Genomic DNA, 113,240 nt, shown 5'->3' on the forward strand with positions numbered 1-113,240 from the left:
ATTCACAGACCTCTTCCGTCGCTCGTTCAATAAATAAACTCTTATCTATCGCGGGCGATTTGACCGATCTATTTGGATATTTTGTGATCGCTGCACGGTTGCGATGGGCGATCCCTGACTAAGTTTTTGAACACTATCTCTTATTCACTGATGGATCCGGGAGAGAACTTGATGGCAGATCTGGATGATATTAAATATGGAAAAGACTTCGGTATTGGCCAGCCGCAGGAGAACCGGGCGTTTTACCTGAAGGGAAGCGGGGCGCTGGACTGGGGCATGCAGTCGCGGCTGGCGAGGATTTTTAACCCCAGCACCGGGCGCACCGTGATGTTGGCTTTCGATCACGGCTATTTTCAGGGGCCGACAACCGGCCTGGAGCGTATTGACCTCTCTATTGCGCCGCTGTTCCCTGAAACCGACGTGCTGATGTGTACCCGCGGCATTCTGCGCAGCGTGGTCCCGCCTGCCACCAACAAACCTGTTGTGCTGCGCGCCTCCGGCGGCAATTCGATCCTCAGCGAACTCTCGCGCGAAAGCGTCGCCGTGACGATGGAGGATGCATTACGCCTCAACGCCTGCGCGGTGGCCGCGCAAATTTATATCGGCAGCGAGTATGAGCATCAGTCGATCAACAACATCATCAAGCTGGTGGACGAGGGAACGCGCTACGGCATTCCTACGCTGGCGGTTACCGGCGTGGGCAAAGAAATGGCCCGTGACGCGCGTTACTTCTCGCTGTCTAGCCGCATTGCCGCCGAGCTTGGGGCGCAGTTTGTAAAAACCTACTTCGTTGAGGAAGGTTTTGAGAAAGTCGCCGCCAGCTGCCCAGTGCCGATCGTTATCGCCGGAGGTAAAAAACTGCCCGAGCAGGAGGCGCTGGAGATGTGCTTTAAGGCGATAGACCAGGGCGCATCCGGTGTGGATATGGGGCGCAACATCTTCCAGTCTGAAGCACCCCTGGCGATGCTGCAGGCGGTGAAGAAGGTGGTGCACGAGAAAGCATCTGCCCGCGAGGCCTATCAGTTCTGGCTTGAAGCGAAGCATCAGGGAGGTAAGGCATGAACGTCACGCTGGTGGAGATCAACATTAAGCCAGAGCGGGTCGACGAGTTTCTGGACGTGTTTCGGGCGAATCACGAAGGCGCCATCAAAGAGCCCGGTAATTTACGCTTTGATGTGCTGCAGGACCCGGAGGTTTCAACGCGATTTTATATCTACGAGGCCTATCAGGATGAGGCCGCGGTGCTGGCGCACAAGAAGACCCCGCACTATCTCGCCTGCGTTGAGAAGCTGGATGAGATGATGTCTGAGCCGCGTAAGAAGCAGAGTTTTATTGGGCTGCTGCCGTAGGGAATGCCCCTCACCCTGGCCCTCTCCCCATGGGGGAGAGGGAATAAAACAAAGGAAGTGGGTAGTATAGGAAAAACTCCCTCTCCCTGTTGGGGTGAGGGTCACTCAGCTTTCCTGCGCCTCTGCCGTCTCATCCTGCGTCACTCTCAGCCTGTAAAGCGCGCGCTTCGCGCACTCAAGCACATGCTCGCACTGCTCAATGGTCAGCGTTAGCGGCGGTTCGACCCGAATGGTTTTGGCATTATTCAGCGTCCCGGCCACCAGCACCTGCTGGCGGAACATCTGGCTGGCAAACTCGTAGCCGATGTCGTTGTCGCGGAACTCAATCGCCATTAACAGCCCCTGGCCTCGTGCCTCAACAACCAGATCGGGGAACTCACGGGCCAGCGCCCGGAAGCCATCCAGCAACAGTTGCCCTTTCTGAGCCGCCTGAGCAGGCAGATTCTCTTCCAGCAGGTAGTGAATAGTCGCCAGCGCCGCAGCGCAGGCCAGCGGGTTGCCACCAAACGTGGTGGTGTGCAGGAACGGGTTATCAAACAGCACGGAAAACACCTCTTCTGTCGCAACCGTTGCACCAATCGGCATCACGCCGCCGCCCAACGCTTTGGCAAGGCAGAGAATGTCCGGCTGCACGTTTTCGTGTTCGCAGGCAAACATCCTGCCGGTGCGGCCCATCCCGGTTTGCACTTCATCCAGAATCAGCAGCACGCCGTACTCGTCGCAAAGTTGACGCACCGCAGGCAAATAGCCTGGCGGCGGCAGAATCACCCCGCCTTCGCCCTGGATGGGCTCCAGGATCAGCGCGGCTACATCATCACCGGTTTTACGACATTCGCTGAACTGCGTGCGTAATGCCTCGATATTGCCAAAGGGCACGTGGCGGAATCCCGGCAGCAGCGGCATAAATGGTTTGCGGAAAGTGGATTTCGCCGTGGCCGAAAGTGCGCCCAGAGACTTGCCGTGGAACGCGCCGCTGGTAGCAATAAAGGTAAATTTCCCTCGTGGCGACTGGTACGCTTTGGCCAGTTTTATTGCGGCTTCCACGGACTCAGTACCGCTGTTGCTAAAGAAGCTGTATTTGAGTTTACCCGGAGTCAGTGTGGCAAGCGTTTTAGCGAGCATCGCCCTCAGAGGGTCGAGCAATTCCTGGCTGTGCAGGGGCTGCTTTTCAAGCTGATGCTGGACGGCGGAAACAACGACTGGATTACGGTGCCCCACGTTAAAGATGCCGAACCCACCCAGGCAATCGATATACTCTTTGCCCTGGGTGTCGACAAGCGTATTCAGGCTGCTCGCTTGCCACTCTACGGCTCCGTAATCCCCGCCGGCGGTAACGGACTTGCGGTACTCAAGAAAACCCGGATTAACGTGCTGCTGGAAGCTATCAACCACCTCCCGGTTTAGCGCCTTCATCTCCTCATGGCTAAGTGACTTCTTTTCAATAATGTTCAGTGCGTGCGCCGTACAGGCAAGGGCCGAGGCGCTGGAAGGTAACCTGTTCAAAATGTGCTCCTGGGTGTGGCGTATCACGCGATACACAAAATAAGTATTGCAGGGATTGCGCCAGGTAGCGCGCCGTAGGTGAAATCGGGATAAACGCCCGCAGGAGTACATCTGTGCAATAATTAATCACAATAGATGACATTTTGCATGTTTTAATGCTGAGGGCCGATTGAGTGAGCATGACCTTGCTGAGAAGAGATTCGCACCATTTTGGGGCGACATGTTTCCGTATGGCTCAAAAAGGAAAATAAAGATCGGGCTTATTATTGTTTAACATTTCTTAATGGTTAATAGATGCTTATTTATTCTGAAATACCGTATAAAAATAAATGTCCTTATTCGTAAAGTTTTTAATATGGATTGGCCGTTTAGGATTTGTTTAAGTTATGATTCGGCGTGAAAATTAACCCGCGATATTCGTTATCATCAGGTGGTGGATATTAACTTGACCCGTTAAACACAAGGTGTGCATAGCGTGACTATCAATATAAAGGACATCGACAGCTCTTTATCAGAGCTAAATATTGCCATCCGCGATCATTATAACTGGGCAAATAAGTGCCTGCGCCTCAGCCTGCTGGGCGGTGAACCCGATAAAGAAATCAACGATCTGCATTCCCATCAGCATTGTCGTTTCAGCCGCTGGCTGGGGCAGCGTTTGCAGGGGGGGAGTCTGGACCGGGAGTTGATTCTGCTGATTGATAAGCACCACACCGATATGCACGCTGCCGCCCGGGTACTCATGTTATCTATTATCGGCAAACAGGTTAGTGAAGAATTGCTGAATCATTACAATGAAGCGCAGCAAAATTTTATTTCCAGTATCGACCAGTATAAAGAATACCTTTTTTCCTACCGCAATTTGTACGACGCGTTAACCGGCCTGCCGCTACGCCATTTAATGTATCAGGAATTTCCGCTGATACGCTCTCGCTGCGAGCGTGCGGAGCGCAACCTTTATTTGCTGATCATGGATATTGACCGTTTTAAAACGATCAATGACACCTGGGGACACAACGCCGGAGATGATGTGTTGCGCAGCGTCGCATCCATTCTTAAAGGGGCTACGCGTAACGAAGAGCGCATTTATCGCTTTGGCGGCGAGGAGTTTATTATGCTGCTGGAAGCGACCAGTCGTGAGCAGGCAGAGCGGGCCGGGCAGCGCATTTGCCAGCACTTAGCCAGCCAGCCCATCAGCGTGGATGACCAGGCAATCAGCGTGGATGACCAGGCAATCCGCGTGACGGTAACCGGGGGGCTAACCCTCGTCAGTGCGAATGACTCCCTGCACAGCGCCATTGGTCGGGCAGACAAAGCCATGTATTACGGCAAAAACACGGGCCGCAATCGCTGTATTCTGGCTTTGTCTGACGAAGAAATGGTCACGCTGGAATAATACGTTACGCGTTCGCCATCCTGTGTTCCCCGTTTACCAGCGCAGCACGATCGAAGGTGCGCTCAATCACCCCGTTGGCCATAAACGCCGCCCGGTCGGACATATGCGCAATCACGTCGGCATCGTGGCTGACCAGCAGATAGGTCATGCCGTGCTGCTGCTTCAGACGATTGAGCAGGTTGAGGATCTCCGCCTGGACCGACATATCCAGCGCGGAAGTGGGTTCGTCGAGCAGCAGAATTTTGGGGCGAAGCAGCAGCGCACGGGCAATCGCCACGCGCTGGCGCTGGCCGCCGGAAAGCTGGTGCGGGTAGCGTTTTGCCGCCTCGGACGGCAGGCCGACCTGCTCTAATGCTTCCGCCACTCGGGCTTCAATCTCGCTTTCACCATGGATTTTCAGCGGCTCGGCCAGCGTGCGCCAAATCGTGTGGTTGGGGTGCAGCGAGGCATACGGATCCTGAAACACCATCTGCACTTCGCGACGCAGCGCGCCCTGGAAGCGTTTCCCTGCCGCAATGCGGTTGCCCATCAGCTCCACAACTCCCTTCCAGTCACGCTGTAGCCCGGCCAGCACGCGCAGGATGGTAGATTTCCCGCAGCCGGAAGCGCCAATCAGGCTAAATGTCTCGCCCTGTTCAAGAGAGAAACTGGCTCCGGCGACGGCGGTTTTGATCCCGCCTTTGGCGGCGAACTGCACGCTTAGATTATCAACCTTAACGATCGCCATAGGTTTCTCCTGGCTGGAATTCGATGCGGTTCAGCGTCGGTAGCATCTGCCCGTAGGTGTCGGCATTTGGACGGCATGTCCAGAGCGTGCGCGTGTAAGGATGCGTGGCCTGCGGCAGCTCGCTTGCCGCCATTTCATCAACTTTTTGGCCCTGGTACATCACCAGCACACGGTGGCAGTGTTCCGCTACCAGCGGCAGATCGTGGCTGATCAACAGCAGCGCCATTTGCCGCTGTTCGCACTGGGCTACCAGCAGCTCAAGGATTTGGTTGCGCAGGCGGGCGTCGAGCGCCGACGTAGGTTCGTCCGCGATCAGCACTTTGGGATTATTGGCGAGCGCAATGGCGATCATCACGCGCTGGCCCATGCCGCCTGACAGTTCGCCGGGGTAACGCATCAGAACCGCATCCGGCAAACCAACGGATTGCACCAGTTCGCGGCAGCGATCGCGGCGTTCGGCAGTGGACAGCTTCTGGTGCAATCGTAGCGCTTCGTCAATTTGCTGCTGCACGCTTTTGACCGGGTTCAGCGCATAGCGCGGGTCCTGCAGCACCATGGCGATGTCACTGCCGCGCAGCTGGTTCCAGCGCCGGGCATTCATGTCGAGCAGGTCGTGCCCCATCACGCTGAGCTGCTCTGCACTCACTTTGCCTGGTTTACGCACCAGCCCCATCAGCGCGCGAGCCGTCATGGATTTGCCTGAGCCGGATTCGCCGACCAGCGCCAGGCGTTCATTGCCCAGCGTGAAGGAGAGGTTGCTGACTACCCGGCTGCCGGGATAGTCGATATTCAGCCCGGAAACGGTAATTCTGTTAGTCATGTTGCGGCTCCAGCACGTCGCGCAGGCCATCGCCCAGCAGGTTAAACGCCAGGCTGCTCAGCAGAATGGCGGTGCCCGGAATGGCGGCAATCCACCATTGGTCGAAAATGACCTGCATTCCGTCGGCAATCATCGCGCCCCATTCGGACATCGGCGGGCGGGCGCCTAAGCCGAGGAAACCCAGACCGGCGGCGGCAAGAATAATCCCGGCCAGATCCAGCGCCAGGCGCACAATGGCGGAAGGCAGACACAGCGGCAGAATATGGCCGACCAGCAGCCTCAAGCCTTTGATGCCCATCATTTCTGCGGCCGCAAGATAATCGCTATGGCGCAGGCGCTGTATTTCACTTCTTGCCTGGCGGGCATAGGCGGGCCAGGTGGTCAACGCCAGCGCCAGCGCGCCGTTAACCAGCCCTGGGCCGAGCATTGCCACAAAGGCAAAGGCCAAAATCAGGCGGGGCATCGACATGACTACATCGGTAAAGCGCATCAAGATACGCTCCAGCCAGCCACCGTAATAGCCGGACAGAATGCCAATCAGCAGCCCAACCGGCAGGGTAATAATGGTCACCAGCAGCACCAGGCCCAGCGCCGGGCGAGTGCCGTAGAGCAGGCGAGAAAGCAGGTCGCGGCCATAGCTGTCGGTGCCCAGCAGATGTTGGGCGTTGGGCGCCTGCAGGCGCGCGGCGGCATCCTGCCAGTTGGGATCGAACGGAGCCAGCCACGGCGCAAACAGCGCGATAAGCACCAGCCCGGTAATGATAATCAGCCCGCTAAGGGCCGCCGGGGAGCGCAGCATGCGTCGCAGAAAAAGAGAAGACGGCATCAGCGGATCCTCGGGTCGGTGGCGCGCACCAGTATGTCGGTCAGGTTATTGATCAGCACAAATGACACGCCGATCAGCAGCGTGCCGCCCATGATGGCGGTGGTATCCCCGGCAAACAGCGCGGTGGTGAGATAGCGGCCAATACCCGGCCAGGAGAAGACGGTTTCCGTCAGCACCGCACCTTCGAGCATGCTGGTGTAAGCCAGAGCGATCACGGTGAACAGCGTGCCGCGAATGTTGGGCAACACATGGCGCACCAGAATCGCCATGTCGCCTGCGCCCTTCGCGCGGGCGAGCGTAATGTACTCTTTGTTCATTTCGCTCAGGCAGGCCGTGCGGGTCAGGCGGGTGATGCTGGCGAGAGAATAATAGGCCAGCAGCAATACCGGCAGAATCAGGTGGTTAATGGCGTTGAGAAACGCGCCTTTATCACCGGAAAGCCAGGTATCGATCAGCACGAAGCCGGTTTTGGCCTCGACGCTGTACTGGTAAATATCGTCGAGCCGCCCAGGCCCGGCGCTCCACTGCAGACGAGCATAGAAGAGCGCCAGCATCAGCAGACCCAGCCAGAAAATAGGCACGGAGTTGCCCAGCAGGGTAAAAGTGCGCACCACGAGATCCAGCGGTGAACCGGCGAACCGGGCGCAAAGCACACCAAAAAGTACGCCAAGTACGCTGCCGACGATAAGCGCCAGGGTGGCGAGTTCCAGGGTGGCGGGGAACGCTGAAAGCAAATCATGCAGCACCGGCTGGCCGGTTGAGCTGGCTGTGCCTAAATCGCCGTGGGCGAGATTGACCAGATAATGCCAGAACTGCACGGGCAGCGACTGGTCCAGCCCCAACTGGTGGCGAACCTGATCGTAAGTGGACTGGCTGGCGTGGTCGCCGACGATTTGCAGCACTCTGTCCACCGGGGACAGCGCAGACAACGCGAAGGTAATCAGCAGCAGGCCAATCAGGGTCAGAGCAAGGGTAAATATTCCCTGAAGCAGGGTGAGCAGCGGACGCCGCAGGCGCTGCGACGAAGGCGAGACTTCGGACATGGGTAACTCTTTTATGCGCTAATGGTGATTAACCCCCCGACCGGCCTCTTTCACGACGGAAAGGGCGGGGCGAGGGGCCGTTCAGTTATTTCGTGACGTTATCGTAATACACCATATCCGCATTCAGGCCCTGCTGGTAGCCTTTGATGTTATCTCGCACCACAACCTGAGTTTTACCCTGGTCAATAAACACGTACGGGGAGCTACGCTGCAGCTCTTCCTGCAGTTTGGTATAGAGATCTTTGCGCTTGGCCGGATCGGCCTCTGCTACGGCAGCCAGCGTTTGTTTATTCAGCTCCGGGATCTGCCAACCGTTCAGCCCGGCCACGGTGCTGGCTTTGCCGTCGTTATAGGCGAAGGCGCTGGCGTTGGAGTGAGCGTCGAAGTAATCCGGGATCCACAGGCGAATGGCGGCCTGGTGCTGTTTCGCGCGTACGCGGGCATACACCTGGCTACCGGCGGCTGGCAGCAGATCAACCTTCACGCCGCCCTGGGCAAAGCTTGCCTGCATGGACTGAGCGATGGTGATAAACGGCGGTTTGTTTTCCACATCCAGCGAGAAATGTGCGTCTTTGATGCCCGCTTTTGCCAGAATTTCTTTCGCTTTCGCCGGGTCAAATTTGAACGGGGTATTTTCCAGCGCGCCCGCGAAGCCGACCGGCAGGAAGCTTTGGTGAACGAAGTACTGGCCTTTCAGCAGATCTTTAGTAATGCCCTGGTAATCCACCAGGTAGCGAGCCGCTTCCCACAGCGCCGGGTTTTTCAACAGCGGGTTGGCGTTGTTGCCGACGTTAAACACTAAATAGTTCTGCTCGGCTGAAGGAATGCTCAGCACCTTCACGCCCGGCTTGCCTTCCAGCGCGCTGGTCTGGTCAGACCCCAAATCACGGGCGATATCGGCGTCACCCTGCTGAATCAGCAGGCGGCGAGCGGCCGAATCGGGCACGTTTTTAATAATAATGTTCTTCACTTTTGGCGCATCGCCCGGAGAAGTCGGGTTGGCATCCAGCACGATAGCCTGATGTGGCTGATAAACGCGCATTTTGAACGGGCCGCTGCCGGCAGAGTGCATTTTCAGCCATTCGTTGCCGAAGTCACCGGCTTTCACGTTTGGCTCAACCGCTTTTTCATCCACGATAGAGGCGATAGGCGTGGAAAGAATATTCAGCGCAACCGCCGGGCTGACGTCCGCGGTCCAGTGCACTTCCAGCGTGTGGTCATCCACTTTCTTCAACTGGCTGGCAATGTTGTCAGGCTGCCAGCCCAGTACGTTCAGGATAAAGGCCGGGGATTTGTTCAGCGTGACCGCGCGGGTGTAGGAGAAGATCACGTCTTCCGGGCGCAGCGGGTTGCCGGAGGCAAATTTAGCGTCTGGGCGCAGCTTGATGGTCAGTTTCTTATTGGCCGCATCGCCTTGCCAGCTGGCCGCCAGAATCGGCACGACTTTGGCCGGGTCCGTGCGGTCTGCCTGCACCAGGCGCTGATAAAGGCTCGGCACGGTCTGAATACTTGAGAGTTCGTTGGCTTCAGCCGGATCAAGGCTGACAATGTCATCCAGCCCTTGAGCTACCACCAGGGTATCCGGCGGCGTGGCAGCGTGGGAAGCCGCAGACAGCGCAGCCAGTAGCAGTAATGGCAGAACTTTTTTTTGCATGTGTGTACCCTGTAATTGTGTTTTTTATCGACTTTTCTCTGTGTATTTACGTTAGGTGAGTTATCTCAATTCACAAAGTCAAAATTGCGCTTTGCATATAAATATACGATATATCCAATGCGATAAAGTGCTGAGAACCTGACGGCCACTTGCTGTAAGGGAGTGTCAATATCGACGATGATAAAGGTTCGGTTAAGCTTCCGTTCACCGTACCTGTTTTCTCCCTCGCCCCTTTGGGGAGAAGGCCGGGGTGAGGGGCGTGGCGTAATGCCACCTGAGACATTCACATGTCCGGTAGCGGAAGATAAAACTGAACGGACCCCGATCCGCCCCAGCACAATCGCTTGTGTTTGTGACGAAGAGGCGAAACAGAAAAAAGGCCAAAAAAAGCCCCCACGCGCTGGTGAGGGCTTCTCTATTCATCCCCTATCCCGCAAGGGGAGAGGGGCAGGGTGAGGGGAAAAACTACTCGTTAATCCTCGGATGCTGATCCACCAGCAGAGCACGCTTCGCCTGCAGTGTTTCGATTTCCTTATCCAGGTCCTCAATTTTCTGCTCGATATTGTCGTGATGCTCCTGCACGATTTCACGCGCTTCGGCAATATCAGACGCCGCAGGCGTCGCGCCTTTCAGCGGCTTATTGGCGGTCTCTTTCATGGTGATCGCGGTAATCAAGCCGATAATCGCCACCACCATCAGGTAGTAAGCCGGCATCATCAGATTTTGCGTACTTTCGACCAGCCATGCGGCAAGCGTTGGTGTCAGGCCGGCAATCAGCACCGAAATGTTAAAGGCGCTCGCCAGGGCGCTATAGCGGATGTGGGTCGGGAACATCGCCGGTAAGGTCGAGGCCATCACCCCAATAAAGAAGTTCAGCACCACCGCCAGCACCAGCAATCCGGCAAAAATCAGCCCAATGGCTCCGCTGTTAATCAGCATAAAGGCCGGGATAGCGAACGCGAACAGGCCAATACTGCCGAGGAAGACGAACGGGCGACGACCAAAACGGTCGCTCAGCAGGCCGATCATCGGCTGAACGAACAGCATCCCCACCATAATGGCGATGATGATCAGCACCCCGTGCTCTTCCGAGTAATGCAGGTTATGGGACAGGTAGCTCGGCATGTAGGTCAGCAGCATGTAATAGGTCACGTTGGTTGAAATCACCAGACCAATACAGACCAGCAGACTGCGCCAGTGCTTAGTAGCAATCTCTTTGAACGAGACTTTTGGCCCTTCGGCCAGGCCTTCACGATCGCCTTGCTCCATTTTCTCAACGTGCTGCTGGAATGCCGGGGTCTCTTCCAGCGCATGGCGCAGATAAAGCCCGATAATACCTAACGGCAACGCGAGGAAGAACGGAATACGCCACCCCCAGTCGAGGAAGTTTTCTTCGCCAACGATAGCGGTAATCAGCACAACCACGCCCGCGCCGCAGACGAACCCGGCTATCGAACCGAAGTCCAGCCAGCTGCCCATAAAGCCGCGTTTACGGTCGGGAGAGTATTCGGCTACAAAAATAGACGCGCCGGTATATTCCCCGCCGACCGAGAAGCCCTGGGCCATTTTTGCCAACAGCAGCAGGATAGGTGCCCAGATGCCGATAGTGGCGTAAGACGGGATAAGCCCGATGGCAAACGTACTGAGCGACATGATGACAATGGTGATAGCCAGGATTTTCTGACGACCGTATTTATCCCCTAGCATCCCGAAGAACAGTCCACCTAGCGGGCGAATCAGGAAAGGAACAGAGAAGGTCCCCAGGGCGGCAATCATCTGCACGCTAGGGCTGGCGTCCGGGAAGAAGACTTTACCCAGAGCGTAAGCAACAAAACCGTAAACACCGAAATCAAACCATTCCATCGCGTTGCCCAGTGAAGCGGCAGTGATGGCTTTTTTCAGACGCGCATCGTCAATGATAGTGACGTCACTGACCTTGATCGGTCTGACTTTCTTTTTCCTTTTTAACATTCTTTATCCTCGTGTTTTCCTTGCGGGGGTAAAAATTCCCTCTGTAAGTGTAGTGCGCCGCGCAATAAGCGCTGGCGAAAACTGCAGCACTCAGATGAGGCGGCAATAAAGCGAAGTGAAAAGTAATAACCTATTAAAACTATGTGAAATGCAACGCTTAAACTAGTCTCATAAATTATGTGGCTAATACTTAGAACTGTGATCAATATCAAATTTTTTAACTAAAGTAAAATTTCGCTACGCCGAAATAACATGCATACCACCAAAGAATTAACATCTGGATAACCTCTCAAAGGGAGTTGCTATGTCCGCCCATGTGCCGGTCACCCAGCGTGAATACACGCTTGATGACGATACGACCCTGATGTCCACCACCGATCTGAAAAGTTACATTACGCACGCGAACGATACCTTCGTGCAGGTCAGTGGCTACTCGCTACATGAGCTAAGCGGCGCCGCGCACAACCTCGTGCGACATCCCGATATGCCCAAAGCGGCCTTTGCCGATATGTGGTTCACCCTGCAGCAGGGCGAGCCGTGGACGGGCATCGTGAAAAACCGCCGTAAAAACGGTGACCATTACTGGGTACGTGCCAATGCGGTGCCGGTGGTGCGTCACGGCAAAACCACAGGCTATATGTCTATTCGCACCAAAGCCTCGCCGGAAGAGATTGCCGCTGCGGAGCCGCTCTACAAGGCGCTGAACGAAGGCCGCAGCAACAAGACCGTCTATAAAGGCCTGGTGCTGCGTAAAGGGCTGTTCGGCAAGCTGCCGACTATGTCTCTGCGCTGGCGTATTCGCGGGTTAATGAGCGGTTTGTTTGTTCTGCTCATGGCCTCGGCGTTTGCCCTCGGGCAAAGCCCGCTGCAGATGTTAGCTATTGCGGCATTTACCGCCTTAGCTTGTGTATTACTGGAATGGCAAATTGCCCGTCCGCTGGAAAACGTGGCTCGCCAGGCGCTGGAAGTGGCCACCGGCAACAGCCACCGCGTGAAGCATCTTCAGCGCAGCGATGAAATCGGGGTGATCCTGCGCTCCATCGGCCAGCTTGGGCTGATGTGCCGCTGGCTTATCAACGACGTCAGCAGCCAGGTCGCGAACGTGCGCAGCGGCAGCGAGGCGATGGCCAAAGGGAATGACGATCTGAATGAACGTACCCGCCAGACGGTGGTTAACGTGCAGCAAACGGTGGCGACCATGAACCAGATGGCGGCGTCGGTGCAGACCAACTCGGAAACCGCCTCGGCGGCAGACAAACTTTCCAGCTCCGCCAGCGACGCGGCGGCGCAGGGCGGGCAGGCGATGGAAACCGTGGTCACCACCATGGACGACATTGCCGACAGCACCCAGCGCATCGGCTCCATCACCAGCCTGATTAACGACATCGCCTTCCAGACCAATATCCTGGCGCTTAACGCGGCGGTAGAGGCGGCTCGAGCAGGTGAGCAGGGCAAAGGGTTTGCCGTGGTGGCCGGGGAAGTGCGTAACCTGGCGCAGCGTAGCGCCAGTGCGGCCAACGATATCCGCAAGCTGATTGACGCCAGCGCCAGCAAGGTGCAGTCCGGCACGGTGCAGGTGCATGAGGCGGGGCGCACCATGCAGGATATTGTAGCTCAGGTGCAGAACGTCACTCAGCTTCTCGGGCAGATAAGCCACGCCACGTCAGAGCAGGCGGATGGCCTGGCGGACATTACCCGCGCGGTGGCAGAGCTGAACGCGATAACGCAGAAAAACGCTGCGCTGGTGGAAGAGAGCGCGCAGGTCTCGGCGATGGTGAAGCACCGCGCTACTCGCCTCCAGGATGCGGTCACGGTTCTGGGTTAAGGTGTTTCCGGCGGTTAGCCAGCGCTATCCGGCTGGCTCCGCTTATACAGGCGGCGAGGGTGACCAATCTTGCCGTACAGCATTTCGACGCTGAGAAAGCCTTTTTCCACGCAGTGTTCCAGGTAGCGGCGGGCGGTGGTTTTGCTGAGTTTGGTTTCGCTGACCACGTCGTCTACCGAGAAACAGCGCTGAGCTTCGGCTTCGCGAAACAGGCGCTGGACCAGCTCCAGCGTGTTCTCCTCGATACCTTTGCTGCCCGCATCCAGCGGGGCGTTGCGCGCCTGCAGCTCATAAAGCTTATCGACGTTCTGCTGATCCACCACTTTCCATTCGCGCTGCTGCTGGCTGAACTGCACGAAGCGCTCCAGTGAGTGGCTCAGGCGCTTCCACGAGACCGGCTTGAGGATGTAGTCAAACGCGCCGCTGCGAATCGCCTGGCTGCAGGTGTCCATATCGCTGGCGGCGGTAATGAAGATCACCGAGCAGGCGTGCTGTTTTAAAAGGTCGCTGCCAAACAGCGTGATGCCTTTCCCGTCCGGCAGATAGTTATCCAGCAGGATAAGCTGCGGCTGCTTTTCCAGCATCAGGCGCTGGGCGGCCGCCAGGCTGTTGGCTATTCCCACCAGGTGCAGGTGGGGATGCTTATCAATCAGCTCCGCGTGAAGTTCGGCCAGTTCGCTCTCATCCTCCACGATAAGCACGTTAATCATTTCATTTTGCATACTCAAAAGCCTTACGTTGGGCTGAGGTCGCTCCCCGGAACGACAACATCTGGAATAAATACTGAGAACACGGTGCCGCTCGGCAGGTTATCGGAAACCTCCACCGTGCCCTTCGCCAGCGCGACGTAGCTGGCGATCAGGTGCAGGCCGAGCCCGTGGTCGCCGTGGGTTTTGGTGGTGACGCCCGGCGTGAAAATATGGTCACGCAGTTCAGGCGCAATGCCGACGCCGTGGTCGGCCACCTCGATGACCAGCTCCCGGTCGTTTATCACGATATAGACTTCCACCGGCTGGTGCTCGCCTTCGGCGCGCTGGGTGGCCTCGATGGCGTTATCCAGCAGGTTACCAATAATCGAAATCAGCTCGGATTCCGGCACGTTGCTCGGCATTCTCGTCATGCTGCAGGCCGGATCGAACGCCAGCGACACGCCTTTCTCACGCGCTCTGGCGTATTTGCCCAACAGCAGGCCGCACAGCGTGGCGGAACAGAAGCGTGCGGAGACAAAATCCAGCACTTCCTGGGCGTGCTCGGACTGCGCTTTGATATAGCGTTTGGCGTCATCGTAGCGAGCCATGTGCAGCAGCCCGGCGAGCGTTGCCATGCGGTTAAGCTGCTCGTGCCGCATGATGCGTAGGTTGTCCACGTAGCGTTTCACCTGGCTGAGCTGGAAGCTCAGGCTATCAATATCTTTGCGGTCGCGGAAGGTGATCACCCAGCCCTGCAGCACGCCCTCAAGCTCGATACGAACCCGGCTGGCAAGCACGCTGAGATCGTTAAAGGCGCAGATTTCATCGTGGGTATCTCGCGCCAGCATGACTTCAGGATCGAAGAACGTCACCGGCTGGATCACCTCGGCAATCTGCTTGCCGCGGATCTCGCGTGAAGGCTGTTCCAGGCCCAGCAGTTTCTTCGCCGCCTTGTTGATCACCTCGATCTGCGAGCGGCTGTCGATGGCGATCACGCCTTCGTAGATCGACTCCATCATCGCTTTTTGCTGGCGCACCAGCAGGCTGATCTGCCGCGGCTCCAGCGAGAACATCTGCCTTTTGATACTGCGGGTGAAGTACCAGGAAAAGATAAACAGCGCCAGCAGCAAAATGATCGCCGCCAGCAGGATGTTGATCACCTTGCCGGACGTGACGTCATCGAGGTAGCTCTTCAGGTAGCCCACCGACACAATGCCAATCACCTTGCCGTGCTGGTCGAAGATTGGGGCTTTGCTGCGCAGCGACAGGCCGAGGCCGCCTTTGCGCAGCGTGGTGATGCTTTTGCCCTGCAGCACTTCCTCATTATCGCCGCCGACCAGCGTTTTGCCCACGCGGTCGGCATGCACGGAATGATAGAGATGAATGCCGTGCTCGTCGCCGATGACGATAAAGCTGGCATCGCTATGCACGACCAGCTTTTGCATAAAGTTGTGTATTGCCGGAATATCTTTTTTTTCCACCGACTCCTGCAGGGTAGGAATTAAGGCAATCTCTTCCGCCTGAATTCTCGCCCGGGTGCTCATTTCCTGATAAAGCTGGCGGCCAACGTCGAAATAGTAATAGGTTCCGAGCATGGCAAAGAGCACGGAAAAAAAGGCAACCAGGTAGATAAACAAGCGTATCTGAAAGGAAACTTTCATAGGCCAGGCGTGTATTCAGTGAGGCAAAATGGCAGCTTAACACCGATGCCCCGCTGGCTGCGCGGCTTTGAACGAAAGTTTGAACAACCTCACGCAACGGCACTTTTCGTTAATTTCAGCCAATTTTTTTGCACTCTCTTAAGGTTTGTCTAAGCCGGGAATAAAAACCATAAAAACCACGAAGAAATAAAAACCATTAACGCCATAGATGCCTTTAAATTAACGGTTTTAATCTGCTACCCCTCACATTACAGGGGTATTTAATCTTTTAGTCTGCCCCGACAAATTAAAAAAAGGGGCTTGATATGAGCACGACCGATGATTCCTACAACATCATTCCTGAATCCATTGATATTAATAAGCCGACGCTCAAAGAGCGCTGGTGGCATATTCTCGACAGTTGGAAAGTGGGGATTATCCCGCTGCCGCTGTTTGTGCTGGCAGGGGCGCTGATCGCCATCGACTGCCTCGGCGGTAAACTGCCGAGCGATATCGTGGTGATGGTGGCGACGCTGGCCTTCTTCGGCTTTGCCTGCGGCGAATTTGGTAAACGCCTGCCGGTGATCGGCAAAATGGGTGCCGCCGCCATCTGCGCCACCTTCATCCCTTCCGCGCTGGTGTACTACGGCCTGCTGCCGGACGTGGTGGTGGAGTCCACCACCAAATTCTATAAATCCACCAACATCCTTTACCTCTACATCTGCTGCATCATCGTCGGCAGCATCATGAGCATGAACCGCACCACGTTAATTCAGGGCTTCCTGCGTATTTTCTTCCCGATGCTGTGTGGCGAAGTCGTGGGCATGATTGTTGGCATGGGCGTTGGTCTGGCGCTGGGCCTTGAGCCGTTCCAGATCTTCTTCTTCCTGATCCTGCCGATCATGGCCGGGGGCGTTGGGGAAGGGGCGATCCCGCTTTCCATCGGCTACGCCACGCTGCTGCATATGGATCAGGGCGTGGCGCTGGGCCGCATTCTGCCTATCGTGATGCTGGGCAGCCTGACGGCGATCGTTATCTCCGGCTGCCTGAATCAGCTGGGAAAACGCTTCCCGCACCTGACCGGCGAAGGTGAACTGATGCCGGGTAAAACCAACGGCGGTGAAAAAGAGCAAACCGCCGCCCTGTTCAACGGCAAAGCAGATGTGACCACTATCGCTTCCGGCGCGCTGCTGGCGGTGCTGCTCTACATGGTGGGTATGCTGCTGCACAAACTGATTGGCCTGCCGGCTCCGGTCGGGATGCTGTTTGTCGCGGTGCTGATCAAACTTTGCCACGGCGTTTCCCCACGCATGCTGGCGGGCTCGCAGGTGGTTTATAAATTCTTCCAGACCGCCGTGACCTATCCAATTCTGTTTGCCGTGGGCGTCGCCATTACGCCTTGGAATGAGCTGGTTGACGCTTTCACTATTACCAACCTGCTGGTCATCGTCAGTACCGTCAGCGCGCTGGTGGCGACCGGTTTCTTCGTCGGTAAAAAAATCGGTATGCATCCCATCGACGTGGCCATTGTGTCCTGTTGCCAGAGCGGGCAGGGCGGGACCGGCGACGTCGCCATTCTGACCGCCGGTAACCGCATGTCGCTGATGCCGTTCGCCCAGATTGCAACCCGCATTGGCGGGGCGATCAACGTCTCGGTGGCGCTGCTGGTGCTTGGCAACTTTCTTGTCTGACTTTTGATTAACCAGGAACTGTTATGAAACTCGCAAGTTATGTACTTCAGGGCCAGCGGAGCTACGGCGTGGTAACGCCGGAAGGCATCGTTGACCTGGGCCGCCGTTTAGGCTCGCGTTTTGCGGATTTAAAGGCTTTGCTGGCGGCAGACGCGGTGCATGAAGCGCTGGCGTTTGCCGGGCTGAAGGCCGATGTGGCGGCGTCAGACGTTCGCTGGCTGCCGGTCATCGAACGCCCGGAGAAAATTCTCTGCGTCGGCATGAACTACGCTGACAAGCGCAAAGAGTTCGACCAGCACAATCCGGCTCCAACCCTGTTTGTGCGCTTTGCAGACTCCCAGACCGGGCATGACTCCCCGGTGGTGAAACCGCATCACTCCAGCGAGTTCGACTATGAAGGCGAGCTGGCGGTGATCATCGGCAAAGGTGGGGTGAATATTTCTGCGGCGGATGCCCTGAACCACGTCGCGGGCTACAGCTGCTATATGGACGGGTCGGCGCGCGACTGGCAGCACACCTGGTTTACCGCCGGGAAAAACTGGCCGCAGACCGGGGCTTTTGGCCCGTGGATGACCACGTCGGATGAAATTCGCGATCCGCACGATCTGGCGATCCGCACCTGGCTGAACGGGCGCATGGTGCAGGAAGACAACACCAGCAGCATGATCCACAAGGTTGCCGAGCTTATCGAATACATCTCGACTTTTACCTCGCTCAGCGCGGGGGACGTGATCATCACCGGTTCTCCCGGTGGCGTCGGCAAAAAGCGCACGCCGCCGCTGTTCATGCAGCCGGGCGACCGCATTGAAGTTGAAATTGAGCGCATTGGCCATCTCAGCAACGTGATCGTTGCGGCCCGCGAGCCTCTGGCTTCCGGGGCGGTGGCGCACTAACGCTATGTTCCAGCCCAACCCCATCGAGTTCAGTACCGTCGATCCGCTGCGGCAGCCGCAGGCGCTGGCCGCCATTCGGGATCTGCTGGGGCGGAACCAGCTCGGGCTGGACGGCGACATTCAGCTGTTCGTCGTCGCCCTTTCAGGGGCAAAAATCGTCGGCTGTGCCGGGCTGGCGTGGCGCACCATCAAATGTGTGGCGGTGGATGAAGCCTGGCGTGGGGATAACCTTAGCGTGCGTTTACTGGGGGAAATCCAGCATATCGCGATGGAGCGCGGGCAGGCGCATTTGTTCCTGTTCACCCGCCCCTACAACCTCGACCGGTTTCGCCAGAGCGGCTTCTGGCCGCTGGTGCAGGTGGATGAGGCGGCGGTGCTGATGGAAAACACGCCCGTCGGCATCAGCCGCTACTGCGCCGGGTTGGAGAAACTGCGGCAACCGGGCAACCGGATCGGCGCCATTGTGATGAACGCTAACCCGTTCACTCTCGGCCACCGCTATCTGGCCGAGCAGGCGGCGCAGCGCTGCGACTGGCTGCATCTGTTTGTGGTACGCGAGGACGCTTCATTTTTTCCGTTCGAGGAGCGGTGGGAGATGGTTCGCCAGGGAGTGGCCCACTTGCCTAACGTGGTTGTGCATCCGGGGTCCGACTACCTGATCTCCCGCGCCACCTTTCCGGGCTATTTCCTGAAAGAGAGCGGGCTTATCGACAAAACCTGGAGCGCAATGGACCTGATGATTTTCCGTGACTACGTTGCCCCGGCGCTGGGCGTGACGCACCGCTTTGTCGGCAACGAACCGTTCTGCGCGGTGACCCGGGAATACAACCAGGCCATGCGCTACTGGCTGGAAGTGCACCGCCACCACAGCGCGGCGTCGATTCAGGTGATCGAGCTGCCGCGAAAATGCCATGCCGCCGGACGAGAGATTTCCGCCTCTGAAGTGCGAGCCTTACTCAAGAGCCAGCAAATGGCCCGCATCCGGGACATTGTCCCGGACAGTACCTTTAGCCATCTCCAGCGGCACTACGCGCGGGATGTGGCCTGAATTTTTTAACCAGGACAAAGCCTTATGAGAATCGTAAAGCAAGCCTTAGCCGGGACGCTGGAGTCCAGCGATCTGCTGGTGAGAGTCGCCCCCGCCGAAGGTGAGTTCAGCCTGATGATACACAGCGAAGTACAAAAGCAGTTCGGGGAGCAAATTCGTCGTGTGGCGGAGCAGACGCTCGCTCAGCTCGGCGTGAAAGAGGGGATTTTTATTCTGGAAGACAAGGGGGCACTGGACTGCGTGATCCGCGCCCGTTTGCAAAGCGCGGTGCTCCGTGCCGCCGATGCCGAACAGATTGACTGGGGAAAACTACAATGAAAAAACTCCGTCGCAGCATGTTGTTCCTCCCCGGCGCTAACGCCGCCATGCTCTCCACCGCTTTTATTTACCGCCCGGATTCGATCATGTTCGACCTGGAAGACGCCGTGGCGCTGCGTGAGAAAGACACCGCCCGCGTGCTGGTGTTTCACGCGCTGCAGCACCCGATGTACCGCGACATCGAAACCGTGGTTCGTATTAACCCGCTTAACACTCCGTTTGGCCTGGCCGATCTCGAGGCCGTCGTGCGCGCCGGAGTGGACGTGGTGCGCCTGCCAAAAACCGACACGCCGGAAGATATCTTCCTGCTGGAATCTCACCTCGAGCGCATTGAGCGTGAGTGTGGCCGAGAGCCAGGCTCCACCAAACTGATGGCGGCGATTGAATCCGCCGTCGGCGTGATCAACGCCGTCGCCATCGCACGTTCTTCCCCTCGTCTGATTGGTATTGCGCTGGCGGCGTTTGATTACGTGATGGATATGCAAACCGAGCGTGGCGACGGCACGGAGCTGTTCTATGCCCGCTGCGCGGTGCTGCATGCCGCGCGCGCCGCCGGGATTGACGCGTTCGACGTGGTTTGGTCTGACGTGAATAACGAGGCCGGGTTCCTGCGGGAAGTCGAGCTAATCCGCAAAATGGGCTTCAACGGTAAATCGCTGATCAACCCCCGGCAGATTGAGCTGCTGCATAACGCCTACGCGCCAACTCAGGACGAAGTCGATTATGCCCGCCGGGTGATTGCCGCCGCCGACGAAGGGGAGCGCAACGGCCTGGGCGTAGTGTCGCTCAACGGCAAGATGATCGACGCGCCAATCATTAACCATGCGCAGGTGGTGCTTGAGCGCGCCGCGGCTTCCGGCGTGCGCCGTTAAGGACAAAACAATGAGCAATATGACCGAACTTTTACACCTTGAGTATCCGCATCTGGCCCATCTGCGAAGCTTCGACGGGGCGCATCAAACCACGCCGTGGCTGGCGGATGCCGAAGCGAAGAAAACCCGTAAGCTTTGCGACACGCTGGAGCAGGCGATTGCCCAAAGCGGGCTGAAGGACGGCATGACCATCTCCTTCCACCATGCTTTCCGGGAAGGCGATCGGGTGATTAATCACGTGGTTGCCACGCTGGCTCGCCTTGGATTTAAAGATCTGACGCTGGCCTCAAGTTCGCTGATGACCTGCAACGAAGCGCTGATTGAGCCCATTCGTAACGGTGTGATCACCCGCATTTACACCTCCGGGATGCGCGGCAAGCTGGCGGAAGCGATCTCTCATGGCCTGATGGCCGAGCCGGTACAAATCCACTCCCACGGCGGGCGCGTGAAGCTGCTGCAGGACGGCGAGCTAAAAATCGACGTGGCGTTTCTCGGCGTGCCGTGCAGCGACGAATACGGCAATGCCAACGGCACCCACGGTAAATCCTGCTGCGGCTCGCTGGGCTACGCCAAAGTAGACGCCCATTTTGCCCGCAAAGTCGTGCTGTTAACCGAAGAGCTGGTGCCGTTCCCCAATATGCCCGCGAGCCTGATGCAGGATGAGGTGGACTACATCGTTCAGGTCGACACCGTGGGCGATCCGGCCAAAATCAGCGTCGGGGCAGCACGTGTCACCAGCAATCCCCGCGAGCTGATGATTGCCCGCACCGCAGCGGAAGTGATTGAACATTCGGGCTACTTCCGCCCCGGCTTCTCCATGCAGACCGGCTCCGGCGCGGCGGCCACCGCCTGCACGCGCTTTATGGAAGAAAAAATGGAGCGTAATGGCGTCGTCGCTCGCTTTGCCCTCGGGGGGATCACCGGCAGCCTGGTGGATCTCCATGAGAAAGGGCTGATCGAAAAACTGCTCGACACCCAGTGTTTTGACGGCCAGGCCGCCGCCTCTCTGGCGCGTAACCCGAACCACGTTGAGATCTCCACCAACGTTTATGCCAATCCCGGAGCGAAGGCCACGAGCTGCGATCAGCTTGATGTGGTGATCCTCAGCGCGCTGGAGATCGATATCGACTTTAACGTCAATGTGATCACCGGATCTGACGGCGTTATGCGCGGCGCATCCGGCGGACACTGCGACGTGGCGAGCGCGGCAAACCTGACTATCGTGGTTGCTCCGCTGCTTCGCACGCGCATTCCTACCGTTGTTAAAAGGGTGACCACGCGCGTTACGCCAGGTGAAAGCATTGATGTGCTGGTGACGGATCACGGCGTGGCGGTTAATCCGGCCCGGCCGGAGATCCGTGAACGGCTTGAGGGTGCGGGGATGAAGATCGTGAGCATAGAAGATCTTTACCAGCGCGCTATTTCCCTGACCGGCGAGCCGAAGCCGATCGAATTTACGCCGCGCATCGTCGGCGTGATCCGCTACCGCGACGGCAGCGTGATCGACGTGGTGCGTCAGGTCAAAGAGGAGTCAGCCCAATGAGTGAAACGCTTGTGGAAGCGGAAGGCGTTACCCTTGCAGCCCTGCTTGAGGCGAAAGAGCGGCGGGCGCACCGGCAGCAAGAGTGGCTGGTTAAGTACCGGCAGCCGGTGCTTTCCCTGACGCTGGTGACGCCCGGCCAGGTAAAGGACAGCATTCGCTACCGCAACTGCATGGCGGTAGCGCTGCAGGCCTGCGACCAGCTGCTGTGGGGCAACCGCTGGCCGGTGCTCGAGCGGCAGGTACTGTGGCTGCCGACCGGGGCCGAAGCGATGTGGAGCGTGGCGCATTCGGCCAGCGAACTTAAGGCGGCAACTGTCGGGCTGGAGCAAACCCATCCGCTCGGCAGGCTGTGGGATGCGGATGTGATTTGCCCCGACAATGGCCCGGTCGGGCGGACTTCGCTGGATTTGGCGGGCCGGCGCTGCCTGGTGTGCAACGAGCCCGCGCATGCCTGTGCACGCTCCCGCCGCCACCCCATGGATGAAGTGACCGCGCGCGTCGAGAGGCTGATAGATGGCTGGTTTGCCAGGGATTAAATCAAATACTGCCGCCGCCCCGGATGTGCCAGCCCTGGCGCGGCAGGCGCTGCTGGACGAGGTGTGGCTAACGCCAAAGCCGGGGCTGGTGGATGCCGCCAACAACGGCTCGCACCGGGACATGGATCTGCCAATGTTTCTCGGCAGCATTGCGGCCATTGGCCCCTGGTTCAGCACGTTCCACGCTTTAGGACGTGAACATGCCGGGCGAGGTGCCAGTGAGATGCTGCGGCTCATCCGTCCGGCGGGCATCGCCTGCGAACAGGCGATGTATCAGGCCACTCAGGGCGTGAATACGCACAAAGGTGGCGTGTTTTCGCTGGGGCTGCTTTCTACCGCCGCTGGCCGTCTGCAGGGGCAGGGCAAAGCGCTAACTGCATCGGCGGTGTGTTCCACCGTGAGCGAGATCTGCAGCGGGATTGTGGAAAGAGAACTGGTCGCGGCCCGGAAGGCTTCTTCCGTTGGCGAAAGGCTTTATCAGCAGTTTGGCCTGACCGGCGCACGCGGCGAGGCGGAAAGCGGATTCCTTACTGTGCGCCAGCATGTGCTGCCTTACTGGCAGGCGGAAAGCTGCCCGAAGCGCCGCCTGCTTGCGGCGATGTTGCGTCTTATGGCTGCTAATCCAGACACCAATCTTGTGTCGCGCGGCGGGCTAAACGGACTGCGCTATGTGCAGCGTTACGCTGCGCGCCTGATTCAGCAAGGCTGGCACGAGGACGATCTTCGGCAAATGGATGCCGATCTTATTGCCCGCAACCTCAGTCCCGGCGGGAGCGCGGATCTGCTGGCCGTCAGCGCTGTTTTAGCGGAAATTGCGGTGTGAAGGCAACGCAGCACGAATTTCATGCTAATGAGACCCGTTTTTGTCTAGTCTGAGGTTTTCACTCTTGATAATAAAAGGAGTACCTCATGGCTCAGACCGCAGAGAAAAACCGTCGCTTTGTGCTGGCGAAGCGCCCGCAGGGGATGCCGACCCGCGAAGATATCCATCTGGAAGAAGTGGCTGTTCCGACGCCGGGAAAAGGTGAAGTGCTGCTACGCACGCTTTTCCTCTCCCTCGATCCGTATATGCGCGGGCGCATGAGCGACGCCAAATCCTACTCGGCGCCGATTGCCATCGGTGAAGTTATTGTGGGGGGAACCGTCAGCCGCGTGGAAAGCTCTCAGCATCCTGATTACCAGCCGGGCGACCTGGTTCTGGCCGACTCTGGCTGGCAGGATTATTCACTTTCCAACGGGGAAGGCCTGCAGAAGCTGGAGAAAAACATGTCTCATCCTTCCTGGGCGCTGGGACTGCTTGGCATGCCGGGCTTTACCGGCTATATGGGGCTGACGGACATCGGTAACCCGCAGCCGGGTGAAACCGTGGTGGTTGCGGCAGCCAGCGGCGCGGTGGGTTCGGTTGTAGGGCAAACGGCTCGCCTTCGCGGGGCGAGAGTTATCGGCATTGCCGGCGGGGAAGATAAGTGCCGCTATGTGAAGGACACGCTGAAGTTTGATGAGTGCCTCGATCACCGTGTCAGTGATTTCGCTGAACAGCTCGCCAAAGCCTGCCCGAACGGCATCGACGTCTACTTTGAAAACGTCGGCGGGGCGGTGTTTGACGCCGTCTTCCCGCTGCTGAATACCAAAGCGCGTATCCCGGTTTGTGGCATGATCAGCCAGTACAACGGCAACAACAGCGCCTTTGAGCACGATCGTCTGCCGGAGCTAATGGCGACTATCCTGAAAAAACGTATGCGCGTGGAAGGGTTTATCATCAGCCAGGATTACGGTCATCGTTACCCGGAATTCTACAAACAGATGAGCGAGTGGATCGCCGCCGGAGAGATTGAGTTCCGCGAGGATATCGTGGACGGGCTGGAAAACACCGTGGAGGCGTTCCAGGGGCTGCTGGCCGGGAAGAACTTCGGCAAGCTGATTGTGAAGGTGGCGGAGTAAAGGGAGGACTCTGGCGGCAGAGTGTCGCCTCTTAGTCAAAATCTTTACGATTATGTAGAGTCGGCTAAGGTTCCGTTCACTTCCAGCCCTGTTTTATATGTAACCCGGCATAGGTGAACGTCTCAGGGGAGTCACCGTCACTCCCCTAAGAACCCGGACTCCCGGCCAAATAAATCGACCGCTGAAGCGGCAGACCTCCGTTTTATCTCCCAGTCCTGGGTCGCCTGAGATGCGTTCCCGACGCTCTCAGCCTCCGGCCGTTCCCGACGTCCGGACCCTGGCCAGTCGGAGAGAAAACGGAGGCGATTTAAGCCGGAACCGTGCCTCGCTTTATACCCGCAGCCACACGGGACGTTAACGTTGCTGCAAGTCTTACAGCCACGCCCTTGTTCCCGGCTCTCAGCGCCCCCGGTGATAGCCGGTGGGTTTACCGCTTCAGCGGCGATGAGCTCGCCGGGCGCCGGGGGTTGTCAGGGGGCATGGCGTAGTGCCCCCTGACACGTTCACTGTCTCTGTACCTGTAGGGTAAAAAGAGATACGGGTGAACGGAACTTAAGCCGCTCTCTTTATAGATAACTTGTGTGAACAGCCAACAGTTTCATGTCCCCCTTAAATGAGAATTTTTTTTATTTCCCTGCTGTACTTGCTAAATGACGGCGGACGTGAGAGATTAGCACCCGGTTTGGAACACAGACCTTATGAAAGCAGTTTTAGTAAAGCAGTCCTCAGTTCAAGCGCTATCTTAGATATCCCTTCTTCTCGAGTCTCCTCCTAAGTGCCCGAATAAGTCCAACTCTGCTGAACAGACCATGTTCGCCGCGTTTAGTGGCTCAAGAAACTGAAAAGGTAATATCTATGTCTAACAAAATGACTGGGTTAGTAAAATGGTTCAACGCTGAGAAAGGTTTCGGCTTCATCTCTCCTACCGATGGCAGCAAAGATGTATTCGTACACTTCTCTGCAATCCAGAGCGACAGCTTCAAAACCCTCGACGAAGGCCAGAAAGTTGAGTTCTCTATCGAGAACGGCGCTAAAGGCCCAGCTGCTGCTAACGTTGTTGCGCTGTAATCCAGCCTGACGTTTCAGAAGTGAAGAAACCCGCTACGGCGGGTTTTTTTGTGCCCGCAGTTTGTAGATGTCTGATATCTTTTGCCCTCTCCTGCCTAATGTTGTGTGTTAAATTGTGATTTTGGTTAACCAATTATCCCTTCCTGATTGACACGCTTGCCGAATTGGCCGAACTTATACGTTATCTTATGCACCAAAAGAGGTGCTTAATCATCAGTGTGTACTGGTCAACCAATTTGAGTTGTGAGGGGATATTATGAAGCAAACCTGGCGCTGGTATGGTCCAAACGATCCGGTCAGTCTGGCCGACGCCCGGCAGGCGGGGGCGACAGGGATCGTCACCGCGCTGCACCACATTCCGAACGGTGAAGTGTGGCCGGTCGAAGAAATACTGAAACGCAAAGCCGTGGTGGAGGCCGCCGGGCTGGTCTGGTCGGTGGTGGAAAGCGTGCCTATCCACGAAGAGATCAAAACCCATCGCGGGCAGTACGATTTGTGGATCGGCAATTACTGCCAAAGTCTGCGTAACCTGGCGGAATGCGGTATCTACACCGTGTGCTACAACTTCATGCCGGTGCTGGACTGGACGCGCACCGATCTCGAATACCCGCTGCCGGACGGTTCCAAAGCGCTGCGCTTTGACCAAATCGAATTCGCCGCGTTTGAGCTGCATATTCTGAAGCGCAAAGGGGCTGAAGCTGACTACAGCGCGGAAGAAATCGAACAGGCAAACCGACGCTTCGCGGAAATGCGCGAGGATGAAAAAGCGCGGCTGACTCGCAACATCATCGCTGGCCTTCCTGGCGCAGAAGAAGGCTACACGCTCGACCAGTTCCGCGCCCAACTGGACACCTACCAGGATATCGATAAAGCGAAACTTCGCGAAAACTTTGCCTACTTCCTTGAGGCAATTATCCCGGTTGCGGAGCAGGTTGGCATCAAAATGGCGGTTCACCCGGACGATCCTCCGCGTCCCATCCTTGGCCTGCCGCGCATTGTTTCAACTGTGGAGGATATGCAGTGGATGGTGGAGGCGGTGAACAGTCCGGCGAATGGCTTCACGATGTGTACCGGCTCTTACGGCGTGCGGGCCGATAACGACCTGGTCGGCATGATTAAACGCTTTGGGCCTCGTATCTACTTCACGCACCTGCGCTCAACGCTGCGGGAAGAAAACCCTAAAACCTTCCACGAGGCCGCACACCTTTATGGTGACGTGGATATGTATGAAGTGGTGAAAGCCATTGTGGAAGAGGAGCAGCGCCGGAAAGAAGCAGGGCAAAGTGAACTGATTCCGATGCGCCCGGATCACGGCCATCAAATGCTGGATGACCTGAATAAAAAGGTGAATCCAGGCTATTCGGCGATTGGCCGCCTGAAAGGGTTGGCCGAAGTGCGTGGCGTTGAGATGGCCATCCAGCGCGCGTTCTTTGGTAAATAGCCCTCACTGGGCCAGGGAATGGGTCAACCAGTTATGCTATAGTCCGGCTCATTCCCTACCTGCCGTGAGTAAAGATGAAACCGCAAATCCAGGACAAACCTGCCGCGCAGCCGCAGCGGCCTTATCAGGAAGTGGGCGTGATGCTGCGCGACATGATTGCGCGACAGCAATACGCCCTGGGGGATCGTCTTCCGCCCGAGCGTGAAATCGCGGCGCTGCTGTCGGTGAGCCGGACCGTGGTGCGTGAAGCGCTGATCATGCTGGAGATTGAAGGGCTGGTGGAAGTCCGCCGTGGGGCGGGTATTTTTGTGGTTGCCATGCCGGATAAACTTGTTAACCCTCCCGTTAGCACGAGCCAGTGCAACGATGCCGGGCCGTTTGAGCTATTGCAGGCGCGTCAGCTACTGGAAAGCAATATCGCGGAGTTTGCCGCCCAGCAGGCCACACGGGAAGATATTCTCAAAATGCGTCAGGCCTTGCAGGTAGAAGAGCAGGAACTGGCTGCCGGGGATAACGAAAGCGGCGACAGGCAGTTCCATCTTGCCGTGGCCGAGGCCACCCACAACAGCATGCTGGTGGAGTTGTTTAAGCAGTCCTGGCAGTGGCGTGAAAACAACCCGATGTGGATCCAGCTGCACAGTCATCTGGAGAACAACCACTATCGGCAAGAGTGGCTCGCCGACCATAAACAAATCCTTGCGGCGCTGATCAAGAAAGACGCCAAAGCGGCCAAACACGCGATGTGGCAGCACCTGGAAAACGTCAAAAACCGGCTGCTGGAACTGTCCGACGTCGATGATATTAACTTCGACGGATATTTGTTCGAGTCCTGGCCGCTGAACGAGCCTGGGCGTTAACCCGGGCTTATTTCACGCGAACTGCCGCTGCAGCAGCTCGCCGCTTTGCTGTAAATCCTGCTGCGGGTTGCGGCCTATCAGCACATATTCATACCCCTTACTGCGCCACCAGACCAGGTTAAGGCCGCGGCGGACTTCGTGCTTCAGCGTAGGGCTGTCGGCTGCCTTGCTGCGGGAAATACACAGCGCCATCGGCCCGTAGCTGGCGTGCAGGTAGGCCATCTGCGCGATGGAGGTGCTGTCGTAGCGCAGCATCCTGACGCTTTTTAGCTCGGCTTCCGGCAGCTCAACTTCACCTTGCTGCAGCCTGAGGCCGATATCCTGCTGCATGCGGTTCAGGCCGTTTTGCAGCGCCTGAGGCGTGACGTTGATGTCCGCCAGCGTTTCGGCGCTGTAAAGCGACATGTACTGCGCAATCAGGTCGCGAATTTCTGGCTCGCCGCTAAGTTTTTGCTCGCCGGGACGAATAAAGCGCCCGGCCAGCACGCCGACGGCGAGGAAGCTGAGGGAGGCGGCGATCAGGCTGCGGCGGCTAACGCCTTGTGTTTGCGGCTTCATGTTCACCGGCTGATGCAGCAGCACGTTGAGTTTGGCCTGCATTCTATCGACTGGCGCTTCTTCCAAAAGTGGGGCAAAAGCCTGTTCCAGCGGCAGATGGCTTTGCATGAGCGGCTCAACGCGCGCGGCCAGATCGGCGACGTTATTCAACTGCTGCTCAAAGACGTGGCGTTCATCCTCGCGCATTTCGCCGTCCAGCCAGGCCACGATAGCCTCATCGCTCCACGGAGCGGAGAAGGATTGACGCGTCATTGGAGCTCCTTCTTCATCGTCGGCATCAGGTGCCTGGCCAGCGTCAGGCGCGCGGCGGCCAGGCGGCTCATCACGGTGCCAATGGGAATGGCCAGCGTGTCGGCTGCTTCCTGATAGGTAAAGCCCTCGACATACACTAAAAACACGGTATTGCGCTGGGCTTCAGGTAGCTCGCTAACCTGCTGCAGCAGCGCGTGATACTGGTGCTTGTCTTCGGTATTTTCGCTGTCTGCCAGCTGGCTCAGTTCGTCGCTGTCGACAAAGCCCTGGCCCTGGCGAACGCGCAGGGCGCGAATTTCGTTGATCCAGATAGAGTACAAAATCGCAAACAGCCAGCGGTCTATCCGCGTCCCGGACTGAAACTGACTGCAGCGCTCTAAAGCGCGCACGCAGGTGGACTGAACCAAATCTTCAGCCACATCACGATTGCGGGACAGCACCATGCCGTAACGCCAGAGGCGGGCAAGGTGCTGGGCCAGCTGTAAACGAACTTCGTTGACGGTGATTTTTATGCCCTCAGCCTTAGGACTCCGGGTGCCCGTCAATGGCGGCTTTTAAATCGCGATACTCCTCGCAGCCGGTTCCGCAGAGCGTTTTAATGGTCGCTAACTGGGCTTTCGCCAGGTCAGGGCGGCCCTTAATCATCCACGCTTCGCCAAGATATTCGCGCACTTTGGCATAGTGCGGATCCAGGGCGATGGAGCGCTGATAATAGCCGATTCCTTCGTCGGTGCGCCCCAATTTTCTTGTGGCGTAGCCCCGGTAGTTCCAGGCTTCACGCGTGTTGGGCTGCTGCAGGGTATCCAGCAGGTTTAACGCCTCCTGATACCGGCCTGATTTTGCCAGATGGTAAGCATATTGCGTCTTGTCGCTGTCGCTTAACATGCTGCTCTTTTCCACGGTACAGGTTTTGGTTTTGCTGTCGTACACCTGGCCTTTCGGGCAGTCCGGCGTTTTGGCATCATCGTCGCCCATGGCGCTGGCGGTGGCGGAGTAGAAAAGTCCGCTGGTCACGAGGCACAGCAAAGGCAGCAGTTTACGAGTTGAAGGCATGTTCATGGTGTCGTCCTGTAGGTTAACGAGAGTGGCCTTTGCAGGCGGGGAGCATGCGGCGCAGCGTGCCGTCACGCAGAACATAGTGGTGGATCAGGGCGGCGACAGCATGCGCGCCCGCCAGCAGGATCAGCGCCCAGGCCACGTTGTTGTGCAGCATCGCCAGGGTATGGCGCAGCGTCGGATCGATGTTAAACACGTCCGGGACTTCAAACAGGTTGAAGAACCAGAAGGGTTCGCCCTGCGCCCAGCGGAACAGGAAGCCAAGCGTGACCTGAGTCAGCAACAGGATGTAAAGCACGCCGTGCGTGGCATGGGCGGCAAGGCGGAATGCGCCCGGCATCGGCACTTTCTCCAGCTTTCGCGACGGCGAAAAAGCGGCGCTGATGCGCCAGATTAGCCGGACGACCATCACCGCCCCAAGCAAAATGCCGAACGAAATGTGTAGCGATTGCAGGCCTTTGCGAAGCGGAGTGCCGCGCTCAAGCACTTCCCAGACGTGCGCGCTGGCAAACAGAAATATCACGCAGAAGGCGGTTAGCCAGTGGAGGGCCATGCTAAAGGCGTCGTAGCGCTTGTGAGGCGGCGTAGCTTCGGGGGGCAGGTAACTCATGATTGTCTCTTCCTCAGGTTCTTGTAAGGAGTAAACAATCGGGGTGGGGAAATTATTCGGCGAAAACGAAAAAAAAGTCAGGTGCTCCGCAGAGGCCTGACTTGATCGGGGCTGGAGGGCAGCTTAAAGGGCTTTTTCCCACATGGACTGCGGCAGTAAATAAACCGCTTTTTCAGCGTGCTGGCCGTCGGTCACGATGTGTTTGATGCCGCTTGCCATGACGGCCAGCGTCACGTCGAAGGCGTTCAGGCTGTCGCCGAAGCCGGCGGTCAGGTTCAGCATTGAGCCGTTCGCCATCAGATAAAGCGTTTTGCCGTTAAGCTGGTACGCGTTGATAAACGGCATCACTTCTTCGGTCGGATATTGCTGCAGGTAGCCGCAGTCGATCTCTTCCGCAACGTGGCCCACGTTCAGCACAAACACGCCGTCTTTGGCTTTATCCAGTACCGCTGCGCTGACGACTTTTTTCGCCCCGGTGGCGGTGGCGACAACGTCAGTGGTAGCAATCACGTCATGAATATCAACCACGTGCCAGCCGTCATAGGCGGCCTGCAGGCGGCGGGCCGGATCTAACTCGGCAACCATCACCTGGCCACCGTAGGCTTTGGCGGCGGCAGCAACGCCCTGGCCCACCAGGCCATAGCCAATCACCAGCACTTTCTTTTCGTGCAGGGTGAGGTGAGTGGTCTGGAAGAAGGTCTGCCAGGCGGTGAGGCCAACCATGTGGCGGTTATGCAGGCCTTCTTTTACCGGCAGATCGTCCCAGTTAAAGATCGGGTAGCCAGGGCGGAGATCCGCGAGGCGGTTGACCCCGGAGCCGGTTGCTTCCAGGCAGGCAACCACGTCGCCAAACTCGCCACGCTGATGCAGCAGCGTGGTGATGTCCGCTCCCATTTCGCACAGATGCGTTGGGCGCCAGGCGATGGCTTTTTCCCACGAGTCGCGCCAGTCGGCGTCGTTCATATTGCGCCATGCGCTGGCTTCCGCCCCGGCGGCGACCAGGTAAGCGACAACGTCATCCTGTACGGTGGTTGGGTTGCAGGTGGTGAGGAAGACTTTGGCATTTTTCTTCAGCAGGCCTTCAACCAGCGGGATCATTTTCAGGTCGAGATGCATATTGCAGGCGATGCGAACGTGGCTTAAGTCGGGCAGCGCCTGAACCTGTTTGAGGGTGCGAACCATGTGGCGAGTAGACCACGCAATCTCTTTGTTAAACATCTCGTTCTGGGTGCTCACGTCTTTTCCTTATTAATTGTTTTTACTGATTTTTATAGAATATATCATCACGTTAACGGACGTCAGAATAGCAAAACGATGGCCGGTTGTTAATCGCTGAACCCGGCGCGGCAGGCGTGACGTCTGCTTACCAATGTTTTGTTTTTTTCCTCGGTTTCTTCTCTATAGTAAAAGTTTCATTCCCTGATAAAAACGAGAAAAACATGATCAAAAAAGCGCTTGTTATGTTGCTGAGCAGTGCCTTCTTGACCCCGATGATAGCGAATGCCGACAGCACGATAGTCTTCCTGCGCCACGGTGAGAAACCGGCTAACAATAGCGGGCAGCTCACCTGCAAAGGGCTGAATCGCGCGCTGCAATTGCCGTCGGTTCTGCTGAGCCAGTACGGCAAACCGGATGCCATCTACGCCGCCGCGCCGAAAGAGAACAAAACCGGCAGCTCGCTGCGCCCGTTAACCACCATCACGCCGACCGCGATCCGCCTTTCTCAGGCCATCGACCTGCACTACCACGCGGAGCAGACGGATGAGCTGGCGGATGATTTACTGAAAACTCAGAGCAGCGGCCGCCTGACTTTTGTCTCGTGGGAGCACAAAAACCTGGTGATCGCGGCGCAAAAGCTGGTGAAGACAACCGGCGGCGACCCAACCGTGGTGCCAAAATGGCCGGGCAGCGATTTTGATTCGCTGTACATCATCAAACTGGACGATCAAAAGCGATTTAAATCTTTCACCCACGGGGCTGAAGGGCTGAATAACGTGCCGGACAGCTGCGCGGGCGCGAGCTGACAGAAAAGAAAAACCCGTCTGGAAGACGGGTTTTTTTATGCACTTAGCCAAAGAGGATTACCACCACACTTCAGCCTGAACGCCAGCCATAAACTCGTTCTTGCTGTTTTCGTTAAAGCGGAAGTTTGACAGCTCGTTGTCCAGAATATTCAGGTATGTGCCGTAGAAACGAATTTCAGGACGCGAGCCGAGCAGGCTTGGGCCAACCTTCAGAGCGTGATAGAGCGTGGTTTTGTAGCCCGACTCTTTCAGATTTACGCCCTGTTCGGTTTTGTTTTTCTGGGTAAACCAGCTCAGCTCCAGGCCGGTCTGGTTCCAGGTATCCCAAATCCACGCCGGGCGAATCACGGCCCGAATGCTGCTGAAGTCGCTGTGGGCGCCGCTCTCATAGCTATAAACATCGCTACCTTGGGAGTAAACCAGCGCGTTAGCCATGATGATCCTGTCCGCGAGGTACATTTCCCCCTGCGAAATCAGACGCCAGGCCACGCCGTCCGTCTGGTCGCCGTAGTAATATCGGCCCGGTGCCATGGAGTTGCTGGCTCCCGAGAAGTTTGCGAAGCTGCTGGCATAAGAGTTATTGGCCACCTGCAGGGTAAACTCGTTGAAGGTGTCGCGCGGCAGATCCTGGCGCACAATGGCCGTCGCCATCCAGGTGTCCTTCAGTTTAAAGAAGGAGCCGTTATTTTCGTTGTCCTTCTGGTCGTCAGTTTTATTGGCAAAGGCGTATTTGCCCATCAGCGACAGCGAGCCTTTTTCCCACAGCGGAATGTTGCGGTAGCGCAGGTCAACCGAGTTGGTGTTCATCTGCGTGGTGTGGCTGAAGTCGCGGGAATAAACGTCGACGTCGTTGCGGCTGAGGGAGGCGTCAAGCTGGCCGACGCCCAGGTTCCAGTTTTGGATCCCGACGGCCGCCGCCACCTGGGTGGTTAAGGATTTCCAGTCGAGCATCTGGATTTCGTACTCAGGCAGCTTGTGCTTCCCGACCCAGAAGTCTGCTTCCGGCGCAAACGGCAGGAAGCCTCTGGTGGTCAGGAAAATATCGCTGAACTGCATGATGTTTTCGTTGCCATTGTTGTCGCCAAACCAGGCGTCGTTATACTGCTCCCCGACGTTACCGTCGTAGGTCACGATGGCGTTGGCGGTTTTGCCGTCCTGGTTGTAGACGCGCTGGTTCAGCGTTAAGTCGAACCAGCCGCTCATTTCGTTGCCGAAACGACCCAGCGACCCGGCGGCGTAGGTTTGAGCCGACCCGCGATTGGCCGCTGCCCAGCCGGAACGGAAATAACCTTCGTAGCTAAAGCCAATATCATCTTTAATGTATTTACTGATGTCTTTCAGGGTAACGTTTTCTACGGTAGTCTTGCCACCTTCGTTATTGACCACGGCCACTTTTTGCGTGCCTTTCACCGGCGTTGGTGCCGGCTTAGTATCGAGATGATTATTTTCATTCTCGATGTTGTCGGCTACCGGAGAATAAACCGTCTGATTGACCGGGGCCGGGCCAGACTGCACGTTGTTACCGGCTGGCTGCAGTTGGGCGACCTTATCTTTATATATGGCCAATTCTTTCTGCGTTTTATTTAATTCTGATTTGTTTTCTGATAATTGTCTTTCAAGTAATTCCAGACGCTGCTCTACCGTTAATTTTGCTGCCATTACGTGGGTTGAGGATAACGCCAGAAGGATGGATGAAGACAATAAGCTAACCTTCAATAAATTTGAATTCATAGAATGTCCCAGAAGTATAATTATTATTTGCCTCCAGTTTTAATAACCGGAGGCGGGTGGAAATTAAATTGCTATCATCGGTTTATTTATTACTGCGCCGCCTGTGCTGCATTTACCTTATTGGCGGCCATAACGAACGGTAAATAAATTAGCGTGGAGATGGCCAGGCATAGCAGCCCGACAATCAATGCCATCCAGTTCCCCCCGGTGCCGAAGAAGGCGATGAGCGGCCCCGGCGTTGTCCACGGTACGGCATAGGCAATTGGTGGAATAATCTCCAGAGTGACGAAGGTGTAGCCCACCAAAGAGTTGACGAACGGCACCATGATAAACGGAATGATCAGGATCGGGTTCAGCACGATGGGCAGGCCGAAAATCACCGGTTCGTTGATGTTAAACAGGCCCGGCACGAAGGCCATTTTCGCCAGATCGCGGTAGTCGGCACGGCGGGAGGCAATAAAAATAGCCAGCAGCAGGCCGAGCGTCATTCCCGATCCACCGTAGTTGGCGAAGGCGTCGTTGATGCTCCCCCAGGTGATAGGGTATGGCGCCCCCCACGTAGTGCCGTTGGATGCGGCAAAAGAGAGGTTTTCGAGGTTAGCTTCGGAGAAAATAGTCTCGCGAATCGCCGCCGTGGTGTTCGGCCCGTGAATGCCCAGCACCCACAGGAAGTTGGTGACCACGCCAAGCACCAGCACCGCGACGATATTGGTGCCCATGTTTTTCAGCGGGGCCTGAATCAGGTTATAAATCAGTTCGTTCAGGCCATTCGGGGAGATTTTCGTCAGGCAGTAGTTCAGCACCGAGAAGAAGATCATCACGAAGAAGATAGGAATTAAAACTTTAAATGAGCGTGCAACCGCCGGCGGTACGGCGTCTGGCATGGTGATGGTGATCTTCGGGTTGCGCGCCAGGCGGCAGAAGATTTCCCCGGTAATCAGCGCGACAATCACCGCCACAAAAAGCCCCTGCGGCCCCAGATATTGCGTGGTCAGATACGACTGCCCGCCCATCATTTGATAAGGGGTATAGACCACGAAGAACGCGCCGATAGCGGTCAGGCCGCACAGCAAGTCGTCCTGCTGATAGCTGATAGCGATATTACGTGCGACCAGGAAGGCAATCATGATCGACATGATATTCACCGACCCGTTCATCACCGGGGAGAATATGTTTTGGGCTTCGGCTAAGTTAGGGAATAACACGCCGAGATGCAGCAGTGAAGCAATAAAACCATCCGGTGAAAGGATGGCAAAGTTAATCAGCACGATCAGCGAGCTGGCCATAACGATGGGGAACGACAAAATAAATGCATCGCGGATGGCCGAGACGTGTATCTGAGAGTTTAATTTAATCGCAATAGGAACAAGGAGCTTTTCCATACCGCGCTCAAAGGCATTCATAATACTCATGATGCGCCCTTTATCATTAGAGAGATATTGACTGATGATATAAGTTTATTGGTGAAGCCTCTGCTTAATAGCAGGTCGCGTAACGATAAACCTAATCAATTACCCATTGGGTTGTTATTTTGGCTGGAAAGCTTAGCGTTCACCGAGTAAATTCAGTGCGGAATCAAGAACTGATTTGCCATCCATTTGCCCGTAATACTTCATGTCGATTACCGCTACCGGAATTTTCCCCTGGGCGATTTCTTCTATTTCACTTTTTTGGAAGCGAACCTGAGGTCCCAGCAGAACAACATCTGCTTCATTTCTTTTAATTCTTTCTTTCGCCTCGGCAATCGCCAGTGCATTAATATTGACCGAAATATTTCCCGCGCTGGCGTGATCCTGCATTCTTTTCACCAGCATGCTGGTAGACATCCCGGCCGCACAAACCAATAATATATTCTTCATTTTTCCCCTTAACGCTTCGTAGATAATCAACCAGCGGCTAACTTAATGAATATCAATGCGTTCATCTGCCATTTCGATCACAGTTAGTCATGCCCGAGTGGTGCAGAAAGCAAAGTGAAAATGGACCTGTGTTGCGCTTTTATTATGACTCGAACGGTAATTGACTGTTTTTAAATAAGTTCAGGAGGTTCAAAAGTGGTATACAAAGATGTTGTTAACTTACTAAAAAACAGGATCAGCAGCCCAACTTATCATATCGGCGACATCCTCCCTTCGGAGAAAGAGCTGGCTGAGTTCTACAATGTGTCACGTAATACCTTGCGTAAAGCATTGAAAGTACTGGAAGATGAGGCGTTGATTGAGCGTAGGCACGGCTCCGGCACCTATGTGCGAAATAAACATTTTCAGGCTTCGGTTACGCATCTGGACAGCTTCACCGAGATTGCCCGAAGTGAAGGGAAAAAACCGTCCAGCCAGGTGCTGAGATTTGAGCTGCAGCAGGCATCGGAAGAGATTGCCAGCCGCCTGCAGCTGGCCATCGGCGAACCGGTCTATTACGCCAAACGACTGCGCCACATCGACAACGTGCCGATGCAGCTGGAAGAGACCTGGCTGTCGGTGAACCGCTTCCCCGACCTGACGGTCAACCACATGAAGCGTTCGAAATTTTCCTACATCGAAGATGAATGCGGCGTCAAAATTCACGGTTGCTACGAGGCGTTTCAGCCCATTCTGCCGTCAACCGAGATTGCCAAAATGCTGCACATCAGTACCCGCGACCCGATTATCCGCATGGAAACCCAGTCCGTTGACGCCAGCCACAGCCCGATTGATTACTCGATCCTCTACACCAACGTGTTCGAGTTCCAGGTGAAGTATTTTTTGCCTCGTAAGGCGGGCTAGCCGCTGTGGCTGACCTTGTATTCGCCACGTCGGTCACAGTTCTGCTTTAAAAAGAGGTTCAATAATGTTCATGAAAATGAACCTGTCGATTCTGAAAGATGAATATCAGCGGTAACTCACTGTATATCATATCTTTTGACAGGTTCAAAAGTTGTTCAATGTGTTGTCCCCCTTCTATTGCCTGATGCGCCTCCCATTGATTAAGATTTTCTTCGTTTTCAGAACTGATAATTAAAAATTGAACTCGTCAATTTTTGTATTCCTTTTACCAGGCATGAATATGACCGGTGCGAAATAGTTTCCTCGTTTCAGTGGAAATAAATGATGAGCCGGAAATATGCAGGAGGAATTAGCGTATGAATATCGCCGCATTTGATATCGGTGGTACGGCTTTAAAAATGGGGATCGTCAACTCGCAGGGCGAGATACTGGCAAAAGGCAAAGAGACGATCGACGACAGCGATGGCGAGCAAATTTTACAGGCCATTTTAGCGTGGATTGCCGAGCATCCCGGCTGTGAAGGCGTGGCGATCAGCGCCCCTGGCTATGTCAATCCGCACACTGGCTTTATCGAAATGGGCGGGGCCATCCGCCGCTTCGACAACTTTGCCATCAAAGAATGGCTGGAAGAAAGCACGCAGCTGCCTGTTGCCATCGAAAATGACGCCAACTGCGTCCTGCTGGCTGAACGCTGGCAGGGGAAAGCGGCGGGGATGAGCAACTTCCTCGTACTGACCATCGGCACCGGCATCGGCGGAGCGATTTTCTGCAATAACCAACTGGTACACGGCGCGCGCTTCCGGGCGGGAGAATTCGGTTACATGCTGACCGAACGCCCTGGCCCACGCGATGTTCGCCGCTACACCATGAACGATACCTGCACCCTGAGAACCCTGCGCAAAGACTACGCGGAGTATGTCGGCAAGCCGCTTGAGGCCGTCTGCGGGGAAGAGATTTTCGACCGCTTTGATGCCGGCGACGTGGCGTGCCAGCGTATGGTGAACGCGTTCTTCAACGATCTCGGCACCGGGCTTTATAACCTCGTCAATCTGTTCGATCCGGAAAAAATCCTGCTCGGCGGCGGCATTGTGGAACGCCCAGGCTTCCTTGCGCTGCTGCGCGAACATCTGGCCTGGTTCACCCTCGACGACTATATCGACACCGTCAGTCACGGCAACGATGCCGGACTCATTGGCGCGGTCTACCATTTTAATCAGCACTATCGGTCGCAGCATGCGATCTCTAATTAAGGGAGAGAATATGTCTGGATTCAAAGAAGGTTTTCTGTGGGGCGGCGCGGTTGCGGCGCACCAGCTGGAAGGTGGCTGGAAAGAGGGCGGCAAAGGCGTTAGCGTTGCGGATGTGATGACGGCCGGCGCCCACGGCGTCCCGCGTGAAATTACCGATGGCGTGCTGCAGGGGAAAAACTACCCTAACCATGAAGCGATCGACTTCTACCACCGCTACAAAGAAGACATCCAGCTGTTTGCCGAGATGGGCTTCAAATGCTTCCGTACCTCTATTGCCTGGACGCGTATTTTCCCGCTGGGCGACGAGCTGGAGCCGAACGAAGCCGGCCTGCAGTTCTATGACGACCTGTTTGACGAATGCCTGAAGCACGGCATTGAGCCGGTGATTACGCTGTCGCACTTCGAAATGCCTTACCATCTGGTCACCGAATACGGCGGCTGGCGTAACCGTAAGCTGATTGATTTCTTCCTGCGCTTCTCGAAAGTGGTGTTCACTCGCTATCAGCACAAAGTGAAGTACTGGATGACCTTCAACGAGATCAACAACCAGGCCAACTACCACGAAGACTTCGCGCCGTTCACCAACTCGGGCCTGAAGTATCAGCCGGGTGAAGATCGCGAGCCGGTGATGTACCAGGCGTCTCACTATGAGCTGGTTGCCAGCGCTCTGGCGGTGCGTGCAGCCCGTGAAATCAACCCTGCGCTGCAGGTTGGCTGCATGATTGCCATGTGCCCAATTTACCCGCTGACCTGTGCGCCAGGCGATATGATGATGGCGATGAATGCGATGCACCGCCGCTACTGGTTCACCGACGTGCACGTGCGCGGTAAGTACCCGCAGCACCTGCTGAACTACTTCGAGCGCCGTGGTTTTGAGCTGGATATTACCGACGAAGATCTCGCGGCGCTGGCCGAAGGCTGCGTCGATTACATTGGCTTCAGCTACTACATGTCGTTTGCCACCAAAGCCAGCGCCGACAACCCGCAGTTTGACTACGACGAATCAAAAAGCCTCGTGTCTAACCCGTACGTGCAAAAATCCGACTGGGGCTGGCAGATTGACCCGGTGGGCCTGCGTTACTCTCTGAACTGGTTCTGGGATCACTATCAGCTGCCGCTGTTTATTGTGGAAAACGGCTTCGGGGCGATTGACGTGGCGCAGGCCGACGGCTTCGTGGACGACCAGTACCGCATCGATTATCTTTCGGCGCACGTCGCAGAAATGAAAAAAGCGGTAGTGGAAGACGGCGTTGACCTGATGGGCTACACCCCGTGGGGCTGTATCGACCTGGTCTCCGCCGGGACGGGCGAAATGAAAAAACGCTACGGCTTTATCTACGTCGATAAAGACAACGAAGGTCACGGCAGCCTGAGCCGCAGCCGTAAGAAATCCTTCCAGTGGTACAAAGATGTGATTGAGAGCAACGGCGAAAAGCTCTGATAACGCCTGTGGCTGACTGACTGAACGCTGGTTTAAACACCAGCGTTTTTATTTGAATGTGTTCAACCCCTGAACTGAATTCACTCGGCCACCAGGTTGGTGCTATTCCTGTATTTTTAGAATAAAGCGTTAAGTTAAATTATGACTATCACCTTCTGTATTTAGTTTATTTTGTTCTAAAATATTCTTTTACCGTTTAATGACAATCAAAGTTAGCCTGTATTGAAATACCCGTCTGGATGTTTTTTCACTCCACATTTTCTTTATATATATTTAATTTTTTAACTAAATAAACTTGTCGTGCATGATATTGACGAAATTGACCACCTCTGGTGTACTAACCTTGAATTTTGTTTTTTGTTACGGTGCTTTATTCACCGAAAAAGTGCTGGCTGAAATTAACCCTGGACACGATCATGAAAAAAATAACACGGCTTATGTTGGCCACCACAGGTTTACTTGTTTCAATGCTTGGACATGCCGAAGCCACAAAGACAGATGGTAGCGAACACCGTATTCCAGCGATAAAATTAATTAACACGGCTGATAATCACTCTGCGTTTGTAAAAGGTTCAATTCCCTCTCTGGCGAAACTTTCTTCTGAAAATCTCTATTTCAGTAATACCTTTGAAGAGTGGCAGAAAGGGGTGCATCCGGCACCGAAAAAGCAGTATGTGGTTACCCTGAAAGGCAAGCTGAAGTTTAAGGTTAGCGACGGCTCTACGTTCATCATCGAGCCAGGTACAGTACTGCTTGCAGCAGATACCGCCGGCGAAGGGCACAGCTGGGATATCGTTGATGGGAAGGAGTGGGTGCGCGTTTATATCCCGGTGGGAGACGACGATCGCTTCATCGCAGATAAATAAATCCTGCGCAGATAAAGCGCTAATTTCAGTCCCGTTAACCACACAATGGAACGGGGCTGCCACTCCTAAAAATAGTAGTTTTAATTCTGTTTAGAACATTAATTCGTTCATTACTTGTCATCTCTTTGTCATTATTTTATGTGGCCAGATCATTATAAATAATGGCTAAAGAAGTCTCTCAGGCTGCCGATAAAAAATCGATAATTAAAAAAACCGTCGCAACCGTTGATGTGATTTCTACCAATTACCTCCTCTTATTGCCTGCGATATAACCATTAAAGCTCAGAGGGATTTATGAACAAACTGAAGAATATGCGCCTTAGTACTATGCTGGGGGCTGGCTTTGCGCTGGTCATCGCTATTGGATTCTTTGTCGCATTATTTGCCAGAATGCAGTTGGTTTCTGTTGGAAATAACCTTAATTATGCTGCCAATGTCCGCCTGGTGAATTTGCTGCTGATCGTAAAGATTAAGGATAATATTACGGACAATGCCCACGATATTCGTGATATGGCGTTGTTCACCACGCTGCCGCATACCGAAGCTGAGAGTCGGGACTACATTACAAAAACCAACCAGGTACTCGAAAAGCGTATCGCGGACAATAACGTCCTCTTGAAACAGCTGGATAAGGCGCTGAGGCTTAAGCATTCTCGCGAGCTGTTCGACAACCTGAACAATGTTCGCCCGGCATATTCCCAGGCGCTTCGCAAGGTGATGAGCGTCAGCGCGGCGGGGCAGTATGATGCCGCCCGCGCGTTAGTCATCAGCGAAGTGGTTGGCCCCCAGGCCAGAGTACTCGATGCGCTCAGCGAGATGATTAGCGATCATTCCGGTAGCACGGTGGGCATGGCCCGTGGCTATGTGGAGGAAGCTCATTTTGCCGGTAACTTGTTGTTGATTATTACGATTATCAGTGCCGTGATTGGCTCTTTGATTGCCTGGAGCATCGGGCGAGCGGTGAAAGGTCAGCTTGGCGGCGAGCCCGTTTATGCCGTCTCCGTGGCCAAACAAGTTTCTGAGGGTCAGCTCAATACCGCCGTTGAACTGAAGCAAGGGGACACCAGAAGTCTGCTCGCGGCTATGGATGAGATGCGTAGCCGTCTGCTCGGGGTTGTGCGTGAAGTGCGAGACAGCAGCCATTCTATCTCCGTGGGTGCCAGCGAGATTGCTGCTGGCAGCACCGATCTCAGCCAACGCACCGAAGAGCAAGCGGCCAGCCTGCAGGAAACGGCCGCTTCGATGGAACAAATGAGCCAGACTATTCAGCAGAATGCCGAGACGGTGCGCACTGCGACTCGCCTGGCCAACTCTGCCAGCGAAACGGCCACGCAAAGCGGGAATGCCGTTAATAATCTGGTGCTGACGATGCGTGAAATTAGCGAAAGCTCACAGAAAATTGGCGACATTATTAGCGTTATTGACGGCATCGCATTCCAGACGAACATTCTGGCGCTGAATGCTGCCGTGGAAGCCGCTCGTGCAGGGGAGTCCGGGCGCGGTTTTGCAGTAGTTGCCGGGGAAGTTCGCTCGCTGGCGCAGCGTTCTGCTTCGGCGGCCAGTGAGATCAAAGCCCTGATTGAGGACAGCATGCGTACGGTAACAAAAGGATCGGATATGGTGAGTTCGGCGGGAACGACGATCGATGACCTGGTGCAACAGTCCCACCGCGTGGCCGGGCTTATTTCTGAAATTGGCGTGACGACGGAAGAGCAGGGGCAGGGGATTGCGCAGATCAACGTGGCGATCACTCAACTGGATCAGGTTACGCAGCAGAACGCTGCGCTGGTGGAGGAGTCTGCCAGCGCCGCTGAGAGCCTCAGCGATCAGGCTACTCGGTTGGTGCAGCTGATGAGTATCTTCAATACCGGGCAGGTCATTGCCGCAGCTAACGCCCGCCAGGATAAACCCGCACCGGCTTCTACCACTCGCAGGCCACAGCTTGCCGCGAACGGTGGCCGTTTAGATAACTGGGAGCAGTTCTAAAATCTGCCGTAAGCTGTTTTAAAACTAAGGCCCGAGTTTACTCGGGCCTTACTGTTTTTAGGTTAAATTCACCTCGTTCTGCAAAGTTGATAAAAACAGGTGGGTGGGATATCTTTATTTTTAACATAGTGCCAATCTTATAAATGTTGAGAATATGAAAAGCGAATTATTTAAGTTTACTGAAGAAAATAATAATGGTTATACCTTTAGATGGACAAAAAGACATTATGAGTACTGTGCGGATAATAAGATATTTTTAGGTCACAAAGGCAGGAAGGTTTATAAAGAGAGAAGTTTATTGCGTTTCGTCAAAGGCGATAAAATAAAAATTGATGATAATGTTATCGCCGAAGAGTATTCCACTATGCCGATACGTAATTTTTCCAGCGTGGGCGCGTTTTCATTTCCAAGTTGCCATTTTTCAGGCAATACTGTCATCGGCAGATTCTGCAGTATTGCTGGGAATGTAAAGGTGATGGGTGGCAATCATCCCATGGACAGATTTACCACACATATGATGACCTACAACGGGGGATTTGATAAATATGCCATGACTGAATTTAATCGGCAGTGGATATTAAAACCGTTTGATACGACGCAAAAAAATCCTGTAATAGGCAACGATGTCTGGATCGGCAATGATGTGGTTTTAAAAGGGGGAATTACCATCGGTGATGGCGCAGTTATTGCTGCAAACGCTGTGGTGACAAAGGATGTGCCTCCTTATGCCGTTGTTGCAGGTGTGCCAGCCAGGGTAATTAAATACCGTTTTAATGCTGATGTAATTAATGAGTTATTACATTTGAAATGGTGGGAATATAACTATCCAGAACTTCCTGATAATAACAAATGTGACGATATCGATTATTTTATTAAAGAGATTGGTGATGGGATTGCCAGTGGAAGATTGAAGGTAAAAGAGTATAAGAAATTCGATCTTTCTAAAGACTTTAAGACGCTTTAATTTTGCGACTACTCATTGTCGTGAGGCTTTATTTTTCGTTTCTGCGATCCTCTGGGAACGTTTATCAATCATTGCCTTTCCCGCTCGATATTACAGGCTGGCATGTTCTTCACCATGCCGGCTTTGAGTGATAAAACAACGGAAATAGGGCTGGCGGGAAGGAAAGAACCCTTTGTACTGGTCATAAACGTGACTGACCCTGAAAAAATGAAGTTTGATTAATGGTACATTTGATCTCGCTTGTCACAGTCTTATTGATTAAGTGGTTAATTTTAAGGATAAATTATGCCAACAGCGATTGATAAAGCGTTAGACTTCATTGGCGGTATGAATACCTCGGCCTCTGTGCCGCACCCTATGGATGAGAGCACCGCGAAGGGAATGTTGAGATATCTCAAACAGCTGGGCGTTCCGATTAGCGCTGAAGACATCACGGCCCGAGGTGCCCAGGAGGGATGGAACACCGACTTCACGAAAAAAGTCGCCGGTTGGGCGCACAAGGTTGAGTCCGGTAACCGCCTCGTGATTAAAAACCCTGAATACTTTTCTGCCTACATGAAGGAAGAGCTTCGGGCACTGGTGTAAACGAAATCCCCATGACCCGCACAGCAAAAAGGCTGACGATTTCTCGTCAGCCTTTTTTGTCTGGTGGCCCCTGCTGGACTTGAACCAGCGACCAAGCGATTATGAGTCGCCTGCTCTAACCACTGAGCTAAGGGGCCGTGGCGCTGAATTATAATGTAACTGTCGATGGCAATCCAGCGCTTAAATTACATGTGCTGATTTTATAAACAATGGCTAATCAATCCCTTATACTTCCCGCTCGATTCCTTCAGATGAGAAATGCAATGGTTAGCGATATCCTTCAGCCTGACCTTCGGGTCGTGTTTTGCGGCATTAATCCGGGAAAATCATCCGCTCATCTCGGGCTGCCTTTTGCTCATCCTGCCAATCGTTTCTGGAAAGTGCTTCATCTTGCGGGTTTTACGGACCGCCAGCTCAAGCCTGAGGAGGCGCAGCTGTTGCTTTCCTACGGCTGCGGCGTGACGAAACTGGTGGAGCGGCCAACCGTGCAGGCAAACGAAGTGGCACTGCAGGAGCTGCGTGCTGGCGGGCGAGAGCTGATTACAAAGATGCAGGAGTACCAGCCGGGAGCGCTAGCGATTCTGGGCAAGCAGGCCTTTGAGCAGGCGTTCAGGCAGCGTGGCGCGAAATGGGGCAGACAGGAGATTACCCTCGGTGATACCGAGGTGTGGATTTTGCCTAATCCGAGTGGCTTGAGCCGCATCACGGTGGATAAGCTGGTGGAGGCCTATAGAGAGCTGAATGAGTCGCTGACGGCGCGCGGGCGGTAGGTAAGGTGTTGCCGTTTTCCCTCACCCCGGCCCTCTCCCAGAGTGAGAGGGGAATGAAAAGAGGCTCCAGGAGGGTGAAAGGGAATGAAAATAATCTCCCTGAGGGAAAAGGGGAATTAAAAGCTGTGTACTGAGAGAGAGAAGTGAAAAAGAGGTGCCTGCGGGAGGCGGGAGAAACCGCAAATTCAAGGCAAAAAAAAGCTCCCTGGCGGGAGCTTTTCAATTTTTGACACCGATTAATCGTCCAGGAAGCTACGCAGGACTTCAGAGCGGCTTGGGTGGCGCAGTTTGCGCAGCGCCTTCGCTTCGATCTGACGGATACGTTCGCGGGTAACGTCGAACTGTTTACCCACTTCTTCCAGCGTGTGGTCGGTATTCATGTCGATACCGAAGCGCATACGCAGGACTTTCGCCTCACGCGCTGTCAGGCCAGCCAGAACATCGTGCGTTGCGGAACGCAGACTTTCGGAGGTGGCAGAATCCAGCGGCAGCTCGAGGGTGGTGTCCTCGATGAAATCACCCAGATGCGAATCTTCATCGTCGCCGATTGGCGTTTCCATGGAGATAGGCTCTTTGGCAATTTTCAGCACTTTACGGATTTTGTCTTCCGGCATCAGCATACGTTCGGCTAACTCTTCCGGCGTTGGCTCACGGCCCATCTCTTGCAGCATCTGGCGCGAAATACGGTTGAGCTTGTTGATGGTCTCAATCATGTGCACCGGAATACGGATGGTACGCGCCTGGTCGGCGATAGAGCGGGTGATAGCCTGACGGATCCACCAGGTTGCATAAGTCGAGAACTTATAGCCACGGCGGTATTCAAACTTATCCACGGCTTTCATCAGGCCGATGTTGCCTTCCTGAATCAGGTCGAGGAACTGCAGGCCACGGTTGGTGTATTTCTTAGCGATAGAAATAACCAGACGCAGGTTGGCTTCAACCATCTCTTTCTTCGCACGGCGCGCTTTCGCTTCACCAATGGACATGCGACGGTTGATGTCTTTTACCTGCTCGATGGTCAGGCCGGTCTCTTCTTCGATCTGCTGCAGTTTCTGCAGGCTGCGGTGAACGTCTTCGGAGACTTCGTGCAGCTTCTCAGACCACGGCTTGTTCATCGCAATGGCCGCGTTGAACCAGGTTTCGCTGGTTTCGTTGCCGGTGAACAGCGTGATGAAGTTTTTCTTCGGCATTTTGCACTGCTCAACGCACAGCTTCATGATGATACGTTCTTGGGTACGAACGCGGTCCATCATGACTCGCATGCTGTTGACCAGGTAGTCGAACTGTTTCGGCACCAGGCGGAACTGTTTGAACACTTCAGACAGCTGCAGGATCTCCGCGGCGGCGTCAGCGTGGCTGCGGCCCTTCGCTTTGATGGTGTCGCGAGTCAGTTCGTACTGCTTGCGCAGCTCACCAAATTTTTCGCGCGCCAGTTCCGGGTCGATGCTGTTGTCATCGTCGGAGCTGTCGTCATCAGACTCTTCGTCTTCGTCCTCATCGTCGTCCATCTCTTCCTGAGAGAGTTCGGAGCCGACGTGGGTTGCGGTTGGCGCGAGATCTTCTTCCGCGTTAGGGTCAACAAAGCCGGTGATGAGGTCGGACAGGCGTGCTTCTTCAGCTTCAACGCGATCGTACTGCTCCAGCAGATAGGTGATCGCTTCCGGATACTCGGCAACCGAGCACTGTACCTGGTTGATACCGTCTTCGATACGCTTCGCGATATCGATCTCACCCTCACGGGTTAACAGTTCAACGGTCCCCATTTCGCGCATGTACATACGCACGGGGTCGGTGGTACGTCCAATTTCGGACTCCACGCTGGACAGCACCTGGGCAGCCGCTTCTTCCGCGTCTTCATCGGTGCTGTTAGAGTTTTCAGCAAGCAAAAGATCATCGGCATCAGGGGCTTCTTCCATCACCTGAATGCCCATGTCGTTGATCATTTGGATGATGTCTTCGATCTGATCGGAGTCGACGATATCTTCCGGCAGATGGTCATTGACCTCGGCATAGGTCAGATAGCCTTGCTCCTTACCACGTTGGACAAGAAGCTTGAGCTGTGACTGCGGGTTTTGCTCCATAAGACGGTATCCACACTTCAGTATTAGGGTTGTGTCGGTAGGCGTTGCCGCCAACAATAACGTACGAGGGCTGATTTATTTTTATGCCGCAGCCCGTCCGTGCGGCGTTCGGGGGTGACCCGATCAATGTTCGGCAGTTAAGCCGCGAATCTATTTTTTGGCGCGTGATTGCGTGATCACGCGAACTTCTTCACGTTCCGCAGGGGTCAGCCCCGTCGTTCTGGAACGTGCCATTAATTCTTCAAATCTCAGCTCCAGCGCCGACTCAAAAAGATGGTCCAGCGAGTCGGTGAACGTTTTTTCAGCAATGTCCTTATCTGCTATATCGTCCCACGCCGAGAGTTTTTCAAGGGTTGTGGCCTCATTTGTGCCACGATATTGTTCCAGTAGCTGCCCGGTGGTCAGCCCCGGATGCGCCAGGCAAGCGTCAACCAGGTCGCTAAACAGCGTTAAACCCGGCAGCTTTGCGGCATCCAGCCCGCTTAGTGGCGGGACCAGCGGAGCCAGTTCCGGATTCTGTACCAATAACCCTATCAGTATACGCATGGTTGTGCGTTTTAGCTGAGGCGCCGGACGAGGTGTTGCCCCCTCGACCTGTTTGGGCATCAGCTTTTCAAGCTGGCTGTCGTCCAGAATACCGAGCTTGTTGCCCAGCTCCTGGCGCAGATAGATACGCAGCGTTTCGCCGGGTACCTGGCTAATCAGCGGCAGAGCCAGCGTGCTTAGTCGCGCTCTTCCGTCTGGCGTACTCAAATCAACCTGCGGCAGCAGGCTGTTAAACAGGAACGTGGAGAGCGGCTGAGCCTGCTCCATCCGCGCTTCAAACGCGTCCTTTCCTTCTTTGCGCACCAGCGTATCCGGGTCTTCACCGTCGGGCAGGAACATAAACCGCAGCTGACGACCGTCCGTCATATAAGGTAGCGCAGTTTCCAGCGCTCGCCATGCCGCGTCTCGTCCTGCGCGATCGCCGTCATAACAGCAGACGACATTATCTGTCACCCGGAACAGCAACTGAATATGATCGGCGGTGGTGGAGGTACCCAGGGAAGCAACGGCGTAGGAAATGCCGTACTGCGCCAGCGCCACCACATCCATATATCCTTCGACTACCAGAAGGCGTGCCGGTTCCGGCTGGCTCTGCTGGGCTTCATACAGGCCATACAGCTGGCGGCCCTTGTGAAAAATGTCGGTTTCCGGGGAGTTCAGGTATTTCGGCAGGGCATCGCCCAGCACGCGTCCACCAAACCCGATGACCCGGCCGCGTTTATCGCGAATCGGGAACATGACCCGCTCGCGAAAACGGTCGTAACTGCGGCCCTGGTCGTTGGTGACCAGCATGCCTGCGTCCGTCAGCGCCTGGCGGTTTTCGCTATTGCCGCCAAAGCGTTTAAGCGCATTATCCCAGCCGGGTGGCGCATAGCCGATGGCGAAATGGCTAATGACCTCATCGCTCAGGCCACGCTTGCCCAGATACTGACGCGCCGGTTCTGCGGCGGGCTGCTTCAGGGACTGCTGATAAAAGGCGTTCAGGCCGTCCATCAGTTGATACAGGCTTTGGCGCTGGTGTCGTTCGATCTGGCTTGGGCCATTGCCCGCTTCGTACGGCACTTCAAGGTTGTGCATGGTCGCCAGCTCTTCAACGCTTTCGACAAACTCGAGCTTGTCGTAGTTCATCAGGAAGTCGAGGGCGTTACCGTGTGCGCCACAGCCAAAGCAGTGGTAAAACTGTTTATCACCGTTCACGGTGAAAGAGGGGGTTTTCTCGTTATGGAATGGACAACATGCGTGGTAGTTCTTGCCCTGCTTTTTCAGCTTCACGCGAGCATCGATCAGGTCGACGATGTCGGTGCGAGCGATCAGGTCATTGATAAAAACACGCGGGATTCGTCCAGCCATAGGCCCCATGCTATATCCGTCATCTCTCAGGCGGTGGCCTAAAAGCTCAGGGATATGTCAGTTTATAAACGAGAATAAGCCGCGCATTCCTTTCGGAAGCACGGCCTTATAACTACTACTCAGTCTGATGTTGAGGAGTGAATCCTCAGAAGATTAGTACAGACGAGTGCGGCGTGCGTTTTCGCGAGCCAGTTTCTTCGCGTGGCGTTTCACAGCAGAAGCTTTAGCGCGCTTACGTTCGGTCGTTGGTTTTTCATAGAACTCACGACGACGGACTTCCGCCAGAACGCCTGCTTTCTCGCAGGAACGCTTGAAGCGACGCAGTGCTACGTCGAACGGCTCGTTTTCACGTACTTTAATTACCGGCATGTAACTCTCACCTTTAATAATTCGGTTTGCCGCTGGCATACAGGCCAGCTTAATTCAAAATGGTGCGGAATTTTACTGCAACTCTTGCTGCTTTGTAAAGCACCGAACGACCAGAAACCTGGCTTTTAGGGCCGGTATCTTCCAGGGCCGCAGATTATACACCATTAGTCCCGTCCTGGGGCAGCAAAGTTTTACAAAGGAAGCCACCGGGATTAAACTTCGCGCCGGGCCAAAGAGGTAAAACAAGCCATGCGTGTACTGGGAATCGAAACATCCTGTGATGAAACCGGCATCGCCATTTATGACGATGAGAAAGGGTTATTAGCCAACCAATTGTATAGTCAGGTGAAACTTCACGCTGACTACGGCGGCGTGGTGCCGGAGCTGGCCTCCCGCGATCACGTTCGCAAGACCGTGCCGCTTATCCAGGCTGCCCTAAAAGAGGCTGGATTAACCGCCAAAGATATCGACGGCGTGGCGTACACTGCCGGGCCGGGCCTGGTTGGCGCGCTTCTGGTTGGCGCAACAATTGGCCGCTCGCTGGCGTTTGCCTGGGACGTGCCTGCCGTGCCGGTCCACCACATGGAAGGCCACCTGCTGGCGCCGATGCTGGAAGACAATCCGCCCGAGTTCCCGTTCGTCGCGCTGCTGGTTTCCGGCGGCCATACCCAATTGATCAGCGTCACCGGCATTGGTAAATATGAACTGCTGGGTGAGTCTATCGATGATGCGGCAGGCGAAGCGTTCGATAAAACCGCTAAGCTGCTGGGGCTTGACTACCCAGGCGGGCCGCTGCTTTCCAAAATGGCGGCCCAGGGTACGCCGGGGCGTTTCACCTTCCCACGTCCTATGACCGACCGCCCGGGCATGGATTTCAGCTTCTCTGGCCTGAAAACCTTCGCGGCAAACACCATTCGTGATAACGACGCTGACGATCAAACTCGCGCGGATATCGCCCGCGCCTTTGAAGATGCGGTGGTGGATACGCTGGCCATTAAATGTAAACGTGCGCTCGAACATACCGGCTTTAAACGTCTGGTGATGGCGGGCGGCGTGAGCGCCAACCGCACCCTGCGCGCTAAGCTGGCCGAGATGATGACCAAACGTCGCGGCGAAGTGTTTTACGCGCGGCCGGAATTTTGCACCGATAATGGCGCCATGATCGCCTATGCCGGGATGATTCGCCTCAAAGCAGGTACTTCCGGCGAGCTGAGCGTTAGCGTTCGCCCGCGCTGGCCGCTGGCAGAGCTACCCGCCGCCTGATAAGCAAATCGAAAAGGAGCGTTTAAGCGCTCCTTTTTTGTTTCTGAACCCCTTTCCTGCAAGTCATATCCTGCAACAAACGAAAGCGGCCTTAGCCCGGTACTTTCAGCTCAGGATCCGGCACTCTAAGGTGATACCCGACTGAACCTGGAGAACCCTGTGTCCGATATCCTCAGCAAAATTATCGCCGTTAAACATGAAGAAATTGCCGCCGCCAAAAAAGCAATTACCCTGAGCCAGCTTGCCGAACAGGCCGCTGCTCAGAACCACCGTGATTTTGTTGCCGCGCTGCGTCATAAGCGTGATGCAGGCCTGGCGGGCGTGATTGCCGAAGTGAAAAAGGCCAGCCCATCGAAAGGGTTGATTCGTGAGAATTTCAATCCCGCTGAGATAGCCGTTTCTTACCAGCAGGGTGGGGCTGCATGTTTGTCGGTGCTAACCGACGAACAGTTCTTCCAGGGAAGCGCGGCCTATCTGCAGCAGGCGCGAGCTGCCTGCGACCTGCCGGTTTTACGCAAAGATTTTATGATCGATCCGTGGCAGGTTGTGGAAGCCCGGGCGATGGGGGCGGATTGCATCCTGCTTATTGTTTCTGCGCTTGAAGATGGCCAGATGCAGGAGCTTGAGGCGCAGGCCCACGAGCTGGGCATGGCGGTGCTGGTAGAGGTGCATGATGCCGATGAGCTGGAACGTTCGCTCCGGTTGACCACGCCGCTTATCGGTGTCAATAACCGTAATTTGCGCACCTTTGAGACCACGATAGAAACCACCATCAGCCTGTTGGCACAGCTGCCGGCGGATCGCATGGTTGTGACCGAGTCAGGCATCGCTACGCGCGAACATGTGGTTCGCCTGCGTGAAGCTAACGTGAACAACTTCCTCGTGGGGGAAGCTTTTATGCGGGCAGATGAGCCGGGACAGGAGCTAGCTGCGATGTTTTTCCCCGCTCGGTAAACGGCAGAATACATGTTAAACCAGAGCTAAAGCCCGCTGAGATAGCGGGCTTTTTTATTGATTTTTGCCAGAATTATGTTGATAAATGTCGTGCACTTAAAGTGCATAATAAATGCAATTTATACAATAACGATAATGAGTGGGACAATATGAGCGATAAATGGTTAACAACGCTGATCGCTGACGATCCGCAGGCAGGATATGAACTGGCGGTGACGCTGAGCCGTCGGGGAGTCAAAACCGTACAGCCGGACCCGGAAGTGCTGAAAAAGCTGCGTCCGGTCTACGCGAATGATGCCGATGCGCTGATTGCGTCATCTCAGGTCATCGCGATTCATTTCCAGACGATTGCTGCGGCGAATAATTACTGGAAGGATTAGTGCTTAGCTGATTTACCTAATAAAAAGGAGTGATTTATCACTCCTTTGTTGTTTCTACAGGGCTCGAATAATCCTGTCTTATTCAGACTCGTCTTTTTTCTTTTTCTTTTTAAATCGCGCCCAGATTTTCGTTTCCTGGCCTCGCCACAGGCGCTGAATATTGTCGTGATGGCGCATCAGGATCAGGCAGGAGAGCATTGCCACCGGGAAGGTAAACTGCGGTTTGAACCACCAGACATAAAACGGGGCTATCAGCGCGCTGATAATGGCACCGAGGGAAGAATAGCCGCTCAGAAGTACGCTTAGCAGCCAAGTTCCGGCCATCACGCCGGTTAAATCCCAGCCGATAGGTGCAATGGCGCCAAACGCCGTGGCGACGCCTTTACCGCCTTGAAACTTAAAGAATACTGGCCAAATATGGCCCATGCAGGCGGCAATAGCAATCAGGCCAAGCCAGAAGGGCGTCACACCCAAGGCCCAGGCCGCCCAGACCGGCAGCATGCCTTTCAGCACATCAAAAATTAGTACCGCTACGGCTGCACCTTTGCCGCCAATGCGTAACACATTGGTTGCTCCTGGGTTACCGGAGCCGCTCTCGCGTGGATCGGGGAGACCGGCAATGCGGCACACCAGAATGGCGCTAGAAATCGAGCCGCAAAGATACGCGAGGAGAATCATACCAGGCGCGATTGCACTCATAACGCTGTTCCATGTTGAAAGTGTCGAAGTCTTCTTTGCATCTGTGGATAATACGCATATTTCGCCGGAAGTGGTATCCGGCATGACTAAAAACCGGGCAGGGCGTGATGGACATTGTATTTATAGAGCAACTTTCGGTAATCACCACTATTGGTGTTTACGACTGGGAACAAACCATTGAACAGAAGCTGGTGTTCGATATCGAAATGGCCTGGGATAACCGCAAAGCCGCAGGCAGTGATGATGTCAACGACTGCCTCAGCTATGCGGATGTCAGCGAAGCGGTTATAAAGCACGTGAGCGGGGGGCGTTTTGCGCTGGTGGAGCGCGTTGCTGAAGAGGTTGCGGAACTGCTGCTGACCCGCTTTAATTCACCGTGGATTCGGCTGAAGGTGAGCAAGCCCGGCGCTGTTGCACAGGCCGCTAACGTGGGCGTTATCATCGAGCGTGGCGGTAATCTGAAACAAAGCAAATAATGGGCTGAACGTTAAACCAAACGGCGAAAGGCTGGTCTTAACGATGTATCTTTTTGCGGCAGGCGTCAAACGTGTGCCGTTTTTTTGTGTTCGTTTTCGGGATGAGGGGTAAGTGATGAGCGATTTACCAACGTTGGCGATAGCCGCCATTCTTGGCGTTGTGGAAGGTTTAACGGAGTTTTTACCGGTATCGTCTACCGGGCACATGATCATCGTAGGGCATCTTTTAGGCTTCGAGGGGCAAACGGCGGAAACCTTTGAAGTGGTTATTCAACTGGGTTCTATTCTCGCCGTGGTGGTGATGTTCTGGCGTCGTCTGTTTGGTTTGATTGGTATCCACTTTGGTCGTCCTCCTGAGCATGAAGGGGTAGGTACCGGCCGTCTTTCTCTGATTCATATTTTGCTTGCTATGATCCCGGCGGTAGTGCTCGGCCTTGTCCTGCACGATGCCATTAAATCGCTGTTTAACCCGGTCAACGTGATGTATGCCCTGGTGGTTGGCGGCGTGCTGCTGATTGTCGCCGAGTGCTTTAAGCCAAAGGTACCGCGTGCCGTAGGCGTGGACGACATCACCTATCGTCAGGCGTTTATGATTGGCTGCTTCCAGTGTCTGGCGCTTTGGCCGGGGTTCTCTCGTTCCGGGGCAACGATTTCCGGTGGGATGCTGATGGGCGTTAGTCGCTATGCGGCTTCTGAGTTCTCATTCCTGCTGGCGGTGCCAATGATGATGGGGGCGACGGCGCTTGATCTCTACAAGAGCATCGGCTTCCTGACGATGGGTGATCTGCCGATGTTTGCCGTGGGCTTTGTCACGGCGTTTATCGTGGCGCTGGTCGCCATCAAAACCTTCCTGCAACTCATCAAGCGTATTTCGTTTATTCCGTTTGCGATTTACCGTTTTATTGTTGCCGCCGTGGTGTTCTTTATCTTCACCTAGTGGCAGCGGCCCTCAGCCTTGCGGCTGGGGGCAATTCGCTTCCTTCCAGGCCGCAACGGCCTTAATTCTCCGCTTCGTTAATTCTTCACGGATCGCCGGGCCGCTGAAGCCTGCTTCTATCACTTCTTTATTGGTTACGCTCTGCGCGGCAATCCAGGCCGCGCGTAGCATTCTGCCCTGCGGATAATCGCTGGCCTCAAAGCCGGTGCGCCCGCGAGCATCTGCTTCGCTGGTTAAGGCGATTTGCTCCACGCGCTGCGGCTTGCGCCAGGCGTCAATGGCGTCGAACAGCTTGATCACCGTTTTGGGCTGCAAAATCGGGAAGGTATGGATCAGGTCGTGGAATTCTGCGACCAGTTTAGCCAGATCACGAATCTCGTTTGGTACGCGCAGGCGAGCACAAAGTTGCTCCACAAGCTTAACGCCCGCCGGGCCGTGGCCGTGGTGGCTGGGCCATTTTTCCTTTGGCGTCAGCCCTTTTCCGAGATCGTGACACAGCGTGGCGAAACGCACATCTACCGCCGAACTAAGCTGCGCGGCAATTGACAGCGTCATCAGCGTATGAATACCGGTGTCGATCTCCGGATGCCATTTGGCCGGCGCGGGGACACCGTAAAGCGCGTCGATTTCCGGGAACAGAACTTTCAGGGCGCCGCATTCACGTAGTACGGCAAAAAAGACCTGCGGATTGCGGCTGGTCAGCGCATTTTCCGTCTCTTTCCACACGCGTTCGGCGGTGAGATGCGCAATTTCGCCGTTGTCCGTCATGGAGCGCATCAGGGCGAGTGTTTCTGGCGCTATCTGGAAATTAAGATGGGCATAACGTGCAGCAAAACGCGCCACGCGCAGCACGCGCAGCGGGTCTTCATTGAACGCCGGTGAAACATGGCGAAGCAGGCGACGCTCGATATCGGCAAGGCCGTTATACGGGTCGATAAGCTCGCCATTCTCATCCTGGGCAATAGCGTTGATCGTCAGGTCGCGACGCAGGAGATCCTGTTCAAGCGTGACGTCCGGGGCCGAATAGCAGGTAAAGCCGGTATAACCCTGGCCCGATTTCCTTTCGGTACGGGCCAGCGCATACTCTTCGTGGGATTGAGGATGCAGAAACACCGGGAAGTCTTTTCCGACCTGCTCGTAGCCTTCGTCCAGCATTTGCTGAGGCGTCGCCCCAACCACAACCCAGTCTTTATCCTTAACCGGCAGTTTTAATAACCCGTCACGAACCGCACCACCGACAAGATAAATCTTCACGCTTTACACCCCAGGCACCGTTATTGAACCACGAATGGTAAGTGTAGATGCGAGGGGGAATCAACGGCTAATGTGCCGTCGTTAGTTCATCCAGCGGTCTTTCTTCTTGCGGCTTGGGATCATGTGCGGAAGCAGCAGGCCAATCAGCAGGCCAAACCCTGCCACGCCGCCGCCGTACATAAACCATTGCATGATGATGGCACGCTGTTTGTCGTCAAGCTGGACGTTGGCGGCATCCACCTTTTTCTTGGCGACGATAAGCTGGTTTTTGAGCTGCTGATTCTCGTCCTTCAGGCCATTAATCACGGTGTCGCTCTGGGCCACTTTCTGTTGCATTTCAGCGGTACGCTGGTTCCAGGTCGTGTCGATGTTGTTCAGCTTGTCTGTCAGCGTTTTGACCTGGTTTTCCAGATCGGGAACGCGGGTACGCAGGCTTGGGGTGGTGCTTAGCTGCGCGAGGGGGATCCAGGAGGTACGCCCGTTGCTGTCACGTACCTGGCCGTATTTGGTTTCTTCGTTGCTTTGCAGCAGCGTGACTTGTTCCCCTGCGTTGACGGTGCCAACCAGGCGGTAGTTATCGCCCGGGCCGCTGCGGACCCAGGTGTTTAATTCATCAGAGACATAACGTTTTTCTTCGGCATGAGCCACGACGGAAACGCTAAGGGAGAGCAAAGTGAGGCAAATCAGGCGTAATTTCTGCATTATTTCGTCGTTATTTTCATAAAGTGTGGAACGATAGTAGTGGCAACAGTCTGACGGCGCAATCCGTAAACCTGAATGAGAATCATCCTGATGTCAATTTGACCACCCGGCGTTCCCGCCCTACCGCAAATTCGCTACCCGACAGGGTATTTTGTCGTACTATTACAGACCTAATCGACGCTATTTAGTTCGCCGGGCGATCGCCTAGCGTGACGTAAACATAAGTAAAGAAGACATGGCCCAGGAAATCGAACTTAAATTCATCGTTAATCCTGCAGCGCTTGACGCGCTGCGCGACAAATTAAATGCCCTGCCGGGCGAGCACAGCGACCCGCGTCAGTTGCTCAATATTTATTATGAAACGGCGGATAACCTGCTGCGCCGCCACGACATGGGGCTGCGTATTCGCGGCGATGCCGGGCAATACGAAATGACGATGAAAATCGCCGGGCGAGTGACCGGCGGGCTGCATCAGCGTCCTGAATACAACGTGGCGCTAAGCAAGCCCGAGCTGGATCTTGCTTTGCTGCCAGCAGAAGTTTGGCCGGAAGGGCTGGACGTGGCGACTTTACAGGCCGACGTGAAGCCGCTGTTCAGTACGGATTTTGCGCGCGAAAAGTGGGTAGTTACTCACGGTGAAAGCCGCATTGAACTGGCGTTGGATCTGGGTGAAGTGAAAGCCGGTGAGCACCAGACGCCCATCTGCGAGCTTGAACTTGAGCTGCTGAGCGGTGAGACGGCGGATTTACTGGCCCTGGCGGAAAGTCTGGTCACCGAATCTGGCCTGCGTCAGGGCAGCCTGAGCAAGGCGGCACGGGGCTATCACCTGGCCCAGGGCAATGCGGTGCGCGAAGTGAAACCGCTGGGCGTACTGTATCCGCCGGCTAAAGCCAACGTTGAGCAGGGGCTGGAAGGTGCTCTGGAGCTGGCGCTCGCCCACTGGCTGTACCATGAAGAATTATGGCTTAGCGGCGTGAAAGCGGCTAAGCAGCAGGTGATTGACGCCGTGGGCCTGGTGCGCCATGCCCTCGCGCTTTTTGGCGGCATCATTCCAAGAAAAGCGAGCACCCACTTACGTGAGCAACTGATTGCGCTCGAAGCACGCTTTGCCGGTGACGAAAAAGCTGAAGTGATTGTCTATAGCGCGCAGGCGAGCAGCGCTAAGCTGGCGCTGACCCGCTGGCTGGTGGAGCGCCAGTGGCAGCCGTTCATTGATGAGAAAGGCCGCGCGAAGCTGGATAGTTCCTTTAAACGTTTCGCGGATACGCATCTTTCCCGCCATGCGGCTGAGTTAAAAGAGACGTTCCAGCGCCCGCTGGGGGATGCATACGCAGACCAGTTACCGCGTCTGGCGCGTGAGACGGATGCTATCCGCCTGCTGGCCGGGGTGTACAGCGATGCGCAAACCCAGCCGTGGCTGGAAAACTGGCAGGGGTTGCGTCACGCCATTGTTACCCGCCAGCGCATAGAAATTGAGCATTACCGAAACGAAGCGATCTCGCAGGCGCCTTTCTGGCTGCACAGCGGGAAATAATAGACTGGTAACGGATACCCACCATGATGGCGCTGACCCCTTTGTTACAGCAGCACCTGCAGGCGTTTTTGCCGCGCCTGCCGCAAGAGATTGACTCCCTGACACTGAGCGAAGAAGCTCGCGCGGTGCTGGCGATAAGTGATTTTGTTGGTGACAGCGTGGTGGCGTATCCCGCCTGGCTGCAAACCCTGCAGCAGGACGCCCCTACGGCTGACGAATGGCAACATTATGCCGCCTGGCTGCAGCAGGATCTGCAGGATGTGCACGACGAAGCGGCATTGATGAAAGCGCTGCGGTTTTTCCGTCGCCGTATCATGGTGCGTATCGCCTGGGCGCAGGCGCTGGAGCAGGTGGATACGCAAAGCACGCTGCAGCAGCTGAGCGTGCTGGCGGAAACGCTAATTGTTGCCGCCCGTGACTGGCTTTATGCCGCCTGCTGCCGCGAATGGGGCACGCCTTGCAACGCCGCCGGTGAGCCGCAGCCGCTGCTGATCCTTGGCATGGGCAAGCTGGGCGGAGGCGAACTGAATTTCTCTTCCGATATCGACCTGATTTTTGCCTGGCCGGAAAACGGCTCCACCCAGGGCGGGCGCCGTGAACTGGATAACGCCCAGTTCTTCACCCGCATGGGGCAGCGCCTGATTAAAGTCCTCGACCAGCCAACGCAGGACGGCTTTGTGTACCGCGTGGATATGCGTTTGCGTCCGTTTGGCGACAGCGGTCCGCTGGTACTGAGCTTTGCCGCGCTGGAAGATTATTACCAGGAGCAGGGGCGCGACTGGGAACGCTACGCGATGGTAAAAGCGCGGATTATGGGCGACAACGACGATGTCTGGAGCCAGGAGCTACGCAACATGCTGCGGCCATTTGTGTTCCGCCGCTACATCGACTTCAGCGTGATTCAGTCCCTGCGAAACATGAAGGGCATGATTGCCCGCGAAGTCCGCCGCCGTGGGCTAACGGACAATATTAAGCTCGGCGCCGGCGGCATTCGCGAAACCGAGTTTATCGTGCAGGTCTTCCAGCTCATCCGCGGTGGTCGGGAGCCTTCTCTGCAGTCCCGTTCGCTGCTGCCTACCCTGGAAGCCATTCAACAGCTTCATCTGCTGCCGGAAGAAGATGCCCAGAAACTGCGTGCGGCTTACCTCTACCTGCGTCGGCTGGAAAACTTACTGCAAAGCATCAACGACGAACAGACGCAGACCTTGCCCGGTGACGATCTAAACCGTGCCCGGCTGGCCTGGGCGATGCAGGCGACTGACTGGGAATCCCTGCAGCAAACGCTGCAGCTGCATATGAACGACGTGCGTCAGGTCTTTAACGATCTGATTGGCGACGATGAGCCGGAAGCCGGTGAAGATAAAGTTGCTGAAGGCTGGCGCGAGCTGTGGATCGACGCCCTGGACGCCGATGAAAACACGGCGGTGCTGAGTCATTTGAGCGCTGAGGCGCGGGCAGAGTTACTGAAGCAAGTTAGCCATTTCCGGCAGGAGATCGACAAGCGCACCATTGGCCCACGTGGCCGCCAGGTGCTGGATCAACTTCTGCCGCACCTGCTGAGTGAAGTCTGTTCCCGGGCCGACGCGCCGCTGACGTTTTCCCGTCTGACGCCGCTGCTGTTTGGGATCCTCACCCGCACAACCTATCTGGAACTGTTAAGTGAATTCCCCGGCGCGCTTAAACACCTGATTACGCTCTGTGCGGCCTCGCCGATGATTGCCGCGCAGCTTGCCAGCTATCCGCTGCTGCTGGATGAACTGCTCGACCCTAATACGCTGTATCAGCCCACGGCAATGGACGCCTATCGCGACGAACTGCGTCAATATCTGCTGCGCGTGCCGGACGAAGACGAAGAGCAGCAGCTGGAAGCGTTGCGTCAGTTCAAGCAGGCGCAGATGCTGCGCGTGGCGGCGGCCGATATCGCTGGCACCTTGCCGGTGATGAAGGTCAGCGACCATCTGACCTGGCTTGCGGAAGCGATTCTCGATGCGGTGGTGCAGCGTGCCTGGGCGCAAATGGTGGCGCGCTACGGCCAGCCTCGTCATTTGCAGGACAGAGAAGGGCGCGGCTTTGCCGTGCTGGGCTATGGCAAACTCGGTGGCTGGGAGCTGGGCTACAGTTCCGATCTGGATCTGGTTTTCCTGCATGATTGCCCGATGGAAGTGATGACGGACGGCGAGCGTGAAATCGATGGCCGTCAGTTCTATCTGCGCCTGGCGCAGCGCATCATGCATCTGTTTAGCACGCGTACCTCGACCGGGATTTTGTACGAAGTTGACGCTCGCCTCAGGCCGTCCGGTGCGGCAGGTATGCTGGTCACCACCGCAGAATCGTTTGCTGATTATCAGAAGAATGAAGCCTGGACCTGGGAACATCAGGCGCTGGTTCGCGCCCGTGTGGTGTACGGCGATCCGGCGCTTAACCGCCAGTTTGACGCCATCCGCCGCGAGATCCTGTGCACGCCGCGTGAAGGGGAAGCCCTGCAGGTAGAAGTGCGCGAGATGCGTGAAAAAATGCGCGCGCATTTGGGCAATAAGCACCGCGATCGCTTTGATATTAAAGCCGATGAGGGTGGGATCACCGACATCGAATTTATTACGCAATATCTGGTGCTGCGCTATGCCAGCGAAGCGCCGAAGCTAACCCGCTGGTCCGATAACGTGCGCATCCTGGAACTGATGGCGCAGAACGACATCATGGATGAAGCCGAGGCCAAAGCGTTGACGCATGCCTATGTCACGCTGCGGGATGAATTGCACCATCTGGCGCTGCAGGAATTGCCGGGCCACGTTGCGCTGGACGCCTTTGTGAAAGAGCGTGAGCAGGTGCGTCGGAGCTGGCAAACCTGGCTTGGCGAGCCGCAAACGCACGCGGGAGAGTAATTATGTTATCATCCCGCGCAAAATTTTATCCCTCGCTGGAGAGTCAGGAATGAAAGTAACGCTGCCCGAATACAGCCGTGCAGGCGTCATGGTGGTTGGTGATGTGATGCTGGATCGCTACTGGTACGGCCCAACCAGCCGTATTTCGCCGGAAGCCCCGGTGCCGGTGGTGAAAGTCGATACCATCGAAGAACGCCCTGGTGGCGCGGCTAACGTGGCGATGAACATTGCTTCGCTGGGCGCGAATTCTCGCCTGGTTGGCCTGACCGGCATTGACGATGCGGCGCGCGCGCTCAGCCAGAGCCTGGCCGGGGTCAACGTGAAGTGTGACTTCGTTTCTGTTCCGACTCACCCGACGATTACCAAGCTGCGCGTGCTGTCCCGCAACCAGCAACTGATTCGCCTCGACTTCGAAGAAGGGTTTGAGGGCGTCGATCCTGAGCCGCTGCACGAGCGTATCAGCCAGGCGCTGCCGCAGATTGGCGCGCTGGTGCTTTCCGATTACGCAAAAGGCGCCCTTGCGACCGTGCAGCAGATGATTCGCCTGGCACGTGTTGCCAAAGTCCCGGTGCTAATCGACCCGAAAGGGACTGACTTTGAGCGCTACCGTGGCGCAACGCTGCTGACTCCGAACCTTTCAGAATTTGAAGCCGTGGTCGGCAAGTGCAAAACCGAAGCCGAGCTGGTGGAACGTGGCATGAAGCTTATTGCCGATTATGAACTGTCGGCGCTGCTGGTGACGCGTTCAGAACAAGGCATGACGCTTCTGCAGCCGGGCATTGAGCCTTTCCATCTGCCGACTCAGGCACAGGAAGTCTATGACGTGACCGGGGCCGGTGACACGGTGATCGGCGTGCTGGCGGCAACGCTTGCGGCGGGGAACTCGCTGGAAGAAGCCTGTTACTTCGCGAATGCCGCAGCTGGCGTGGTGGTTGGCAAGCTGGGGACATCAACCGTTTCTCCGGTCGAGCTGGAAAACGCGGTGCGCGGTCGCGCGGAAACGGGTTTTGGCGTGATGACCGAAGCAGAGCTGAAAGTTGCGGTTGCCGCTGCCCGCAAGCGCGGTGAGCGCGTGGTGATGACCAACGGCGTGTTCGATATTCTGCATGCGGGCCATGTTTCCTATCTGGCCAACGCGCGCAAGCTGGGTGACCGCCTGATTGTCGCGGTTAACAGCGACGCGTCAACCAAACGCCTGAAAGGGGAAACCCGGCCGGTTAACCCGCAGGATCAGCGCATGATTGTGCTGGCTGCGCTGGAAGCGGTGGACTGGGTGGTACTGTTTGAAGAAGACACGCCTCAGCGCCTGATTGGTGAAGTCCTGCCGGATCGTTTAGTGAAGGGCGGCGACTACAAACCAGAACAGATTGCCGGGAGCAAAGAGGTTTGGGCCAACGGCGGGGAAGTGATGGTACTGAACTTCGAAGATGGCTGCTCCACCACCAATATCATCAAGAAGATTCAAAATAACGGCTAAATTGGCCGTTAAGAAAAAAGCCTCTCGTTTGAGAGGCTTTTCTGTTTCTAGTGCTTCACCAACGTGGCGAAGTAGTACGCCAGCGGAATGGCCAGCAGGTAAAGCCCCACCGGGATTTCACGCCATTTACCGGCAATCACCTTAATGATGATATAGAACAGCAGGCCGCCAGCGATCCCGGTCCCGAAGCTGTTGGCGATAAGCGTGATCATCACCATCATCAGCACCGGCAGACCTTCGGTGAAGTTGCCCAGATCCACTTTGCGCAGGCCGCTGAACATGTTCAGGCCGATAAGGATCAGCGCGGGCGCGGTTGCCTCTTTCGGGATCATCAATGCCACCGGGGTAAACAGCAGCATCAGCAGGAACATTACCGCTGCCGCCAGCGCGGTGAGGCCGGTTTTACCGCCCGCTTCTGCCGCCGCTGAAGACTCAATCAGCGCGGTAGCCGCCGGAATGCCGACCCACGGGCCTAGCGCGGCGGCAATAGAATCCACCATAAACGGGCGGTTGATGTGCGGCATGTTGCCATGTTCGTCCAGCAGGCCAGCTTCGCCACCCACCGCCAGCGTCGTGCCCATGGTGGAGAAAAACTCTGAGGCAAAGAAGACAAACAGGAACGGCAGGAAGGCGATATTCAGCGCGCCGAGCATATCCACGTGCCCCAGCACCGGCGTCAGCGAGTGCGGCATGGCGATAAAGCTCTGCGGCAGGTGAGTGACGCCCAGAGGAATACCGACCAGAGTGGCAAACAGAATCGCCCATAAAATGGCTCCCGGCACGCGGCGAGCCTGAAGCGCAATCGCCAGGAACAGGCCGCACAACGCCACGACAGCGCCAGCAGAAGTGAAGTCACCGAGCGCCAGCGCGTTGGTTTTGGCGTTGGCGAGCACCAGCCCGGCGTTGCGGAAGCCCAGCACCGCAACAAACAGGCCGATGGAGGCCGTCAGCCCAAGCTTGATCGACTGCGGTACCGAGCGCGTGACCACTTCACGCAGGCCAAGGCGGGTAAGCGCGAAGAACAGAATGCCTGACCAGCAGGCGATGCCGAGGCCAATCTGCCAGCCAATATGCTCGCTCCCGGCAAGCGTCACGCCGACCAGCACCGAACCGCCGATGCCCGGCCCGACAATAAACGGCAGGTTGCCGTAAAACGCCATCAGCAGCGTGCCGAGGACAAAAACAACGATCGTCCCGGTGGTTGCCGCACCTTTATCCATCCCGCCCACGGCCAGCAGGCCAGGGATAACAACCAGCAAATAGGCGGCGGCGAGAAAGCCAGTGATGCCCGCGAGGCATTCGGTTTTCACTTTGCTTTGGCGGCTGCGAAGCTGGAATCGCCGCTCCAGCCAGCTTTCGCTGGCGGCCTGAGACACTGAATTTTCGGCCATTACTTGGCTCTCCGGATTAATGTGTTGTGTGTGCGTCTGCCGGGTGTTCGTGGCATTCAATAAGCGGGTCGACGATCTGGCGAGTACTGCCGTCCGTCAATCCCAGGTCGGTCAAATGTGGCCCGGCGTTACAGGCCAGGCAGGTGCCTTCGATGGCCTTGAAAACTCGGTACGGTGGCTCCCAGTCGGCGACTTTATTGCTCAATTCACGGAGTTGAGCAAACTGCTGCGCCAGGTCGGCGGCGGGCAGGTCGGAGAGCATCCCGGCAATCGGCATTTCCACCTTCGCCAGCATCTGTCCGTTCTGGCTCAGCGCCATCCCGCCTCCACAGGCGATCAGCGCGTTGGCGGCGAGCGCCATGTCCTGCGGATCTCTGCCGAGGACAACGAGGTTGTGCGAGTCGTGTGAATAGGTAGTGGCAATCGCGCCGCGCAGCTCACCCCAGCCTTCGAGCAGCGCCAGCTGTGGTTTTGCCTCATGGCGACCGTGGCGATGCTGAACCCAAATCAGGCTGAAGCCGTCCGGGACCTGAACTTCGCCGTGCCGGACTTCCACCTCGACTTCGCTCCACTGGGTGAAGCGAGCACCCTTGATGTGGCGCAGGCGCGCGCGCCCATTATTCACTGGCACCTTGAGAACAAAATCGTTCGGGCTGAGCGACTGAAGTCGGACGGTGTCTCGCGGGGGAACGATGGACGGTGCCGCGACGGGCTCCAACATTTTTCCCTGTTCCGCGATGAGTTTCCCGGCGACATAAACGGTTTGAGCGCTCAGTTTTTCCAGCGTATCGAAGACCACCAGGTCGGCAGTGCGGCCCGCGGCAATCAGGCCGAGATCCGGGCGTTGCAGGCGCAGCGAGGCGTTCAGCGTGGCCAGGCGCAAAGCATCTTCGGCTTTCATGCCGTGCTCGATGAGCAAGTTCAGCAGGGCAACGATACCGCCTTTCGCCAGCAGCATGTCCGGCGGCACGTCGTCGGTGCAGACGGTGACCTGCGATGACAGATGCGGCAGGCCGTTCAGCGCGGCGACGATCTCTGGCAGCAAATACGGATGTGACCCGCGAATCTCCAGGGTCAGCCCGGCACGCAGTTTTTCCAGCGCGTCGGCGGCGGAAGTCAGTTCATGATCTGACGTCACGCCAGCGGCAAGGTAGGCCTGTAATCCCGCGCCATTCAGGCCGCGGGCGTGTCCTTCAATCAGTTTGCCGCTTTCCAGGCCAGCGTTAAGAATCCCCAGCATTCTTTCGCTGCCGTTCAGCACGCCGTGCATATCCATCACTTCGGCTACGCCCGCCACTTCCGGCCATGAAAGCAGTGTTTCCATCTCTTTCCCGGCAAAATCAGCGCCGGACATTTCCAGGCCCGGCGTTGAAGGCACGCTGGACGGGGCCGCGCAGATCACGCGCAGCGGCAGGTTGCGGCTGGCGTCAACGGCGTAACGCACGCCCTCAATACCGAGCACGTTCGCCAGCTCGTGCGGATCCCAAAAAATCGTTGTGGTGCCCTGGGCGACGACAATTTCCGCATAGCGCGCGGGCGGCAGGTGGGAGCTTTCAACGTGGACGTGGGTATCCATCAGCCCTGGGCTGAGATAGTTTCCGGCGAGATCGTGAGTCTGGGCGGCATCTTCGCGGCTGCCGCGTGGATGTACGCTGGCGATGAGCGTACCGACGATACCGACATCCGCCTCACGGATTTCACCGGTGGCCATATCCACGATCTGGCCATTGATGAGCAGCAGGTCGAAAGGCGTTTCGCCGAGAGCGGCTTTCACCGCGCGGCGACGTAAATCAGCAGGAGTCATGACAGGTTCCAAAACAGGGGCTCTGGCGGCTACTCTAGGCAGGGGAATACGCTTTGCCCAGATGATTTAATTTATCAGCCGATAAGAAACGTTTATCCTGTGGCAAACGTTTACCTGGCAACCCTGATACTCCAATGGCTGAACCCTGGCAGCGCCTTCCCGCACTCTCGTTAAAACAGATCCAGTATTTTGTGACGCTGGCCAAACTTCGTCATTTCACCGATACCGCCAACCGGCTGGCCATTAGCCAGCCCGCGCTAAGCAGCGCGTTACGGCAGATTGAGTCCGTGTTGGGCGGGAAACTGGTTAACAGAACCGCTGCGGCAGTGACGCTGACGGACCTGGGCGCAGCGCTACTGCCCCATGCCGAACGCGTGCTCAACGTCGCGCAGCGTGCGTTTGACGACATGCAGCGCATTGTCCGGGACGGCGGTGACGGCACGCTTCGCATAGGCCTGGTGCCCTCGGTCGGCAGCCTTTTATTTCCCGATATTCCTCAACGTATTGCAGAGGCTTTTCCTCGCCTGCGGGTGGAGTTTCACGACCGCACCAATGACGCGCTGATTGCCCAGCTTGAAAGCGGCCAGCTGGACTTTGGCCTGGGGGCGCTGGACAGCTCGGTGCCCAAAACGCTGGAGATCCATCCGCTGCAGGAAGATCCCTTCGTGGCGGTAGTCAACTGTCACGATCCTCTGGCAGAATCCAGCCACGCGCCGTGGCGAAGCCTGGTGAAGCGGGACATCGCGGTGTTTTCAAAAGGGAATATCAGCCGGCTGGTCGCGGCGATGGCGGAAAGCCAGCGCCTGACGCTGAATGCGCGCTATCAGGTTGATTTTATTGAAACCCTTTATGGACTGGTGCGCTCACAGCTGGCGGTGGCGATTTTACCGCAGCTTTACACCACCTTTTTGCAGGACCCCGAGCTGAAAGTGATTCATTTGCAGCAGCCTTCGCTGAGCCGCACCGTGGCATTGATGCGCAGCACTGAGCCGTTCGCGCCGCAAATAGAAGCCTGCTTCCAGCTTATTGTCCGCCTATTACAACAACGAAAAGTACTCTGACTTTACAAGGAAAACCTGACATGAAAAAGATCCTGCGCGTGGTGGTTGTGCTGCTGATTTTGCTGGTGGCCGCCGTCGCAATCCGCCTGTGGCTGCTGCATCGCCACAGTGATGCTCTGTGGAATATCATCAGCCAGCAGTGCATTCCCAATCAGCAGCAGAACCACTCCCCAGCGCCTTGCCTGAAAGTCGATCTGGCCGGGCGCTACCTGGTATTTAAAGATGCCAAAGGCCCGCTGCATAATTTGCTGATGCCGACGGACAAAATCACCGGTATCGAGAGCCCGAAAATCCTTGAAAACGGTGCGCCAAATTACTTCCTGGATGCGTGGGAGAATCGCCACTATCTGCTGGATGAAACCACAAAAGCGGTTCGGGACGATGATTTGGTGTTAGCGATCAACTCTCGCTACGGACGTTCTCAGAACCAGCTGCACATTCACCTGTCCTGCCTGCGCCCTGAGGTGTATCAATCCATTAACCAGCTTGCCGACAAAGTCGGTGACCAGTGGCAGCCGTTTGGTGCGGAGATCCTTGGCCATAAATATCTGGCGAGAAAAGTCCCGGCAGAGGCGAATCCGTTTACCGTGCTGGCGGAGTACGTGAAGGCTCAGGGCGATGAGATGGAAAACTTTGGCCTGGCGCGAGTGGTGACAACGAAGGGGGATGTGGTGCTGTTGGCTAACCCTCGTCAGCTGCTGGGCGGGAACCAGGGTTCGGCGGAAGAGATGCTGGACTACAGCTGCTCGCTGGCAAACTAAAACAAAATGGCCTCTTAGCAAGAGGCCATTTCGGACTGATGACAAACCCCAAGCGGATAAAATTCTGCAATCTGTCGCCATAGAAATAAACTGGAAAATCAATGCATTGATTTTCGGCTGCTCACCACAAAGAGGGAAAAACCACGCTTTTTCCCTCTTTGTCAGCAACCTCAAATGGCCTCTTAGCAAGAGGCCATTTTTTTGTGCCGTTACGACAGGTAATTCATGCCCTGTTTGAGCACCAGATCGCAGGCTTTGGTTTTCACCTTTTCAGCCAGCGGCGAGTTGCCGATGCTGTTCAGATCCAGCTTCTGGCCGTTGGCCGTGTTCAGTAAGCCCATCAGGCCCTGATTATAGTCCTGCTTGTCGGCAGGCTTGGTGCTGCTTTCCAGCCCCAGCTTGGTCATCAGCTGGTTTTTAATGTTGTCGGTATTGGTGACGGAAGCCAGTTTATTCTTCGCGCAGTACTCCATCACGCCAGCCGCATTGGTCATCGTACTTGAGCTGAGAGATTTGCTGTTGCCGTTCAGCAGGCTGGTCAGTGAAGAGAGAGACAGACCGCCGGTCTGAGCGCCATTGCTGGTGGTAGTAGCATTGCCGCTTTTAGTCAGTTCATTGGCGGCGCTGGAAAGTTGTTCCTGCCAGTTTGCAGCCGTTGCCTGGCCCGCGAAAAAGGCTGCTGCCAGCGCCATTGCGCAGAGCGTTTTATTCCTTGCTTTCATCTTGTGATACTCGCTTTGTTTGCCTGCGGTGCAGGAGATTTCAGGCGTGAGTATAGCGCTTTGGCCGGAAGCAGGGGGATTGAGAGTTGTCTTAAACCGTGGGGGCAGGAGAAAAAGCCGGGTTTCCCCGGCTGTAGCATCAGTTGATGATGTTCAGGGTCACATCAATGTTGCCGCGGGTTGCGTTGGAGTATGGGCAAACAATGTGTGCCGCATCGACCAGTTTTTTCGCTTCGGCAGCGTCCATCCCCGGCAGGTGGATATTCAGCTTCGCTTCGATACCGAAGCCGGTTGGCAGTGGCCCGATACCGACTTCACCTTCGATGAAAGCGTCAGCCGGCATGGAGATTTTATCGCGGCCGGAGACGAACTTCATCGCGCCCAGGAAGCATGCGGAGTAGCCCGCCGCGAACAGCTGCTCAGGGTTGGTGACTTCGCCACCCGCGCCGCCCATCTCTTTTGGCAGGCCCAGTTTGACGTCCAGTACGCCGTCGGAAGAGGTTGCACGACCTTCACGGCCACCGGTGGCTTTGGCTTTTGCGGTGTAAACGACTTTTTCTAAAGACATGGCAGGTTCCTCATCTTACATTTAGTATGTGCTATAAAATAGCGTGCGATTTATATGATGTTTTAAAAATCGCCGACAGTATCGACGATTAATTATTACGTATTTAAATTACTGCGCAAAGTTTCCAGCTGCGCTTTCAGCGCCATCATGCTGTCTACGCTACAGGCAGAAGCACAGCGCACGGAGTCTGGAATACCCAGCGCTTTTTCCTGCAGCGCTTTCCCTTCCTGGGTCAGCGTGACTGCCACCTGACGCTCATCTTCGCGGGAGCGCTGACGTAGCAGCAGCCCTGCGCTTTCAAGCCGTTTTAGCAGTGGCGTTAAGGTGGCTGAGTCTAAAAACAGACGCTCGCCGATTTGCGACACCGTGACATCGTCCTGCTCCCACAGCACCAGCATCACCAGGTATTGCGGATAGGTGAGCTGCAGCGGCGTAAGCAGCTGGCGGTAGAGCTTGTTCACCGCCAGATTGGCGGAGTAGAGCGCGAAGCAAAGCTGGTTGTCCAGCAGCAGGGCGTTCGTTTCGGTGGATGTCTTCTTCATGTTTCTCAATATAGATAGCGCGCGATTAAATAGCAAACTTTATTTTACGGCGATTTCGTCTGTGCGATCAGACCCGGGGCTTTTTGCGATAAAGCCACAGTCCCGGCAGAGAGAGCCCGATGGACAGCGCCCCCACGATAAATGACGCTTTCAAGAAGTTGGTCACCAGTTGGATCATCAGCGGATCGCTGTAGCCAAAGTGCGTCAATTTTACCGCTGAGATCATCGCGGTATAGGCGTAGATCCCCGGAAACATAGGAATGACGGCCGCAACGGTAAAGACTTTCGGGTGAGCAAGATACCAGCGTGACCACTGAATACCAATGATGCCGACCAGAATCGACGCCAGAAAAGTGCTCCACTCGATGTTTAAACCCGCCGTCATCATCGCCATACGCGAGCCGTGGCCGATGGCACCGAGAAGCCCACAGTAAGGCAGGGCGCGCTGAGGTACGTTAAAGACTAACGCAAAGCCCACCGCCGGCACGGCAGACAGCGCCATATCCTGAAGCAGGGCCAGAAGAAATTCGATTATGCCCATCCTCTTAGCCCCCATACCGCCATTGCCATCACCACGCCAATGCAGGTTGCCAGCGTGAGCAGGCTGGCCATCGCCCAGCGAGCAAGCCCGGTATTAACGTGGCCTTTAAACATGTCGGCCACGGCGTTAATCAGCGGGAAACCGGGGACGAGTAATAACACGCTCGCGGCCATCGCAATATTGGAAGTGGCGGCAAATGGGCCTTTGGCGATAAGCAGGCCCGAAACGGTAGTGGCGACAAACGCGGTGATGCAGAAGTTGATCTGCGGATGAAGCTGGCGGTGGGTGAGCAGCTGGCGGACATACATCGCCAGTGAGCTGGCGACAAAGGCGACAAACGCCCCGTCCCAGCCACCGTTGTTCAGTTTGCAGAAACAGCCGCAGGAAAGACCCACCATCAGGACAACCAGCCAGCGTGGGTAACGCAGCGGTTTGATGTGTTCGAAGCGTTTGAGAACGTCCCTGGCATCCAGCAGCTTGTGTTCGGTGAGGATCACGATGTGCTGTACTTCGGTGACGACGTGCATGTTGATCCCGCGATCGTTATTTTTGCGGGTAGTCGTCAGGCACTGATTGTCTTTAATGGTGCTAAGTACAATGGCGTTAGCGGAGATTGAGCTTTCCACGCTGTCCATCCCCAGCGCTTTGCCAAGGCGGGTTGAAAGCTCCTCGACCAGCGCGCTTTCTGCTCCGTGCTGCAGTAAAAAGAGCGCGCATTGAATACATAAACGAGTGACGTCCCGCTGGGAAGCAACATCTGGCTGCATGCTTGATCCTGACTAAAGAGAAGGAAATGCGCTTAACGTTTATCCATTTAACATGAGCGCATCGCTTCATTAGCCGCGTCAGATCAAGCTTTGCGTCACTTAGACGGCAATTACTGGCAGACGTCCACCCATTTGGCGTGGGTGAGTTCGGCCATGCGTTCAGGTGAAATGCGGACGGCGCTGTGAATGGCCCCTGCGGCGGGCAGCACTTCATCGTACTGGCGGAGTGAGATGTCGCAGAACACCGCCAGCGGGTTTTCCAGGCCGAACGGGCAAACGCCGCCGACCGGATGCCCGGTCCAGTTCACCACTTCATCGCTGCTGAGCATGCGCGCTTTAGAGCCAAATGCTTCTTTAAGTTTCTTATTATCAAGACGAGCATCGCCCTTCGCGACGATCAGAATAATGTCGTTTTTGACCTTTAATGAGAGCGTTTTGGCTATTTGTCCGGGGGCCACATTGTGGGCGGCGACGGCAAGCGCGACGGTAGCGGTGCTTTGGTTTAGCTCGATGATGTCTATATCGGGGGCATGGTCGGCGAAGAATTGCCGCACGGACTGCAAACTCATGATTTTCTCCTGATCCAGGTGGCAAATAATTTCGCATAAGCTTGTGCTTTCTGTAAACCGCTTATACTTATCTCATACCCGCCTTGTCAGAAATTTCTGGATCTCCTTCACAATCACTGAAACCGGTTGCAGTAACCGGTTGCAGTAATAAATTCCGCGAGGAATACTGAATCCTGTAACCACCCCCTGTACCTAATAATAAGAGTCGTCTATGAAACGTATCCTTTTATGCTGTGCCGCTGGTATGTCTACCAGTATGGTCGTGAACAGGATGAAACAGGCCGCCCAGGATCAACAGATTGAGGTTGAGATCAAGGCGGTGGGTATCGAAGAGTTCACGGATGTTATGCCTGAATTTGATTGCTGTTTACTCGGTCCGCAGATCAAATACCGTCTGGAAGATTTTAAGGCTCAGGCCGCGCCCAAACGGATCCCGGTCACGGTCATTAACTCTATGGATTACGGAATGATGCGCGGCGACAGAATTCTCGCCGACGCACTCGCGTTGATAGCCTGACAGGAGAGCCACTATGTCTTCCAACCATGCTGCTTTTAATTTAATTTTTCGGTTTGTTGAGAACTACGTTAGCCCGATAGCTGGCCGCATTTCTTCCCAGCGTCACGTGATGGCCATTCGCGACGGCTTTATTTCTGCGATGCCATTCATGATTGTCGGCTCGTTCCTGCTGGTTTTTGCTTATCCCCCGTTTTCGCCCACCACGACATGGGGCTTTGCTCGCGCCTGGCTCGACCTGGCGAAGCAGTTTGAAGGGCAGATTTTAACGCCGTTTGATATGACGATGGGCATCATGTCTATCTACATTTGTGCGGCGATCGCCTACAACCTGGGTAAACACTACGTTAAATCGCACGGGCTCGATCCTTTCATGTGCGCCATGCTGTCGCTGATGGCTTTCCTGGTGGTTGCGGCCCCGAAAACCAAAGGCACGCTGCCGGTGGACAGCCTTGGCGGCACCGGGATCTTCACCGCAATCCTGGTGGCGATTTACTGCGTAGAGATGATGCGTTTCCTGAAGGCGCATAATATCGGCATCAAGCTGCCGGACCAGGTGCCGCCGATGATCAAAAACTCCTTTGATCTGCTGATCCCGGTGCTGGTTGTGGTGCTGACGCTGTATCCGCTGAGCCTGTTTATTCAGTCCCAGTTCGATATGCTGATCCCTCAGGCCATTATGGCGCTGTTCAAACCGCTGGTGTCCGCGGCGGATTCTCTGCCGGCAATTCTCCTTGCCGTACTGATTGCTCACCTGTTGTGGTTTGCGGGTATCCACGGGGCGGCGATTGTCTCCGGGATGCTGCAGATGTTCTGGCTGACCAACCTGGGCCTTAACCAGGGCGCGCTGGCTGCCGGTGCGCCTCTGCCGCATATCTTTATGGAAGCGTTCTGGACCTTCTTCATCGTGGTCGGCGGTTCCGGGGCAACGATGGGATTGGTTATCTGCTACCTGCGCAGTAAATCTGCCCACCTGCGTTCCATTGGCCGCCTGAGCATCGTGCCAACCTGCTTTAACATTAACGAACCGGTGATCTTCGGGACGCCGATTGTGATGAACCCAGTATTCTTTATTCCTTTCCTGCTGGCGCCAATGGTCAACGCCGTGCTGGCCTGGGGCGCGATGAAGCTGGATCTGATTGGTCGCGTGATTTCCGTGGTACCGTGGACCGCGCCTGCGCCAATCGGTGCCGCCTGGGCGCTGGGCTGGGACTTCCGTGCCGCAATTCTGGTGGTTCTGCTGGCCTGCGTGTCGTCCATCATCTACTTCCCGTTCTTCAAAGTGTACGAGAAGCAGCTGCTGGAGCAGGAGAAAGAAGAAGCTCAGAGAGCGAGCGAGGAAGGGAGCCAACAGCTGGCTTAATGGTTTAGCGGAATGAAGAACGGCGGGGAAACCCGCCGTTTGCTATTTCCCCGTCGCTTGCTATTTCAGAGTGCAGTCGCCGCAGCGCTGGACGTCAGGCAGCTTATAACGCTGGCAGCAGGTGCGTCTGACCAGAATGCCTTCACGCGAAATGACCGTGCGGTAGAGTGGATTCTCCCGGCCACATGAAAGCTGTTTTTCAAAGAAACAGGTCTGCACCAGCGCCGCCAGGCTCTGTTCATCCAGAAGTGGTTTTAGCTCGCCGAAGAACCAGTTCACCAGGTAGCCGGTGTTGCTCCAGATAAGCCGGGAGTTGATCTCTTCGCTGGCTTCCAGCGCCGCTACGACCGGCATCAAACCTTCAACGATAAACTGCTCTAGCCGCAGATGGAGCGGCAGCTCGCTTGCCCGGCAATCTTCAGTCACGTCAATCCAGAAGCATTTTGCCCGGCCCGTTTCGTGGAACTCGGCCCGCACATGCTGGGGGGCAATATTCAGCGCTTTAGGCTGAGTCAGCAGCGCCATCATCATCGGTGGCACCAGCAGGCCGATGTACCATTGCGCCCACAAAGACTTCAGCGGTTTGTGCTCGCGGGTAAGTTCAGGCTGGTGACGATAGATATGGTCGCCGTAGGTCGCCATCAGGGAGGTTAGCGTGGTGGGACGCTGCCACTCGCTTAGCGTCATTGCTGTGGCGGGAGCCTGTTCGTTTAATTTGATGATGTCGTTGAAGTACGGGCGGTGCGCGGCAAAATACTCCCGCAGCGAATCTGCCTGCGGGCCTGTCGCTGGGGACCAGGGAAGAACAAAGCAACCGCTGTCATCGCTGAGCTGGAGGGAGTGAAACGCCATACTTTCGTCAGGGAGTAATCTAAATGATAATGATTAGCAATACTAACGGTGAGCGAAATCTCTGGCAAGGTGAATTCACCGCCACCGCTCGGTGATGGCTGTTTTTGCGATCTGGCGCGTCTCGCCGGGTTAATTCACGGCGAGCATTTCGTTGGTCAGGATGCTGTTTCTTCCTCGGTTTTTGGCCTGATAAAGCGCTTTATCCGCGAGGCTCAGGGCATCGTCTATGCTGCCTTCAGTGAATGGCGCAAGCCCGATACTGACGGTAACGTTGGTCGCGACCTGGGTATTAAACATATGCGGGATGTCCAAATCGAAAACGCGCTGGCGGATCCTTTCCGCCGACTGCATCGCACGTTCCGCGTCGATGTTGGTGAGCATAATCATGAACTCTTCCCCGCCGTAGCGCGTGACAAGATCCCTTGAACGCACGGCATCGCGAATCGCCGCCGAGACCCGGATCAACGCCTGGTCGCCCATCGCATGGCCGTAGTGGTCGTTGTACGACTTGAAGTGGTCGATATCCAGCAGCAAAACGAAGTGGCTGCCGCTGCCGGAGGCCTGAATGTGCTCGAGGCGGTTTTGAAAGCCGCGGCGGTTGTACAGGCCGGTTAAAGGATCGAGCATGCTGAGATCGGTCAGTGTCTCTTTTTCTTCAAGCAGTTTATTCATCAGCCGCTGGGTGAAACGGTCATTACGTTTCTGAATAATATGCTGAATAGCGATCCCGATAGCGGGCAGCGCAATGGAATAAATTACCCTCAGCCATTGGTCAACATCACCCAGCCAAAGTACGACCAGCGCCACGGGCAGGCTGTGCAGCAGGAAAGCCACAATATTATTAATAAATGCAATCGCGCCAATAAAAAGCACCGACATCAGGCTAATCACCAGAAATGAGGTGTCCAGGTCCGCGATGGCCGCGTTTTTAATGAAAATATGCACCGCCCATAATAGCCCGAAAAATAACGAGATAATATTCAGGTTAATCAGCTGCTTATTATTCCACATCTGCCAGGCAAGCAAGGCCAGGCTCATCAGTAGAATGGCGACAACGGGCGGCGTTATGCGCAATGTCGAATAGAGCGGAAAGAGAATAGAAAAAGCGGCTGCCAGGGCGTTGAGCAGCAAAAATAAACGTAAAGAAAGCAGCTGCTTTGCTTTGAGTAAGGCTCGCCAGGTTTGGGCTGTCATAGAACGATTGTGTCTTGGGTAAGCGCGTCAGGTGTTGTGTGTGTCGTATTAATGAAAAGCGAGTTATCGACTTTTCTGGCAACTATTGGAATTTTTATAAGGCAAACTAAAGCCGGCGCTCAATCTATCACCTTACTGAAAATCTGTCATTAAATGACACGTCAACCCTGGCTATTTCAGCTATAGGTCGCGCACGTTTTTACGCTGACAGTTGAGAAAATTTATCATATGATATTGGTTATCATTATCATAATAGGGCGTGAAAATGCTGCAACGACGACTCGAAAGTGGCTGGAGTGTAATGGTGGCGGGGCTTGCCGTGGCGCTGCTTGCCTGCCTGGATCTCAGTTTCAGTCAGTGGCGCGTGCTGGTGGTTATCGGGCTGCTTGCCACGGCATTGATGCTCTACCATAAAACGTTAAGACACTTTGTTTTACTGCCATCGTGCGTAGCATTTGCCAGCGGATTGCTGTTGATTGTGATGAATTTGGGATCGATGAGATAAACAAGCTGGGGGAGATAAAGAGGGTCACTTCATAAGAAGTGGTGCGAAGAGAGGGACTTGAACCCTCACGTCCGTAAGGACACTAACACCTGAAGCTAGCGCGTCTACCAATTCCGCCACCTTCGCACAGTTTTCAAATTTGCATCTGAAGAGTTTTGATATCGCCTTCGCATTGGTGCGAAGAGAGGGACTTGAACCCTCACGTCCGTAAGAACACTAACACCTGAAGCTAGCGCGTCTACCAATTCCGCCACCTTCGCATACCTGTAATACCGAAGTATCACAACCACGGAGGCGCATTCTAGATGTTTTCTGAGCTTCGTCAACACTTAATTTGATGCCGCTTTTCCGACTGATGCAAAAAGCGGCACCTTAACGCGTTTAGCGCTTTTTACCCGCCCGGGTCAGCACGGCGCGGTAAACTTTGAAGCGGCCGGTTTGAGCAATAACTTCATGACTACCAAATACTTCGTCCAGCACGTTCGGGTAGGCAAGGAAGGCGTTCGCCACGATGCGCAATTCGCCACCCATATTCAGATGGCGAGCTGCACCGCGAATAAGCTGGTGCGCTGCATCGAGGCTGGTTTGCATCCCGTCGTGGAATGGCGGGTTGGAGATGATCATGTCGAAACGGCCGTTGATTTCCGAGTAGACGTTACTGGCGATCACTTCCCCTTCAAAGCCGTTAGCGGCAAGCGTTGCGCGGCTGGCGGCGACCGCCGGTGCGCTAACGTCGCTAAGCGTTAGGCGAACTTTTGGCGAGTGGCTGGCGAGAGTAATCGCCAGGACGCCCGCGCCGCAGCCAACATCCAGCACTTTGCCTTTGGTGTGCGGCGTCAGCGTGGAAAGCAGCAGTTTGCTGCCGGTATCCAGACCGTCGCGGCTAAAGACGCCCGGCAGGGTTTTCACGGTCATCCCTTCATGAGGGTATTCACCCCACCAGCTGTTTTCATCAAACGCAGGTTGCTGCTCAAGGCGGCCATGATACAGACCGCAGCGGCGCGCGCTGTCGATTTTTGTCAGCGGGCAAATTTCAGCCAGCATTTGCTCTGCGCTACGCACGCCAGAGCGGTTTTCGCCGACGACAAAAACATCGGTGCCAACCGGCATCAGCGACAGAATATTCATCAGCTGGAACTGAGCTTCTGGCTTGTTTTTCGGCCAGTAGTAGATAAGCGTATTGCTGTCGGCAATGTCATCCGCACTGACCACCAGGCCATATTGTGCGTTCTCACCCATCTGCGCGCTTAATACCTGCCAGTGGTGGAATTGCTGGGTGTGGGCGCGGCTGGCGGCGGTGTCGAAACGCGCCGGCAGGTCGTCTTGCATGTCACCGGCAAACAACACACGGCTCTCGGTAAAATCATCGCTGTGGCGCAGCAGTACTTCACTCGCCGGGGTAAACGCACTCATCAAATAGCTCCTGGAAAATCAGAGCGTGGATTATAGAGCTTTAATGGCGTGGATTCGATGAATTTGCTATATTTGCCGCCCGAATTACGCTCTCAACAGGTTTCGCTATGACTTCCCCTTCCCGACGCGACTGGCAGTTACAGCAACTGGGTATTACCCAGTGGGTGCTGCGCCGTCCGACGGCTTTACAGGGCGAAATTGCGGTTTCTTTGCCCGCGGGCGTGCGTTTAGTGATGGTGGCTGAGATGCTACCAGCCTTGAGCGATCCGCTGGTGAAGGACATTTTACGCAGCATAGCGTTAAGCCCCGACCAAGTAATGCAACTGACGCCGGAGCGCGCGGCAATGATGCCGCCTGACAGCCGCTGCAATAGCTGGCGCCTGGGCGTTGAGCAGCCGCTGACGCTCAGCGGCGCGCAGCTTGCGTCCCCTGCGCTTGACGAGCTTTATCACAATGGCAACGCGCGACAGGCGCTGTGGCAACAGATTTGCGAACATGAACACGATTTCTTCCCTGACGCCGAATGATTTGGCGGACGCGTATGCCATTGAGCTGCGCAGTCATGCTTTTCCCTGGAGTGAAAAAACCTTTGCCAGCAATCAGGGCGAACGCTATTTCAATTTGCGGCTGGACGTTGACGGCAAACTTGCCGCTTTTGCGGTGACGCAGGTCATTCTCGATGAAGCCACGCTGTTCAACATTGCGGTTGATCCAGCGTATCAGCGGCAAGGGCTTGGGAAAGCGCTGCTTGAGCATCTTATTGTCGAGCTTGAAAAACGGGATGTCTTTACGCTGTGGCTGGAGGTGCGTGCCTCTAACGTTGCGGCGAGAACCTTGTACGAAAGCCTGGGCTTTAACGAAGCGACGGTGCGTCGCAATTATTATCCTGCAAAAGAAGGTCGGGAAGACGCGATCGTGATGGCGCTCCCCCTTGGTTAATTTTTAAAAGGTGTGTGGATGAACTGGGACTGGATTTTATTCGATGCGGACGAAACGCTGTTTACCTTTGACGCGTTCGGCGGTTTGCAGCGCATGTTTCTCGATTACAGCGTGACCTTTACCGCAGATGATTTCCAGGAGTACCAGGCGGTAAACAAGCCGCTGTGGGTCGACTACCAGAACGGGGCGATTACCGCGCTGCAGCTGCAGCTCAGGCGTTTTGAGGACTGGGCAGGGCGGCTGAATGTGCCGTCAGCAGAGCTGAACGATGCGTTTTTATCCGCCATGGCTGAAATTTGCGCCCCGCTGCCCGGGGCGGTTTCTCTCCTGAATGCGCTGAAGGGCAAGGCTAAACTTGGCATTATTACCAACGGCTTTACCGCGCTGCAGCAGACTCGCCTCGAGCGCACCGGCCTGCGTGACTATTTCGACCTGCTGGTGATTTCCGAGCAGGTAGGGGTAGCCAAACCCGATCGCCGCATTTTCGACTATACCTTCGAGCAGATGAACCAGCCGCCGCGCGACCGCGTTTTGATGGTCGGCGACACGGCAGAATCTGACATTCTGGGCGGTATCAACGCCGGGATAGCAACCTGCTGGCTTAACGCCCACGGGCGCACCGCGCCGGAAGGCATTGAACCGACCTGGCAGGTCACCTCGCTAAGTGAACTGGAGCAACTGCTGTGTAAGCCATGATTGTTGATTGTTAAACCCGCAATGATGGGTAAAATAGCCGCCAAATAACGTTCACTCGCCGCGTGGCTCAAGGCCGCGCGCACTTACAGAAGATGTAATTATGACTTTGTCTCCTTATCTGCAAGAGGTGGCTAAACGCCGCACTTTTGCCATTATTTCTCACCCGGATGCCGGTAAAACGACCATCACCGAAAAGGTGCTGCTGTTCGGACAGGCTATCCAGACCGCCGGGACGGTAAAAGGCCGTGGCTCAAGCCAGCACGCCAAATCCGACTGGATGGAGATGGAAAAACAGCGTGGGATCTCGATCACCACCTCGGTGATGCAGTTCCCGTATCGCGACAGCCTGGTCAACCTGCTGGATACTCCGGGGCACGAAGACTTCTCCGAAGATACCTACCGTACCCTGACCGCGGTTGACTGCTGCCTGATGGTTATCGATGCCGCAAAAGGCGTAGAAGATCGTACCCGTAAGCTGATGGAAGTTACCCGTCTGCGCGATACGCCGATCATCACCTTCATGAACAAACTGGATCGTGACATTCGCGATCCAATGGAAGTGCTGGATGAAGTTGAGCGCGAGCTGAAGATTGGCTGCGCGCCAATCACCTGGCCAATCGGCTGCGGCAAGCTGTTCAAAGGGGTTTACCATCTTTATAAAGATGAAACCTACCTCTACCAGACCGGTAAAGGCCACACGATCCAGGAAGTGCGCATCGTGAAAGGGTTGAGCAACCCAGAACTCGACGCAGCCGTCGGGGAAGATCTTGCTCTGCAACTGCGTGAGGAGCTGGAGCTGGTGCAGGGGGCTTCCAACGAATTCGACCATGAACTGTTCCTGGCCGGTGAAATCACCCCGGTATTCTTCGGCACCGCGCTGGGCAACTTCGGCGTCGACCACATGCTGGATGGTCTGGTTGAGTGGGCGCCGGCTCCGATGCCGCGTAAAACCGACACGCGTCTGGTGGATGCGGCGGACGAGAAGTTCACCGGTTTCGTCTTTAAGATCCAGGCCAACATGGACCCGAAACACCGTGACCGCGTCGCCTTTATGCGCGTGGTGTCCGGTAAGTATGAAAAAGGCATGAAGCTGCGCCAGGTGCGTATCGGGAAAGACGTGATTATTTCTGACGCGCTGACCTTTATGGCCGGGGATCGTTCTCACGTGGAAGAAGCCTATCCGGGCGATATTATCGGCCTGCACAACCACGGCACGATTCAGATCGGCGACACCTTTACCCAGGGCGAAATGATGAAGTTCACCGGTATCCCGAACTTCGCCCCGGAACTGTTCCGCCGTATTCGCCTGCGCGATCCGCTTAAGCAGAAGCAGTTGCTTAAAGGCCTGGTGCAGCTGTCTGAAGAAGGCGCGGTACAGGTGTTCCGTCCTATTGCCAACAACGACCTTATTGTTGGTGCGGTTGGGGTTCTGCAGTTCGATGTGGTCGTTGCTCGCCTGAAAAGCGAGTACAACGTAGAAGCGATTTACGAATCGGTCAACGTGGCGACGGCGCGTTGGGTTGAAGGGAATGACGTTAAGAAGTTTGAAGAATTCAAACGTAAAAACGAAGTTCAGTTAGCGCTGGATGGCGGCGACAACCTGACCTATATTGCCCCAACGATGGTAAATCTGAACATTACCCAGGAACGTTACCCTGACGTGACCTTCCGTAAAACGCGCGAGCACTAATTATCAGCCAGAGCGCGGCGTTCGCCGCGCTCTTCACACTTTCCCTGTCTTTTTAATCCCTTGCAGAATCCTCTTAATTTCCCGCGAATCCTGCGTCATTGCTGATTTTTCCATCAACACGTCATGCACTTTTATGATTGTGATCTATATTTAACAAAGTGATGACAATTTTATTGGATGAAAGCTCCGGGAATTAATCATTTTCTGGTGTCTTGTTGGCGTTTCTCATGTCATCTCAATATTAATAGCTGATTTTTTTCAGCTTACGGGAAGCGAGAAAGCTCAAATGATGAGCAAACCTACAGGAATTAATCGATGACTACGACTAAGATTTCAAAAACTCTGCTGGCGGTTGTGTTGGGTTCTGTACTGGCAAGCACCAGCGCCTTTGCGGAAGACACTCTGCTTAATAAAACGGAATCTACCGCCGATAGTGCAGGGAAAAAAATCGATAGCTCCATGACGAAAGTCGGTAATTTCATGGACGACAGCGGCATCACAGCGAAAGTCAAAGCAGCCCTGGTTGACGATAAAAATATCAAAAGTACCGATATTTCGGTCAAAACCGACAATAAAGTGGTCACCCTGAGCGGTTTTGTTGAGAGCCAGGCTCAGGCCGAGCAGGCCGTCGCCACGGCGAAAAAAGTGGAAGGCGTAACCTCGGTGAGCGACAAACTTCACGTTCGCGATGTGAAAACACAGTCGGTGAAAGGCTATGCCGGTGATGCGGCCACGACCAGTGAGATCAAAGCGAAATTGTTGGCCGACAGCATTGTGCCGTCGCGCCATATCAAAGTAGAAACCACTGACGGCGTGGTTCAGCTGTCCGGCGAGGTGAAATCCGCCGCTCAGTCTGAGAAGGCTGAAAGTATTGCCAAAGCTGTTGAAGGCGTGAAAAGCGTTAAAAACGATCTGAAAGTGAAGTAAAGCAGCACCCGAAATGGCTTTCTGGACGCGTGCCGGGAAGCCATAAGCACCACCCTTACACATTATCGCCTGCGGGTTAGCCATTCGGCGCCCGTGAAGAAGCGATAAGATTCACTATGGTTAAGGAGAGTCTATGTTTCGTTGGGGCATTATTTTTCTGGTAATAGCGTTGATCGCTGCGGCCCTGGGCTTCGGTGGTCTGGCGGGTACCGCAGCAGGTGCTGCAAAAATTGTCTTTATCGTCGGGATCATTCTGTTCCTGGTCAGCCTGTTTATGGGGCGCAGACGTCCTTAGCAACGCTCATTGAGTAACATGCCGATACAAAAGAAAAGCCAGTCCTCGTGACTGGCTTTATAGTGTCGACAAACCGCTGTCGACAGAAAAGAACGACCAGACGGCTCGTTAAAAAAAACAGGAAAATCAATTCATTGATTTTCGGCTGCTCACCACAAAGAGGGAAAAACCACGCCTTTTCCCGCTTTGTCAGCAACCTTAAGCCAGTCCTCGTGACTGGCTTTCGCCGTTTTACTTAGCGCGCTATGGGTATAGGGTAGAAATTCACAACAACAGCAATTCAGGAAAGCAGGTGGGAAATCGTATACCCGTAACGCTCGGCAATATTGCGCCGCTGGCGACTAAACCTTTTCGTCCTGGAAAACTCGCTCTGATTTGTGAAGGGGGCGGGCAGCGCGGGATCTTTACGGCTGGGGTTCTGGACGAGTTTATGCGCGCGGAATTCAACCCTTTTGATCTGTTCCTTGGTACTTCTGCCGGGGCGCAGAATCTTTCCGCTTACGTTTGTAACCAGCCGGGATACGCGCGTCGCGTCATCACGCGCTTTACGACGACGAGGGATTTCTTCAATCCGCTCCGCTTTGCGCGCGGAGGGCATCTGATCGATCTCGACTGGCTGATTGAGTCGACCGCCGCCAGACTGCCGCTGTCGATGTCCAGTGCCGACCCGCTGTTTGAACAGGGAAAAGAGTTCTTTATGTGCGCCTGCCGCAGTGATGACTATGCGGCGAATTACTTTTCGCCGACCACGGATACCTGGCTAAATTTGCTGAAAGCCTCCAGCGCCATTCCCGGTTTTTACCGCTCAGGCGTGGATATTGACGGCGTCAGCTATCAGGACGGCGGCATCAGCGATGCGGTGCCGGTGCGGGAAGCGGTTAATCGCGGGGCAGATACGCTGGTGGTCATTCGCACCGTACCTTCACAGATGTACTACACGCCGCAGTGGTTCAAACATATGGAACGCTGGCTGGGCGACAGCAGCCTGCAGCCGCTGTTGAATCTGGTGCAGCACCACGAGGAAAGCTACCGTGAAATCCAAAGCTTCATTGAGAAGCCGCCTGGTAAACTGCGAATCTTTGAGATTTACCCTCCGAAAGCGCTATTAAGCAGCGCGCTCGGCAGCCGCCTGCCTTCATTAACGGCGGATTATCAAACGGGGCGCTTGTGCGGGCGCTATTTCCTGGCCACCATTGGCAAACTGCTGGTGGCTAAACCGCCGTTGAGGCGTCATTTGCCGCGCATTAATACGCCCGGCCCGTTGGTCATTCCTCCTGCTGCGGCGGCAAACGAATCGCTGGTCAAGCCGATTAGCCCTGGCCTGCAGGCGAATGATGCGGCGTTTGATAATGAGGATCTCGCGTGAGTTTTACGTTCTACGACACCCATTGCCACTTTGATTTTCCCCCCTTCACCGGGGATGAAGAGCACAGCCTCGCGCTGGCCGCTGAGGCCGGGGTTCGTAAAATCATTGTGCCAGCAATAGAAGCGGGGCGTTTCAATCGCGTACTCGCGCTGGCGCAGAATTATCCGGCGCTTTATGCCGCCCTGGGTATGCATCCGATTGTGATTGAAAAGCATGATGATACGGGGCTGGCCGCGCTGGAGGATCTTTTGCGGCAAAGGCCGGAGAAGCTGATCGCCATCGGCGAGATTGGGCTGGATCTTTATCGCGAAGATCCGCAGCTCGACAGGCAGGAGTTTATCCTCAGCGAGCAGCTGAAGCTGGCAAAGCGTTACGATCTGCCGGTGCTGCTTCACTCCCGCCGTACCCACGACAAGCTGGCGCTGCACCTGAAGCGCCACAGCCTGCCCAGAACCGGCGTGGTGCATGGTTTTGCCGGCAGCTTACAGCAGGCGGAACGGTTTATTGCAATGGGCTATCGCATTGGCGTCGGTGGCACCATCACCTATCCGCGAGCCAGCAAAACCCGGGATGTGATGGCCCGTTTGCCGCTTTCATCGCTGTTGCTGGAAACCGATGCGCCGGATATGCCGCTGAACGGCTGGCAGGGGCAGCCCAACCGGCCGGAACGTGCCGCCAGGGTCTTCGATGCGCTGTGTGAATTACGCCCGGAGCCCGCAGAAATCATTGCTAATGCCTTGAAAAACAACGCAGACGAATTATTCGCCTTCTAATGAGTCGCCCTCAAAGTGTGATATTCATCACCTTGCTATGTAAATGTTTCTATACATTTCGCCCTACACGTGATTGCTCCGGCACTTTTCTCGCCCCTGTGGTTATAATCCGCGCGCTAAAAAGGGGCTGCTAAAGCCCGAATCTTTCCAGTTGATACACAGGGATACTGTATGCAAATACTCATGGGATTGATCGGCATGGTGGCATTGCTGCTGATCGCCGTTTTACTTTCCAGCAACCGCAAAGCGATCAACCTGCGCACCGTCATTGGCGCGTGGCTTATCCAGATCGGTATCGGGGCGCTGATCCTTTACGTTCCGGTCGGGCGTAAAGTCCTGCTCGCGATGTCTGAAGGGGTGGCTAATGTCATCGCCTACGGCAATTCAGGGATTTCTTTCCTGTTTGGCGGGCTGGTGTCTGACAAAATGTTTGAAGTCTTTGGCGGCGGCGGCTTTATCTTTGCGCTGCGCGTCCTGCCGATCATCGTCTTCTTCTCCTCGCTTATTGCCGTGCTTTACTACCTCGGCGTGATGCAGTTAGTGATCCGTATTCTCGGCGGCGGCCTGCGTAAGGTATTGAAAACCTCGCGCACTGAATCCTTGTCGGCGACGGCGAATATTTTCGTTGGCCAAACCGAAGCGCCGCTTGTGGTTCGCCCTTACATCTCGACCATGACTCGCTCTGAGCTGTTTGCCGTGATGTGCGGTGGTCTTGCCTCCGTGGCGGGCTCCGTGCTGGCGGGCTACGCGCAGATGGGCGTGCCGCTGGAATACCTGATTGCCGCATCCTTTATGGCCGCACCGGGCGGGCTGCTGTTTGCCAAGATAATGCTGCCTGAAACGGAAACCCCGAACGATACGCCGGAGCTGGAGTCAATGAAAAACGACCCAGATCGCCCGGCTAACGTGCTGGATGCGGCGGCCTCGGGCGCAGCCTCCGGGATGCAGCTGGCGCTGAACGTCGGGGCGATGCTGCTGGCGTTTGTGGCGCTGATTGCCCTGCTGAACGGGATGCTTTCCGGTATCGGCGGCTGGTTCAACTATCCGCAGCTTTCGCTGGAGCTGATGCTGGGCTGGGTGTTCTCCCCGGTAGCCTGGCTGATTGGCGTGCCGTGGAGCGAGGCGATGGTGGCCGGATCGTTTATCGGCCAGAAGCTGATCATCAACGAGTTCGTTGCTTACCTGAACTTCGGCGCTTACCTGAAGGATGATGCCGAAGTGGCTGCGGCGGGCCTGCAGGTGCTGTCCGGCCATACCAAAGCAATTATCTCCTTCGCGCTGTGCGGATTTGCTAACCTTTCTTCTATCGCCATTCTGATCGGTGGCCTGGGCAGCATGGCGCCAAACCGTCGGCACGATGTGGCTCAGCTGGGCATGAAGGCCGTGGCGGCGGGGACGCTGTCTAACCTGATGAGCGCCACCATCGCCGGGCTTTTCCTGGCGCTGTAGCCTGCAATATAAATGTTATAATAATAACATTAAGCGGTAACCGATGGCTGGTGCCCTGCCAGCCATTTTCTTGTGTCCTGGCGCAATTTAGCGCGTTATTTTGTTCCTTTAATCACATATACTCTATGAAAGCTTGCAATTCACGCTTTGGCTTTTGTGAGGCGAGACACAAAATTGCATCGGTGGTGGGTGTTAGAATTCTAACATTGCAACCGGCAATGTGCGGTGAGAAGGATCTCAACGTGAGGGTGACTCAGGTGACCACTCTTCTTCAAGGAACCAAGTCCGCTCCAACGTGTTGAGTTTCCAGGCCGGAGACTTATTTCCCTTTTGTTGGAGAGCGTTATGACCGATTTAACCCAAAGCAGCCTGCGTGCGCTGAAACTGATGGATTTGACTACCCTGAACGACGATGACACTAACGAGAAAGTCATCGCTCTGTGCCATCAGGCAAAAACCCCAGTCGGCAACACCGCTGCGATTTGTATCTATCCGCGTTTCATCCCAATCGCCCGTAAAACCCTGAAAGAGCAGGGCACCCCGGACATCCGCATTGCGACCGTGACCAACTTCCCACACGGTAACGACGATATCGACATCGCGCTGGCAGAAACCCGCGCCGCTATCGCTTACGGTGCAGACGAAGTGGACGTGGTGTTCCCATACCGGGCGCTGATTGCCGGTAACGAGCAGGTAGGCTTCGACCTGGTGAAAGCGTGTAAAGACGCCTGCGCCAGCGCTAACGTACTGCTGAAAGTGATCATCGAAACCGGCGAGCTGAAGACCGAAGAGCTGATTCGCAAAGCGTCTACTATCGCGATTAAAGCCGGTGCCGACTTTATCAAAACCTCGACCGGTAAAGTGCCGGTTAACGCCACGCCGGAAAGCGCTCGCATCATGATGGAAGTGATCCGCGATATGGGCGTGGAAAAAACTGTAGGCTTCAAACCAGCCGGTGGCGTTCGCTCCGCTGAAGATGCTGCGCAGTTCCTGGCTATCGCGGACGATCTGTTCGGTGCCGACTGGGCCGACTCCCGTCATTACCGCTTCGGGGCGTCCAGCCTGTTAGCCAGCCTGCTGAAAGCGTTGGGCCATGGGGACGGCAAAAGCGCCAGCAGCTACTAATTACTCGTCATACTTCAAGCCGCAGGGGCGTTAGCTGCACTCCCTCACCGCAGTCACTTACTTCAGTAAGCTCCTGGGGATGAGCTCTTTTGCCTTCTGCCTGCGACTCGAATTATCCAGAGTAATCTTTAATTGCGGCGGGTTTTCCGCCGCTCTTTACCCGCATTTCCCAGGGGGTTGCCGTGTTTCTCGCACAAGAAATTATTCGTAAAAAACGTGATGGCCTGGTACTGAGCGACGAAGAGATTCGCTTCTTTATCAACGGTATTCGCGACAACACCGTCTCTGAAGGGCAAATTGCTGCTCTGGCGATGACCATTTTCTTCCACGACATGACAATGCCGGAAAGGGTGTCGCTGACAATGGCGATGCGGGATTCCGGCACCGTGCTGGACTGGAAAAGCCTTAACCTCAACGGCCCGATTGTGGATAAACATTCCACCGGCGGCGTGGGGGATGTCACTTCGCTTATGCTTGGCCCAATGGTGGCGGCCTGCGGTGGCTATGTGCCGATGATTTCAGGCCGTGGCCTGGGGCACACCGGCGGGACGCTGGACAAGCTCGAGGCGATTCCGGGCTTCGATATCTTCCCGGACGATAACCGCTTCCGCGACATTATTAAGGACGTCGGCGTGGCCATCATCGGCCAGACCAGCTCGCTGGCACCGGCGGACAAACGTTTTTATGCCACCCGCGACATTACCGCGACGGTGGATTCTATCCCGCTTATCACCGCTTCCATTCTGGCGAAAAAACTGGCCGAAGGGCTGGACGCGCTGGTGATGGACGTGAAAGTAGGCAGCGGCGCATTTATGCCGACTTACGAGCTGTCAGCCCAGCTGGCAGAGGCTATCGTTGGCGTTTCCAACGGCGCAGGCGTGAAGACCACCGCGCTGCTGACGGACATGAACCAGGTGCTGGCTTCCAGCGCGGGTAACGCCGTGGAAGTCCGTGAAGCGGTACAGTTCCTCACGGGGGAATACCGCAACCCGCGTCTGTTCGATGTGACAATGGCGCTGTGCGTGGAAATGCTGATTTCCGGCAAGCTTGCCAAAGACGAAATTGAAGCACGCGCGAAGCTTCAGGCGGTGCTGGACAACGGCAAAGCAGCCGAAGTGTTTGGCCGCATGGTTGCCGCGCAGAAAGGCCCGAGTGACTTCGTTGAAAATTACGCGAAGTACCTGCCGACGGCAATGCTGAGCAAGGCAGTGTATGCCGAAGCGTCCGGGTTTGTTTCGGCGATGGACACTCGCGCGCTGGGCATGGCGGTGGTGTCGATGGGCGGCGGTCGCCGTCAGGCTTCCGACACCATTGATTACAGCGTCGGCTTTACCGACATGGCGCGTCTGGGAGAATCTATCGACGGCGAACGTCCGCTGGCGGTGATCCACGCCAAAGACGAAGCCAGCTGGCAGGAAGCCGCGAAGGCGGTGAAAGCGGCAATCAGCATTGACGAAAAAGCACCGCAGGAAACACCAACGGTCTATCGCCGAATCACCGAATAACGGTATACTGATCTGATCCCTATTTTATAGAGCACAAGGTACGGAGAATAATATGAAACGTGCGTTTATTATGGTGCTGGACTCGTTCGGCATCGGTGCTACCGAAGACGCAGAGCGCTTCGGAGATGTCGGCTCTGATACCCTCGGTCACATCGCGGAGGCTTGCGCTAAAGGCGAAGCTGACAAAGGCCGTAAAGGCCCCCTGAACCTGCCTAACCTGACTCGTCTTGGGCTGGTAAAAGCTCATGAAGGCTCCACCGGCAAAGTGGCAGCAGGCATGGACGGTAACGCAGAAGTTATCGGCGCTTACGGCTGGGCACACGAGCTTTCTTCCGGCAAAGACACCCCGTCTGGCCACTGGGAAATCGCCGGCGTGCCGGTTCTGTTTGACTGGGGCTATTTCAGCGACCACGACAACAGCTTCCCGCAGGAGCTGCTGGACAAACTGGTCAAGCGTGCCAACCTGCCGGGCTACCTCGGCAACTGCCACTCTTCCGGGACCGTGATCCTGGACGAGCTGGGTGAAGAGCACATGAAAACCGGGAAACCGATTTTCTATACCTCCGCTGACTCCGTGTTCCAGATTGCCTGCCACGAAGAAACCTACGGCCTGGATAAGCTTTATGAGCTGTGTGAAATCGCGCGCGAAGAGCTGACCGAAGGCGGCTACAACATTGGCCGCGTTATCGCGCGTCCGTTTGTTGGCGATAAAGCGGGTAACTTCCAGCGTACCGGCAACCGTCACGACTTAGCGGTCGAGCCACCTGCCGCCACCGTGCTGCAGAAGCTGGTTGATGAGAAGCAGGGCCAGGTTGTTTCCGTGGGTAAAATTGCGGACATCTACGCCAACTGCGGCATCACTAAAAAAGTGAAGGCAACCGGTCTGGATGCGCTGTTCGACGCCACCATCAAAGAGATGAAAGAAGCCGGCGACGACACCATCGTGTTCACCAACTTCGTCGACTTTGACTCCTCCTGGGGCCACCGTCGCGACGTAGCCGGCTACGCGGGCGGCCTTGAGCTGTTCGACCGTCGCCTGCCAGAGCTGATGGCGCTGCTGAAAGAGGACGATATTCTGATCCTTACCGCGGACCACGGCTGTGACCCAACCTGGCAGGGTACCGACCATACTCGCGAGCACATTCCGGTGCTGATCTACGGCCCGAAAGTGAAAGCCGGTTCTCTTGGCCACCGCGAAACCTTCGCGGATATCGGCCAGACGGTAGCGAAGTACTTCGGTCTTTCCGACATGGACTACGGCAAAAACATGCTGTGATCCCTTTGGGCGGGCGGTTGCCCGCCTGATTGCTAACTTTTAAAATCAAGGAATACACAATGGCTACGCCACACATTAACGCAGAAATGGGCGATTTCGCTGACGTAGTACTGATGCCGGGTGACCCGCTGCGCGCCAAGCACATCGCGGAAACCTTCCTGGAAGACGTGCGTGAAGTGAACAACGTGCGCGGCATGCTCGGATTCACCGGGACTTACAAAGGCCGTAAGATCTCCGTTATGGGCCATGGTATGGGCATCCCATCCTGCTCCATCTACGCGAAAGAGCTAATCACCGACTTCGGCGTGAAGAAAATCATTCGCGTGGGTTCCTGCGGCGCGGTTCGTGCAGACGTTAAGCTACGCGACGTGGTGATCGGTATGGGCGCGTGTACTGACTCTAAAGTTAACCGCCTGCGCTTCAAGGATCACGACTTCGCGGCTATCGCGGACTTCGATATGGTTCGTAACGCGGTTGATGCGGCAAAAGCGCTGGGCGTTGACGCTCGCGTGGGCAACATCTTCTCTGCCGACCTGTTCTACACGCCGGATCCGTCCATGTTCGACGTGATGGAAAAATACGGCATTCTGGGTGTGGAAATGGAAGCGGCCGGGATCTACGGCGTAGCGGCTGAGTTCGGTGCAAAAGCGCTGACCATCTGCACCGTGTCTGACCACATCCGTACTCACGAGCAGACCACCGCCGCTGAGCGTCAGACTACCTTCAACGACATGATCAAAATTGCTCTGGAATCCGTCCTGCTGGGCGACAAAGAGTAAGTTTTTTTTCTCGTTTAAAGGGCGCCTTAGGGCGCCTTTTTTATGCCATTTATCTATTCATTTTATTTCTTATTTTGGGTTAATCCTCTTTACCTATCTGGCATTCAAAACTATAAATCAATTCAAGTATCTATTCATTAATCTATTCACATGAGCGAACTAGCGGACCTTCTTCTTACCGGGCCTCTTCCAGCCAGAACGCTGGCCCAACGGCTGGGTATCAGCCAGGCGACTTTCTCTCGCCGGGTAGCGCTTGAGCCTGACGTTATCAAATTCGGTTCAGCTCGTGCGACGCTGTACGGATTAAAACACCCGGTAAGGCAGCACCGCGAATTTCAGCTCTGGCAGATTGACGACGTCGGTAAAGCCTGGGTATTTGGTGTGCTTTATCCCGTGTGGCCGAAAGGCAGTTGCCTCGTTGTGCATCACAACGGCGACAGCCGCTGGTTTGACGGGTTGCCCTGGTACCTGACCGATCTCCGGCCTCAGGGGTTTTTGGGGCGGGCCTGGGGGCGTGAGTTAGCTAAAGACAGCGATTTGCCGGAAGATATTCGGTTGTGGCGAGAAGAGGATGTGCTCCTGGCGCTCTCTGTGCAGCGGCAGGAAAATCTGGGTGGCTGGCTGGTGGGCGAAGAGAGTTATTGCCTGTGGACAGAGAAAGACGTTCCCGAAGCCATTCCTCATAATGAACGCCTGAAGGTTTACGCTGAGCTTGCTCACAGGGCGATAGACGGTGAAATTGTCGGCTCATCCGCCGGAGGCGAGCAGCTTAAATTCACCTGCTACAGTGAAACGCTTCGCGGGCCACGACATGCTCTTGTGAAGTTCACCCCGGCTATGCGGAATGATAACCAGCGTCGATGGGCGGATCTACTGGCCGCTGAGGCCAGTGCTTTAACGCTGCTAAATGATGTAGGGATTGCTGCCGCACGGTGTGATCTACTTTCGACGGTTAGCGGGCAGGTCTTTCTCGAAGTTGAGCGCTTTGACTGCGTGGGCGTTTTCGGGCGGCGCAGTATTGTCTCTCTTGAAAGCGTGCAAAGTGAATATGCGGCGGGCGTGCTTAGCTGGCCTAAAGCCGTGATGCGTCTAAAAGAAGAGGGGATGGTTGAGGCCGCCACGCTTCGGCAGGTGCAGCGCATTTGGGCATTTGGCCGACTGATTGGTAACAGCGATATGCATGCCGGGAACCTCTCTTTCTTTCTCTCTGACCGTCCGCTTGAGCTCACACCGGTCTACGATATGCTGCCTATGGCCTGGGCTCCGGGCAGTTCAGGCAATATGCGAACAGGCTGCATTGAGATTAATATTGATGCCGACGTCCCCGGCGAAGTGTGGCTCGAGATGCAGCCTTGGGCGCAGCGCTACTGGCAGGAGCTTAGCCTGAATGTGATGCTGAGCGAGCCATTCCGGCAAATTGCGGCGGGAATGGCTGAGCAAGTCGAGCGGTTAAGCGAGCGGCTTCGGCGGCTCGCTTAACGAACCGCCTGAGCAATCCAGGCTGAAAGCTCTCTCAGTTCGGCTTCCTGTTCCGGGAAGCTGTAAATCAGCGTTTCGCACTCCTGCTGCAGCAAAATACTGCGGTACAGGCAGCCTTTTAACCGGGTGGCCAGCGCTTCAAGCGGGGCAGGATTCAGGCTATCGGTGAACACCTGGGCGCGGGTGATATGCCCTTTTTCGACGTCAAAATGTAGCTCAACGCCCCCCCAGGTAAATCGGTTGTCCAGCAGGTGCGTAAAGGCCGGAGCCTGGCCAAAATTCCACTCCCAGCTGCTCTGGCGGGCAAAAGTCTCGGCAAACCCTGGCAGATTGGGGAGCGCTTTCGGGGAGATATGCTCGGCTTCCACACGCTCGCCGTAGTGAGCGAAGAAAGCCTCCGTTATCGCCTCGGCTATCTGCTCGTGGGTCAGGCCTGGCTCGATGTCGCTGAGGTTGGCGACCCGGCTTCTTACGGATGTAATGCCTTTGGCCTGGAGCTTTTTCGGATCGGGATTGAGGTAGTTTGCCAGGCGGCTCAGATCGGCATTCAGCAGCAAAGTGCCGTGATGGAAGCCGCGATCCAGAGTTTCCCGGTAGGCGGAACCTGAAATCTTGCGCGTACCTTCGGCGGTTTCGACCTCAAGGTCGTTGCGCCCGGATGCGGTGGCTTCCAGCCCAAGGCTCGCCAGGGCGTTCAGTACGATAGCCGTGGAAATACTCTTGTCGTATTCGGGTTTGCCGGCCATAAAAGTGAAGCAGGTGTTGCCCAGGTCGTGGAACACCGCGCCACCGCCGCTGCTGCGCCTTGCCAGCCGAACGTTATCTTGCTCCATGCGCCCGGTATTGCACTCTTTCCACGGATTCTGGGCGCGGCCAATCACCACCGTATCTGCATTACGCCATAGAAACAGAACCCGCTGAGTGGCGGGCATCTGCCGAAAAATAGTCTCTTCAACGGCCAGGTTAAACCACGGGTCGTAAGAGTCAGAGATTAGTAAACGCAAAGTCGACATAACAAAGATCCTTTTCCCAGAAGAATGGCGTCATCTTAGCATGACGCCATCTCGGCGAATTTACTGAGGGAGCTTTACTTAGGCTCGTCTTCCTCTTTTACTTTCGTATTGGCGGTAAGCAGGAACGGTGATTGCTGCCAGCGGGTGCGCTTGCCGTGCAGCAGCGTGCGGGTCAGCACAATACCGATTGCGACGGCGAGCAGCAGCATCAGGCGCAGAATATTGGTGGTGTTGTCCACTTGCTTAGCTTCGGTGGCAAGCGTGTGGGTATCCAGGGTAATGCGCAGGTAGCCGATAGGCCCGCTTTTATCGGTGATAGGTTCGACGATTTGCTGGTTGAAGTAGCTGCCGGCTTTTTGGCCGTCCAGCGCCAGGCGATCGCGAACCTCAATGTTTTCCCCCGCGCGCGCAATTTGGTCACCTTCGCTGTCGTACACGGCGGCATCCAGAATACGGCTATCCTTAGTCAAAAGGTTAAGCACGGTGGAGATGCGTTTTTCATCCGGATTCTCAGTTTTCATGACGGGAACCAGATTAAACGCGACCTGACGGGAGAGGGTACGGGCCAGCTCTTCTAACTGAACGTTTCGCGCCTGCTGGCTGCCCCGGCTGAACCAGGACGCGCCCTGCATTAGCGCCACCAAAAGTGCGAGGCAGGACAGCACAATCACTGCGCGGTGGAGCCGAAATTTAAATTTTACCCGAACCATGATGCACCTTTGGAAAATTGCTTACTTTAATGTTGCCAGAAGCAAGGCGGACAAGGTAGCCTCATGCGTTGTTTTTACCCGGATACCCTGCATTCTTCAAAGGGCAGAAGCTCAGGCTTTACGCCAGCGCGAGGAGAAAAATCCCTTGCCATCAGCCCGCAATCCGACTGCAAAAGGGTATGTTTACTTGATTCTGGAGCCGCAATGCCAAACAGTTTGACCTGGTGCGATTTGCCTAACGATGTTTCACTTTGGCCTGGGTTGCCGCTTTCCCTGAGCGGCGACGAAGTGATGCCGCTGGACTACCGCGCTGGCCGCAGTGGCTGGCTCCTGTACGGGCGTAATCTGGACAAGCAGTGTCTGACCAAATACCAGCGCAAGCTGGGGGCGGCGATGGTGATTGTGACCGCCTGGTGCGTGGAAGATTATCAGGTTATTCGCCTGGCCGGCTCTTTAACGCCGCGCGCGACCAAGCTTGCGCATGAAGCCGGGCTGGACGTGGCGCCGCTGGGCAAAATCCCACATTTGAAAACGCCTGGTCTGCTGGTCATGGACATGGACTCCACCGCCATTCAGATCGAGTGTATCGACGAGATCGCCAAACTGGCGGGAACGGGTGAAATGGTGGCTGAAGTCACCGAACGCGCAATGCGCGGCGAGCTGGACTTTACCGCCAGCCTTCGCCAGCGTGTGGCGACCCTGAAGGGCGCGGATGCTAATATTTTACGCCAGGTTCGCGACGAGCTACCGCTGATGCCGGGGCTAAAATCTCTGGTACAAAATCTCGATACGCTGGGTTGGAAAGTGGCGATTGCCTCTGGCGGGTTTACCTTCTTCGCCGAATACCTGCGCGACACATTAAACCTGACGGCGGTGGTCGCCAACGAACTTGAAATTTGCGACGGCAAGCTGACCGGCGAAGTGCTGGGGCAGATTGTGGACGCGAAGTTCAAAGCGGTCACTTTGAAGCGCCTGGCCGAAAAATATGAAATCCCCGCCGCGCAAACCGTTGCGATTGGCGACGGGGCCAATGATTTACCGATGATCCACGCCGCTGGCCTGGGGATTGCCTATCACGCTAAGCCGAAGGTGAACGAGAAGAGCGAAGTCAGTATCCGTCATGCGGATCTGATGGGCGTGTTCTGCATCCTTTCCGGCAGCCTGATTCAGGAAGAACGTTAACAAGAGGTATAAAGGTGGCGAAAGCTCCAAAACGCGCATTTGTTTGTAACGAGTGTGGTGCGGATTACCCGCGCTGGCAGGGGCAGTGCAGCGCCTGTCACGCGTGGAATACCATTACCGAAGTGCGCATCGCCGCTTCTCCGCAGGTTGCCCGCAACGAGCGCCTCTCCGGCTATGCCGGGAGCGCGGGCGTCAGCCGCGTACAAAAGCTTTCGGACATCAGCCTGGAAGAACTGCCGCGCTTCTCCACCGGTTTTAAAGAATTTGACCGGGTGCTGGGCGGCGGCGTAGTGCCCGGCAGCGCCATTCTGATCGGCGGTAACCCTGGCGCAGGGAAGTCAACGCTGCTGCTGCAAACGCTCTGCAAGCTGAGCGAGCAAATGAAAACCCTGTACGTCACTGGCGAAGAGTCGCTTCAGCAAGTGGCGATGCGCGCGCATCGGTTAGGCCTGCCGACGCAAAACCTCAATATGCTGTCGGAAACCAGCATCGAACAGATCTGTATGATCGCTGAGGAAGAGCAGCCGAAGCTGATGGTGATCGACTCGATCCAGGTCATGCACATGGCGGACGTGCAGTCTTCGCCGGGCAGCGTGGCCCAGGTGCGTGAAACTGCGGCCTACCTGACGCGTTTTGCGAAGACGAAAGGCGTGGCGATCGTGATGGTCGGGCATGTCACGAAAGACGGTTCTCTTGCGGGGCCAAAAGTCCTCGAACACTGTATCGACTGTTCAGTCATGCTAGATGGCGACGCCGATTCCCGCTTCCGTACCCTGCGCAGCCATAAAAACCGCTTTGGGGCGGTGAACGAGCTGGGCGTGTTCGCGATGACCGAGCAGGGGCTGCGTGAAGTCAGCAACCCGTCGGCCATTTTCCTTAGCCGGGGCGATGAAGTGACGCCGGGCAGTTCGGTGATGGTGGTTTGGGAAGGAACTCGTCCGCTGCTGGTTGAGATTCAGGCGCTGGTGGATCAGTCGATGATGTCCAACCCTCGCCGCGTGGCCGTTGGCCTGGAGCAAAACCGCCTGGCGATTCTGCTGGCCGTACTCCACCGTCACGGCGGCCTGCAAATGGCCGATCAGGACGTGTTTGTGAACGTGGTGGGCGGCGTAAAGGTTACCGAAACCAGCGCCGACCTGGCGCTGCTGCTGGCGATGGTTTCCAGCCTGCGCGACAGAGCCTTGCCGCAGGATTTAGTCGTATTTGGGGAAGTCGGGCTGGCGGGTGAAATCCGCCCGGTACCCAGCGGCCAGGAGCGTATTTCCGAAGCGGCGAAACACGGCTTTAAGCGCGCAATTGTGCCCCAGGCCAACGTACCGAAAAAAATTCCTGAAGGGATGCAGGTCTTCGGCGTGAAAAAACTTGCTGATGCGCTTTCTGTATTCGACGACTTATAATTGAGTAACTTGCGGGAACCGTTCCCGCTCCGGCAGGAGGCAGCGCGTGTCGTCATTCGACTATATTAAAACGGCTATTCGTCAGCAGGGCTGTACTTTACAGCAGGTGGCGGATGCCAGCGGCATGACTAAAGGCTACCTGAGCCAGTTACTGAACGCGAAAATCAAAAGCCCCAGCGCGCAAAAACTGGAGGCGTTGCACCGCTTCCTTGGGCTGGAATTCCCGCGTCGCGAAAAGAAAGTCGGCGTGGTGTTCGGTAAGTTTTATCCGCTACATACCGGGCATATCTACTTGATCCAGCGCGCCTGTAGCCAGGTGGACGAGCTGCATATCATCATGGGCTATGATGAGCCCCGCGACCGCGCGCTGTTTGACGATAGCGCGATGTCCCAGCAGCCAACCACCGGTGACCGCCTGCGCTGGCTGCTGCAAACTTTTAAATATCAGAAGAATATCCGCATTCACTCCTTTAACGAGGAGGGAATGGAGCCTTATCCCCACGGCTGGGACGTCTGGAGCCGGGGGATTAAAGCGTTTATGGACAGCAAAGGTATTTCGCCAGACCGGATCTATACCTCGGAAGAAGGGGACGCCGCGAAGTTTACCGAACACCTCGGGATCGAAACGGTGGTGGTCGATCCAAAGCGAACCTTTATGAACATCAGCGGCACACAAATCCGTGAAAACCCGTTCCGCTACTGGGAATACATTCCTACTGAAGTAAAACCGTTCTTTGTGCGCACGGTGGCGATACTTGGCGGCGAGTCGAGCGGGAAGTCGTGGATGGTGAACAAGCTTGCCAACATCTTCAATACCACCAGCGCCTGGGAATACGGGCGGGATTACGTTTTCTCGCACCTGGGCGGTGACGAAATGGCGCTGCAATATTCCGACTACGACAAAATTGCCATCGGCCATGCGCAGTACGTCGATTTTGCGGTGAAGTACGCCAATAAAGTGGCGTTTATCGACACCGACTTTGTGACCACTCAGGCCTTCTGCAAGAAGTATGAAGGCCGCGAGCACCCGTTTGTACAGGCGCTGATCGACGAGTACCGCTTTGATCTGGTTATCCTGCTGGAAAATAATACGCCGTGGGTGGCTGACGGTTTACGCAGCCTCGGCAGCGATGTGGACAGAAAATCGTTCCAGAACCTGCTGGTGGAGATGCTCAAAGAGAACAACATCGAGTTTATTCACGTCGAAGAGTCCGACTATGACTCGCGCTTCCTGCGCTGTGTGGATCTGGTGAAAGAGATGATGGGCGAGCAGCGGTAAAGCGTACGCTGGCCCTCACTCTAACCCTCTCCCAGAGGGAGAGGGAATAAACACTATTATGTGTCGTTTTTCTCCCTCGCCCTCTGGGAGAGGGCCGGGGTGAGGGGAAAAGTACTACGGGTGAACTCGCCATAAAAAAGGCACCGTGAAGGTGCCTTTTGCATTTACTTGGTTACGCGCTTGTACTTGATGCGTTTTGGCTCCAGGGCATCTGAGCCGAGGGTACGCTTCTTGTACTCTTCGTATTCGGTGAAGTTCCCTTCGAAGAATTCGACTTTACCTTCATCCTGGTAATCCAGAATGTGGGTAGCGATGCGGTCCAGGAACCAGCGGTCGTGCGAGATAACCATCGCGCAGCCCGGGAACTCCAGCAGGGCGTTTTCCAGCGCTCGCAGGGTTTCGATATCCAGGTCGTTGGTTGGTTCATCGAGCAGCAGAACGTTACCGCCAACCTGCAGCAGCTTCGCCAGGTGCAGACGACCGCGCTCACCGCCGGACAGCTCGCCCACGCGTTTGCCCTGGTCGACGCCTTTGAAGTTAAAGCGGCCAACGTAGGCGCGGCTTGGCATCTCGGTGTTGCCGATACGCATAATATCCTGGCCGCCGGAGACTTCTTCCCAGACGGTTTTGCTGTTGTCCATGGCGTCACGGAACTGGTCAACGGAAGCCAGTTTCACGGTCTCACCGAGGGTGATAGAGCCGCTGTCAGGCTGTTCCTGACCGGACATCATGCGGAACAGGGTAGATTTACCCGCGCCGTTCGGACCGATGATGCCGACGATGGCGCCTTTCGGTACGGAGAAGCTCAGATCGTCAATCAGCAGGCGGTCGCCGTAAGATTTACGCAGGTTGTTAACTTCCACCACTTTATCCCCCAGACGTGCGCCAGGTGGAATAAACAGTTCGTTGGTTTCGTTACGTTTCTGGTATTCGGTGTTATTCAGCTCTTCGAAGCGTGCCAGACGGGCTTTGCCCTTAGACTGACGGCCTTTAGCGCCCTGACGAACCCACTCCAGCTCTTTCTCAATAGATTTACGGCGAGCCGCTTCCGTTGAGGCTTCCTGCGCCAGGCGCTGATCTTTCTGCTCCAGCCAGGAGGAGTAGTTACCTTCCCATGGAATACCTTCCCCACGGTCAAGCTCGAGGATCCAGCCGGCGACGTTGTCGAGGAAGTAACGGTCGTGGGTGATCGCCACCACGGTGCCCTCGAAGTCGTGCAGGAAGCGTTCCAGCCATGCCACGGATTCTGCATCCAGGTGGTTGGTTGGTTCGTCGAGCAACAGCATGTCTGGTTTTTCCAGCAGCAGGCGGCAAAGCGCAACGCGGCGGCGTTCACCCCCGGACAGCTTCTCGATTTTTGCATCCCAGTCCGGCAGGCGCAGGGCATCGGCGGCGCGCTCCAGCTGCACGTTCAGGTTATGACCGTCGTGCGCCTGGATGATTTCTTCATACTTGCCTTGCTGCGCGGCCAGCTTATCGAAGTCCGCGTCCGGCTCGGCGTATTTGGCGTAGACTTCGTCCAGGCCTTTCAGCGCGTTAACCACTTCGGAAACCGCTTCTTCTACGGACTCACGTACGGTGTGTTCCGGGTTCAGCTTAGGTTCCTGCGGCAGGTAGCCGATCTTGATGCCTGGCTGTGGACGGGCTTCGCCTTCGATATCGGTATCGATGCCGGCCATGATGCGCAGCAGGGTGGATTTACCGGCACCGTTCAGACCCAGTACGCCGATTTTGGCGCCAGGGAAGAAGCTGAGCGAAATATTTTTCAGAATATGTCGTTTCGGCGGGACAACTTTGCCGACACGATGCATGGTATAAACGAATTGAGCCACAGTGCGACTTTGCCTCTTTTATCGTGATGTAAGATGGTACTTAACAAAGGCGAAGTGTAGCCGTTTTCACGGTCTAATCCCAGCGGGGTATCGTGCTTCTGCCGCGCAGGGCGCCTTTATACGCTTCATGACCAAAATATCCCTTCCGGACGTGGCGTATTGCGTCTCCCCTGGTTAGCATGAATGCATTCGCTTATTGCAGCGCAGGCATGATGCCGTCAGGAAAATAATGAGGAGAAGGTGTGGTAAAAGCCAAACAAGTCGTATGGCAGTTGCTTGCCGCGGGCGTTAGCCTGGTGATGTTAAACGGTGCGGTACGTGCAGATTCTCTCGATGAGCAGCGCAACCGCTACGCGCAAATTAAACAGGCCTGGGATAACAAGCAAATGGACGTGGTGCAGCAGCTCATGCCCACGCTGCAGACCTATCCCCTTTATCCTTATCTTGAATACCGCCAGCTCACCGATGACCTGATGAATGAGCCGACCGTGGCGGTGGCCCAATTTATCCAGGCGAACCCAACTTTGCCTCCGGCGCGAACCTTAAGCTCCCGCTTTGTTAACGAGCTGGCAAGGCGGCAGGACTGGCAAGGTTTGCTGGCCTTTAGCCCCGAGCCGCCTGCCACTAACGAAGCAAAATGTAATTACTACTTTGCCAAATGGAATACCGGGCAAGCGGATGCCGCCTGGGCCGGTGCGAAAGAACTTTGGCTGACGGGAAAGAGCCAGCCATCAAGCTGTGATGCGCTGTTTTCGGCGTGGCGAGCTTCCGGCACGCAGGATCCGCTGGCTTACCTTGAGCGAATTCGCCTGGCGATGAAAGAGGGGAATACCTCGCTGGTGAACGCGCTGGCGAACCAGATGCCAGCGGAATATCAGACTATCTCCAGCGCCCTGGTCAGCCTGCAAAATAATCCTGGCACGGTGCTGACCTTCGCTAATACGGTGGGGGCGACGGATTTCACTCGTCAGGCGGCCGCTATCGCCTTTGCAAGCGTTGCCCGTCAGGATGTAGAGAATGCTCGCCTGATGATCCCGTCCCTGGCTCAGGCACAGAAATTGACCGAGGAGCAGGTGCAGGAATTGCGTGACGTTGTGGCCTGGCGATTGATGGGCAGCGACGTAACGGATGAACAGGCTCGCTGGCGGGATGACGCCATTATGCGTTCCCAGTCCACCTCGTTGATTGAGCGGCGCGTGCGCATGGCGCTGGGTGCGGGCGATCGCACAGGCCTGAATACCTGGCTGGCGCGTTTGCCAATGGAAGCCAAAGAGAAAGACGAATGGCGCTACTGGCAGGCTGATTTACTGCTGGAGCGGGGACGTGAAGACGAAGCGAAAGGTATTCTTCGTGCCCTGATGCAGCAGCGTGGTTTCTACCCGATGGTTGCCGCCCAGCGGCTTGGGGAGGAATACCCCCTGCGCGTGGATAAAGCCGAGCCTGTTAATCCTGCGCTGGTGCAGGGGCCTGAAATGGCCCGCGTCCGCGAGCTGATGTACTGGAATATGGACAACACCGCGCGGAGCGAATGGGCAAATCTGGTCACCAGCCGCAGCAAGCAGGAGCAGGCCGGGCTGGCGCGCTATGCTTTTGAGCAGGACTGGTGGGATCTCAGCGTGCAGGCAACCATTGCCGGCAAGCTATGGGACAACCTCGAAGAGCGCTTCCCGCTGGCTTATAAAGACACCTTTGCCCGCTACGTTAGCGGCAAAACTGTGCCACAAAGTTATGCCATGGCGATTGCCCGCCAGGAAAGTGCCTGGAACCCGAAAGTGCGTTCCCCGGTGGGGGCAAGCGGCCTGATGCAGATCATGCCGGGCACCGCCACCCATACGGTGAAGATGTTCAGTATTCCAGGCTACAGCAGCTCGGTGCAGCTTCTGGATCCTGACACCAACATCAATATTGGCACTAGCTACCTGCAGTATGTGTTCCAGCAGTTTGAGAACAACCGTATCTTTGCTTCCGCCGCCTATAACGCAGGGCCGGGGCGCGTGCGGACCTGGCTGGGTAACAGCGCAGGGCGGATTGACGCCATCGCATTCGTGGAAAGCATTCCGTTCTCTGAGACGCGTGGCTATGTGAAAAACGTGCTGGCCTACGATGCCTATTACCGCCATTTCATGGGGCAGCCGGACAAGATTCTGTCTGACAGCGAGTGGCAGCGGCGTTACTGATTGCGCAGAGAGTATGTTATGCTGCCGTACTAGTTAAAGAGTATGGTGGCCTGACATGACTCAGCTCTCTCAGTATTCGGCGGAACAGGCCGAGCAAAGTAATAAAGAGTGGCTCCGCTTTGTGGGGCTGTTACAGCAAGCTTTTGGGCAGGAGCTTCACATGCCTCTGCTGACGCTGCTGTTGACGCCGGATGAGCGTACGGCGTTAGGCACGCGAGTACGCATCATCGAAGAGTTGTTGCGCGGTGAGCTTAGCCAGCGTGAGCTGAAGAATGAACTGGGCGCGGGGATTGCAACCATCACCCGCGGCTCTAACAGCCTGAAAGCTGCGCCGACGGAGCTACGGGCGTGGCTGGAAAAAGAGCTGCTGCAGGGTGGCAGCTCAAACCGCTAAATATTTTCCCGGCAGTAAATTTCGTTATGAAATGGACTTAGCGCCAGAATCACCGCCTGATGGTAAACGCTACTACGCGTGAGCTTTCCGGCGGTGAACACCCCAATCGCTCCCTCTTTACGCCCAATCTCATTGATACCCGTATAGTCGGACATCACCGGCCCCAGAGCGTGGCCTGCGCTGACTTTTTGCAGAATGATGTCTGGCAGCGGCAGGGTCGCCGAACGGGCTTCGCCGCGCTGCTGCCGATTCTCGATCACCACCCAACTGAAGGTACTCCCTTCGTCGATACCGGCCTCAATAGCGACCCAAAAGTCGGCATCTGGTCTGATCTCCCGGGCATTCGCTACTCTGCATCGTGCGCCAGTTCGCGTTTCCTGACTACCAAAGGGCTGCTCCGGCACGCCACTATCGACGACCACGGGCTCAATATGGCAGGATCCTTCGCCATAAATCTCGCTAAACGCCTGCAGAATCGCCTGAATTTTGGCGGGATTGGTTGTTGCAGCTACGACATGGTTCATAATAAGTCAGAACTCTCGATATTTCGTGACCGGAGTATAACGGAAAAAACGCATGTTACAGGTATACCTTGTTCGTCATGGCGAAACGCAGTGGAATGCTGAGCGCCGCATTCAGGGGCAGTCAGACAGCGCGCTGACTGAAAACGGAGAACGTCAGGCCTGGCAAGTGGCCGAACGAGCCAGAGCCCTTGGCATCACCCACATTATCAGCAGCGATTTAGGCCGTACTCGCCGCACCGCAGAGATCATCGCCGAAGCCTGCGGCTGCGAGATTATCCTGGATTCCCGCCTGCGTGAGCTCAATATGGGCGTGCTTGAACGCCGCAAAATGGACTCGCTAACCGAAGAGGAAGAGGGCTGGCGGCGGCGCTTAGTTGACGGCACGCCGGACGGGCGTATTCCCGAAGGCGAAAGCATGCTGGAACTGAGTAACCGCATGCACGAAGCCCTGAACGCCTGCCGGGAGCTGCCGGCCGGAAGCCGGCCGCTGCTGGTGAGTCACGGTATGGCGCTGGGCGGACTGGTGAGTACGATTCTTGGCTTACCGGCATGGGCGGAACGTCGACTGCGTCTGCGCAACTGCTCGATTTCCCGCGTGGATTATCAGCACAGCCCGTGGCTGGCGTCTGGATGGGTGGTTGAAACAGCAGGAGACATCTCGCACCTTGATGCCCCTGCTCTGGATGAAATCCAGCGTTAACGGCGAACCGGGATCAGGTATTCACAGCGGATATGCATCGGCACATCCTGATCCCGCGTTTCATCCTGAGGATAGAAACGTTCGATGTCCTGACCTTTACGGCGCGTCAGGTTGAGTGATGGCATGCAGGTGCCATAAACCGTCAGGATAAAGTCCTGCAGCCCGGTGCCCAGCCCTTCGTAGTTAAATTGAACATAATCCCCCCCTTCCAGCACCACCGGATGTGAATCCGGCAGGAAACCATTCGCCAGCTCAGGCGTGAGCGCCGTGGTGTAGAAGACTTCCTGCTCGTCGTCTTTTTCCGAGCTTGGGCGAGGCTCATGCAGGCCGTATAACACCCGCGGGATGGTCGGTGAGTTGCCGAGGAACTGCGTCCAGAACTGGATGCGCATCTCATTACGGAAGTCGGAGATTTGCTCCAGCGTGCAGCTGTAGCTTTGCGTGACCCCAACCAGATGCGTTTCCGGCATCGTGATGAAGTGGGCCTGCGGCGGCGTAAACTCGCCGAGACGCAGCGGCGGGCGCATACCGAAGGCGCTCCAGTCAGGAGAACGACGGTAGAGTGCCGGCGTTTGAGCAAACTGCTTTTTAAAGGCACGAGTAAACGTCTGCTGCGAGTCAAAGCGGTACTGAAGCGCAATATCGAGAATAGGGCGCGCAGTCAGGCGCAGAGCAACGGCGGATTTGGAGAGTCGGCGGGCGCGAATATAGGCACCAATAGCGTGCCCGGTAACCTCTTTAAACATCCGTTGTAAATGCCACTTGGAATAACCTGCTTTTGCCGCCACATTATCAAGGGCGAGAGGCTGGTCGAGGTGGCCCTCCAGCCAGCTAAGAAGATCGCGAATGATCCCAGCCTGATCCATAAAATATCCTCATCCATACAAGCGAATGCCTGTTTACTAAGGTAGCGGATAATAGCATTTTTGTAGTTTATGCATTCACCGTTTTTATTTAACAAGTTGTGCCAAATTTGCCGATTATGGAGGCAGGTTTTGCTAATAATGTGATATTCAACGGTTTTTTGTCCAATTGTTGAATAGTCCCGTAGGGTAATTTTTATACAATGGTAACAATATGAAATATAAAGCTTTAGCACTTTGCAGTGCGCTTCTGGCCGTAAGCTACGGTGCGAGCGCGGAGCAGATCGGATCGGTGGACACCGTGTTTAAAGTCTTTGGTCCCGACCACAAGATTGTCGTCGAGGCGTTTGACGATCCTGATGTGAAGAATGTGACCTGTTATATCAGCCGCGCAAAAACCGGGGGTATCAAGGGCGGCCTCGGATTAGCTGAAGACACGTCTGATGCGGCCATTTCCTGCCAGCAGGTAGGCCCGGTTGAGCTCAGCGATAAGATAAAAGCGGGTAAAGCGCAGGGCGATGTAGTGTTCCAGAAGCGAACTTCGCTGGTGTTTAAAAAGCTGCAGGTGGTGCGTTTCTATGATGCGAAGCGCAATGCGCTGGCCTACCTTGCCTACTCTGATCGGGTCGTAGAAGGCTCTCCTAAGAACGCCATCAGCGCGGTACCGATTATTCCGTGGAGTAAATAATCTGTGCACTGGCGCTGAGCGGATGCATTCACGCATGGCCGCATGAGAAGCCTGATGTATTTCTAATGCATCAGGCTTGTCAGTTCTTACCTTCCTTATTAGTGTGTTATGACCGTGCCGTTGCCTTCTAAGGCTTCTTTGATGCAGATCGAGCCTCTACCGCCCCTGAATACCCTTATCGCCTTCGAATGCGTGGCCCGCTATGGCAACATTTCTCGTGCGGCGGAGGAGTTAAACCTGACGCAAAGCGCGACCAGCCGGCAAATTCTGCAGCTGGAAGAGATGCTCGGCTGCAAGCTCTTTACCCGAACCCAGCGGCGAGTGCTGCTCACGCCACGCGGTGAAGCTTATGCCGAGCGGGTGAGGCAGCAGCTGGCGGCGCTGTCGCATGCCACGGCAGAAGTGATGGGCTGGACCGGGTTGCCACAGGTCACTATCGCCTGTACCAGCGCTATGAGTTCGCTGTGGCTGTCATCCCGGCTTTCTGCCCTGCATCGTGAGCTGCCAGATTTGCAGATTCGCATGAAAATTACCGACAACTTCTCGGAGCTGCGCTCATCGGAATTTGATTTGGCTATTTTTTACCTGCGAAGCGTGCCCGTCGGTTTTCACGCCACGCCGCTCTTCGATGAAGTCTGTTACCCCATGTGCTCCCCGGCTTTTCTGTCCCGCATTGGTTCAGACGCACCGGCGGAAGCGCTGCTGCAGCACACGCTGCTGATTCAGGACGATCCCCAGCGGGAGTGGACCGGGTGGAGCGACTGGTTTGCTTCGCAAAATGTTTTGAGCTTTGTGCCAGGGCAAACCTGGCGAGCCAATAACTATCCGTTTTTGGTGGAGACGGCGGTGCGCGGCGACGGGATATTACTCGGCTGGGAAGGGCTGGTGCAGGATTATCTTAACCGGGGCGAGCTTGTCGCGGCGCACCCTGGCAAGCTGGCCGCCGCCAGTAAATGTTTCCTGCTTATCCCCCAGGATCGCTACATGAAGCCGATTGTTCGCCATGTGATGAGCTGGCTGCAGCGCCAACCTTTGGCGGAATAAGCAGAAAATAGATGTAAATCACAAAAGACGATTATTTTAATATTTTGGTCATCAATAAATTATCTGCTTATTTTATTAGCCATAACGTTTTCTTATACAATACGACGGGAAATAAGTGATGAATCACATTTAATCCTTTGGTTTATTTATCGTCTCTAAATCCAAAGGCACTATTTTATTTTTCATCTCTGCGCGTCGACGATAAGAAGTATGCATACCTACAAGTGTGAAAACCAGCCACATCGACTGCGATATTACCGACGCTAAATTAAAATCATGGCTAAGAGAATACAGCCCGCCCACGCAGCCTGCGATGTTGAGTACGGCATAACCATTTGAATCTATTGATAGTCTTCGTATTTGGACCAGGGCGTATGCCAGCAGGTAACAAAACACGCCAATTAAACCTACAAGGGTATGCAGTTCCACTTTTTCTTTCCTGATGTGACTCCGTGAACGGGAAATTATCTTTTTTGCCGTGGTTCTGCCGTGCATTTTTTTCATAGTCTGATACGAAAAACTCATGCCTCAGTGTTTAGCTGTTTTGATATAAATCATAAATAGATGTGCTATGGCATCTGGCCGGTGGTCAGACAAACAAATAATAACGGAGAAAAATAAATGAAAGACGATCGTTCAGACGAAAAAAAATACCTGCAAGGCGTGAGCATGAGCCGCCGTTCATTTATCAATACGGCGGCGCTGATTGGTATGGGCAGTGCGTTATCGCTGTCGCCGCTGGCGGGTTTTGCTGCCGAAGCGACGCCTAAAAAAGGGGGCGTGCTGAAGCTGGGCATGTCGGGCGGCAATACCAGCGATTCTCTGGATCCCACGCTCTTTAGCGACTGGGTGCCGCTTAACCAGGCATACATGCTGATGAACGGTCTGGTGGAAATTGATGAGAATAACCAGGCCACGCCGGAGCTACTGGAAAGCTGGGAAGCGAAGCCGGGCGCGCAGGAGTGGACCTTTAAAGTGCGTCAGGGCGTGACCTTCCACAACGGCAAGGCGCTTACCGTGGAAGACATCCTTTACTCGATTAACCTCCACCGTGGCGATCAGTCTCGCAGCGCCATTAAAACGCAGCTGGCGGCCATCAAAGATCTGAAGAAGAGCGGTGAGAACGAAATTACCCTGACGCTGGACAGCGGCAACGCCGACTTGCCGTTCCTGCTGGCGGACTACCACCTCGTTGTGGTGCCGGACGGTTTTACCGACTGGAAACACCCGATTGGCACCGGCGGCTTCGTCTTTGATCAGTACCAGCCGGGCGTGCGTTCCTATTTCAAACGTAATCCCAATTACTGGAAGCCAAACCGCGCGTTTGTGGACGCCGTTGAAGTGCTGGTGATCAACGATGCGACCGCGCGTACCAACGCCCTTATTTCCGGCCAGGTCCACGCCATCAACCGCGTGGACTTTAAGACCGTCGATTTCCTGAAGCGCAGCCCGGCGCTGAACATCGTGCGCGCGGCCGGCGGGCAGCATTTCACCTTCCTGATGGACTGCCGCGTAGCACCGTTCAACAACAATGACGTTCGGACGGCGATTAAATACGGCATCGATCGCGAGAAATTACTGGCCACCGTGCTGCGGGGTTACGGCACGCTGGGCAACGATCATCCGATCCCGAAAACCGATCGCTTCTTCAATAAAAGCCTGGAACAGCGCGCCTACGATCCTGACAAGGCTAAGTTCTTCCTGAAAAAAGCCGGGCTAAGCGCGCTGCCGCTTGAGCTGTCGTCCTCTGATGCTGCCTTTGCCGGGGCATTGGATGCCGCCGCATTGTTCCAGGGGGAAGCCGCTGCAGCGGGGATTCAGGTCAGCATCAAACGCCAGCCGGCAGACAGCTACTGGGATGACGTCTGGATGAAAGCGCCGTTTAGCATGGGCTACTGGGGCGGGCGTCCAACGGCGGATCAGATGTTCTCCACCGCCTGGCAATCCACCGCCAAATGGAACGATACCCACTGGAAGAATGACAAGTTCGACAGCCTGCTGATTCAGGCGCGATCGCTGCTTGATGACCAAAAGCGGGCAGAGATCTACGGGGAGCTGCAAAGCATTGCCCGGGATGACGGCGGCGCGATGATCCCGCTGTTTGGCGACTATCTGGACGCCACCAGCAAAAAAGTCGGCGGTGTGAAACCTCATCCGCTCTTCAACTTTATGGGTGGCCGCCTGGCTGAACGCGTCTGGCTGGAGTCGTAATGAAAAAACAGATCCTTCATCGTTTATTGCTGGGCGTGCTGACGCTGTGGCTGGTTTCGGTTCTGATCTTCGTCGGCACCGAGCTGTTGCCCGGCGACGTGGCGAGCGCCATCCTCGGCCAAAACGGCACGCCGGAAACCATCGCCGCGCTGCGTCTCCAGCTTGGGCTGGATCAGCCGGCGGTTTATCGCTATCTGCATTGGCTGTCCGGCGTCTTGCACGGTGATTTAGGCACTTCGCTTGCCAACAACCAGCCTATTGGCGCCGAGCTGCTGCCTCGCCTGGCGAACACGCTGTTTCTTGCGCTATATGCCGCGCTGATCGCGATTCCGTTGGCGGTCGTATTGGGGATTGCTTCTGCGGTGTGGCGCGGTTCCTGGTTTGACCGCCTGGCGAACACGCTGACGCTGATGAGCATTTCGGTGCCGGAGTTTTTTGTCGGCTACGTGCTGGTGATCTTCTTTGCGATTCGCCTGGCCTGGTTCCCCAGCCTCGCGCTGGTCGACCCGGATGCCAGCCTGCTCGACAGGCTCTATGCCTGTACGTTGCCGATGCTGACGCTGGTGCTGGTGGTGCTGGCGCACATGCTGCGCATGACGCGGGCTTCCGTCGGCGCGGTGATGTCCAGCAGCTATATCGAAACGGCGCTGCTAAAAGGACTTTCTCGCTGGCGCATTGTGCTCAGCCACGCGCTGCCCAACGCGCTCGCGCCAATTATCAACGTGATTGCTTTCAACCTGGCCTATCTGGTGGTGGGCGTCATCCTGGTTGAGGTGGTCTTTGTTTATCCGGGCATCGGGCAACTGATGGTGGATGCGGTGACAAAACGAGATTTGCCGGTGGTGCAGGCCTGCGGGCTGCTTTTTGGCGGGACTTATATCCTGCTGAATACGGCGGCAGATCTGCTGGCCATTTGGTGTAACCCACGACTGCGGCATGCGAGGTAGGCCATGAAAAATATCAAAATTCGCACGGTGCCGCTGTCGGCAATATTGGGGTTGACCATCATCGCCGTCAATTTGATTGCCGCGCTTTTTGCGCCCTGGCTGGCGCCGCACAGCGAAACGGCTCAGGTGGGTGACATCTGGATGCTGCCGTCGAGTTCGATGCCGTTCGGCACCGACAGTCTGGGGCGTGACATGCTGTCGCGTATTCTGTTTGGCGCCCGAACCACCATTGCGATTGCGCTGGCGATCACCGCTATTTCGTTTGTGGTGGGCATTATTACCGGTTTTACCGCCGCGATTTACGGGCGCTGGGTGGACGTCGTGCTCACCCGCATCGTCGATACGCTGATGTCGATCCCGGTGCTGATCCTGGCGCTGATCGTCCTGTCCGTGCTGGGGACCTCTATTCCGGTGCTGGTCGGAACCATTGCGCTGTTAGACGCGACTCGCGTTTTCCGTCTTGCTCGTCTGGTGGCGCAGGGGATCGTCTGCCTTGAATATGTTGAGGCGGCACGCTTGCGTGGGGAAGGGCTGTGGTGGATCGTCCGTAAAGAGTTTCTGCCTAACGCAATGCCGCCGCTGCTGGCGGAATTCGGCATGCGCTTCTGCTTTACCTTCCTGTTTATTGCCGGGCTGAGTTTCCTTGGGCTGGGCATTCAGCCACCGTGGGCGGACTGGGGCAGCATGGTGCGTGACAACGCGCAGGCCATCAATTTTGGCCAGTTTGCTCCGCTGTACCCCGCTGCGGCGATTGCCCTGCTGACGATCGGCGTCAACCTGGTGGTCGACTGGCTGCTGGTGCGTAACAACCTTTCGCTGGGAGAAGAGGGATGACACAACCGATTTTACAGATGCGTGATTTACGCATTGAAACCGAGCAGGGGCTGCCGCTGGTGAAAGGCGTCTCTCTCAGCCTGATGCCTGGCGAAGTTCTGGGGCTGATTGGCGAGTCCGGCGCGGGGAAATCAACTATCGGTCTTGCGGCCCTGGGCTATGCCCGACCTGGCTGCCGGATTGCGGGCGGTGAAGTGCTGGTGGGCGGGCAAAATATTGTGGCGCTATCCAGCAAAGAGAAACGTGAGTTTCGCGGTAAGCGCGTGGCCTATGTGGCGCAGAGCGCCGCCGCCGCGTTCAACCCGGCGCTGACCATCGGCAAGCAGGTTTGTGAAGGGCCGCTTCGCCATGGCCTGATGAGTCCGGAAGAAGCCCAGGCCTGGGCCGTGACGCTGTTTAAAGCGCTTGATCTCCCGGAGCCTGAAGCTATCGGCCAGCGCTATCCACATCAGCTCTCGGGCGGGCAGCTGCAGCGGGCGATGGCGGCGATGGCGATGTCCTGCAAGCCTGATGTCCTGGTCCTTGATGAACCAACCACCGCGCTGGATGTGACGACGCAAATCGAAGTGCTGGTGATGCTGCGCAAACTGGTCAGAGAGTTTAATACCGCCGCGCTGTATATCACTCACGATCTGGCGGTTGTCGCACAGATTGCCGACCGCATTATGGTGCTGCGACAGGGGAGCGAAGTGGAGTGCGGCAGCACCGTCGATATTCTGCAGAATCCAACAGAAAGCTACACGCAGCGGCTGGTGTCCGAACGCGCCCACGCTTTAACGCCGGTGCATGCCGGAAGTAAACCTGAAGGGCAACTACTGGCGTTGAATAATCTCTCTACGGGCTACAACGGTAAAACGGTCGTCCACAACGTTTCCCTCAGCATTGCCAAAGGAGAAACGATGGCCATTATCGGCGAGTCCGGGAGCGGGAAGAGTACGCTGGCCCGGGCGCTCTGCGGCCTGCTGACTGACACGAAAGGCAGCGTTACCTTTGTTGGCAAGGTGCTGGCCAACCGTTACCCGCAGCGTGATAAAGAGACGCTGCGCCGTATCCAGATGATCTATCAGTTGCCCGATGTGGCGCTTAACCCAAGGCAAACCGTGCTGGAGGCGATTGGCCGCCCGGTAGCGTTCTATTTTGGCCTTGATAAACAGCAGGTTCGTGCGCGGGTTCTGGAACTCCTGAAACTGACTGAACTCCCTGATTATCTGATTGATCGCTATCCTGGCTCGCTTTCCGGGGGGCAGAAGCAGCGCGTGTGTATTGCACGAGCGCTGGCCGCGAAGCCCGATCTTATCATCTGCGATGAAGCAACCTCCGCCCTTGACCCGCTGGTGGCGGAAGAAGTGTTGAAATTGCTGAGAAACCTGCAGGAACAGCTGGGGCTGTCTTATCTGTTTATCACCCACGACCTGAGCACGGTAAAACGCATTGCTCAGCAGGTTGCCGTGATGTATCAGGGCAACGTCGTCGCACAGGGCCCAACCGCGCAGGTATTCAGCGCACCAATGCACAGTTACACCGAAAAACTGCTGACTTCCGTGCCGGAAATGCGCCCTTCCTGGCTGGATGAGGTGCTGGGTCAGCGTCAGTTAAACGCGATGGCAGGAGCTTCATGAAAACTCTTATTACGCAATTCCCTCACAGCGTGAGCGTGACGGAACATTTGTGGATTGTTTTGAAAGACGGAACTCGGCTGGCGGCGCGTATGTGGCTGCCTTTGTCGGCTTCGCAGCAGCCGGTGCCCGCCATTCTGGAGTACATTCCCTACCGCAAGCGCGACGGAACGCGTACCCGGGATGAGCCGATGCACGGCTATTTTGCCGGGAATGGCTATGCAGTGCTGCGGGTAGACATGCGCGGCAGCGGGGATTCTGATGGGCTGATGGCCGATGAATATCTTTTGCAGGAGCAAGAAGATGCGCTGGAGGTGATCGACTGGATCAGCCGCCAGGGCTGGTGCAACGGCGCCGTGGGCATGATGGGTAAATCCTGGGGCGGCTTTAACTGCCTGCAGCTGGCGGCTCGCCGCCCTCCGGCACTGAAAGCCATTATCACCGTTTGCTCGACGGACGATCGTTACAACGACGATATCCACTATAAAGGCGGCTGCCTGCTGAATGACAATTTGTGGTGGGGCGGCATTATGCTGGCCTACCAAAGCCGCCCGCAGGATCCGGAGCTGGTCGGGGAGGGCTGGTATCAGGCCTGGCTGAATCGCCTTGAAAATATGCCTTTCTTCCCGGCGCTGTGGATGGAACATCCGCTGAAAGATGATTACTGGAAGCACGGCTCCGTGGGGGAAGACTGGCAGGCCATTACCTGCCCGGTGATGGCGGTGGGCGGCTGGGCGGATTCCTACAGCAACGCGGTCTTCCGCCTGATGGATAATCTTAACGTCCCGCGCAAGGCGATCCTCGGCCCGTGGGCGCATATTTATCCTCAGGATGGCTCGCCTACGCCGGCCATCGGTTTTCTGCAGGAGGCTGTGAGCTGGTGGGACCGCTGGTTGAAACAGATCGATAACGACGTGCTGGATGGCTCGCGCGTCCAGGCCTGGCTCAACGACAGCCAGCGACCTGATTCGCAGCGGCCGCAGGCCTTTGGGGAGTGGATTGCCATTGAGAACGATACCGACGCTGAAACCTTCCCTCAGCGCTGGCATCTGCAGCCTGGCCGGCTGGTGACATCGCCTTTAGTCGATGAATACCGGCAGGACATCCGTAGTGTGCAGAATCACGGGTTGTTCGCCGGAGAGTGGATGGGCGCGGGTGTGCTGGGGGAAAGCCCAAGCGATCAGCGAATGGATGACGGACTGGCCGAAAGTTTCGACAGCGCCCCGCTGAGCGAAAGCCTGGCGATTTACGGTTTCCCGCAGTTTAACGTCACGCTTTCCAGCGATAAACCTGCGGCCATGCTGTATGTCCGCCTGTCAGACATTGCACCTGACGGAGCATCAACCCGCGTCAGCCATGGCTGGGTGAATCTGAGTCATTTGCAGGGGCAGGAGCAGAACGTCGCGCTGGTGCCGGGCGAAAAGGTCAATGTTACCGTGCAGCTGGACGGCATCGCCTGGCGCTTTGCTGCCGGGCACCGGCTACGGGTTTCTCTCGCGACTACCTTCTGGCCGATGATCTGGCCGATGGCTGAAAATGCGACGCTTAGTGTTGATCTGGCCAGCGCTCAACTGCAATTGCCGGTTTGCCGGGAAGTGAAGCCGATTGCTGGCCCGAATCCGCATCCTGAAACGGCAGCCAATACGCCGCTGACAATCCTCTCTCCAGGGCGGGTCGATCGCGAACTGCGCTATGACGTGGTGAAAGACAGCTGGCAGAGCATCACTCAGGGCGTGGGCGGTGTTTTTGGCGAGGGCGTGTATCGGTTTGATGATATCAATACCACCGTCGATCATAGCCTTAGGCGCCAGTTGACTGTGCAAAACAGCGATCCTCTCTCGGCGCATTACCTGCTGACTCAGAACATGAAAATCGGCCGGGAAGGCTGGTGGACGGACACAGATATTGTGCTGGAGATGCGCAGTGACCTGACGCATTTTATCGTCAGTGGAAAGATGACGGTTCAACACAATGGGGACGTGGTCTTTACCCGGGACTGGAATGAACGCATTTCCCGCTGAAAGACAGGCATAAAAAAGGGCTGACAGAAGTCAGCCCTTTTCGTTATTTCTCGCCGCTTATTCCTGCAGATCGCCGCAGAAACGGTAGCCTTCGCCGTGGATGGTGGCGATAATTTCAGGCGTATCCGGCGTGGATTCGAAATGTTTACGAATGCGGCGAATGGTCACATCGACGGTACGGTCATGCGGCTTCAGCTCGCGACCGGTCATTTTTTTCAGCAGCTCGGCACGAGACTGAATTTTGCCCGGGTTTTCACAGAAGTGCAGCATCGCACGGAATTCACTGCGCGGCAGCTTATACTGTTCACCGTTCGGGCTAACCAGAGAGCGGCTGTTGATGTCCAGCTCCCAGCCGTTGAATTTGTAACTTTCAACGGAACGACGTTCTTCGCTGATGGCCCCTAAATTCATGGTGCGGGACAGCAGGTTACGTGCACGAATAGTCAATTCACGCGGGTTGAAAGGTTTGGTGATGTAGTCATCCGCACCGATTTCAAGACCGAGAATCTTGTCTACTTCGTTGTCACGACCCGTCAGGAACATCAGCGCCACGTTAGCCTGCTCGCGCAATTCACGCGCCAGCAGCAGGCCGTTTTTACCCGGCAGGTTGATGTCCATAATGACGAGGTTAATGTCATTATCGGCAAGGATTTGATGCATCTCTGCGCCATCGGTCGCTTCAAAAACATCATAGCCTTCCGCTTCAAAAATGCTTTTAAGCGTGTTGCGTGTTACTAATTCGTCTTCGACGATAAGAATGTGCGGGGTCTGCATGTTTGCTACCTAAAATTGCCAACTAAATCGAAACAGGAAGTACAAAAGTCCCTGACCTGCCTGTTACATGCCATAAATTAACATGCCGGGCTTAACATGACTAAAGTACGTAATTGCGTTCTTGATGCACTTTCCATCAACGTCAACAACATCATTAGCTTGGTCGTGGGTGCATTCCCTTTGGACCCGACGGTGTCAAAAACGGCTGTTATCCTAACCATTTTAACAGCAACATAACAGGCTGACGCGCTTTAGACACCTGATAAAACTACGCTTCGTTGACATATATCAATTTCAATTGTAGCACGTTAACAGTTTCAATAAATCATCGTAGCTCAATGCTAGCTTTTGTCACAACTTTTTAATAATCAAGATCGTAAAGCGTCAAATAAAGTACGCTGAATCTGGCCTGCAGCTGTGTTTCTCTTGTGGGGAAATAAACCATGATAAACAAGTGGATATAACCCGTGTTTCCCCTGTTTTCATGGTATATAATCACGTAAAAGCATAAGCTTAAGTTATAAGTCCATCAGAAGTTATAGCCACAATATATGTTGCAACAAAGTAAATTTGCGATGCGTATTATCCAAATTTGTGCATCACTTCGCACGTTTTAACGAATTTTAGAAGAGAGTTCCAATGCGTTTGCCAATTATCCTGGTTTCACCGGCCAGAGCAGAGAACGTCGGGGCCGCTGCCCGGGCGATGAAGACCATGGGGTTTACGGAGATGAGGATCGTAGCCAGTGATGCGCATCT

The 113,240-nt window shown here is 55.6% G+C and carries 108 protein-coding genes, 3 tRNA genes and 1 pseudogene (2 of these 112 cut by a window edge); 67 read left to right on the top strand and 45 right to left on the bottom strand.

The genetic code is table 11. From position 1 onward, the window contains the following. Positions 1-2: a 2-nt sliver of an autoinducer-2 kinase gene (gene lsrK / locus AAIE02_RS16840; RefSeq protein WP_498532919.1), read on the bottom strand. Its footprint begins 1,579 nt before the window's first position; a 2-nt sliver of its 1,581-nt coding sequence is all that appears in the window; its start codon straddles the left edge of the window (only 2 of its three bases are visible, at positions 1-2); the stop codon falls past the left edge of the window. A 169-nt stretch (positions 3-171) separates the two neighbouring features. Between lsrK and lsrF the strand changes: the two genes are divergently transcribed. Together lsrF and lsrG are read left to right on the top strand one after the other, a co-directional pair. Next, a complete protein-coding gene (gene lsrF / locus AAIE02_RS16845; protein WP_498532920.1) occupies positions 172-1,062 on the top strand; it encodes a 3-hydroxy-5-phosphonooxypentane-2,4-dione thiolase in 891 nt (296 codons plus the stop codon). Further along, entirely contained in the window at positions 1,059-1,349 is a 291-nt protein-coding gene (gene lsrG, locus AAIE02_RS16850; RefSeq protein ID WP_008460496.1) for a (4S)-4-hydroxy-5-phosphonooxypentane-2,3-dione isomerase, read from the top strand. The genes lsrF and lsrG overlap by 4 nt, the downstream gene beginning before the upstream one ends. Positions 1,350-1,454: 105 nt before the next feature. On the opposite strand, the gene ygjG is transcribed toward lsrG, so the two are convergent. Further along, complete coding sequence (ygjG, locus tag AAIE02_RS16855) at positions 1,455-2,852, bottom strand: putrescine aminotransferase (protein WP_205246436.1); 1,398 nt, start codon at positions 2,850-2,852, stop codon at positions 1,455-1,457. A gap of 475 nt (positions 2,853-3,327) precedes the next feature. Between ygjG and AAIE02_RS16860 the strand changes: the two genes are divergently transcribed. Beyond that, positions 3,328-4,248 carry a diguanylate cyclase gene (locus AAIE02_RS16860; RefSeq protein ID WP_498532921.1) on the top strand — a complete coding sequence of 307 codons (921 nt, stop codon included), beginning with the start codon at positions 3,328-3,330 and terminating at the stop codon, positions 4,246-4,248. 4 nt (positions 4,249-4,252) lie between these two features. On the opposite strand, the gene AAIE02_RS16865 is transcribed toward AAIE02_RS16860, so the two are convergent. From AAIE02_RS16865 to proP, 6 genes are all read right to left on the bottom strand, one after another. After that, the gene (locus AAIE02_RS16865; protein ID WP_166993386.1) at positions 4,253-4,975 is read right to left on the bottom strand and encodes an ATP-binding cassette domain-containing protein; all 723 of its coding nucleotides are present in this window, start codon (positions 4,973-4,975) and stop codon (positions 4,253-4,255) included. Beyond that, positions 4,962-5,795: an ABC transporter ATP-binding protein gene (locus AAIE02_RS16870; RefSeq protein ID WP_336983495.1), complete on the bottom strand. Its 834-nt coding sequence runs from the start codon at positions 5,793-5,795 to the stop codon at positions 4,962-4,964. Before AAIE02_RS16870 ends, AAIE02_RS16865 begins: the two co-directional genes overlap by 14 nt. Next, positions 5,788-6,621: an ABC transporter permease gene (locus AAIE02_RS16875; RefSeq protein WP_498532922.1), complete on the bottom strand. Its 834-nt coding sequence runs from the start codon at positions 6,619-6,621 to the stop codon at positions 5,788-5,790. The genes AAIE02_RS16870 and AAIE02_RS16875 overlap by 8 nt, the downstream gene beginning before the upstream one ends. Next, positions 6,621-7,664 (bottom strand): ABC transporter permease, encoded by a 1,044-nt coding sequence (locus tag AAIE02_RS16880; RefSeq protein ID WP_498532923.1) that lies wholly within the window; start codon positions 7,662-7,664, stop codon positions 6,621-6,623. Before AAIE02_RS16880 ends, AAIE02_RS16875 begins: the two co-directional genes overlap by 1 nt. Positions 7,665-7,749: 85 nt before the next feature. Continuing rightward, the gene (locus AAIE02_RS16885) at positions 7,750-9,318 is read right to left on the bottom strand and encodes an ABC transporter substrate-binding protein (RefSeq protein WP_498532924.1); all 1,569 of its coding nucleotides are present in this window, start codon (positions 9,316-9,318) and stop codon (positions 7,750-7,752) included. Positions 9,319-9,783: 465 nt separating this feature from the next. Continuing rightward, positions 9,784-11,289 (bottom strand): glycine betaine/L-proline transporter ProP, encoded by a 1,506-nt coding sequence (gene proP, locus AAIE02_RS16890; protein ID WP_008460508.1) that lies wholly within the window; start codon positions 11,287-11,289, stop codon positions 9,784-9,786. 304 nt (positions 11,290-11,593) lie between these two features. On the opposite strand from proP, the gene AAIE02_RS16895 reads away from it, so the two are divergent. After that, entirely contained in the window at positions 11,594-13,114 is a 1,521-nt protein-coding gene (locus tag AAIE02_RS16895; protein ID WP_166993392.1) for a methyl-accepting chemotaxis protein, read from the top strand. Between the two features lie 14 nt (positions 13,115-13,128). On the opposite strand, the gene AAIE02_RS16900 is transcribed toward AAIE02_RS16895, so the two are convergent. Both AAIE02_RS16900 and AAIE02_RS16905 read right to left on the bottom strand, forming a co-directional pair. Continuing rightward, positions 13,129-13,836 carry a response regulator gene (locus AAIE02_RS16900; RefSeq protein ID WP_008460511.1) on the bottom strand — a complete coding sequence of 236 codons (708 nt, stop codon included), beginning with the start codon at positions 13,834-13,836 and terminating at the stop codon, positions 13,129-13,131. An 11-nt stretch (positions 13,837-13,847) separates the two neighbouring features. Next, the gene (locus AAIE02_RS16905) at positions 13,848-15,464 is read right to left on the bottom strand and encodes an ATP-binding protein (RefSeq protein ID WP_008460512.1); all 1,617 of its coding nucleotides are present in this window, start codon (positions 15,462-15,464) and stop codon (positions 13,848-13,850) included. A 305-nt stretch (positions 15,465-15,769) separates the two neighbouring features. On the opposite strand from AAIE02_RS16905, the gene AAIE02_RS16910 reads away from it, so the two are divergent. The 12 genes from AAIE02_RS16910 (at position 15,770) to uxuR (ending at position 27,651) form a co-directional block, all read left to right on the top strand. Continuing rightward, positions 15,770-17,134, top strand: coding sequence for a 2-hydroxycarboxylate transporter family protein (locus AAIE02_RS16910; RefSeq protein WP_008460515.1), 1,365 nt, complete (start codon positions 15,770-15,772; stop codon positions 17,132-17,134). Positions 17,135-17,157: 23 nt separating this feature from the next. Beyond that, positions 17,158-18,027: a fumarylacetoacetate hydrolase family protein gene (locus tag AAIE02_RS16915; RefSeq protein WP_008460517.1), complete on the top strand. Its 870-nt coding sequence runs from the start codon at positions 17,158-17,160 to the stop codon at positions 18,025-18,027. A gap of 4 nt (positions 18,028-18,031) precedes the next feature. Beyond that, positions 18,032-19,075: a [citrate (pro-3S)-lyase] ligase gene (citC, locus tag AAIE02_RS16920; protein WP_336983899.1), complete on the top strand. Its 1,044-nt coding sequence runs from the start codon at positions 18,032-18,034 to the stop codon at positions 19,073-19,075. A gap of 24 nt (positions 19,076-19,099) precedes the next feature. Further along, complete coding sequence (gene citD / locus AAIE02_RS16925) at positions 19,100-19,393, top strand: citrate lyase acyl carrier protein (protein WP_008460521.1); 294 nt, start codon at positions 19,100-19,102, stop codon at positions 19,391-19,393. Then, complete coding sequence (citE, locus tag AAIE02_RS16930) at positions 19,390-20,265, top strand: citrate (pro-3S)-lyase subunit beta (protein WP_008460523.1); 876 nt, start codon at positions 19,390-19,392, stop codon at positions 20,263-20,265. The genes citD and citE overlap by 4 nt, the downstream gene beginning before the upstream one ends. 10 nt (positions 20,266-20,275) lie before the next feature. Next, the gene (citF, locus tag AAIE02_RS16935; protein ID WP_498532925.1) at positions 20,276-21,808 is read left to right on the top strand and encodes a citrate lyase subunit alpha; all 1,533 of its coding nucleotides are present in this window, start codon (positions 20,276-20,278) and stop codon (positions 21,806-21,808) included. Next, the gene (citX, locus tag AAIE02_RS16940) at positions 21,805-22,344 is read left to right on the top strand and encodes a citrate lyase holo-[acyl-carrier protein] synthase (protein WP_008460526.1); all 540 of its coding nucleotides are present in this window, start codon (positions 21,805-21,807) and stop codon (positions 22,342-22,344) included. Before citF ends, citX begins: the two co-directional genes overlap by 4 nt. Beyond that, positions 22,322-23,167 carry a triphosphoribosyl-dephospho-CoA synthase CitG gene (gene citG / locus AAIE02_RS16945; protein ID WP_498532926.1) on the top strand — a complete coding sequence of 282 codons (846 nt, stop codon included), beginning with the start codon at positions 22,322-22,324 and terminating at the stop codon, positions 23,165-23,167. Before citX ends, citG begins: the two co-directional genes overlap by 23 nt. 86 nt (positions 23,168-23,253) lie before the next feature. Then, a complete protein-coding gene (gene curA, locus AAIE02_RS16950) occupies positions 23,254-24,285 on the top strand; it encodes an NADPH-dependent curcumin/dihydrocurcumin reductase (protein ID WP_498532927.1) in 1,032 nt (343 codons plus the stop codon). Positions 24,286-25,140: 855 nt separating this feature from the next. Then, entirely contained in the window at positions 25,141-25,353 is a 213-nt protein-coding gene (cspE, locus tag AAIE02_RS16955) for a transcription antiterminator/RNA stability regulator CspE (RefSeq protein WP_008459989.1), read from the top strand. 256 nt (positions 25,354-25,609) lie between these two features. After that, on the top strand, positions 25,610-26,794 hold the full coding sequence (gene uxuA, locus AAIE02_RS16960) for a mannonate dehydratase (protein ID WP_336983902.1): 1,185 nt from the start codon (positions 25,610-25,612) through the stop codon (positions 26,792-26,794). A gap of 74 nt (positions 26,795-26,868) precedes the next feature. Then, positions 26,869-27,651, top strand: coding sequence for a Uxu operon transcriptional regulator (gene uxuR, locus AAIE02_RS16965; protein WP_166993406.1), 783 nt, complete (start codon positions 26,869-26,871; stop codon positions 27,649-27,651). Between the two features lie 12 nt (positions 27,652-27,663). On the opposite strand, the gene AAIE02_RS16970 is transcribed toward uxuR, so the two are convergent. The 5 genes from AAIE02_RS16970 to AAIE02_RS16990 all read right to left on the bottom strand — a co-directional run bounded on the left by AAIE02_RS16970 (position 27,664) and on the right by AAIE02_RS16990 (position 31,345). Continuing rightward, on the bottom strand, positions 27,664-28,461 hold the full coding sequence (locus AAIE02_RS16970) for an anti-sigma factor family protein (RefSeq protein WP_498532928.1): 798 nt from the start codon (positions 28,459-28,461) through the stop codon (positions 27,664-27,666). Next, the gene (locus AAIE02_RS16975; RefSeq protein WP_008460002.1) at positions 28,458-29,006 is read right to left on the bottom strand and encodes an RNA polymerase sigma factor; all 549 of its coding nucleotides are present in this window, start codon (positions 29,004-29,006) and stop codon (positions 28,458-28,460) included. Before AAIE02_RS16975 ends, AAIE02_RS16970 begins: the two co-directional genes overlap by 4 nt. Beyond that, positions 28,984-29,436: a tetratricopeptide repeat protein gene (locus tag AAIE02_RS16980; RefSeq protein WP_442892452.1), complete on the bottom strand. Its 453-nt coding sequence runs from the start codon at positions 29,434-29,436 to the stop codon at positions 28,984-28,986. The genes AAIE02_RS16975 and AAIE02_RS16980 overlap by 23 nt, the downstream gene beginning before the upstream one ends. Positions 29,437-29,536: 100 nt before the next feature. Beyond that, the gene (locus tag AAIE02_RS16985; protein WP_166993412.1) at positions 29,537-30,127 is read right to left on the bottom strand and encodes a cytochrome b; all 591 of its coding nucleotides are present in this window, start codon (positions 30,125-30,127) and stop codon (positions 29,537-29,539) included. A 123-nt stretch (positions 30,128-30,250) separates the two neighbouring features. Beyond that, positions 30,251-31,345 carry an adenosylhomocysteinase gene (locus tag AAIE02_RS16990; RefSeq protein WP_498532988.1) on the bottom strand — a complete coding sequence of 365 codons (1,095 nt, stop codon included), beginning with the start codon at positions 31,343-31,345 and terminating at the stop codon, positions 30,251-30,253. A 221-nt stretch (positions 31,346-31,566) separates the two neighbouring features. Between AAIE02_RS16990 and AAIE02_RS16995 the strand changes: the two genes are divergently transcribed. Further along, entirely contained in the window at positions 31,567-32,151 is a 585-nt protein-coding gene (locus AAIE02_RS16995) for a histidine phosphatase family protein (RefSeq protein WP_498532929.1), read from the top strand. A 57-nt stretch (positions 32,152-32,208) separates the two neighbouring features. Here the strand turns inward: AAIE02_RS16995 and AAIE02_RS17000 are convergent, their stop codons facing one another. From AAIE02_RS17000 to AAIE02_RS17010, 3 genes are all read right to left on the bottom strand, one after another. Further along, entirely contained in the window at positions 32,209-33,882 is a 1,674-nt protein-coding gene (locus tag AAIE02_RS17000; protein ID WP_166993416.1) for a carbohydrate porin, read from the bottom strand. Between the two features lie 89 nt (positions 33,883-33,971). Continuing rightward, positions 33,972-35,294, bottom strand: coding sequence for a PTS sugar transporter subunit IIC (locus AAIE02_RS17005; RefSeq protein ID WP_498532930.1), 1,323 nt, complete (start codon positions 35,292-35,294; stop codon positions 33,972-33,974). A 132-nt stretch (positions 35,295-35,426) separates the two neighbouring features. Then, positions 35,427-35,741: a PTS sugar transporter subunit IIB gene (locus tag AAIE02_RS17010; RefSeq protein WP_166877064.1), complete on the bottom strand. Its 315-nt coding sequence runs from the start codon at positions 35,739-35,741 to the stop codon at positions 35,427-35,429. A gap of 195 nt (positions 35,742-35,936) precedes the next feature. Between AAIE02_RS17010 and AAIE02_RS17015 the strand changes: the two genes are divergently transcribed. From AAIE02_RS17015 to AAIE02_RS17045, 7 genes and pseudogenes are all read left to right on the top strand, one after another. Next, positions 35,937-36,644, top strand: a complete 708-nt coding sequence (locus AAIE02_RS17015; protein WP_008460014.1) for a GntR family transcriptional regulator — start codon at positions 35,937-35,939, stop codon at positions 36,642-36,644. Positions 36,645-37,000: 356 nt separating this feature from the next. Continuing rightward, positions 37,001-37,894 (top strand): beta-glucoside kinase BglK, encoded by an 894-nt coding sequence (gene bglK / locus AAIE02_RS17020; protein WP_498532931.1) that lies wholly within the window; start codon positions 37,001-37,003, stop codon positions 37,892-37,894. A gap of 10 nt (positions 37,895-37,904) precedes the next feature. Further along, positions 37,905-39,335, top strand: coding sequence for a 6-phospho-beta-glucosidase (locus tag AAIE02_RS17025; RefSeq protein ID WP_008460019.1), 1,431 nt, complete (start codon positions 37,905-37,907; stop codon positions 39,333-39,335). Between the two features lie 416 nt (positions 39,336-39,751). Further along, a complete protein-coding gene (locus tag AAIE02_RS17030) occupies positions 39,752-40,201 on the top strand; it encodes a cupin domain-containing protein (RefSeq protein ID WP_498532932.1) in 450 nt (149 codons plus the stop codon). A gap of 294 nt (positions 40,202-40,495) precedes the next feature. Beyond that, positions 40,496-42,187 carry a methyl-accepting chemotaxis protein gene (locus AAIE02_RS17035; RefSeq protein ID WP_166993422.1) on the top strand — a complete coding sequence of 564 codons (1,692 nt, stop codon included), beginning with the start codon at positions 40,496-40,498 and terminating at the stop codon, positions 42,185-42,187. 154 nt (positions 42,188-42,341) lie between these two features. After that, complete coding sequence (locus AAIE02_RS17040) at positions 42,342-43,151, top strand: CatB-related O-acetyltransferase (protein WP_498532933.1); 810 nt, start codon at positions 42,342-42,344, stop codon at positions 43,149-43,151. Between the two features lie 262 nt (positions 43,152-43,413). Continuing rightward, positions 43,414-43,736: pseudogene (locus AAIE02_RS17045) on the top strand (DUF1889 family protein). A gap of 61 nt (positions 43,737-43,797) precedes the next feature. Here the strand turns inward: AAIE02_RS17045 and AAIE02_RS17050 are convergent. Next, positions 43,798-43,873 (bottom strand) — tRNA-Ile (locus AAIE02_RS17050). Between the two features lie 126 nt (positions 43,874-43,999). Here AAIE02_RS17050 and mug point away from each other — a divergent pair. Beyond that, on the top strand, positions 44,000-44,506 hold the full coding sequence (mug, locus tag AAIE02_RS17055; protein ID WP_166993428.1) for a G/U mismatch-specific DNA glycosylase: 507 nt from the start codon (positions 44,000-44,002) through the stop codon (positions 44,504-44,506). Between the two features lie 236 nt (positions 44,507-44,742). Here the strand turns inward: mug and rpoD are convergent, their stop codons facing one another. From rpoD to rpsU, 3 genes are all read right to left on the bottom strand, one after another. Beyond that, positions 44,743-46,587: an RNA polymerase sigma factor RpoD gene (gene rpoD, locus AAIE02_RS17060; RefSeq protein WP_008460031.1), complete on the bottom strand. Its 1,845-nt coding sequence runs from the start codon at positions 46,585-46,587 to the stop codon at positions 44,743-44,745. Positions 46,588-46,737: 150 nt separating this feature from the next. Next, positions 46,738-48,483 (bottom strand): DNA primase, encoded by a 1,746-nt coding sequence (gene dnaG, locus AAIE02_RS17065; protein WP_008460032.1) that lies wholly within the window; start codon positions 48,481-48,483, stop codon positions 46,738-46,740. A gap of 153 nt (positions 48,484-48,636) precedes the next feature. Beyond that, complete coding sequence (gene rpsU, locus AAIE02_RS17070; RefSeq protein ID WP_001144069.1) at positions 48,637-48,852, bottom strand: 30S ribosomal protein S21; 216 nt, start codon at positions 48,850-48,852, stop codon at positions 48,637-48,639. Between the two features lie 249 nt (positions 48,853-49,101). Between rpsU and tsaD the strand changes: the two genes are divergently transcribed. From tsaD to AAIE02_RS17085, 3 genes are all read left to right on the top strand, one after another. Continuing rightward, a complete protein-coding gene (tsaD, locus tag AAIE02_RS17075; protein ID WP_039300165.1) occupies positions 49,102-50,115 on the top strand; it encodes a tRNA (adenosine(37)-N6)-threonylcarbamoyltransferase complex transferase subunit TsaD in 1,014 nt (337 codons plus the stop codon). A 159-nt stretch (positions 50,116-50,274) separates the two neighbouring features. Beyond that, on the top strand, positions 50,275-51,069 hold the full coding sequence (gene trpC, locus AAIE02_RS17080; protein WP_336982748.1) for an indole-3-glycerol phosphate synthase TrpC: 795 nt from the start codon (positions 50,275-50,277) through the stop codon (positions 51,067-51,069). Between the two features lie 149 nt (positions 51,070-51,218). Further along, entirely contained in the window at positions 51,219-51,449 is a 231-nt protein-coding gene (locus tag AAIE02_RS17085; protein ID WP_008460037.1) for a hexameric tyrosine-coordinated heme protein, read from the top strand. A 78-nt stretch (positions 51,450-51,527) separates the two neighbouring features. On the opposite strand, the gene plsY is transcribed toward AAIE02_RS17085, so the two are convergent. Beyond that, positions 51,528-52,148 (bottom strand): glycerol-3-phosphate 1-O-acyltransferase PlsY, encoded by a 621-nt coding sequence (plsY, locus tag AAIE02_RS17090; protein WP_008460038.1) that lies wholly within the window; start codon positions 52,146-52,148, stop codon positions 51,528-51,530. Between the two features lie 107 nt (positions 52,149-52,255). On the opposite strand from plsY, the gene folB reads away from it, so the two are divergent. Continuing rightward, positions 52,256-52,624: a bifunctional dihydroneopterin aldolase/7,8-dihydroneopterin epimerase gene (gene folB, locus AAIE02_RS17095; protein WP_166867010.1), complete on the top strand. Its 369-nt coding sequence runs from the start codon at positions 52,256-52,258 to the stop codon at positions 52,622-52,624. Between the two features lie 115 nt (positions 52,625-52,739). Then, a complete protein-coding gene (gene bacA / locus AAIE02_RS17100) occupies positions 52,740-53,561 on the top strand; it encodes an undecaprenyl-diphosphate phosphatase (protein ID WP_008460040.1) in 822 nt (273 codons plus the stop codon). A 12-nt stretch (positions 53,562-53,573) separates the two neighbouring features. Here bacA and AAIE02_RS17105 read toward each other — a convergent pair whose 3' ends face one another. Both AAIE02_RS17105 and AAIE02_RS17110 read right to left on the bottom strand, forming a co-directional pair. After that, positions 53,574-54,815, bottom strand: coding sequence for a multifunctional CCA addition/repair protein (locus AAIE02_RS17105; RefSeq protein WP_498532934.1), 1,242 nt, complete (start codon positions 54,813-54,815; stop codon positions 53,574-53,576). 81 nt (positions 54,816-54,896) lie between these two features. After that, on the bottom strand, positions 54,897-55,517 hold the full coding sequence (locus AAIE02_RS17110) for a TIGR04211 family SH3 domain-containing protein (RefSeq protein WP_008460042.1): 621 nt from the start codon (positions 55,515-55,517) through the stop codon (positions 54,897-54,899). 235 nt (positions 55,518-55,752) lie between these two features. Between AAIE02_RS17110 and AAIE02_RS17115 the strand changes: the two genes are divergently transcribed. From AAIE02_RS17115 to hldE, 3 genes are read left to right on the top strand one after another with little or no spacing between them, the layout of a single operon-like run. Further along, entirely contained in the window at positions 55,753-57,051 is a 1,299-nt protein-coding gene (locus tag AAIE02_RS17115) for a CYTH domain-containing protein (protein WP_498532935.1), read from the top strand. A 23-nt stretch (positions 57,052-57,074) separates the two neighbouring features. Beyond that, the gene (gene glnE / locus AAIE02_RS17120) at positions 57,075-59,933 is read left to right on the top strand and encodes a bifunctional [glutamate--ammonia ligase]-adenylyl-L-tyrosine phosphorylase/[glutamate--ammonia-ligase] adenylyltransferase (protein ID WP_498532936.1); all 2,859 of its coding nucleotides are present in this window, start codon (positions 57,075-57,077) and stop codon (positions 59,931-59,933) included. 49 nt (positions 59,934-59,982) lie between these two features. After that, entirely contained in the window at positions 59,983-61,410 is a 1,428-nt protein-coding gene (gene hldE, locus AAIE02_RS17125; RefSeq protein ID WP_166876997.1) for a bifunctional D-glycero-beta-D-manno-heptose-7-phosphate kinase/D-glycero-beta-D-manno-heptose 1-phosphate adenylyltransferase HldE, read from the top strand. Positions 61,411-61,457: 47 nt separating this feature from the next. On the opposite strand, the gene AAIE02_RS17130 is transcribed toward hldE, so the two are convergent. Together AAIE02_RS17130 and AAIE02_RS17135 are read right to left on the bottom strand one after the other, a co-directional pair. Then, positions 61,458-62,801 carry an NCS2 family permease gene (locus tag AAIE02_RS17130; RefSeq protein ID WP_008460050.1) on the bottom strand — a complete coding sequence of 448 codons (1,344 nt, stop codon included), beginning with the start codon at positions 62,799-62,801 and terminating at the stop codon, positions 61,458-61,460. A 16-nt stretch (positions 62,802-62,817) separates the two neighbouring features. Further along, the gene (locus tag AAIE02_RS17135; protein ID WP_498532937.1) at positions 62,818-64,605 is read right to left on the bottom strand and encodes an adenine deaminase; all 1,788 of its coding nucleotides are present in this window, start codon (positions 64,603-64,605) and stop codon (positions 62,818-62,820) included. Between the two features lie 134 nt (positions 64,606-64,739). Between AAIE02_RS17135 and AAIE02_RS17140 the strand changes: the two genes are divergently transcribed. Together AAIE02_RS17140 and AAIE02_RS17145 are read left to right on the top strand one after the other, a co-directional pair. Then, on the top strand, positions 64,740-65,666 hold the full coding sequence (locus AAIE02_RS17140) for a LysR family transcriptional regulator (RefSeq protein ID WP_498532938.1): 927 nt from the start codon (positions 64,740-64,742) through the stop codon (positions 65,664-65,666). 20 nt (positions 65,667-65,686) lie between these two features. After that, positions 65,687-66,427, top strand: a complete 741-nt coding sequence (locus AAIE02_RS17145; protein ID WP_008460056.1) for a CDP-diacylglycerol diphosphatase — start codon at positions 65,687-65,689, stop codon at positions 66,425-66,427. A gap of 209 nt (positions 66,428-66,636) precedes the next feature. Here AAIE02_RS17145 and AAIE02_RS17150 read toward each other — a convergent pair whose 3' ends face one another. The 6 genes from AAIE02_RS17150 to AAIE02_RS17175 form a co-directional block, all read right to left on the bottom strand. Continuing rightward, the gene (locus tag AAIE02_RS17150; RefSeq protein ID WP_034809722.1) at positions 66,637-67,149 is read right to left on the bottom strand and encodes a YjjA family protein; all 513 of its coding nucleotides are present in this window, start codon (positions 67,147-67,149) and stop codon (positions 66,637-66,639) included. 139 nt (positions 67,150-67,288) lie between these two features. After that, positions 67,289-67,717, bottom strand: coding sequence for an organic hydroperoxide resistance protein (locus AAIE02_RS17155; protein WP_166876986.1), 429 nt, complete (start codon positions 67,715-67,717; stop codon positions 67,289-67,291). Between the two features lie 95 nt (positions 67,718-67,812). Further along, on the bottom strand, positions 67,813-68,259 hold the full coding sequence (locus tag AAIE02_RS17160) for a MarR family winged helix-turn-helix transcriptional regulator (RefSeq protein ID WP_008460062.1): 447 nt from the start codon (positions 68,257-68,259) through the stop codon (positions 67,813-67,815). Positions 68,260-68,326: 67 nt separating this feature from the next. Then, positions 68,327-68,800, bottom strand: coding sequence for a threonine/serine exporter (locus tag AAIE02_RS17165; protein WP_166993447.1), 474 nt, complete (start codon positions 68,798-68,800; stop codon positions 68,327-68,329). Continuing rightward, positions 68,791-69,567, bottom strand: coding sequence for a threonine/serine exporter family protein (locus tag AAIE02_RS17170; protein WP_008460066.1), 777 nt, complete (start codon positions 69,565-69,567; stop codon positions 68,791-68,793). The genes AAIE02_RS17165 and AAIE02_RS17170 overlap by 10 nt, the downstream gene beginning before the upstream one ends. Positions 69,568-69,677: 110 nt before the next feature. Continuing rightward, positions 69,678-70,136 carry a YbaK/EbsC family protein gene (locus AAIE02_RS17175; RefSeq protein ID WP_498532939.1) on the bottom strand — a complete coding sequence of 153 codons (459 nt, stop codon included), beginning with the start codon at positions 70,134-70,136 and terminating at the stop codon, positions 69,678-69,680. A gap of 211 nt (positions 70,137-70,347) precedes the next feature. Here AAIE02_RS17175 and AAIE02_RS17180 point away from each other — a divergent pair, with 211 nt between their 5' ends. Continuing rightward, positions 70,348-70,653: a PTS sugar transporter subunit IIB gene (locus tag AAIE02_RS17180; protein ID WP_039290026.1), complete on the top strand. Its 306-nt coding sequence runs from the start codon at positions 70,348-70,350 to the stop codon at positions 70,651-70,653. 13 nt (positions 70,654-70,666) lie between these two features. Next, positions 70,667-72,013 carry a PTS sugar transporter subunit IIC gene (locus AAIE02_RS17185; RefSeq protein WP_498532940.1) on the top strand — a complete coding sequence of 449 codons (1,347 nt, stop codon included), beginning with the start codon at positions 70,667-70,669 and terminating at the stop codon, positions 72,011-72,013. 60 nt (positions 72,014-72,073) lie between these two features. Here AAIE02_RS17185 and fhuF read toward each other — a convergent pair whose 3' ends face one another. Together fhuF and AAIE02_RS17195 are read right to left on the bottom strand one after the other, a co-directional pair. Next, complete coding sequence (fhuF, locus tag AAIE02_RS17190; RefSeq protein ID WP_498532941.1) at positions 72,074-72,865, bottom strand: siderophore-iron reductase FhuF; 792 nt, start codon at positions 72,863-72,865, stop codon at positions 72,074-72,076. A 129-nt stretch (positions 72,866-72,994) separates the two neighbouring features. After that, positions 72,995-74,059, bottom strand: a complete 1,065-nt coding sequence (locus tag AAIE02_RS17195; RefSeq protein ID WP_498532942.1) for a GGDEF domain-containing protein — start codon at positions 74,057-74,059, stop codon at positions 72,995-72,997. A gap of 265 nt (positions 74,060-74,324) precedes the next feature. Here AAIE02_RS17195 and AAIE02_RS17200 point away from each other — a divergent pair, with 265 nt between their 5' ends. Further along, positions 74,325-74,564: a DUF1435 domain-containing protein gene (locus AAIE02_RS17200; protein WP_008460074.1), complete on the top strand. Its 240-nt coding sequence runs from the start codon at positions 74,325-74,327 to the stop codon at positions 74,562-74,564. Between the two features lie 39 nt (positions 74,565-74,603). Here AAIE02_RS17200 and AAIE02_RS17205 read toward each other — a convergent pair. From AAIE02_RS17205 to rsmC, 3 genes are all read right to left on the bottom strand, one after another. Next, a tRNA-Leu gene (locus tag AAIE02_RS17205) sits at positions 74,604-74,690 on the bottom strand. A 47-nt stretch (positions 74,691-74,737) separates the two neighbouring features. Then, positions 74,738-74,824 (bottom strand) — tRNA-Leu (locus AAIE02_RS17210). Positions 74,825-74,945: 121 nt separating this feature from the next. Then, positions 74,946-75,977 carry a 16S rRNA (guanine(1207)-N(2))-methyltransferase RsmC gene (gene rsmC, locus AAIE02_RS17215; protein WP_008460075.1) on the bottom strand — a complete coding sequence of 344 codons (1,032 nt, stop codon included), beginning with the start codon at positions 75,975-75,977 and terminating at the stop codon, positions 74,946-74,948. Between the two features lie 107 nt (positions 75,978-76,084). Here rsmC and AAIE02_RS17220 point away from each other — a divergent pair, with 107 nt between their 5' ends. The 14 genes from AAIE02_RS17220 (at position 76,085) to yjjJ (ending at position 90,276) form a co-directional block, all read left to right on the top strand. After that, positions 76,085-76,504, top strand: coding sequence for a DNA polymerase III subunit psi (locus tag AAIE02_RS17220; protein WP_498532943.1), 420 nt, complete (start codon positions 76,085-76,087; stop codon positions 76,502-76,504). Further along, positions 76,473-76,916: a ribosomal protein S18-alanine N-acetyltransferase gene (gene rimI, locus AAIE02_RS17225; RefSeq protein WP_336818384.1), complete on the top strand. Its 444-nt coding sequence runs from the start codon at positions 76,473-76,475 to the stop codon at positions 76,914-76,916. The genes AAIE02_RS17220 and rimI overlap by 32 nt, the downstream gene beginning before the upstream one ends. A gap of 18 nt (positions 76,917-76,934) precedes the next feature. Next, the gene (yjjG, locus tag AAIE02_RS17230; protein ID WP_213715079.1) at positions 76,935-77,612 is read left to right on the top strand and encodes a pyrimidine 5'-nucleotidase; all 678 of its coding nucleotides are present in this window, start codon (positions 76,935-76,937) and stop codon (positions 77,610-77,612) included. Positions 77,613-77,712: 100 nt separating this feature from the next. Then, positions 77,713-79,302, top strand: coding sequence for a peptide chain release factor 3 (gene prfC, locus AAIE02_RS17235; protein WP_008460083.1), 1,590 nt, complete (start codon positions 77,713-77,715; stop codon positions 79,300-79,302). A 315-nt stretch (positions 79,303-79,617) separates the two neighbouring features. Continuing rightward, positions 79,618-80,229, top strand: a complete 612-nt coding sequence (osmY, locus tag AAIE02_RS17240) for a molecular chaperone OsmY (RefSeq protein ID WP_008460085.1) — start codon at positions 79,618-79,620, stop codon at positions 80,227-80,229. 133 nt (positions 80,230-80,362) lie between these two features. Further along, positions 80,363-80,524 (top strand): DUF1328 domain-containing protein, encoded by a 162-nt coding sequence (locus AAIE02_RS17245; RefSeq protein ID WP_007373037.1) that lies wholly within the window; start codon positions 80,363-80,365, stop codon positions 80,522-80,524. Between the two features lie 292 nt (positions 80,525-80,816). Beyond that, complete coding sequence (locus AAIE02_RS17250; protein ID WP_166993459.1) at positions 80,817-81,890, top strand: patatin-like phospholipase family protein; 1,074 nt, start codon at positions 80,817-80,819, stop codon at positions 81,888-81,890. Continuing rightward, the gene (locus AAIE02_RS17255; protein WP_166993461.1) at positions 81,887-82,663 is read left to right on the top strand and encodes a TatD family hydrolase; all 777 of its coding nucleotides are present in this window, start codon (positions 81,887-81,889) and stop codon (positions 82,661-82,663) included. The genes AAIE02_RS17250 and AAIE02_RS17255 overlap by 4 nt, the downstream gene beginning before the upstream one ends. Before the next feature lie 171 nt (positions 82,664-82,834). Next, the gene (locus AAIE02_RS17260) at positions 82,835-84,112 is read left to right on the top strand and encodes a NupC/NupG family nucleoside CNT transporter (protein WP_008460091.1); all 1,278 of its coding nucleotides are present in this window, start codon (positions 82,835-82,837) and stop codon (positions 84,110-84,112) included. Positions 84,113-84,457: 345 nt separating this feature from the next. After that, positions 84,458-85,237, top strand: coding sequence for a deoxyribose-phosphate aldolase (deoC, locus tag AAIE02_RS17265; RefSeq protein WP_008460093.1), 780 nt, complete (start codon positions 84,458-84,460; stop codon positions 85,235-85,237). Between the two features lie 182 nt (positions 85,238-85,419). Next, positions 85,420-86,742: a thymidine phosphorylase gene (gene deoA / locus AAIE02_RS17270; RefSeq protein ID WP_336707718.1), complete on the top strand. Its 1,323-nt coding sequence runs from the start codon at positions 85,420-85,422 to the stop codon at positions 86,740-86,742. A gap of 52 nt (positions 86,743-86,794) precedes the next feature. Further along, positions 86,795-88,018 carry a phosphopentomutase gene (deoB, locus tag AAIE02_RS17275; protein ID WP_008460097.1) on the top strand — a complete coding sequence of 408 codons (1,224 nt, stop codon included), beginning with the start codon at positions 86,795-86,797 and terminating at the stop codon, positions 88,016-88,018. 59 nt (positions 88,019-88,077) lie between these two features. After that, positions 88,078-88,797 (top strand): purine-nucleoside phosphorylase, encoded by a 720-nt coding sequence (gene deoD / locus AAIE02_RS17280; RefSeq protein ID WP_008460099.1) that lies wholly within the window; start codon positions 88,078-88,080, stop codon positions 88,795-88,797. 150 nt (positions 88,798-88,947) lie between these two features. Further along, positions 88,948-90,276 carry a type II toxin-antitoxin system HipA family toxin YjjJ gene (gene yjjJ / locus AAIE02_RS17285; RefSeq protein WP_498532944.1) on the top strand — a complete coding sequence of 443 codons (1,329 nt, stop codon included), beginning with the start codon at positions 88,948-88,950 and terminating at the stop codon, positions 90,274-90,276. On the opposite strand, the gene lplA is transcribed toward yjjJ, so the two are convergent. Both lplA and AAIE02_RS17295 read right to left on the bottom strand, forming a co-directional pair. Next, positions 90,273-91,289 (bottom strand): lipoate--protein ligase, encoded by a 1,017-nt coding sequence (lplA, locus tag AAIE02_RS17290; RefSeq protein WP_336982780.1) that lies wholly within the window; start codon positions 91,287-91,289, stop codon positions 90,273-90,275. The genes yjjJ and lplA overlap by 4 nt on opposite strands. 74 nt (positions 91,290-91,363) lie before the next feature. Continuing rightward, positions 91,364-91,999 carry a YtjB family periplasmic protein gene (locus AAIE02_RS17295; RefSeq protein ID WP_166993471.1) on the bottom strand — a complete coding sequence of 212 codons (636 nt, stop codon included), beginning with the start codon at positions 91,997-91,999 and terminating at the stop codon, positions 91,364-91,366. A 204-nt stretch (positions 92,000-92,203) separates the two neighbouring features. On the opposite strand from AAIE02_RS17295, the gene serB reads away from it, so the two are divergent. Genes serB through nadR form a run of 3 tightly spaced genes read left to right on the top strand, consistent with a single transcriptional unit; the run spans position 92,204 to position 95,857 of the window. Beyond that, positions 92,204-93,181, top strand: coding sequence for a phosphoserine phosphatase (gene serB / locus AAIE02_RS17300; RefSeq protein WP_166876931.1), 978 nt, complete (start codon positions 92,204-92,206; stop codon positions 93,179-93,181). Between the two features lie 14 nt (positions 93,182-93,195). Then, on the top strand, positions 93,196-94,578 hold the full coding sequence (radA, locus tag AAIE02_RS17305; protein ID WP_008460107.1) for a DNA repair protein RadA: 1,383 nt from the start codon (positions 93,196-93,198) through the stop codon (positions 94,576-94,578). Positions 94,579-94,624: 46 nt separating this feature from the next. After that, positions 94,625-95,857, top strand: coding sequence for a multifunctional transcriptional regulator/nicotinamide-nucleotide adenylyltransferase/ribosylnicotinamide kinase NadR (gene nadR, locus AAIE02_RS17310; RefSeq protein ID WP_008460108.1), 1,233 nt, complete (start codon positions 94,625-94,627; stop codon positions 95,855-95,857). 164 nt (positions 95,858-96,021) lie between these two features. Here nadR and ettA read toward each other — a convergent pair whose 3' ends face one another. After that, a complete protein-coding gene (gene ettA / locus AAIE02_RS17315) occupies positions 96,022-97,689 on the bottom strand; it encodes an energy-dependent translational throttle protein EttA (RefSeq protein WP_008460109.1) in 1,668 nt (555 codons plus the stop codon). 242 nt (positions 97,690-97,931) lie between these two features. Here ettA and sltY point away from each other — a divergent pair, with 242 nt between their 5' ends. Next, positions 97,932-99,866, top strand: a complete 1,935-nt coding sequence (sltY, locus tag AAIE02_RS17320) for a murein transglycosylase (RefSeq protein WP_498532945.1) — start codon at positions 97,932-97,934, stop codon at positions 99,864-99,866. 55 nt (positions 99,867-99,921) lie between these two features. Next, on the top strand, positions 99,922-100,260 hold the full coding sequence (gene trpR / locus AAIE02_RS17325; RefSeq protein WP_008460111.1) for a trp operon repressor: 339 nt from the start codon (positions 99,922-99,924) through the stop codon (positions 100,258-100,260). Here trpR and yjjX read toward each other — a convergent pair. Next, positions 100,257-100,784, bottom strand: coding sequence for an inosine/xanthosine triphosphatase (gene yjjX / locus AAIE02_RS17330; RefSeq protein ID WP_008460112.1), 528 nt, complete (start codon positions 100,782-100,784; stop codon positions 100,257-100,259). The genes trpR and yjjX overlap by 4 nt on opposite strands. A gap of 52 nt (positions 100,785-100,836) precedes the next feature. Here yjjX and gpmB point away from each other — a divergent pair, with 52 nt between their 5' ends. Beyond that, a complete protein-coding gene (gene gpmB, locus AAIE02_RS17335; protein WP_008460113.1) occupies positions 100,837-101,484 on the top strand; it encodes a 2,3-diphosphoglycerate-dependent phosphoglycerate mutase GpmB in 648 nt (215 codons plus the stop codon). Here gpmB and robA read toward each other — a convergent pair. After that, positions 101,481-102,350 carry an MDR efflux pump AcrAB transcriptional activator RobA gene (gene robA / locus AAIE02_RS17340; RefSeq protein ID WP_008460114.1) on the bottom strand — a complete coding sequence of 290 codons (870 nt, stop codon included), beginning with the start codon at positions 102,348-102,350 and terminating at the stop codon, positions 101,481-101,483. The two genes, gpmB and robA, sit on opposite strands and share 4 nt — an antisense overlap. 211 nt (positions 102,351-102,561) lie before the next feature. Between robA and creA the strand changes: the two genes are divergently transcribed. Then, positions 102,562-103,035: a protein CreA gene (creA, locus tag AAIE02_RS17345; RefSeq protein WP_008460116.1), complete on the top strand. Its 474-nt coding sequence runs from the start codon at positions 102,562-102,564 to the stop codon at positions 103,033-103,035. Between the two features lie 141 nt (positions 103,036-103,176). Beyond that, positions 103,177-104,079, top strand: coding sequence for a LysR substrate-binding domain-containing protein (locus tag AAIE02_RS17350; protein WP_166993480.1), 903 nt, complete (start codon positions 103,177-103,179; stop codon positions 104,077-104,079). A gap of 129 nt (positions 104,080-104,208) precedes the next feature. Here AAIE02_RS17350 and AAIE02_RS17355 read toward each other — a convergent pair whose 3' ends face one another. Continuing rightward, on the bottom strand, positions 104,209-104,508 hold the full coding sequence (locus AAIE02_RS17355) for a CBU_0592 family membrane protein (RefSeq protein ID WP_336707731.1): 300 nt from the start codon (positions 104,506-104,508) through the stop codon (positions 104,209-104,211). A 192-nt stretch (positions 104,509-104,700) separates the two neighbouring features. On the opposite strand from AAIE02_RS17355, the gene AAIE02_RS17360 reads away from it, so the two are divergent. The 5 genes from AAIE02_RS17360 to AAIE02_RS17380 are packed head-to-tail and all read left to right on the top strand — an operon-like array spanning position 104,701 to position 111,708. Then, on the top strand, positions 104,701-106,290 hold the full coding sequence (locus AAIE02_RS17360) for an ABC transporter substrate-binding protein (protein ID WP_166876911.1): 1,590 nt from the start codon (positions 104,701-104,703) through the stop codon (positions 106,288-106,290). Next, complete coding sequence (locus AAIE02_RS17365) at positions 106,290-107,237, top strand: ABC transporter permease (protein ID WP_008460122.1); 948 nt, start codon at positions 106,290-106,292, stop codon at positions 107,235-107,237. The genes AAIE02_RS17360 and AAIE02_RS17365 overlap by 1 nt, the downstream gene beginning before the upstream one ends. A gap of 3 nt (positions 107,238-107,240) precedes the next feature. Beyond that, the gene (locus AAIE02_RS17370; RefSeq protein WP_008460123.1) at positions 107,241-108,071 is read left to right on the top strand and encodes an ABC transporter permease; all 831 of its coding nucleotides are present in this window, start codon (positions 107,241-107,243) and stop codon (positions 108,069-108,071) included. Continuing rightward, positions 108,068-109,690 carry an ABC transporter ATP-binding protein gene (locus tag AAIE02_RS17375; protein ID WP_336707735.1) on the top strand — a complete coding sequence of 541 codons (1,623 nt, stop codon included), beginning with the start codon at positions 108,068-108,070 and terminating at the stop codon, positions 109,688-109,690. The genes AAIE02_RS17370 and AAIE02_RS17375 overlap by 4 nt, the downstream gene beginning before the upstream one ends. Further along, complete coding sequence (locus AAIE02_RS17380) at positions 109,687-111,708, top strand: CocE/NonD family hydrolase (protein ID WP_498532946.1); 2,022 nt, start codon at positions 109,687-109,689, stop codon at positions 111,706-111,708. Before AAIE02_RS17375 ends, AAIE02_RS17380 begins: the two co-directional genes overlap by 4 nt. A 57-nt stretch (positions 111,709-111,765) precedes the next feature. On the opposite strand, the gene arcA is transcribed toward AAIE02_RS17380, so the two are convergent. Next, entirely contained in the window at positions 111,766-112,482 is a 717-nt protein-coding gene (arcA, locus tag AAIE02_RS17385) for a two-component system response regulator ArcA (protein WP_008461663.1), read from the bottom strand. Positions 112,483-112,578: 96 nt separating this feature from the next. Here arcA and yjjY point away from each other — a divergent pair, with 96 nt between their 5' ends. After that, positions 112,579-112,719: a YjjY family protein gene (gene yjjY / locus AAIE02_RS17390; RefSeq protein WP_085938930.1), complete on the top strand. Its 141-nt coding sequence runs from the start codon at positions 112,579-112,581 to the stop codon at positions 112,717-112,719. A gap of 402 nt (positions 112,720-113,121) precedes the next feature. After that, on the top strand, positions 113,122-113,240 hold the start of the coding sequence (locus AAIE02_RS17395) for a tRNA/rRNA methyltransferase (RefSeq protein WP_008461665.1). Its footprint extends 568 nt past the window's final position; 119 of the gene's 687 nt are visible here — the first part of the coding sequence; it begins with the start codon at positions 113,122-113,124; the stop codon falls past the right edge of the window.

The sequence above is a fragment of the Cedecea sp. Ae19-4 genome (genome assembly GCF_059801165.1).

Excerpts from the sequence above, each read along its gene's own strand:
- lsrF (WP_498532920.1), top strand. The coding sequence starts at position 172 with ATGGCAGATCTGGATGATATTAAATATGGAAAAGACTTCGGTATTGGC.
- lsrG (WP_008460496.1), top strand. The coding sequence starts at position 1,059 with ATGAACGTCACGCTGGTGGAGATCAACATTAAGCCAGAGCGGGTCGAC.
- AAIE02_RS16865 (WP_166993386.1), bottom strand. The coding sequence starts at position 4,975 with ATGGCGATCGTTAAGGTTGATAATCTAAGCGTGCAGTTCGCCGCCAAA.
- AAIE02_RS16870 (WP_336983495.1), bottom strand. The coding sequence starts at position 5,795 with ATGACTAACAGAATTACCGTTTCCGGGCTGAATATCGACTATCCCGGC.
- AAIE02_RS16875 (WP_498532922.1), bottom strand. The coding sequence starts at position 6,621 with ATGCCGTCTTCTCTTTTTCTGCGACGCATGCTGCGCTCCCCGGCGGCC.
- AAIE02_RS16880 (WP_498532923.1), bottom strand. The coding sequence starts at position 7,664 with ATGTCCGAAGTCTCGCCTTCGTCGCAGCGCCTGCGGCGTCCGCTGCTC.
- AAIE02_RS16885 (WP_498532924.1), bottom strand. The coding sequence starts at position 9,318 with ATGCAAAAAAAAGTTCTGCCATTACTGCTACTGGCTGCGCTGTCTGCG.
- proP (WP_008460508.1), bottom strand. The coding sequence starts at position 11,289 with ATGTTAAAAAGGAAAAAGAAAGTCAGACCGATCAAGGTCAGTGACGTC.
- AAIE02_RS16895 (WP_166993392.1), top strand. The coding sequence starts at position 11,594 with ATGTCCGCCCATGTGCCGGTCACCCAGCGTGAATACACGCTTGATGAC.
- AAIE02_RS16900 (WP_008460511.1), bottom strand. The coding sequence starts at position 13,836 with ATGCAAAATGAAATGATTAACGTGCTTATCGTGGAGGATGAGAGCGAA.
- AAIE02_RS16905 (WP_008460512.1), bottom strand. The coding sequence starts at position 15,464 with ATGAAAGTTTCCTTTCAGATACGCTTGTTTATCTACCTGGTTGCCTTT.
- AAIE02_RS16910 (WP_008460515.1), top strand. The coding sequence starts at position 15,770 with ATGAGCACGACCGATGATTCCTACAACATCATTCCTGAATCCATTGAT.
- AAIE02_RS16915 (WP_008460517.1), top strand. The coding sequence starts at position 17,158 with ATGAAACTCGCAAGTTATGTACTTCAGGGCCAGCGGAGCTACGGCGTG.
- citC (WP_336983899.1), top strand. The coding sequence starts at position 18,032 with ATGTTCCAGCCCAACCCCATCGAGTTCAGTACCGTCGATCCGCTGCGG.
- citD (WP_008460521.1), top strand. The coding sequence starts at position 19,100 with ATGAGAATCGTAAAGCAAGCCTTAGCCGGGACGCTGGAGTCCAGCGAT.
- citE (WP_008460523.1), top strand. The coding sequence starts at position 19,390 with ATGAAAAAACTCCGTCGCAGCATGTTGTTCCTCCCCGGCGCTAACGCC.
- citF (WP_498532925.1), top strand. The coding sequence starts at position 20,276 with ATGAGCAATATGACCGAACTTTTACACCTTGAGTATCCGCATCTGGCC.
- citX (WP_008460526.1), top strand. The coding sequence starts at position 21,805 with ATGAGTGAAACGCTTGTGGAAGCGGAAGGCGTTACCCTTGCAGCCCTG.
- citG (WP_498532926.1), top strand. The coding sequence starts at position 22,322 with ATGGCTGGTTTGCCAGGGATTAAATCAAATACTGCCGCCGCCCCGGAT.
- curA (WP_498532927.1), top strand. The coding sequence starts at position 23,254 with ATGGCTCAGACCGCAGAGAAAAACCGTCGCTTTGTGCTGGCGAAGCGC.
- cspE (WP_008459989.1), top strand. The coding sequence starts at position 25,141 with ATGTCTAACAAAATGACTGGGTTAGTAAAATGGTTCAACGCTGAGAAA.
- uxuA (WP_336983902.1), top strand. The coding sequence starts at position 25,610 with ATGAAGCAAACCTGGCGCTGGTATGGTCCAAACGATCCGGTCAGTCTG.
- uxuR (WP_166993406.1), top strand. The coding sequence starts at position 26,869 with ATGAAACCGCAAATCCAGGACAAACCTGCCGCGCAGCCGCAGCGGCCT.
- AAIE02_RS16970 (WP_498532928.1), bottom strand. The coding sequence starts at position 28,461 with ATGACGCGTCAATCCTTCTCCGCTCCGTGGAGCGATGAGGCTATCGTG.
- AAIE02_RS16980 (WP_442892452.1), bottom strand. The coding sequence starts at position 29,436 with ATGGGCGACGATGATGCCAAAACGCCGGACTGCCCGAAAGGCCAGGTG.
- AAIE02_RS16985 (WP_166993412.1), bottom strand. The coding sequence starts at position 30,127 with ATGAGTTACCTGCCCCCCGAAGCTACGCCGCCTCACAAGCGCTACGAC.
- AAIE02_RS16990 (WP_498532988.1), bottom strand. The coding sequence starts at position 31,345 with ATGTTTAACAAAGAGATTGCGTGGTCTACTCGCCACATGGTTCGCACC.
- AAIE02_RS16995 (WP_498532929.1), top strand. The coding sequence starts at position 31,567 with ATGATCAAAAAAGCGCTTGTTATGTTGCTGAGCAGTGCCTTCTTGACC.
- AAIE02_RS17000 (WP_166993416.1), bottom strand. The coding sequence starts at position 33,882 with ATGAATTCAAATTTATTGAAGGTTAGCTTATTGTCTTCATCCATCCTT.
- AAIE02_RS17005 (WP_498532930.1), bottom strand. The coding sequence starts at position 35,294 with ATGAGTATTATGAATGCCTTTGAGCGCGGTATGGAAAAGCTCCTTGTT.
- AAIE02_RS17010 (WP_166877064.1), bottom strand. The coding sequence starts at position 35,741 with ATGAAGAATATATTATTGGTTTGTGCGGCCGGGATGTCTACCAGCATG.
- bglK (WP_498532931.1), top strand. The coding sequence starts at position 37,001 with ATGAATATCGCCGCATTTGATATCGGTGGTACGGCTTTAAAAATGGGG.
- AAIE02_RS17025 (WP_008460019.1), top strand. The coding sequence starts at position 37,905 with ATGTCTGGATTCAAAGAAGGTTTTCTGTGGGGCGGCGCGGTTGCGGCG.
- AAIE02_RS17030 (WP_498532932.1), top strand. The coding sequence starts at position 39,752 with ATGAAAAAAATAACACGGCTTATGTTGGCCACCACAGGTTTACTTGTT.
- AAIE02_RS17035 (WP_166993422.1), top strand. The coding sequence starts at position 40,496 with ATGAACAAACTGAAGAATATGCGCCTTAGTACTATGCTGGGGGCTGGC.
- AAIE02_RS17040 (WP_498532933.1), top strand. The coding sequence starts at position 42,342 with ATGAAAAGCGAATTATTTAAGTTTACTGAAGAAAATAATAATGGTTAT.
- mug (WP_166993428.1), top strand. The coding sequence starts at position 44,000 with ATGGTTAGCGATATCCTTCAGCCTGACCTTCGGGTCGTGTTTTGCGGC.
- rpoD (WP_008460031.1), bottom strand. The coding sequence starts at position 46,587 with ATGGAGCAAAACCCGCAGTCACAGCTCAAGCTTCTTGTCCAACGTGGT.
- dnaG (WP_008460032.1), bottom strand. The coding sequence starts at position 48,483 with ATGGCTGGACGAATCCCGCGTGTTTTTATCAATGACCTGATCGCTCGC.
- rpsU (WP_001144069.1), bottom strand. The coding sequence starts at position 48,852 with ATGCCGGTAATTAAAGTACGTGAAAACGAGCCGTTCGACGTAGCACTG.
- tsaD (WP_039300165.1), top strand. The coding sequence starts at position 49,102 with ATGCGTGTACTGGGAATCGAAACATCCTGTGATGAAACCGGCATCGCC.
- AAIE02_RS17085 (WP_008460037.1), top strand. The coding sequence starts at position 51,219 with ATGAGCGATAAATGGTTAACAACGCTGATCGCTGACGATCCGCAGGCA.
- plsY (WP_008460038.1), bottom strand. The coding sequence starts at position 52,148 with ATGAGTGCAATCGCGCCTGGTATGATTCTCCTCGCGTATCTTTGCGGC.
- folB (WP_166867010.1), top strand. The coding sequence starts at position 52,256 with ATGGACATTGTATTTATAGAGCAACTTTCGGTAATCACCACTATTGGT.
- bacA (WP_008460040.1), top strand. The coding sequence starts at position 52,740 with ATGAGCGATTTACCAACGTTGGCGATAGCCGCCATTCTTGGCGTTGTG.
- AAIE02_RS17110 (WP_008460042.1), bottom strand. The coding sequence starts at position 55,517 with ATGCAGAAATTACGCCTGATTTGCCTCACTTTGCTCTCCCTTAGCGTT.
- AAIE02_RS17115 (WP_498532935.1), top strand. The coding sequence starts at position 55,753 with ATGGCCCAGGAAATCGAACTTAAATTCATCGTTAATCCTGCAGCGCTT.
- glnE (WP_498532936.1), top strand. The coding sequence starts at position 57,075 with ATGATGGCGCTGACCCCTTTGTTACAGCAGCACCTGCAGGCGTTTTTG.
- hldE (WP_166876997.1), top strand. The coding sequence starts at position 59,983 with ATGAAAGTAACGCTGCCCGAATACAGCCGTGCAGGCGTCATGGTGGTT.
- AAIE02_RS17130 (WP_008460050.1), bottom strand. The coding sequence starts at position 62,801 with ATGGCCGAAAATTCAGTGTCTCAGGCCGCCAGCGAAAGCTGGCTGGAG.
- AAIE02_RS17135 (WP_498532937.1), bottom strand. The coding sequence starts at position 64,605 with ATGACTCCTGCTGATTTACGTCGCCGCGCGGTGAAAGCCGCTCTCGGC.
- AAIE02_RS17140 (WP_498532938.1), top strand. The coding sequence starts at position 64,740 with ATGGCTGAACCCTGGCAGCGCCTTCCCGCACTCTCGTTAAAACAGATC.
- AAIE02_RS17145 (WP_008460056.1), top strand. The coding sequence starts at position 65,687 with ATGAAAAAGATCCTGCGCGTGGTGGTTGTGCTGCTGATTTTGCTGGTG.
- AAIE02_RS17150 (WP_034809722.1), bottom strand. The coding sequence starts at position 67,149 with ATGAAAGCAAGGAATAAAACGCTCTGCGCAATGGCGCTGGCAGCAGCC.
- AAIE02_RS17155 (WP_166876986.1), bottom strand. The coding sequence starts at position 67,717 with ATGTCTTTAGAAAAAGTCGTTTACACCGCAAAAGCCAAAGCCACCGGT.
- AAIE02_RS17160 (WP_008460062.1), bottom strand. The coding sequence starts at position 68,259 with ATGAAGAAGACATCCACCGAAACGAACGCCCTGCTGCTGGACAACCAG.
- AAIE02_RS17165 (WP_166993447.1), bottom strand. The coding sequence starts at position 68,800 with ATGGGCATAATCGAATTTCTTCTGGCCCTGCTTCAGGATATGGCGCTG.
- AAIE02_RS17170 (WP_008460066.1), bottom strand. The coding sequence starts at position 69,567 with ATGCAGCCAGATGTTGCTTCCCAGCGGGACGTCACTCGTTTATGTATT.
- AAIE02_RS17175 (WP_498532939.1), bottom strand. The coding sequence starts at position 70,136 with ATGAGTTTGCAGTCCGTGCGGCAATTCTTCGCCGACCATGCCCCCGAT.
- AAIE02_RS17180 (WP_039290026.1), top strand. The coding sequence starts at position 70,348 with ATGAAACGTATCCTTTTATGCTGTGCCGCTGGTATGTCTACCAGTATG.
- AAIE02_RS17185 (WP_498532940.1), top strand. The coding sequence starts at position 70,667 with ATGTCTTCCAACCATGCTGCTTTTAATTTAATTTTTCGGTTTGTTGAG.
- fhuF (WP_498532941.1), bottom strand. The coding sequence starts at position 72,865 with ATGGCGTTTCACTCCCTCCAGCTCAGCGATGACAGCGGTTGCTTTGTT.
- AAIE02_RS17195 (WP_498532942.1), bottom strand. The coding sequence starts at position 74,059 with ATGACAGCCCAAACCTGGCGAGCCTTACTCAAAGCAAAGCAGCTGCTT.
- AAIE02_RS17200 (WP_008460074.1), top strand. The coding sequence starts at position 74,325 with ATGCTGCAACGACGACTCGAAAGTGGCTGGAGTGTAATGGTGGCGGGG.
- rsmC (WP_008460075.1), bottom strand. The coding sequence starts at position 75,977 with ATGAGTGCGTTTACCCCGGCGAGTGAAGTACTGCTGCGCCACAGCGAT.
- AAIE02_RS17220 (WP_498532943.1), top strand. The coding sequence starts at position 76,085 with ATGACTTCCCCTTCCCGACGCGACTGGCAGTTACAGCAACTGGGTATT.
- rimI (WP_336818384.1), top strand. The coding sequence starts at position 76,473 with ATGAACACGATTTCTTCCCTGACGCCGAATGATTTGGCGGACGCGTAT.
- yjjG (WP_213715079.1), top strand. The coding sequence starts at position 76,935 with ATGAACTGGGACTGGATTTTATTCGATGCGGACGAAACGCTGTTTACC.
- prfC (WP_008460083.1), top strand. The coding sequence starts at position 77,713 with ATGACTTTGTCTCCTTATCTGCAAGAGGTGGCTAAACGCCGCACTTTT.
- osmY (WP_008460085.1), top strand. The coding sequence starts at position 79,618 with ATGACTACGACTAAGATTTCAAAAACTCTGCTGGCGGTTGTGTTGGGT.
- AAIE02_RS17245 (WP_007373037.1), top strand. The coding sequence starts at position 80,363 with ATGTTTCGTTGGGGCATTATTTTTCTGGTAATAGCGTTGATCGCTGCG.
- AAIE02_RS17260 (WP_008460091.1), top strand. The coding sequence starts at position 82,835 with ATGCAAATACTCATGGGATTGATCGGCATGGTGGCATTGCTGCTGATC.
- deoC (WP_008460093.1), top strand. The coding sequence starts at position 84,458 with ATGACCGATTTAACCCAAAGCAGCCTGCGTGCGCTGAAACTGATGGAT.
- deoB (WP_008460097.1), top strand. The coding sequence starts at position 86,795 with ATGAAACGTGCGTTTATTATGGTGCTGGACTCGTTCGGCATCGGTGCT.
- deoD (WP_008460099.1), top strand. The coding sequence starts at position 88,078 with ATGGCTACGCCACACATTAACGCAGAAATGGGCGATTTCGCTGACGTA.
- yjjJ (WP_498532944.1), top strand. The coding sequence starts at position 88,948 with ATGAGCGAACTAGCGGACCTTCTTCTTACCGGGCCTCTTCCAGCCAGA.
- lplA (WP_336982780.1), bottom strand. The coding sequence starts at position 91,289 with ATGTCGACTTTGCGTTTACTAATCTCTGACTCTTACGACCCGTGGTTT.
- AAIE02_RS17295 (WP_166993471.1), bottom strand. The coding sequence starts at position 91,999 with ATGGTTCGGGTAAAATTTAAATTTCGGCTCCACCGCGCAGTGATTGTG.
- serB (WP_166876931.1), top strand. The coding sequence starts at position 92,204 with ATGCCAAACAGTTTGACCTGGTGCGATTTGCCTAACGATGTTTCACTT.
- trpR (WP_008460111.1), top strand. The coding sequence starts at position 99,922 with ATGACTCAGCTCTCTCAGTATTCGGCGGAACAGGCCGAGCAAAGTAAT.
- yjjX (WP_008460112.1), bottom strand. The coding sequence starts at position 100,784 with ATGAACCATGTCGTAGCTGCAACAACCAATCCCGCCAAAATTCAGGCG.
- gpmB (WP_008460113.1), top strand. The coding sequence starts at position 100,837 with ATGTTACAGGTATACCTTGTTCGTCATGGCGAAACGCAGTGGAATGCT.
- robA (WP_008460114.1), bottom strand. The coding sequence starts at position 102,350 with ATGGATCAGGCTGGGATCATTCGCGATCTTCTTAGCTGGCTGGAGGGC.
- creA (WP_008460116.1), top strand. The coding sequence starts at position 102,562 with ATGAAATATAAAGCTTTAGCACTTTGCAGTGCGCTTCTGGCCGTAAGC.
- AAIE02_RS17350 (WP_166993480.1), top strand. The coding sequence starts at position 103,177 with ATGCAGATCGAGCCTCTACCGCCCCTGAATACCCTTATCGCCTTCGAA.
- AAIE02_RS17360 (WP_166876911.1), top strand. The coding sequence starts at position 104,701 with ATGAAAGACGATCGTTCAGACGAAAAAAAATACCTGCAAGGCGTGAGC.
- AAIE02_RS17365 (WP_008460122.1), top strand. The coding sequence starts at position 106,290 with ATGAAAAAACAGATCCTTCATCGTTTATTGCTGGGCGTGCTGACGCTG.
- AAIE02_RS17370 (WP_008460123.1), top strand. The coding sequence starts at position 107,241 with ATGAAAAATATCAAAATTCGCACGGTGCCGCTGTCGGCAATATTGGGG.
- AAIE02_RS17375 (WP_336707735.1), top strand. The coding sequence starts at position 108,068 with ATGACACAACCGATTTTACAGATGCGTGATTTACGCATTGAAACCGAG.
- AAIE02_RS17380 (WP_498532946.1), top strand. The coding sequence starts at position 109,687 with ATGAAAACTCTTATTACGCAATTCCCTCACAGCGTGAGCGTGACGGAA.
- arcA (WP_008461663.1), bottom strand. The coding sequence starts at position 112,482 with ATGCAGACCCCGCACATTCTTATCGTCGAAGACGAATTAGTAACACGC.
- yjjY (WP_085938930.1), top strand. The coding sequence starts at position 112,579 with ATGACTAAAGTACGTAATTGCGTTCTTGATGCACTTTCCATCAACGTC.